This is a genomic window from Rhodovulum sulfidophilum DSM 1374 (assembly GCF_001633165.1).
Lineage (GTDB): Bacteria > Pseudomonadota > Alphaproteobacteria > Rhodobacterales > Rhodobacteraceae > Rhodovulum > Rhodovulum sulfidophilum.
The window spans coordinates 1-111,665 of record NZ_CP015418.1 but is presented as its reverse complement, the minus strand read 5'-3'; the positions used below and the strand labels follow the sequence as shown (position 1 = coordinate 111,665).

At 63.6% G+C, this 111,665-nt stretch carries 103 protein-coding genes, 1 tRNA gene, 10 pseudogenes and 2 riboswitches (1 of these 116 running past the window's edge); of the genes and pseudogenes, 59 read left to right on the top strand and 55 right to left on the bottom strand.

Going from position 1 to position 111,665, the window contains the following annotated elements:
• The 3 genes from A6W98_RS00460 to A6W98_RS00450 all read left to right on the top strand — a co-directional run.
• Nucleotides 1-724: the 3' portion of a trypsin-like serine peptidase gene (locus A6W98_RS00460; protein WP_155734690.1), read on the top strand. The gene continues 158 nt to the left of window position 1, outside the view; only the last 724 of its 882 coding nucleotides appear in the window; its start codon lies beyond the left edge, outside the window; it ends in the stop codon at nt 722-724.
• A gap of 224 nt (nt 725-948) precedes the next feature.
• The gene (locus A6W98_RS00455; RefSeq protein WP_042456451.1) at nt 949-1,431 is read left to right on the top strand and encodes an Hsp20 family protein; all 483 of its coding nucleotides are present in this window, start codon (nt 949-951) and stop codon (nt 1,429-1,431) included.
• A 225-nt stretch (nt 1,432-1,656) separates the two neighbouring features.
• Complete coding sequence (locus A6W98_RS00450) at nt 1,657-1,923, top strand: hypothetical protein (protein WP_042456449.1); 267 nt, start codon at nt 1,657-1,659, stop codon at nt 1,921-1,923.
• 117 nt (nt 1,924-2,040) lie between these two features.
• Here the strand turns inward: A6W98_RS00450 and A6W98_RS00445 are convergent, their stop codons facing one another.
• Both A6W98_RS00445 and A6W98_RS00440 read right to left on the bottom strand, forming a co-directional pair.
• Nucleotides 2,041-3,975: an elongation factor G gene (locus A6W98_RS00445; protein ID WP_042456445.1), complete on the bottom strand. Its 1,935-nt coding sequence runs from the start codon at nt 3,973-3,975 to the stop codon at nt 2,041-2,043.
• A gap of 293 nt (nt 3,976-4,268) precedes the next feature.
• A complete protein-coding gene (locus A6W98_RS00440) occupies nt 4,269-5,741 on the bottom strand; it encodes an NAD-dependent succinate-semialdehyde dehydrogenase (protein WP_042456443.1) in 1,473 nt (490 codons plus the stop codon).
• A gap of 56 nt (nt 5,742-5,797) precedes the next feature.
• Between A6W98_RS00440 and A6W98_RS00435 the strand changes: the two genes are divergently transcribed.
• Nucleotides 5,798-6,604, top strand: coding sequence for an alpha/beta hydrolase (locus A6W98_RS00435; protein WP_406678833.1), 807 nt, complete (start codon nt 5,798-5,800; stop codon nt 6,602-6,604).
• 6 nt (nt 6,605-6,610) lie between these two features.
• Here the strand turns inward: A6W98_RS00435 and A6W98_RS00430 are convergent, their stop codons facing one another.
• The 6 genes from A6W98_RS00430 to A6W98_RS00405 form a co-directional block, all read right to left on the bottom strand.
• Entirely contained in the window at nt 6,611-7,600 is a 990-nt protein-coding gene (locus A6W98_RS00430) for a P1 family peptidase (RefSeq protein WP_042456437.1), read from the bottom strand.
• 65 nt (nt 7,601-7,665) lie between these two features.
• Nucleotides 7,666-8,787: a hypothetical protein gene (locus tag A6W98_RS00425; RefSeq protein WP_042456434.1), complete on the bottom strand. Its 1,122-nt coding sequence runs from the start codon at nt 8,785-8,787 to the stop codon at nt 7,666-7,668.
• Complete coding sequence (locus tag A6W98_RS00420) at nt 8,780-10,228, bottom strand: aldehyde dehydrogenase family protein (protein ID WP_042456430.1); 1,449 nt, start codon at nt 10,226-10,228, stop codon at nt 8,780-8,782. Before A6W98_RS00420 ends, A6W98_RS00425 begins: the two co-directional genes overlap by 8 nt.
• A 6-nt stretch (nt 10,229-10,234) precedes the next feature.
• The gene (locus tag A6W98_RS00415; protein WP_042464338.1) at nt 10,235-11,767 is read right to left on the bottom strand and encodes an ABC transporter ATP-binding protein; all 1,533 of its coding nucleotides are present in this window, start codon (nt 11,765-11,767) and stop codon (nt 10,235-10,237) included.
• Nucleotides 11,768-11,802: 35 nt separating this feature from the next.
• Nucleotides 11,803-12,624, bottom strand: a complete 822-nt coding sequence (locus tag A6W98_RS00410) for an ABC transporter permease (RefSeq protein ID WP_042456427.1) — start codon at nt 12,622-12,624, stop codon at nt 11,803-11,805.
• Complete coding sequence (locus A6W98_RS00405; RefSeq protein WP_042456424.1) at nt 12,621-13,565, bottom strand: ABC transporter permease; 945 nt, start codon at nt 13,563-13,565, stop codon at nt 12,621-12,623. The genes A6W98_RS00410 and A6W98_RS00405 overlap by 4 nt, the downstream gene beginning before the upstream one ends.
• 231 nt (nt 13,566-13,796) lie before the next feature.
• Here A6W98_RS00405 and A6W98_RS00400 point away from each other — a divergent pair, with 231 nt between their 5' ends.
• On the top strand, nt 13,797-15,014 hold the full coding sequence (locus tag A6W98_RS00400; RefSeq protein ID WP_042456421.1) for an aminopeptidase P family protein: 1,218 nt from the start codon (nt 13,797-13,799) through the stop codon (nt 15,012-15,014).
• A 154-nt stretch (nt 15,015-15,168) separates the two neighbouring features.
• On the opposite strand, the gene A6W98_RS00395 is transcribed toward A6W98_RS00400, so the two are convergent.
• Nucleotides 15,169-16,677 carry an ABC transporter substrate-binding protein gene (locus tag A6W98_RS00395; protein ID WP_052677876.1) on the bottom strand — a complete coding sequence of 503 codons (1,509 nt, stop codon included), beginning with the start codon at nt 16,675-16,677 and terminating at the stop codon, nt 15,169-15,171.
• Between the two features lie 138 nt (nt 16,678-16,815).
• Here A6W98_RS00395 and panB point away from each other — a divergent pair, with 138 nt between their 5' ends.
• Together panB and panC are read left to right on the top strand one after the other, a co-directional pair.
• Nucleotides 16,816-17,646: a 3-methyl-2-oxobutanoate hydroxymethyltransferase gene (gene panB, locus A6W98_RS00390; protein ID WP_042456417.1), complete on the top strand. Its 831-nt coding sequence runs from the start codon at nt 16,816-16,818 to the stop codon at nt 17,644-17,646.
• The gene (gene panC / locus A6W98_RS00385) at nt 17,643-18,494 is read left to right on the top strand and encodes a pantoate--beta-alanine ligase (RefSeq protein WP_042456414.1); all 852 of its coding nucleotides are present in this window, start codon (nt 17,643-17,645) and stop codon (nt 18,492-18,494) included. The genes panB and panC overlap by 4 nt, the downstream gene beginning before the upstream one ends.
• Before the next feature lie 7 nt (nt 18,495-18,501).
• On the opposite strand, the gene A6W98_RS00380 is transcribed toward panC, so the two are convergent.
• Nucleotides 18,502-19,788, bottom strand: coding sequence for an acetylornithine deacetylase/succinyl-diaminopimelate desuccinylase family protein (locus A6W98_RS00380; RefSeq protein WP_042456411.1), 1,287 nt, complete (start codon nt 19,786-19,788; stop codon nt 18,502-18,504).
• Between the two features lie 137 nt (nt 19,789-19,925).
• On the opposite strand from A6W98_RS00380, the gene A6W98_RS00375 reads away from it, so the two are divergent.
• Both A6W98_RS00375 and A6W98_RS00370 read left to right on the top strand, forming a co-directional pair.
• A complete protein-coding gene (locus tag A6W98_RS00375) occupies nt 19,926-20,192 on the top strand; it encodes a hypothetical protein (RefSeq protein ID WP_042456408.1) in 267 nt (88 codons plus the stop codon).
• A gap of 7 nt (nt 20,193-20,199) precedes the next feature.
• Entirely contained in the window at nt 20,200-20,823 is a 624-nt protein-coding gene (locus tag A6W98_RS00370; RefSeq protein ID WP_042456405.1) for a DUF1523 family protein, read from the top strand.
• A gap of 32 nt (nt 20,824-20,855) precedes the next feature.
• Here the strand turns inward: A6W98_RS00370 and A6W98_RS00365 are convergent, their stop codons facing one another.
• The 3 genes from A6W98_RS00365 to A6W98_RS00355 form a co-directional block, all read right to left on the bottom strand.
• Nucleotides 20,856-22,850, bottom strand: a complete 1,995-nt coding sequence (locus A6W98_RS00365) for an aldehyde dehydrogenase family protein (RefSeq protein WP_042456402.1) — start codon at nt 22,848-22,850, stop codon at nt 20,856-20,858.
• Between the two features lie 4 nt (nt 22,851-22,854).
• Complete coding sequence (deoC, locus tag A6W98_RS00360) at nt 22,855-23,871, bottom strand: deoxyribose-phosphate aldolase (RefSeq protein WP_042456398.1); 1,017 nt, start codon at nt 23,869-23,871, stop codon at nt 22,855-22,857.
• A 66-nt stretch (nt 23,872-23,937) separates the two neighbouring features.
• Nucleotides 23,938-24,300 (bottom strand): hypothetical protein, encoded by a 363-nt coding sequence (locus A6W98_RS00355; protein ID WP_042456395.1) that lies wholly within the window; start codon nt 24,298-24,300, stop codon nt 23,938-23,940.
• A gap of 490 nt (nt 24,301-24,790) precedes the next feature.
• On the opposite strand from A6W98_RS00355, the gene A6W98_RS00350 reads away from it, so the two are divergent.
• The gene (locus tag A6W98_RS00350) at nt 24,791-25,768 is read left to right on the top strand and encodes an efflux RND transporter periplasmic adaptor subunit (protein WP_042456393.1); all 978 of its coding nucleotides are present in this window, start codon (nt 24,791-24,793) and stop codon (nt 25,766-25,768) included.
• Nucleotides 25,761-28,988 (top strand): efflux RND transporter permease subunit, encoded by a 3,228-nt coding sequence (locus tag A6W98_RS00345; protein ID WP_042456391.1) that lies wholly within the window; start codon nt 25,761-25,763, stop codon nt 28,986-28,988. The genes A6W98_RS00350 and A6W98_RS00345 overlap by 8 nt, the downstream gene beginning before the upstream one ends.
• Here the strand turns inward: A6W98_RS00345 and A6W98_RS00340 are convergent.
• Together A6W98_RS00340 and A6W98_RS00335 are read right to left on the bottom strand one after the other, a co-directional pair.
• Complete coding sequence (locus A6W98_RS00340; RefSeq protein ID WP_042456387.1) at nt 28,967-29,596, bottom strand: nitrogen fixation protein NifQ; 630 nt, start codon at nt 29,594-29,596, stop codon at nt 28,967-28,969. The two genes, A6W98_RS00345 and A6W98_RS00340, sit on opposite strands and share 22 nt — an antisense overlap.
• A gap of 153 nt (nt 29,597-29,749) precedes the next feature.
• Complete coding sequence (locus A6W98_RS00335; RefSeq protein ID WP_042456385.1) at nt 29,750-30,241, bottom strand: NUDIX hydrolase; 492 nt, start codon at nt 30,239-30,241, stop codon at nt 29,750-29,752.
• A 400-nt stretch (nt 30,242-30,641) separates the two neighbouring features.
• Here A6W98_RS00335 and A6W98_RS00330 point away from each other — a divergent pair, with 400 nt between their 5' ends.
• A complete protein-coding gene (locus tag A6W98_RS00330) occupies nt 30,642-32,120 on the top strand; it encodes an inorganic phosphate transporter (protein ID WP_042456382.1) in 1,479 nt (492 codons plus the stop codon).
• 18 nt (nt 32,121-32,138) lie between these two features.
• On the opposite strand, the gene A6W98_RS00325 is transcribed toward A6W98_RS00330, so the two are convergent.
• Nucleotides 32,139-33,650, bottom strand: a complete 1,512-nt coding sequence (locus A6W98_RS00325; RefSeq protein WP_042456379.1) for a malonate--CoA ligase — start codon at nt 33,648-33,650, stop codon at nt 32,139-32,141.
• Nucleotides 33,651-33,840: 190 nt separating this feature from the next.
• On the bottom strand, nt 33,841-35,772 hold the full coding sequence (locus tag A6W98_RS00320) for a monovalent cation:proton antiporter-2 (CPA2) family protein (RefSeq protein ID WP_063490864.1): 1,932 nt from the start codon (nt 35,770-35,772) through the stop codon (nt 33,841-33,843).
• A gap of 648 nt (nt 35,773-36,420) precedes the next feature.
• Here A6W98_RS00320 and A6W98_RS00315 point away from each other — a divergent pair.
• The 4 genes and pseudogenes from A6W98_RS00315 to A6W98_RS20725 form a co-directional block, all read left to right on the top strand.
• Nucleotides 36,421-38,178, top strand: coding sequence for an OFA family MFS transporter (locus A6W98_RS00315; protein ID WP_231098327.1), 1,758 nt, complete (start codon nt 36,421-36,423; stop codon nt 38,176-38,178).
• A gap of 316 nt (nt 38,179-38,494) precedes the next feature.
• Nucleotides 38,495-38,883 (top strand): annotated as a pseudogene (locus A6W98_RS20065) (integrase core domain-containing protein); the annotation flags it as partial.
• Nucleotides 38,884-39,219 (top strand): annotated as a pseudogene (locus A6W98_RS00300) (integrase core domain-containing protein); the annotation flags it as partial.
• 98 nt (nt 39,220-39,317) lie between these two features.
• Nucleotides 39,318-39,535: pseudogene (locus tag A6W98_RS20725) on the top strand (IS5/IS1182 family transposase); the annotation flags it as partial.
• A gap of 63 nt (nt 39,536-39,598) precedes the next feature.
• Here A6W98_RS20725 and A6W98_RS00295 read toward each other — a convergent pair.
• A complete protein-coding gene (locus A6W98_RS00295; RefSeq protein ID WP_042456373.1) occupies nt 39,599-40,675 on the bottom strand; it encodes an FAD-binding oxidoreductase in 1,077 nt (358 codons plus the stop codon).
• Nucleotides 40,676-40,679: 4 nt separating this feature from the next.
• Nucleotides 40,680-41,906, bottom strand: coding sequence for an aromatic ring-hydroxylating oxygenase subunit alpha (locus A6W98_RS00290; protein WP_042456370.1), 1,227 nt, complete (start codon nt 41,904-41,906; stop codon nt 40,680-40,682).
• A 113-nt stretch (nt 41,907-42,019) separates the two neighbouring features.
• Nucleotides 42,020-42,217, bottom strand: a riboswitch (cobalamin riboswitch).
• Between the two features lie 117 nt (nt 42,218-42,334).
• Nucleotides 42,335-42,522, top strand: a riboswitch (cobalamin riboswitch).
• A 107-nt stretch (nt 42,523-42,629) separates the two neighbouring features.
• On the opposite strand from A6W98_RS00290, the gene nrdH reads away from it, so the two are divergent.
• Genes nrdH through nrdF form a run of 4 tightly spaced genes read left to right on the top strand, consistent with a single transcriptional unit; the run spans nt 42,630 to nt 46,394 of the window.
• Complete coding sequence (gene nrdH, locus A6W98_RS00285) at nt 42,630-42,851, top strand: glutaredoxin-like protein NrdH (RefSeq protein WP_042456367.1); 222 nt, start codon at nt 42,630-42,632, stop codon at nt 42,849-42,851.
• Between the two features lie 5 nt (nt 42,852-42,856).
• On the top strand, nt 42,857-43,267 hold the full coding sequence (gene nrdI / locus A6W98_RS00280; RefSeq protein ID WP_042456364.1) for a class Ib ribonucleoside-diphosphate reductase assembly flavoprotein NrdI: 411 nt from the start codon (nt 42,857-42,859) through the stop codon (nt 43,265-43,267).
• Complete coding sequence (nrdE, locus tag A6W98_RS00275) at nt 43,252-45,405, top strand: class 1b ribonucleoside-diphosphate reductase subunit alpha (RefSeq protein ID WP_042456362.1); 2,154 nt, start codon at nt 43,252-43,254, stop codon at nt 45,403-45,405. Before nrdI ends, nrdE begins: the two co-directional genes overlap by 16 nt.
• An 11-nt stretch (nt 45,406-45,416) precedes the next feature.
• Nucleotides 45,417-46,394 (top strand): class 1b ribonucleoside-diphosphate reductase subunit beta, encoded by a 978-nt coding sequence (nrdF, locus tag A6W98_RS00270; protein ID WP_042456360.1) that lies wholly within the window; start codon nt 45,417-45,419, stop codon nt 46,392-46,394.
• 211 nt (nt 46,395-46,605) lie between these two features.
• Here nrdF and A6W98_RS20720 read toward each other — a convergent pair.
• From A6W98_RS20720 to A6W98_RS00260, 3 genes and pseudogenes are all read right to left on the bottom strand, one after another.
• Nucleotides 46,606-46,821 (bottom strand): annotated as a pseudogene (locus tag A6W98_RS20720) (transposase); the annotation flags it as partial.
• Nucleotides 46,776-47,057 (bottom strand): ArsC/Spx/MgsR family protein, encoded by a 282-nt coding sequence (locus tag A6W98_RS00265; RefSeq protein WP_081251715.1) that lies wholly within the window; start codon nt 47,055-47,057, stop codon nt 46,776-46,778. The pseudogene A6W98_RS20720 and the gene A6W98_RS00265, both read right to left, overlap by 46 nt.
• A pseudogene (locus A6W98_RS00260) lies at nt 47,047-47,688 on the bottom strand (arsenic resistance protein); the annotation flags it as partial. The pseudogene A6W98_RS00260 and the gene A6W98_RS00265, both read right to left, overlap by 11 nt.
• Nucleotides 47,689-47,741: 53 nt before the next feature.
• On the opposite strand from A6W98_RS00260, the gene A6W98_RS00255 reads away from it, so the two are divergent.
• The gene (locus A6W98_RS00255; protein ID WP_231098326.1) at nt 47,742-48,482 is read left to right on the top strand and encodes an MDR/zinc-dependent alcohol dehydrogenase-like family protein; all 741 of its coding nucleotides are present in this window, start codon (nt 47,742-47,744) and stop codon (nt 48,480-48,482) included.
• A gap of 132 nt (nt 48,483-48,614) precedes the next feature.
• Here A6W98_RS00255 and A6W98_RS00250 read toward each other — a convergent pair whose 3' ends face one another.
• Nucleotides 48,615-49,205, bottom strand: coding sequence for a TetR/AcrR family transcriptional regulator (locus A6W98_RS00250; RefSeq protein ID WP_042456356.1), 591 nt, complete (start codon nt 49,203-49,205; stop codon nt 48,615-48,617).
• A 108-nt stretch (nt 49,206-49,313) separates the two neighbouring features.
• Here A6W98_RS00250 and A6W98_RS00245 point away from each other — a divergent pair, with 108 nt between their 5' ends.
• Both A6W98_RS00245 and A6W98_RS00240 read left to right on the top strand, forming a co-directional pair.
• Nucleotides 49,314-50,405, top strand: a complete 1,092-nt coding sequence (locus tag A6W98_RS00245) for an efflux RND transporter periplasmic adaptor subunit (RefSeq protein WP_042456353.1) — start codon at nt 49,314-49,316, stop codon at nt 50,403-50,405.
• 5 nt (nt 50,406-50,410) lie between these two features.
• A complete protein-coding gene (locus tag A6W98_RS00240; protein WP_042456350.1) occupies nt 50,411-53,536 on the top strand; it encodes an efflux RND transporter permease subunit in 3,126 nt (1,041 codons plus the stop codon).
• A 386-nt stretch (nt 53,537-53,922) separates the two neighbouring features.
• On the opposite strand, the gene A6W98_RS00235 is transcribed toward A6W98_RS00240, so the two are convergent.
• Entirely contained in the window at nt 53,923-54,618 is a 696-nt protein-coding gene (locus A6W98_RS00235; protein ID WP_042456348.1) for a hypothetical protein, read from the bottom strand.
• A gap of 193 nt (nt 54,619-54,811) precedes the next feature.
• A pseudogene (locus A6W98_RS21750) lies at nt 54,812-56,359 on the bottom strand (AMP-binding protein).
• Between the two features lie 200 nt (nt 56,360-56,559).
• On the opposite strand from A6W98_RS21750, the gene A6W98_RS21405 reads away from it, so the two are divergent.
• The 4 genes and pseudogenes from A6W98_RS21405 (at nt 56,560) to A6W98_RS00210 (ending at nt 59,547) form a co-directional block, all read left to right on the top strand.
• Entirely contained in the window at nt 56,560-56,709 is a 150-nt protein-coding gene (locus tag A6W98_RS21405) for a hypothetical protein (RefSeq protein ID WP_168161799.1), read from the top strand.
• On the top strand, nt 56,702-56,971 hold the full coding sequence (locus A6W98_RS21400; RefSeq protein WP_042456340.1) for a hypothetical protein: 270 nt from the start codon (nt 56,702-56,704) through the stop codon (nt 56,969-56,971). Before A6W98_RS21405 ends, A6W98_RS21400 begins: the two co-directional genes overlap by 8 nt.
• Before the next feature lie 72 nt (nt 56,972-57,043).
• On the top strand, nt 57,044-57,859 hold the full coding sequence (locus A6W98_RS00215; RefSeq protein WP_042456337.1) for a helix-turn-helix transcriptional regulator: 816 nt from the start codon (nt 57,044-57,046) through the stop codon (nt 57,857-57,859).
• A 265-nt stretch (nt 57,860-58,124) separates the two neighbouring features.
• Nucleotides 58,125-59,547: pseudogene (locus A6W98_RS00210) on the top strand (IS1182 family transposase).
• A 677-nt stretch (nt 59,548-60,224) separates the two neighbouring features.
• On the opposite strand, the gene A6W98_RS20710 reads toward A6W98_RS00210, so the two are convergent.
• Both A6W98_RS20710 and A6W98_RS20705 read right to left on the bottom strand, forming a co-directional pair.
• The gene (locus tag A6W98_RS20710) at nt 60,225-61,343 is read right to left on the bottom strand and encodes an NACHT domain-containing protein (RefSeq protein ID WP_155734688.1); all 1,119 of its coding nucleotides are present in this window, start codon (nt 61,341-61,343) and stop codon (nt 60,225-60,227) included.
• A gap of 31 nt (nt 61,344-61,374) precedes the next feature.
• Nucleotides 61,375-62,073 carry an NACHT domain-containing protein gene (locus tag A6W98_RS20705; RefSeq protein WP_155734687.1) on the bottom strand — a complete coding sequence of 233 codons (699 nt, stop codon included), beginning with the start codon at nt 62,071-62,073 and terminating at the stop codon, nt 61,375-61,377.
• Between the two features lie 383 nt (nt 62,074-62,456).
• On the opposite strand from A6W98_RS20705, the gene A6W98_RS00205 reads away from it, so the two are divergent.
• Nucleotides 62,457-62,684 (top strand): hypothetical protein, encoded by a 228-nt coding sequence (locus A6W98_RS00205; protein ID WP_042456335.1) that lies wholly within the window; start codon nt 62,457-62,459, stop codon nt 62,682-62,684.
• A gap of 8 nt (nt 62,685-62,692) precedes the next feature.
• Nucleotides 62,693-62,791, top strand: a pseudogene (locus A6W98_RS22255) (integrase core domain-containing protein); the annotation flags it as partial.
• Between the two features lie 106 nt (nt 62,792-62,897).
• Here A6W98_RS22255 and A6W98_RS21395 read toward each other — a convergent pair.
• The 4 genes from A6W98_RS21395 to A6W98_RS20700 all read right to left on the bottom strand — a co-directional run bounded on the left by A6W98_RS21395 (nt 62,898) and on the right by A6W98_RS20700 (nt 65,447).
• Entirely contained in the window at nt 62,898-63,038 is a 141-nt protein-coding gene (locus A6W98_RS21395) for a hypothetical protein (RefSeq protein WP_168161794.1), read from the bottom strand.
• A gap of 196 nt (nt 63,039-63,234) precedes the next feature.
• Nucleotides 63,235-63,705: a hypothetical protein gene (locus tag A6W98_RS00200; RefSeq protein WP_052677875.1), complete on the bottom strand. Its 471-nt coding sequence runs from the start codon at nt 63,703-63,705 to the stop codon at nt 63,235-63,237.
• A gap of 77 nt (nt 63,706-63,782) precedes the next feature.
• On the bottom strand, nt 63,783-65,219 hold the full coding sequence (locus A6W98_RS00195; RefSeq protein ID WP_042456331.1) for an alkaline phosphatase: 1,437 nt from the start codon (nt 65,217-65,219) through the stop codon (nt 63,783-63,785).
• A gap of 81 nt (nt 65,220-65,300) precedes the next feature.
• Entirely contained in the window at nt 65,301-65,447 is a 147-nt protein-coding gene (locus A6W98_RS20700; protein WP_155734686.1) for a hypothetical protein, read from the bottom strand.
• 737 nt (nt 65,448-66,184) lie between these two features.
• Between A6W98_RS20700 and A6W98_RS00190 the strand changes: the two genes are divergently transcribed.
• Nucleotides 66,185-67,204, top strand: a complete 1,020-nt coding sequence (locus A6W98_RS00190; protein WP_042456325.1) for an IS110 family RNA-guided transposase — start codon at nt 66,185-66,187, stop codon at nt 67,202-67,204.
• 531 nt (nt 67,205-67,735) lie between these two features.
• Here A6W98_RS00190 and A6W98_RS20695 read toward each other — a convergent pair.
• Nucleotides 67,736-69,064: a hypothetical protein gene (locus A6W98_RS20695; protein WP_155735146.1), complete on the bottom strand. Its 1,329-nt coding sequence runs from the start codon at nt 69,062-69,064 to the stop codon at nt 67,736-67,738.
• Nucleotides 69,065-69,296: 232 nt separating this feature from the next.
• Between A6W98_RS20695 and A6W98_RS22250 the strand changes: the two genes are divergently transcribed.
• On the top strand, nt 69,297-69,620 hold the full coding sequence (locus A6W98_RS22250) for a HEPN/Toprim-associated domain-containing protein (protein ID WP_168161798.1): 324 nt from the start codon (nt 69,297-69,299) through the stop codon (nt 69,618-69,620).
• 137 nt (nt 69,621-69,757) lie between these two features.
• Nucleotides 69,758-70,189, top strand: a complete 432-nt coding sequence (locus A6W98_RS00185) for a contractile injection system protein, VgrG/Pvc8 family (protein ID WP_072071629.1) — start codon at nt 69,758-69,760, stop codon at nt 70,187-70,189.
• A 25-nt stretch (nt 70,190-70,214) separates the two neighbouring features.
• Here A6W98_RS00185 and A6W98_RS22080 read toward each other — a convergent pair whose 3' ends face one another.
• Nucleotides 70,215-70,340: a hypothetical protein gene (locus tag A6W98_RS22080; RefSeq protein ID WP_264580127.1), complete on the bottom strand. Its 126-nt coding sequence runs from the start codon at nt 70,338-70,340 to the stop codon at nt 70,215-70,217.
• A 326-nt stretch (nt 70,341-70,666) separates the two neighbouring features.
• Between A6W98_RS22080 and A6W98_RS00180 the strand changes: the two genes are divergently transcribed.
• The 3 genes from A6W98_RS00180 (at nt 70,667) to A6W98_RS00175 (ending at nt 73,227) form a co-directional block, all read left to right on the top strand.
• Nucleotides 70,667-71,467: an AraC family transcriptional regulator gene (locus tag A6W98_RS00180; RefSeq protein ID WP_042459733.1), complete on the top strand. Its 801-nt coding sequence runs from the start codon at nt 70,667-70,669 to the stop codon at nt 71,465-71,467.
• A 111-nt stretch (nt 71,468-71,578) separates the two neighbouring features.
• Complete coding sequence (locus A6W98_RS20045; RefSeq protein ID WP_231098322.1) at nt 71,579-71,722, top strand: hypothetical protein; 144 nt, start codon at nt 71,579-71,581, stop codon at nt 71,720-71,722.
• 485 nt (nt 71,723-72,207) lie between these two features.
• Complete coding sequence (locus A6W98_RS00175; RefSeq protein WP_042456306.1) at nt 72,208-73,227, top strand: IS110 family RNA-guided transposase; 1,020 nt, start codon at nt 72,208-72,210, stop codon at nt 73,225-73,227.
• A 354-nt stretch (nt 73,228-73,581) separates the two neighbouring features.
• On the opposite strand, the gene A6W98_RS20690 is transcribed toward A6W98_RS00175, so the two are convergent.
• The 3 genes from A6W98_RS20690 to A6W98_RS00165 form a co-directional block, all read right to left on the bottom strand.
• Complete coding sequence (locus A6W98_RS20690; RefSeq protein ID WP_155734684.1) at nt 73,582-74,196, bottom strand: hypothetical protein; 615 nt, start codon at nt 74,194-74,196, stop codon at nt 73,582-73,584.
• A 504-nt stretch (nt 74,197-74,700) separates the two neighbouring features.
• On the bottom strand, nt 74,701-75,882 hold the full coding sequence (locus tag A6W98_RS00170; RefSeq protein WP_042456319.1) for a hypothetical protein: 1,182 nt from the start codon (nt 75,880-75,882) through the stop codon (nt 74,701-74,703).
• A gap of 4 nt (nt 75,883-75,886) precedes the next feature.
• Nucleotides 75,887-76,909: an STING domain-containing protein gene (locus A6W98_RS00165; RefSeq protein WP_042456316.1), complete on the bottom strand. Its 1,023-nt coding sequence runs from the start codon at nt 76,907-76,909 to the stop codon at nt 75,887-75,889.
• Between the two features lie 80 nt (nt 76,910-76,989).
• Between A6W98_RS00165 and A6W98_RS00160 the strand changes: the two genes are divergently transcribed.
• Both A6W98_RS00160 and A6W98_RS00155 read left to right on the top strand, forming a co-directional pair.
• A complete protein-coding gene (locus tag A6W98_RS00160) occupies nt 76,990-77,421 on the top strand; it encodes a hypothetical protein (protein ID WP_042456312.1) in 432 nt (143 codons plus the stop codon).
• Between the two features lie 71 nt (nt 77,422-77,492).
• The gene (locus A6W98_RS00155; protein ID WP_042456309.1) at nt 77,493-77,927 is read left to right on the top strand and encodes a hypothetical protein; all 435 of its coding nucleotides are present in this window, start codon (nt 77,493-77,495) and stop codon (nt 77,925-77,927) included.
• Nucleotides 77,928-78,627: 700 nt separating this feature from the next.
• On the opposite strand, the gene A6W98_RS00150 is transcribed toward A6W98_RS00155, so the two are convergent.
• Nucleotides 78,628-79,647, bottom strand: coding sequence for an IS110 family RNA-guided transposase (locus A6W98_RS00150; RefSeq protein ID WP_042456306.1), 1,020 nt, complete (start codon nt 79,645-79,647; stop codon nt 78,628-78,630).
• Between the two features lie 183 nt (nt 79,648-79,830).
• Entirely contained in the window at nt 79,831-80,517 is a 687-nt protein-coding gene (locus tag A6W98_RS21610; protein WP_196760221.1) for a hypothetical protein, read from the bottom strand.
• A 537-nt stretch (nt 80,518-81,054) separates the two neighbouring features.
• On the opposite strand from A6W98_RS21610, the gene A6W98_RS20040 reads away from it, so the two are divergent.
• Nucleotides 81,055-81,942 carry a DUF4238 domain-containing protein gene (locus A6W98_RS20040; RefSeq protein ID WP_072071726.1) on the top strand — a complete coding sequence of 296 codons (888 nt, stop codon included), beginning with the start codon at nt 81,055-81,057 and terminating at the stop codon, nt 81,940-81,942.
• A gap of 251 nt (nt 81,943-82,193) precedes the next feature.
• Here A6W98_RS20040 and A6W98_RS20685 read toward each other — a convergent pair whose 3' ends face one another.
• The 6 genes from A6W98_RS20685 to A6W98_RS00120 form a co-directional block, all read right to left on the bottom strand.
• The gene (locus A6W98_RS20685) at nt 82,194-83,009 is read right to left on the bottom strand and encodes a hypothetical protein (protein WP_155734683.1); all 816 of its coding nucleotides are present in this window, start codon (nt 83,007-83,009) and stop codon (nt 82,194-82,196) included.
• A 234-nt stretch (nt 83,010-83,243) separates the two neighbouring features.
• On the bottom strand, nt 83,244-84,017 hold the full coding sequence (locus A6W98_RS00140; RefSeq protein WP_231098307.1) for an IS110 family RNA-guided transposase: 774 nt from the start codon (nt 84,015-84,017) through the stop codon (nt 83,244-83,246).
• A 371-nt stretch (nt 84,018-84,388) separates the two neighbouring features.
• Nucleotides 84,389-85,408 (bottom strand): IS110 family RNA-guided transposase, encoded by a 1,020-nt coding sequence (locus A6W98_RS00135; protein WP_042456306.1) that lies wholly within the window; start codon nt 85,406-85,408, stop codon nt 84,389-84,391.
• 349 nt (nt 85,409-85,757) lie between these two features.
• On the bottom strand, nt 85,758-86,060 hold the full coding sequence (locus tag A6W98_RS00130) for a DNA adenine methylase (RefSeq protein WP_052677874.1): 303 nt from the start codon (nt 86,058-86,060) through the stop codon (nt 85,758-85,760).
• Entirely contained in the window at nt 86,044-86,547 is a 504-nt protein-coding gene (locus A6W98_RS21605) for a hypothetical protein (protein WP_042456303.1), read from the bottom strand. The genes A6W98_RS00130 and A6W98_RS21605 overlap by 17 nt, the downstream gene beginning before the upstream one ends.
• 145 nt (nt 86,548-86,692) lie before the next feature.
• Nucleotides 86,693-88,105, bottom strand: coding sequence for a DNA primase family protein (locus A6W98_RS00120; RefSeq protein WP_052677873.1), 1,413 nt, complete (start codon nt 88,103-88,105; stop codon nt 86,693-86,695).
• 94 nt (nt 88,106-88,199) lie between these two features.
• Here A6W98_RS00120 and A6W98_RS00115 point away from each other — a divergent pair, with 94 nt between their 5' ends.
• Nucleotides 88,200-89,114, top strand: a complete 915-nt coding sequence (locus tag A6W98_RS00115) for a hypothetical protein (protein ID WP_042456300.1) — start codon at nt 88,200-88,202, stop codon at nt 89,112-89,114.
• Nucleotides 89,115-89,116: 2 nt separating this feature from the next.
• A complete protein-coding gene (locus tag A6W98_RS00110; RefSeq protein ID WP_042456297.1) occupies nt 89,117-91,114 on the top strand; it encodes a tetratricopeptide repeat protein in 1,998 nt (665 codons plus the stop codon).
• Between the two features lie 131 nt (nt 91,115-91,245).
• Here A6W98_RS00110 and A6W98_RS22180 read toward each other — a convergent pair.
• Nucleotides 91,246-91,350 (bottom strand): annotated as a pseudogene (locus A6W98_RS22180) (hypothetical protein); the annotation flags it as partial.
• Nucleotides 91,351-91,656: 306 nt separating this feature from the next.
• Here A6W98_RS22180 and A6W98_RS20670 point away from each other — a divergent pair.
• From A6W98_RS20670 to A6W98_RS20030, 6 genes and pseudogenes are all read left to right on the top strand, one after another.
• Complete coding sequence (locus A6W98_RS20670; protein ID WP_155734682.1) at nt 91,657-91,833, top strand: hypothetical protein; 177 nt, start codon at nt 91,657-91,659, stop codon at nt 91,831-91,833.
• Nucleotides 91,811-92,860 carry a tyrosine-type recombinase/integrase gene (locus tag A6W98_RS00105; protein WP_042456294.1) on the top strand — a complete coding sequence of 350 codons (1,050 nt, stop codon included), beginning with the start codon at nt 91,811-91,813 and terminating at the stop codon, nt 92,858-92,860. Before A6W98_RS20670 ends, A6W98_RS00105 begins: the two co-directional genes overlap by 23 nt.
• A 254-nt stretch (nt 92,861-93,114) precedes the next feature.
• Complete coding sequence (locus tag A6W98_RS00100; protein WP_042456291.1) at nt 93,115-93,465, top strand: hypothetical protein; 351 nt, start codon at nt 93,115-93,117, stop codon at nt 93,463-93,465.
• A gap of 100 nt (nt 93,466-93,565) precedes the next feature.
• Nucleotides 93,566-93,799, top strand: a pseudogene (locus A6W98_RS22245) (ATP-dependent Clp protease proteolytic subunit); the annotation flags it as partial.
• 140 nt (nt 93,800-93,939) lie between these two features.
• Nucleotides 93,940-95,049 (top strand): phage major capsid protein, encoded by a 1,110-nt coding sequence (locus tag A6W98_RS00095; RefSeq protein ID WP_052677871.1) that lies wholly within the window; start codon nt 93,940-93,942, stop codon nt 95,047-95,049.
• A gap of 491 nt (nt 95,050-95,540) precedes the next feature.
• Nucleotides 95,541-96,401 carry an Abi family protein gene (locus A6W98_RS20030; RefSeq protein ID WP_207759083.1) on the top strand — a complete coding sequence of 287 codons (861 nt, stop codon included), beginning with the start codon at nt 95,541-95,543 and terminating at the stop codon, nt 96,399-96,401.
• Between the two features lie 35 nt (nt 96,402-96,436).
• Here A6W98_RS20030 and A6W98_RS20025 read toward each other — a convergent pair whose 3' ends face one another.
• The gene (locus A6W98_RS20025) at nt 96,437-96,637 is read right to left on the bottom strand and encodes a helix-turn-helix domain-containing protein (protein WP_072071626.1); all 201 of its coding nucleotides are present in this window, start codon (nt 96,635-96,637) and stop codon (nt 96,437-96,439) included.
• Nucleotides 96,638-96,757: 120 nt separating this feature from the next.
• On the opposite strand from A6W98_RS20025, the gene A6W98_RS00090 reads away from it, so the two are divergent.
• The 6 genes from A6W98_RS00090 (at nt 96,758) to A6W98_RS00070 (ending at nt 99,697) form a co-directional block, all read left to right on the top strand.
• Entirely contained in the window at nt 96,758-96,949 is a 192-nt protein-coding gene (locus A6W98_RS00090) for a hypothetical protein (protein ID WP_042456288.1), read from the top strand.
• Nucleotides 96,946-97,374: a hypothetical protein gene (locus tag A6W98_RS00085; protein WP_042456285.1), complete on the top strand. Its 429-nt coding sequence runs from the start codon at nt 96,946-96,948 to the stop codon at nt 97,372-97,374. The genes A6W98_RS00090 and A6W98_RS00085 overlap by 4 nt, the downstream gene beginning before the upstream one ends.
• A 172-nt stretch (nt 97,375-97,546) precedes the next feature.
• Complete coding sequence (locus tag A6W98_RS00080; protein WP_042456283.1) at nt 97,547-98,152, top strand: hypothetical protein; 606 nt, start codon at nt 97,547-97,549, stop codon at nt 98,150-98,152.
• A gap of 147 nt (nt 98,153-98,299) precedes the next feature.
• Entirely contained in the window at nt 98,300-98,449 is a 150-nt protein-coding gene (locus tag A6W98_RS20665) for a hypothetical protein (protein WP_155734681.1), read from the top strand.
• Between the two features lie 2 nt (nt 98,450-98,451).
• On the top strand, nt 98,452-98,658 hold the full coding sequence (locus tag A6W98_RS00075; protein ID WP_063490860.1) for a hypothetical protein: 207 nt from the start codon (nt 98,452-98,454) through the stop codon (nt 98,656-98,658).
• Entirely contained in the window at nt 98,645-99,697 is a 1,053-nt protein-coding gene (locus A6W98_RS00070) for a tyrosine-type recombinase/integrase (protein WP_231098317.1), read from the top strand. Before A6W98_RS00075 ends, A6W98_RS00070 begins: the two co-directional genes overlap by 14 nt.
• Before the next feature lie 74 nt (nt 99,698-99,771).
• On the opposite strand, the gene A6W98_RS20660 is transcribed toward A6W98_RS00070, so the two are convergent.
• Nucleotides 99,772-99,858 (bottom strand) — tRNA-Cys (locus A6W98_RS20660).
• Between the two features lie 115 nt (nt 99,859-99,973).
• Here A6W98_RS20660 and A6W98_RS00065 point away from each other — a divergent pair.
• Entirely contained in the window at nt 99,974-100,168 is a 195-nt protein-coding gene (locus A6W98_RS00065; RefSeq protein WP_042456277.1) for a hypothetical protein, read from the top strand.
• 522 nt (nt 100,169-100,690) lie between these two features.
• Here A6W98_RS00065 and A6W98_RS00060 read toward each other — a convergent pair.
• The 3 genes from A6W98_RS00060 to A6W98_RS20020 form a co-directional block, all read right to left on the bottom strand.
• The gene (locus A6W98_RS00060; protein ID WP_052677870.1) at nt 100,691-101,269 is read right to left on the bottom strand and encodes an SLATT domain-containing protein; all 579 of its coding nucleotides are present in this window, start codon (nt 101,267-101,269) and stop codon (nt 100,691-100,693) included.
• Nucleotides 101,244-102,131, bottom strand: a complete 888-nt coding sequence (locus A6W98_RS00055; RefSeq protein WP_052677869.1) for an SMODS domain-containing nucleotidyltransferase — start codon at nt 102,129-102,131, stop codon at nt 101,244-101,246. The genes A6W98_RS00060 and A6W98_RS00055 overlap by 26 nt, the downstream gene beginning before the upstream one ends.
• A gap of 352 nt (nt 102,132-102,483) precedes the next feature.
• Nucleotides 102,484-103,080, bottom strand: a complete 597-nt coding sequence (locus A6W98_RS20020; RefSeq protein ID WP_072071625.1) for an NYN domain-containing protein — start codon at nt 103,078-103,080, stop codon at nt 102,484-102,486.
• 803 nt (nt 103,081-103,883) lie between these two features.
• Between A6W98_RS20020 and A6W98_RS00050 the strand changes: the two genes are divergently transcribed.
• Genes A6W98_RS00050 through A6W98_RS00040 form a run of 4 tightly spaced genes read left to right on the top strand, consistent with a single transcriptional unit; the run spans nt 103,884 to nt 107,775 of the window.
• Nucleotides 103,884-104,678, top strand: coding sequence for a helix-turn-helix domain-containing protein (locus tag A6W98_RS00050; protein ID WP_042456274.1), 795 nt, complete (start codon nt 103,884-103,886; stop codon nt 104,676-104,678).
• Nucleotides 104,653-106,194, top strand: a complete 1,542-nt coding sequence (locus A6W98_RS00045; RefSeq protein ID WP_052677868.1) for a GNAT family N-acetyltransferase — start codon at nt 104,653-104,655, stop codon at nt 106,192-106,194. The genes A6W98_RS00050 and A6W98_RS00045 overlap by 26 nt, the downstream gene beginning before the upstream one ends.
• Nucleotides 106,191-106,760, top strand: coding sequence for an AAA family ATPase (locus tag A6W98_RS20015; RefSeq protein ID WP_072071624.1), 570 nt, complete (start codon nt 106,191-106,193; stop codon nt 106,758-106,760). The genes A6W98_RS00045 and A6W98_RS20015 overlap by 4 nt, the downstream gene beginning before the upstream one ends.
• Nucleotides 106,753-107,775 carry a hypothetical protein gene (locus A6W98_RS00040; RefSeq protein WP_155734680.1) on the top strand — a complete coding sequence of 341 codons (1,023 nt, stop codon included), beginning with the start codon at nt 106,753-106,755 and terminating at the stop codon, nt 107,773-107,775. The genes A6W98_RS20015 and A6W98_RS00040 overlap by 8 nt, the downstream gene beginning before the upstream one ends.
• Nucleotides 107,776-108,129: 354 nt before the next feature.
• Here the strand turns inward: A6W98_RS00040 and A6W98_RS00035 are convergent, their stop codons facing one another.
• From A6W98_RS00035 to A6W98_RS00015, 5 genes are all read right to left on the bottom strand, one after another.
• Nucleotides 108,130-108,705, bottom strand: a complete 576-nt coding sequence (locus A6W98_RS00035; RefSeq protein WP_081251711.1) for an HNH endonuclease family protein — start codon at nt 108,703-108,705, stop codon at nt 108,130-108,132.
• 62 nt (nt 108,706-108,767) lie between these two features.
• Nucleotides 108,768-109,574 carry a DNA adenine methylase gene (locus A6W98_RS00030; RefSeq protein ID WP_063490973.1) on the bottom strand — a complete coding sequence of 269 codons (807 nt, stop codon included), beginning with the start codon at nt 109,572-109,574 and terminating at the stop codon, nt 108,768-108,770.
• Between the two features lie 159 nt (nt 109,575-109,733).
• Nucleotides 109,734-110,075 (bottom strand): bacteriophage spanin2 family protein, encoded by a 342-nt coding sequence (locus A6W98_RS00025; RefSeq protein ID WP_063490859.1) that lies wholly within the window; start codon nt 110,073-110,075, stop codon nt 109,734-109,736.
• Nucleotides 110,072-110,581, bottom strand: coding sequence for a lysozyme (locus tag A6W98_RS00020; protein ID WP_063490858.1), 510 nt, complete (start codon nt 110,579-110,581; stop codon nt 110,072-110,074). Before A6W98_RS00020 ends, A6W98_RS00025 begins: the two co-directional genes overlap by 4 nt.
• 4 nt (nt 110,582-110,585) lie before the next feature.
• The gene (locus A6W98_RS00015; RefSeq protein WP_042456263.1) at nt 110,586-110,798 is read right to left on the bottom strand and encodes a DUF7940 domain-containing protein; all 213 of its coding nucleotides are present in this window, start codon (nt 110,796-110,798) and stop codon (nt 110,586-110,588) included.
• On the opposite strand from A6W98_RS00015, the gene A6W98_RS00010 reads away from it, so the two are divergent.
• Together A6W98_RS00010 and A6W98_RS00005 are read left to right on the top strand one after the other, a co-directional pair.
• Nucleotides 110,793-111,206 carry a hypothetical protein gene (locus tag A6W98_RS00010; protein WP_207759082.1) on the top strand — a complete coding sequence of 138 codons (414 nt, stop codon included), beginning with the start codon at nt 110,793-110,795 and terminating at the stop codon, nt 111,204-111,206. The genes A6W98_RS00015 and A6W98_RS00010 overlap by 6 nt on opposite strands.
• The gene (locus A6W98_RS00005) at nt 111,199-111,528 is read left to right on the top strand and encodes a helix-turn-helix domain-containing protein (RefSeq protein ID WP_042456261.1); all 330 of its coding nucleotides are present in this window, start codon (nt 111,199-111,201) and stop codon (nt 111,526-111,528) included. The genes A6W98_RS00010 and A6W98_RS00005 overlap by 8 nt, the downstream gene beginning before the upstream one ends.
• The last annotated feature ends 137 nt before the right edge of the window (nt 111,529-111,665 follow it).

Below are 111,665 nucleotides of genomic sequence, written 5' to 3'. Positions count from 1 at the left end.
GCACCCGCTTGTCACTGGCGATCAGTCACGGGGCTTGAAGGCGGTCGGGCGGCTGGAACTGGGCGGGGGCGGCTTCTGCACGGCCGCTCTGGTCGCGCCCGATCTGGTTCTGACCGCCGCGCATTGCCTCTTTGATGGGACCACTGGCGGGCGATTGCCGCTGGCGGGGCTGGAGTTCCGCGCGGGCTGGCGCAACGGTCGGGCCGAGGCCTTTCGCGGGATCCGGCGCGGCGCGGTGCATCCCGGTTACGCCCATGGCAAGGCGGCTTCGGTCGGTCGGGTGCGGCACGATCTGGCTTTGCTTCAGCTTGACCGGGCGATCCGGCTGCCGGGGATCGTGCCCTTCGGCATCGGCTCGCAGCCCGGGCGGGGCGATGCGGTGGGGGTGGTGTCCTATGCGCGCGACCGGTCGGATGTCGCCTCGCTGCAGGAGCTCTGCCATGTCCTGGCCGGGATCGACGGCGTGGTGATGCTGTCCTGCGAGGTCGATTTCGGAGCCTCCGGCGCGCCGGTCTTCCGGATCGAGGATGGCGTGCCGCGCATCCTGTCGGTGGTTTCGGCCAAGGCCGAGATGGGGACGCGGAAAGTGGCGCTGGGCACCGTCATCCATGACGGGCTGGAGGTTCTGCGCGCGCGGCTGGCAGCGGACGACCCCGGGGGAGCGATGCCCCGGTTGGGCCTGGGAATGGTGCGCAGCGCCGGCGCCAAGTTCCTGCGACCCTGATCCCGACAGGGCCGCAAAGGTGGTGAGGGCGATCTTCAGGGACGGTCCGGCCGACAGGCACGGGACCTGCGGCAGAGGGGCCGCAACGGGGGGCGGAGGGCTTGACACCGGCCCCGCGCATTCCCAGCTAGTTCATTGCGGGCGCCTTCGGGGTCCGCGAGACCGGCCCGTCCCGCATCGGGAGGGCCAGCATATAGACGACATCGCTCAATGGAGGATGCACCATGCGTCACTATGATTTTGCCCCGCTTTACCGCGCCACCGTCGGCTTCGACCGGGTCGCGGACCTGATGGACCGGGTGATGGCCAGCGACATGGCCCAGCCGACCTACCCGCCCTACAATATCGAGAAGACCTCGGATCAGGGCTACCGGATCTCGGTCGCCGTGGCCGGCTTTGCCGCCGATGAGCTGTCGGTCGAGGTCAAGGACAGCGCGCTGGTGATCGCCGCGCGCAAGGCGGCCGAGGAGGCCGAGCGGACCTTCCTGCATCGCGGCATCGCGACCCGCGCCTTCGAGCGCCGCTTCGCGCTGGCCGATCATGTCCGCGTGACCGGCGCGACCCATGCCGATGGCATGCTGCATGTCGATCTGGTGCGCGAGGTGCCCGAGGCGCTGAAACCCCGCCGGATCGAGATCTCGAGCGACGCGGCGCGCAGCATCGAGGCCCGCGAGGATGCCTCGCAGCCCGAGGGCACGGCGGTCTGAGCGACCGGATACGGAGCAGACGATCATGGGCGCGCGGGGCTTCCCGCGCGCCTTCTTGTGCCAATCCTGCGCGCAGAGGTCAGGCGGTCCACCAGGATGGCGGCGCGCAGGCCTGATCGGCGCAGTTCATCTTTCATTCGAAATATCTGCCGGTTTCCTGGCCCGCGTTGCTCGTGGCACGATGCGTGAGCGGCGACTATACGGGTATCACGCGGAGGAGTTTGGATGGGCCCCTCACCTCGTTTCAAAAAGACCCTGCAATCGACCTGGTCCTGGTATCTGGCGCAGTCGACTTTCGTCAGGGCAGTTCTTCTCGTTCCGATCGTCTGCGGCCTTTTGATGACAGTTCTGATCGGGAACATGGGCCTTGCCCTGATGGGAACGGCCTATGCCATCAATGCTTTCCTGGTGGGCTCGATCGGTGGCGCAATTGCCGTTGTCTTGGGCAGGGCGCTTCAGGTCATCGCCAGGGACGGTCGTCAATCGCGGTGATGTTCCGACGTGGCCCGGGGAGGGCGCCCCTGCGACTTCCCTCGTCGCTGGCCTGTCGAGGGACGGGCCGCGCCGCTGTCTGCGGCGGCCCGTCCGATCAGCTGAGGCGCAAGCGGTTCAGGCCAGCTCGGTGGCGCGGGCCTCGCGGATGCGCTCGGCATCCTTGCCGTGCAGCTCCTCGTAATGGTCGAAATGGCTTTCGAACCAGGCGGTGCCGTGGCTCAGACCGCCCAGTGCCTGGAAGAGTTCTTCCCTGGCCGCGGCCGGAAGCAGCGCCTGGAACACGTCCCAGCCACGTGCGCGGCCATGTGCCTCGAAGCCCAGAACCTGGCCCTTGAGGCTGCTGACCAGCGCCACCAGCGAGCCCGAATGGATGGTCGGCACATGGATCTCGACCCGCTCGATCGGCTGCAGCACGACCGTGCCGACCCGCTCCATCGCCTCGCGGACCCCGGCCCTGGCCGCGGTGCGGAAGGCATGGTCCGAGCTGTCGACCGCATGGGTCTTGCCGTCGAGCAGCGTCACCGCGACATCGACCACCGGAAAGCCGAGCGGCCCCCGCTCCATCGCCTCGCGCGCGCCGGCCTCGACTGCGGGAATGTAGTTGCGGGGCACGGTGCCGCCCTTGACGGTCTCGTCGAAGGCAAAGCCCGCGCCGCGGCCCTGCGGCCGGATCGTCAGCAGCACATCGGCGAACTGACCGGCCCCGCCCGATTGCTTGCGGTGGCGGTAATGGGTCTCGACCGGCCCGGTCACTGTCTCGCGGTAGATCCCCGAGACCGGCTGCTCGACCGCCTCGATGCCGAAATCCTCGGCCAGCTTGGCCAGTACCCGGCGCAGATGGATCGGGCCCTGCAGATGCACCACGGCATGGCCGGTCTCGCCATCCTGCGAGGTCTCCATGCCCGGATCGGCCGCCGCCATCCTGCCCAGCGCGGCCGAGAGGCGGGCATCGTCGCGTTCCTTCGCGGGCAGGAGCAGGCGCGGATAGGTCGGCGGACGGCCGCGGGTCCAGCGCGGCAGCGGCAGGCTGGCTTCGGCGCCATAGGCCATGCCCGGGTCGAGATGGTCGGACTTGACCGCAACCGCCAGCGCGCCGAGGGCGAGCGGTTCGGCCACAGCCTTGCCGTCGATCCCGGTCAGGGTGCCGAGCGCGGCCCCGGCCAGCGCCTCGCCATGGCGGATGCCCTGGCCCAGCGCCCGGATCAGGGTCGATTTGCCGACATGCTTGCGGGTGTCGGAGGCGACGCCCAGGGCCAGCGGCGCCTCGATCCCCAGCCGGAGCCCGATCGCCTCGCGCCCCGGCGCCTCGTGGCGCAGCGCCTTCATCAGCCTGCTCAGCCCGTTGCCATGGCTTGCGGCGCCCAGATAGGCCGCCATGATCGCATTGTCGCGATGGGCCTCGGCGAGGATGGTATAGACCTCTTCCGAGGCGGGGGCCCGGTCCTCGATCAGCTGTTCCATCAGGCCGTCGTCGAAATCGGCGAGATGTTCGAGCAACTCGCCCCGGGCCTCCTGTTCGCGGTCCTGGATCGCGGCCGGGATCTCGATCAGCTTGGAACTCTGGCCCTCGCGATACTGGAAGGCGCGCTCCGAGACCAGATCGACCGAGCCCGTCACATGGCCGCCGGCATCCCGCATCGGCACCTGGCGCAGGACGATATGGTGATTGGCATAGGTCTGCAGCGCGCCGACGATGTCGCGGATACGGGCCTCGTCCTGGTCCATCTTGTTGATGAAGATGAAGCAGGGCACGCCCGACTGTTCGATCAGCCGCAGATAGGGCGCGGCCAGAACCGCGGTGTCGGGGTCGGGCGGCACGCAGAGAATGGCGGCATCCGAGGCGGCCAGCGCCTCGCCGGCATGGCCGAGATGGTCGGGCCCGCCCGCGATGTCGAACCCGGCCCAGGGCTCGCCCAGATAGGAGAACTGGCTGACGGTGAGGGCGTCGGTGAAGGCGGCCGTGACCGGTCGGCCCTCGAGCTCGCCCAGGGCCTTGAGCAAGGTCGACTTGCCGGATTGCGTCGGGCCCAGGATGGTGAAGCAGCGCATGCGATGAAATCCTCCTGTCGGTGGCGTCGAACGGATCGATCCGCCGCCCCGAGGAGGTCCTGCGCCCGGGTCCGGCATCGGCAGGGGCCGGTCCCGGAGGTCGGGTGCGGCCGCCTGTGGCGTCGGGCCGCTGTCCCGTCTGGGCCCGATGTTCCGCCGATAAACGCTGCGGGGTCAAGGCGGAAATGACCGCAAGCGGGCGGGTTTGCTCTGCCCGCTTGCGGCTGTCGGCGATCTGCCCCCGCTGATCCTTTGCGGGATCTTTGCGGGGGCGTGCCGGTCTGGCTGCGGTCTCAGACCGACATGCAGATGTATTTCATCTCGAGATAGTCCTCGATGCCGTGGCGGCTGCCCTCGCGGCCGAGCCCGGATTGCTTGACGCCCCCGAAGGGCGCGACCTCGGTCGAGATGACGCCGGTATTGACGCCGACGATGCCATATTCCAACGCCTCGGCCACCTTGTAGACCCGCGACAGATCGCGGGCGTAGAAATACGAGGCCAGCCCGAAGATCGTGTCATTGGCCATGGCGATGACGTCATCCTCGGTCTCGAAGCGGAACAGCGGCGCCAGCGGGCCGAAGGTCTCGTCGGTGGCGAACTGCATCTCGCGGGTGGCGCCGGTGACGATGGTGGGTTCGAAGAAGGTGCCGCCGCGCTGATGCGGCTTGCCGCCGAGGATCACCCTCGCGCCTTTCGCGGTGGCATCGGCCAGATGGGTCTCGACCTTCTCGCGCGCGGCATCCGAGATCAGCGGACCGAGATCGGTGCCGTCCTCCATGCCGTCACCGACCCTGAGCTTGCCGACCGCCTCGGCCAGCTTGGCGGCGAAGGCGTCATAGACGCCCGACTGCACATAGATCCGGTTGGCGCAGACGCAGGTCTGGCCGTTATTGCGGAACTTGCAGGCGATGGCGCCCAGCACGGCGGCGTCGAGATCGGCATCGTCGAACACGATGAAGGGCGCGTTGCCGCCCAGCTCCATCGAGCATTTCTTGACCTGATCGGCGGCCTGGCGCAGCAGGATGCGGCCGACCCCGGTCGAGCCGGTGAAGGTGATCTTGCGCACGGTCGGGTTCTCGCTGAATTCGAGCCCGATATCGGGGGATTGGGTCGAGGTGACGACCGAGAACAGCCCCTTGGGCAGGCCCGCGCGCTCGGCCAGAACGGCCATGGCCAAGGCCGAAAGCGGGGTCTCGGCGGCGGGTTTGATGACGATGGCGCAGCCCGCGGCCAGGGCCGGCGCGGCCTTGCGGGTGATCATCGCATTGGGGAAGTTCCAGGGCGTGATCGCGGCCACCACGCCCACCGGCTGGCGGATCACGCTCAGGCGCTTGTCGGGCTGGTGGCCGGGAATGGTCTCGCCATAGATCCGCTTGGCCTCTTCGGCGAACCATTCGACGAAGGAGGCGCCATAGCCGATCTCGCCCTTGGCCTCGGCCAGCGGCTTGCCCATCTCGGCGGTCAGAATCATGGCCAGATCGTCCTGCGCGGCCATCATCAGATCGTACCATTTGCGCATTGCATTGGCGCGCTCTTTCGCGGTCTTCGCGGCCCAGCTCTTCTGCGCCGCCGCCGCGGCCTCGATGGCGCGCGCGGTCTCGGCACGGCCCATCTCGGGCACCTCGCAGATGGTCTCGCCATTGGCCGGGTTGGTCACCGCGAAGGTCGCGCCGTCATCGGCACCGGCCCAGTCGCCGGCCAGATAGGCCCGGGTTTCCAGCAGGTCCGGGTCCTTGAGCAGGCTCTTGAGGTCGGGTGCAGGCATCGATACGTCTCCCTTGGATGGTCTGAGACCCGTATTTGGAGGCGCGACAAATGGTCATGCAAGCGGAAACTGTCGACTGGGACGATGCCTATGCAAACGCGCCCTACATTCCCGATTCGGAAACCTATCCGGCGCGCCTCACCGCCGCGGCCGAGGCCTTCCGCGCGGCCGCCCCGGGAGAGCTTGACTGCCCCTACGGCGAGCATCCCCGCCAGCGTTTCGACCTGTTTCTGCCCGAGGCAGAGCCAAACGGGCTGATGGTCTTCGTCCATGGCGGCTACTGGATGCGGTTCGACAAGTCCTTCTGGTCGCATATGGCCGCAGCGGCGCTGGCGCGGGGCTTCGCAGCAGTTCTGCCCTCCTACCGGCTCGCGCCCGAGGTCACGATCTCCGAGATCACCGCGGATATCAGCGCCGCGGTCGCGGCGGCCGCTGCGCGGGTGCCCGAGGGGAAACTGGTGCTGGCCGGCCATTCGGCGGGGGGCCATCTGGTGGCGCGGATGCTTTGCGCCGACGCCGCGCCCGGTGCCGCCGCCGACCGGATCGCCCGGGTGATGCCGATTTCGCTGATCTCCGATCTGCGCCCGCTGCTGAAGACGCAGATGGCCGGGCCGCTCGGGCTCGACGCGGACAGTGCCGCGGCCGAAAGCCCGGCGCTGATGGCGCCGCGGGCCGATGTGCCGGTGCATGTCTGGGTCGGCGCCGACGAGCGCCCGGCCTTTGTCGATCAGGCGCGCTGGCTGGCCGAGGCCTGGACCGGGGCGGCGCTGACCGTGGATCCGGGGCATCATCATTTCAACGTGATCGACGGGCTTGCCCAAGCCGACAGCCCGCTGGCGACGGCGCTTTTCGACGGGCTCTAGGGCGTCTCAGGCGCCGAACCGGTCCTGCCAGCAGGGCTTCGGGTCGCCGGGGGCGGGGCGCGCCAGATAGACGCCGCGGGCGATGGCACGGGCCAGGCAGATGGCGGCGGCATGGCCCAGCCTGAGCGTCTCGAACCCGTCCCCGGGCAGCGGCTTCGCCCCGGTCGCGGCGGCAAAGACCAGATCGCCGTCGAAGGGCGTGTGGCTCGGCACCAGCGCGCGGGCCATGCCGTCATGGGCGGCAACCGCCATCCGCGTCGCCTGGGCCTGTGTCAGGGCCGCATCGGTCGCGACGATGGCGATGGTGGTCGACTGGCCCAGCGCCGCCTCGGGCCGCGGCTCGGCGCAGGGGTCGTGCCGGCCCACACCGCGCCCGCCGAATTCGGCCCCGATCTCGAAGGGCGCGGCCCAGAATTCCGGCCCGCCGCCCATCACCGCTGATCCCAGCGCATTGACCGCGACCAGCGCGCCGACGGTGATGCCGCTGTCCAGCACCATCGAGGCCGAGCCCAGCCCGCCCTTCAGATCGGCCGTGGTGGCGCCCAGCCCCGCGCCCGCGCTGCCCAGCTCGATCTCTTCGGAGGCCGCCGCCAGCGCCGCCCGGCCAAGCGCGCGATAGGGCGCCTCGTCCCAGTCCTTGTCGCCGCCATTGGCCAGATCGAACAGGATCGCGCCCGGCACGATCGGAACCCGCTGCCCGGCCACCTCGAAGCCCCGGCCCATCGCGCGCAGCCCCTCGGTCACGCCCGCCGCGGCATCGAGCCCGAAGGCCGAACCGCCCGAGAGCACCAGCGCATCGACCTCCTGCACCAGCCGGTCGGGCGCCAGCAGATCGGTCTCGCGGGTGCCGGGCGCGCCGCCCATCACATGCACCCCGGCCACGAAGGGCGCGTCGCCCAGCAAAACGGTCACGCCGGTCTTCACCCGCGCATCCCCGGCCTGCCCGACCCTCAGGCCGGCCACATCGGTCACAAGGTTCCGTGGTCCCGGCCGCATCGCGCTCCTTCCGTCTTCTTCTTGGCGAAAATACCCATGACACGCGGCCCGAAGGAAGCCCGGCGTCAGGACGGTGCCCGTCCGCCGCCCAGCACGTCCTCTAGCAGCGCCTTCAGCGGCGCATCGAAGTCGTCGCTGCCCGGCATCGTCAGCCGCACGCCGGATTTCCATCCGGTCGAAACCGCCGCGCAGTGCCAGTAACCGGCATCCTGCCGCAGGAAGCGGTGCTTGAACGGCAGCCGCTCGAGCCGGTGCACATCCCAGTTGAACCGGCCCGCAAGCCGTCCGGGCGCGACCGCGTATTTGATCGGGCAGGAGACGTTCTGTTCGGGCAGGACGAAATGGTCGGCATGCCGCAGCGGCGGCTCCGCGTCCGGACCCGGTACCCGCCAGCGTCCGCGAAAGGGCGCGAAACCAATGGGATGGGCCGCGGCCATGTCGAAGACGCTGCGGCCCTCCGACCAGATCAGCTCGTCGATATCGGAATTCAGAACGGCGCGCGCGCCATACAGATACCGCAGCCGGGCAAGGTTCATCATGGCCGAGCGGAAGAACTTGCCCCGGTGCGGGTTCGAGATGCCCCGGATCACGGGGCCATAGGGTACGGGCGCCGAGATCACATGGGCGGCAAGCCCGGTCTCCCCGATGACGCGCGCGATATCGCCGGGGGCATAGGCGTCCGATCCGTTATCGATGAACAGGATGGCCTCGGCCCCCTGCGTCTTGCGGTGGAACAGCGCATAATCGCGGACCCATTGCAGGTCATTGTTGCGCGAAATCGTCAACAGCACGTTGCGTCCGGCAAAGCGCTCGGGCCGTGTGCGTCCGACCGCCGCTTCAACCGCCCAGCCCTGGCCCTCGACGCGCAGACGCTCGGGGCGCGCGGGTGCGGGCAAGCGCCAGATCTCGTGGCGCTGGAACCGGCGGCGGCGCAACCTGACGGGGCGGCCGTCCAGCAGGATCCGGGCCTGCGACAGCGGCCGGGCCAGATTGAGAAGCAGGGGCGCGATCACCATTACCTCGCCGCGATCCTCGCGCCAGAACGCGTCGTACCACAAGGTGGTGCGGTCATAATTGGCCTCGTAGCGCGCATCGCGGGCCTCCGGCGGGGCCATGTGGTCGCGCAGAAGCGGCGTTTCCGACAGGTCGGCGGGGGTCAGCTCTGTCACCGAAACAGTCTCAGCCATGGCGCGCGGCCACCGTCTTCAGCACCGAAAAACCGTACAAAGCCTGAAATCCCTTCTCGCGGCCGTGCCCCGACAGGCCGATGCCGCCGAAGGGCAGTTCGACCCCGCCGCCCGCACCGTAATTGTTGAGATAGACCTGTCCCGCGCGCAGGTTCCGGGCCATCCGCATCTGCCGCGCGCCGTCGCGGGTCCAGACCGCGGCAACCAGCCCGTAGCCGGTGCCGTTGGCAATGGCCACGGCCTCGTCCTCGTCGCCGAACGGGATCACCACTTGCACCGGGCCGAAGATCTCTTCCTGCGCCAGCCGGTGCGTCTGCGGCACCCGGGTCAGCAGCCGCGGCGCCACGTAATAGCCGCCCGCCGGGGCATTGCCGATGATCCGGCCCTCGGCCGCGGTCTCGAGATCCTGACCCTTCTTCAGGTAATCCAGCACGATCTCCTTCCGCCGGGACGAGATCAGCGGCCCGAGATTGAGATCCTCGAGCGCGGGCCCGACCCAGAGCCCGCGATAGGCGCCGGCCATGCGCTCGACCAGCTCGTCATAGAGCCGCCGCTCGACCAGGATGCGCGACGAGGCCGAACAGGTCTGGCCCGCATTCTGCAGACCGCCATTGACCAGAAACGGCAGCGCCGCCTCGAGATCGGCATCGGCAAAGACGATCTGGGGCGACTTGCCGCCGAGTTCGAGCGTCACCGGGGCGACATGGCGCGCGGCCTCGGCCTGTACCTTGCGCCCGACCGAGAGCGAGCCCGTGAACGAGATATGATCGACCCCGGGATGCGAGGCGAGCGCCGCGCCCGCCTCGTCGCCGAGCCCGGGCACCACGTTCAGCGCGCCGTCGGGCAGGCCCGCCTCCTCGGCCAGCTTGGCAAAGGCCAGCGCGGTCAGGCAGGCCTCTTCGGCGGGCTTGAGCACGCAGGCATTGCCCATCGCCAGCGCCGCCCCGACCGAGCGCCCGATGATCTGCATCGGGTGGCTCCAGGGAACGATATGGCCGGTCACCCCATGCGGCTCGCGCAGGGTGTAGACGGTATAGCCCTCCATGTAGGGGATCGTCTCGCCCGTCACCTTGTCGGCGGCGCCGCCGTAGAATTCGAGATAGCGCGCCAGCGTCATCGCATCGCTGCGCGCCTGGGTCAGCGGCTTGCCGACATCGGTCGCCTCGATCCGCGCCAGCGTCTCGGCCCGGCCGCGCACGAACTGGCCGATCCGGGTCAGCACCCGCCCGCGCTCGGTCGCGGTCATCCGGCCCCAGGGGCCCTGGCGGGCCTCGTCTGCGGCGGTGACCGCAGCGTCGATATCGGCCACCTTGCCGCGCGCGATCGAGCCGATCGGCGCCCCTGTCGAGGGGTTCTCGACGGCGAGAAAATCCCGGCTGGCAGGGGGTTGCCAGACCCCGCCGATGAAGCAGCGGTCGGTTTCGAACCAAAGCTCGCGCATATGTGTCTAATCCGGTTCCTTCAGCTTCGGCGCGGCGGCCAACAACGCCTTGGTATAGGCATGTGCCGGGTCGTGCAGCACCTTTTCTGTCGCCCCCTCCTCTACGATCCTGCCGGCCTTCATCACAAGGACCCGTTCGGTGATCGACCTGACCACCGAGAGGTCGTGACTTATGAAAAGATAGGACAGGCCGAAACGCGCCCTGAGATCCGCCAGAAGGTCGAGGATCTGTGCCCTGACCCGAACGTCAAGCGCCGAGACCGCCTCGTCAAGCACGATCAGGTCGGGTCGGGCGATCAGGGCCCGGGCAATGGCGATCCGTTGCCGCTGGCCGCCCGAAAATTCATGGATGAAGCGCGTGCGGTCTGTCGGATCCAGCCCCACGGCCAGCAGCGCCTCGTCGATCCGGGCCGCGGCATCGGCCGGGCGACCGGTCAGATGGAACGGCTCGGCGATCAGCCGGGCGACGCTGTGGCGCGGATTGAAGCTGCCATAAGGGTCCTGGAAGACCGCGTTCATCCTGCGCCGGACCTGCCCGGGCACCGGCGATCCGGCCCGGATCGCGGTACCGTCAAGCCGGATCTCGCCGTCCTGAAGCGGTTCGAGCCCCAAGACGGCGCGCGCCAGGGTCGATTTGCCGCATCCCGATTCGCCCACGAGCCCGAGGCTTTCGCCGCGCGCGATCGCGAAGCTGACGCGGTCGACCGCGCGCTGCGGCGGGGTCCGGCCGATCAGGCCGCGACGCGGGCCGGGATAGGTTCGCACCGCGTCCCGGACCTCCAGCAGCGGCGGGCCGGGTGGCGGCGGGACGGTCGCAGGGCTGTGCGCCGAGGCGGCGACGAGCGCGCTTGTATAGGGGTGGCGGCGGGCGGTCAGCACGGTCGCGGCGGGGCCCTCCTCGACGATCTCGCCCGCGCGCATCACCGCCAGCCGGTGGGCCAGCCCCGAGATCACCGCCAGATCGTGGGTGATCAGCAGAAGCCCCATGCCGGTCTCGGCCACCAGCGCCTTCAGCAGATCGAGGATCCGCGCCTGGGTGGTGACATCGAGCGCGGTGGTCGGCTCGTCCGCGATCAGCAGCTGCGGGCGCAGCGCGATGGCCATGGCGATGCAGACCCGCTGGCGCTGGCCGCCCGACAACTCATGCGGGAAACGGCCGGGTGGAAACCGCTCGGGCGGCAGCCCGACCCGGTGCAGGAGCCGCGCGGCAGCGCGCCGGGCCTCGGCCCGGGTCGCCTCGCCATGCACGATCAGCGTCTCGGCGACCTGATCGCCGATCCTCTGCACCGGGTTCAGCGCGGTCATCGGCTCCTGGAAGATCATCGCCAGATCGCGGCCGCGCCGCCGGCACATCTGCTGTTCGGACAGATCCATCAGGTCGCGCCCGTCAAGCCGGATCCGGCCCTCGGCCCGCGCGCCCTCGGGCAGAAGCCGCATCAGCGCGAGCGCGGTCATCGACTTGCCCGAGCCGCTTTCGCCCGCGAGCCCCACGATTTCTCCCCGGCCGATCCCGAGCGAGACCTGCCGGAGCACCGGCATCCCCCCGATGCTGACGCTGAGCCGCTCGATCTCGATCACCGGGTCGTTCTCCTCAGCCGCGGGTCGAGCGCGTCGCGCAGCCCGTCGCCCAGCAGGTTCAGCCCCAGAACGGTCAGCACGATGGCCAGCCCCGGCAGGATCGCGAGCCGGGGCGCACTGTAGATCATGGTCTGCGCCTCGGCCAGCATCCGGCCCCAGCTGGGCGTCGGCGGCTGCGCCCCGAGCCCGACATAGGACAGCCCCGCCTCGGCGAGGATGCCGAGGCTGAACTGGATCGTGGCCTGCACGATCAGCAGGTTGACGATATTGGGCAGGACATGCTCGGCGCTGATCCGGACCCGGCCCTTGCCGGCCAGCTCGGCCGCGCGGATATAGTCGAGCGTCCAGAGGCTGAGCGCGGCGCCGCGCGTGACCCGGGCGAAGACCGGGATGTTGAAGATGCCGATGGCCAGGATCGCGTTCAGCGCCGAGGGGCCGAGAATGGCGGTGATCAGGATCGCGATCACCAGTGCCGGGAAGGCGAAGATCAGGTCGTTCATGCGCATGACCAGCTCGTCGAGCCAGCTGCCGCGGGCTGCCGCCGCCATCAGCCCAAGCGGCACACCCGCGCCCATGCCGATGCCGACCGCGACCAGTGCCACCGCGATCGAGGACCGCGCGCCCACCATCAGCATCGACAGCATGTCCCGGCCCAGATGGTCGGTTCCCAGCAGATGGGGGCCGCCGGGCGGGCGCAGCCGCTCGGCGATGTTCAGCGCGGCGACGTCATGCGGCACCCAGACCAGCGACAGCGCCGCCAGTGCCAGCACGGTGCCGCTGAGCACGCCGCCCGCGATCAGGTTCGGTCTTGCGCTCATCGGCGCCTCAGCCGCGGATCGACCGCGGCATAGGCCAGGTCGACGAGGAAGGTGACAAGGATCACCGCGAAGACCAGCAGCATCACCACGCTTTCGACCACGATCAGGTCGCGCTGGGTGATGGCCTGGAAGATCAGCCGCCCGAGCCCGGGCAGGAAGAACACGTTCTCGATGATGATGGCCCCCGCCAGCAGAAAGGAGAATTGCAGCCCGAGGATGGTCAGGACCGGGATCAGCGCGTTGCGGAAGGCATGGCGTCGCAGCGCCTGGGCCCGGCTCAGCCCCTTGGCCCGGGCGCTGCGGATATAGTCCTGCCCCAATGTCTCGATCAGCGCCGAGCGCATCACCCGGGCGAGGATCGCGGCCTGCGGCAGGGCCAGCGCCACGGCCGGAAGGGTCAGCGCCCTGATGCCGGTGCCCAGCCCCGCCTCCCAGCCCGGAAAGCCCCCCGCCGAGACCCAGCGCAGCTTGACCGCGAAGACCAGCACCAGCAGCATCGCGAACCAGAAATTCGGCACCGCGATGCCCAGCTGCGTCGCCGCCATGATCCCCAGATCGGCCGCCCGCCCGCGCCGCGCCGCGGCCCAGAGCCCGACCGGCAGCGCGATGGCGGTCGACAGCGCCAGCGCATAGGCCGCGAGCGGCAACGACACGGCGAGCCGCTCGGTCACCAGATCGGCGACCGGCACGCGATAGGTATAGGACAGCCCCATGTCGCCGGTCGCAAGCCCCGATATCCAGTCGAGATAACGCGTCCAGAGCGTGCCCGACAGCCCCAGCTCGTCGCGCAGCGCCGCCACCGTCTCGGGCGCCGCGTTCAGCCCCAGCATGTAGGCGGCCGGGTCGCCCGGGATCACCTCGATGGCCGCAAAGATCGCGAGACTGGCGGCGACCAGGCTCAGCGACAGCGACAGGAGGCGGGTCAGGGCATACCGCAGCATGGCGCCGAAACTAGGCCAAGGGGCGGGGGCCGCGCCAGTGCAATCGCTGTCGCGTCGGCCCCCTTGCCAGACCCTGCGGCGGCTGTATCCTCGCAATCGGGCGTCGCGCCGATGGCGTCGTGCGCGGGGGGCGTTTCGCCCCGATGCCCGGCGCTTGCCGCCTGTTCTCCTGTACGCCGGGAAGATCCGATGCCCCGGCCGCGTGCCGGGACACTTGCCGAGGGAGCTTTCATGACCCGATCCGATCCCCGCCCCGCCTTCTACCGTTTTCCCGGGGAAAAGAAGGCGCCGCTGCCATTCTCGTCCGAGGAATACGACACCCGCCTGATGGGGCTTCGCAGCGCGATGGACGCCACCGGCGCCGAGGTCGCGGTCCTGACCTCGATGCAGAACGTGGCCTATTATTCGGGCTTTCTCTATTGCAGCTTCGGCCGGCCCTATGCGCTGGTGGTGACCGCCTCGGGCTCGGTCCTGATCGGCGCGGGCATCGATGCGGGCCAGCCCTGGCGGCGCTGCCATGGCGAAGCGCTGACCTATACCGACTGGGCCCGCGACAATTTCTGGCGCGCGGTGGCCCATGTCGCGGGGCAGGGCCGTCGGCTCGGGATCGAGGCCGACCACCTGACGCTGGCCCGGCGGGAGGAGCTTGAGAGCTTCCTCGCGCCCGCGGCCATGGTCGACCTGGCGCCTGCGACCATGGAGCAGCGGATGCGCAAGAGCCCGGCCGAGCTCGACCTGATCCGGGCCGGGGCGGCGGTGGCCGATCTGGGCGGCCATGCCATCCGCGCGGCGGTGCGGGCGGGCACGCGCGAGATCGACGTGGCGATGGCGGGGCGCGATGCGATGGAACTGGAGATCGCGCGGCGTTTCCCCGAGGCCGAATATCGCGACACCTGGGTCTGGTTCCAGTCGGGGCCGAATACCGACGGCGCCCATACTCCTCTGACCGGTCGCGTTCTTCAGCGCGGAGACCTGCTGTCGCTGAACGCCTTCCCGATGATTTCGGGCTATTATACCGCGCTCGAGCGGACCATGGTTCTGGGCGAGCCCGACCCGGCTAAGCTCGCACTGTGGGAGGCCAATCTGGCGGCCCATGAATACGGCATGTCGCTGCTGAAACCGGGTGCCTCCTGTGCCGAGATCACCCATCGCATCAATGATTTCCTCGCCGAGAGCGACCTGCTGCAATATCGCAGCTTCGGCTATGGTCACAGTTTCGGGATCCTGTCGCATTACTATGGCCGCGAGGCCGGTCTGGAGCTGCGCGAGGATATCGAGACCGTGCTCGAACCGGGGATGGTGATCTCGATGGAGCCGATGCTGACCATTCCCGAGGGCCGCCCAGGCGCCGGTGGCTACCGCGAACATGACATCCTGATCGTCACCGGGGACGGGGCGGAAAACATCACCGGTTATCCCTACGGGCCCGGCTTCAACGTGATCGACTGAGGGGCGGGCTCACCGCGCGGTCGCTGAGGTTGCGTCATGGGTATTTGGACCAAGAAGAAGACATCTGCGGTTTCTTCTTGGATCAAATACCCGAAAGACCGCCTGCCCCGTCAGGGGCAGGCCAAAAGGCTTGCGCCGCAGGCGCTCGTTTTGATCAGTCGGTCCAATGCACGGCGGTCAGGTCGTTGGCCTGGGTCGGTGCGTTCTCCCATAGCCCCTCGAGCTTCGCATTGGCGACGCCGGTCTTGGCGAGTTGGAAGAGATAGACGTTGACGTAATCCTCGGCGATCATCCGTTGCGCCGCCTTCAGGATTTCCGAGCGCTCGGCCGGATCGGTGGCGCCTGCGAGCCGGTCCATCAGCGCCGGGAAGTCCGGCCGGTCATAGCCAAAATAATAGTCGGGCCGGGCATAGATGCCGATATCCATCGGCTCGGTATGGCTGACGATCGTCAGTTCGAAATCATGGCGCCGGAAGACCTGGTCGAGCCATTGCGCCCATTCCAGATTGACGATCTCGGTCTCGATCCCGACCGCGCGAAGCTCGGAGGCCACGATCTCGCCGCCGCGGCGGGCATAGCTGGGCGGGGGCAGCGCCAGGCGCAGGGTGAGGTCTGTCTGCCCCGCCTCGGCCAGAAGCGCGCGGGCCTTTTTCGGGTCGTGTCGCGACAGGTCGGTCAGGTCGACATAATCGGGATGATGCGGCGCGAAATGGGTTCCGATGGGCGTGCCATAGCCGAACATCGCGCCGTCGATAATGTCCTGCCGGTTGACGGCATGGGCAATGGCCTCGCGCACCCGGATATTGTCGAGCGGCGGGCGGCGGTTGTTGAGCGCGAGGATGGTTTCGCCCTCGGTCGTGCCGACGATCACCCGGAACCGCGGATCGGCCTCGAATTGCGGCAGCGTCTCGGGGGCTGGAAAATTGGGGAATGCGTCGACATCGCCCGCCATCATCGCCGCGAAGGCCGCGTTCGGATCGGGGATGAACTTGAAGGTGGCGCGGGCCAGGGCCGGGGCCGGGCCCCAGTAATCGGGGTTGCGCAGCAGTTCGACCCGGTCGCCATGGACCCAGCGCTCGAACCGGAACGGGCCGGTGCCGACCGGGGCGGAGGCCTCGGTTCCGGCGGTTTCGGGGGCGACGATCACCGCATCGCCCCAGGCCATCTTGAAGGGAAAGGCGCCGTCGGGCCGGGCAAGCGTCACCGTGACCGTCAGCGGGTCGGGTGCGGTGACGCTTTCGATGCCCTCGAACAGCGCCTTTTGGGCGTTGGTGCTGTCGGGTCCGCGCGCGTGATCGAGGGTGAAGACCACGTCGTCGGCCTCCATCGCGGTGCCGTCATGGAAGCGCACGCCCTCGCGCAGGTGGAAGGTGTAGACGGTAGCGGCCTCGTTCGCCTCCCAGCTGGCGGCGAGGCCCGGAACCACGGTGCCGTCGGGGGCAAAGCGGGTCAGCCCCTCGAAGAGATTGGCATAGACCACCTCGTCGATGGCTGCGGCAGCACCCGAGGTGGGGTCGAGATTGGGCGGCTCGAGCACCATGCCGATGGTGATCGTATCCGGCGGCGCGGCCTGCGCCGGCCCAGCGGTCGGGGCAATGGTAAGGGCCAGCGCGAAGGGCAGCGCGAGGGCGAGGTTCAGGGCGGTCGTCCAAATGGGGCGCATCCTGCGGTCTCCTTTCCGTTCCGGTCCCATCTGAGGTCGTGCGGGGGGGCAAGGCAAGGCCCGCGCGGCGCCGCCGGACTGGATTCTGCGCCGCGGCACGCTATAAGGCCCGCCAGGGGCAGGGCCAGGGAGGACAGGATGAGTGCAAGCGCCGAAAGCCGCCAGATGACGGTGGCCGCGGTTCGGGCGAGGAAGGGCGGCACGCCGCTGGTCTGCCTGACCGCCTATACGACGCCGATGGCCGAGGCGGTCGATGCCGCCTGCGATGTCGTTCTGATGGGCGACAGTGTGGGCATGGTGCTGCATGGGCTGCCATCGACGCTGGGCGTCACGATGGAGATGATGCTGATGCATGGCCGGGCCGTGGCGCGCGGGCTCGCGCATGCCCTGATGGTCGTCGACATGCCTTTCGGGAGCTACGAGGAAAGCCCCCAACAGGCGTTTCGCAATGCCGCGCGGCTGATGGCCGAGACCGGCTGCGGCGCGGTCAAGCTGGAAGGCGGGGCGGCGATGGCCGAGACGATCCGGTTCCTGACCGCGCGCGGCATTCCGGTGATGGGCCATGTCGGACTGACGCCGCAGGGGGTGATGGGCTTCGGCGGCTACAAGGTGCAGGGCCGGGGCGCGGATGGCGCAAGGGTGCTGGCCGAGGCGCAAGCGGTGGCCGAGGCCGGCGCCTTCGCGGTGGTGCTGGAAAAGGTGCCCGCGGCGCTGGCCGACCGCATCACCGCGGCGGTTCCGATCCCGACCATCGGCATCGGCGCCTCGGTGGGCTGCGACGGGCAGATCCTGGTGGTCGATGACATGCTGGGCGTCTTCACCGGCTTCCGGCCGAAATTCGTCAAGCGCTATGCCGAGCTGGGCGATGCCGCGCGCGCGGCGGTCGAGGCCTATGCCGAGGAGGTCCGGTCGCGGCGTTTCCCGGGGCCGGAGCATGTCTTTGCCGATGAGCTCGGAGGTGGCGCATGAGCGCGCCGATCCTGCGGAGCCTGGCCGAGCTGCGTGCGCTTCGGGCGGCGTGGCGGGCCGGGGGCGCCCGCGTGGCCGTGGTGCCGACCATGGGGGCGCTTCACGCCGGGCATCTGAGCCTTGCCGCGGCTGCGAAGGCCGCCGCCGATCGGGTGATCGTGACGATCTTCGTCAATCCGAGGCAATTCAACGATCCGGGCGATCTGGCGCGCTATCCGCGTACCGAGGCGCGCGATGCCGAGAAGCTGGCGCCGCTCGGGGTCGATGCGATCTACGTGCCCGCGCCCGATCAGATCTATCCGCCGGGTTTCGCGACCTCGATCTCGGTCACGGGCGTCAGCGAGGGGCTGTGCGGTGCCCACCGGCCGGGTCATTTCGACGGGGTGGCGACGGTCGTCACCAAGCTTTTGCTGCAGACCGGCGCCGATTGCGCCTTTTTCGGCGAGAAGGACTATCAGCAGCTGATGGTGGTGCGGCGGCTGGTGCGCGATCTCGACATTCCCGTCGAGATCGTCGGCTGCCCCACGGTGCGCGAACCCGACGGGCTGGCACTGTCCTCGCGGAACGCGCTTCTGCCCGGGGATGTGCGCGCCGTGGCGCCCGCGCTCTACCGCGCGCTTGCGGGAGCCGGGAAGGCGCTTGAGGCCGGGGCGGGGGCGGGCGAGGCCCTTGCCGGGGCCCGGGCCGCGATCCTGGACGCGGGCTTTGCCGAGGTCGAATATCTCGAGCTGCGCGCGGCCGCCGACCTGGCGCCGCTCGACGCCGCTGTCGTGCCTGCCCGGCTGCTGGTGGCGGCGCATCTCGGCGGGGTGCGGCTGATCGACAATATCCCGGTGGCGGCGGGCTGAGGCGGGCTCAGCCGCCCAGGAGATCGGACAGCGTCAGCGCCATCACCTGCGCGGCCTCGACCATGTCGTCGATGCCGACCCATTCATCGGGCTGATGCGCCAGATCGAGAATGCCGGGCCCATAGGCGATGCAGTTCCTGAGCCGCCCGATCCGGTCGATATGCTTCTGGTCATAGGTGCCGGGCGAGACCACGAAATCGGGGGCGGCGCCCAGCACCCGGCCGATCGCGCGCTCGACCGAACGCACCACCGGCGCGTCGCGCGCGGTCATGCTGGGCCGGACCTCGAACAGCTCTCGGATCTCGTAGTCGAAGCCCGGGCGGCGGGCCCGGACCCGCTCCATCAGCGCGCGGATCTCGCGCTTGACCTCCTCGGGATCCTCCTCGATCAGCACCCGGCGGTCGATGGTGATGCGGCAGCGGTCGGGCACGCAGGGCGCGGGCAGGCCGTCATAACCCTCCTCCTGCTCGGGCTCGCCGCCATGGACCGCGTTGATGTTGAGCGTCGCGGCGCGGGCGCCCGCGGGCACCACCGGCATCGCGGTGTGCCGCCCCGCCAGCAGCGGAAACAGCGTGGCCTCCATCTCGGCCAGCACCGCGCCCATGTGGCGGACCGCGCAATCGCCAAGGAACGGCATCGAGCCATGGGCGATCCGGCCCTTGGTCTCGATCTCGGCCCACCAGACGCCGCGATGGCCAAGACAAATCCGGTTCTTGTTCAGCGGTTCGGGGATGATGACATGCTGGACACGCTCGGGCGCGAACCAGCCGCGCTCGGCCAGCCAGGCGACGCCGCCGAAACCGCCCGATTCCTCGTCGGCGGTGGCGCTGATCTCGACCGCGCCGCGAAAGCCGGGGCAGGTCTCGACGAAGGTCTCGGCCGCCAGTACCGCCGCGGCGATCCCGCCCTTCATGTCGCAGGCGCCGCGGCCCCAGACCCGGCCGTCGCGGATCTCGCCGCCGAAGGGATCGACGCTCCAGCCATGGCCGACCTCGACCACGTCATGATGGCCGTTGAAATGGACGCAGTCCCCGCCCGGGCCGCCCTCATGCCGCGCGATCATGTTCCAGCGTGGATGGGCGTCGCTGTCGGCGGGCGCGCCGCGGGCCCGCACATAGCTGATGTCGAAGCCCTTCGCCGCCAGCCTGGCGCCAAGGAATTCGCATATTTCCAGATAGTTGCGCCCGGGCGGGTTCAGCGTGGGAATGCGGATCAGATCGCGGGTCAGCGCCGCCACCTCGTCGCGCCTGGCCGCGACCGCCCGTTCCAGACCATGTTCCAGAGATCCGTCCATGCCCGAGCCTAGCGTCTTGGCACGGCTGCGGCAATCGCGACCGGAGCGGGCCGCGATGCAGGGCGTGTCGTGCAAATCTCATCGGAGGCGCCTATATTGCCCCGGCAAGGGCGCGGCCTGCCCGGGTGGAGGGAACCATGTTCGCATTCCTGCGTTTCGCTCTCGCGGGGTTCGTGATCCTCACGGTGATCTATGTCGCCGTGTCGCTCTATTCCCGTGCGGTCAGGCGTGGCAAACTCGGACGGGAATGGGACGAGGAGGTCCGCATCGGCGACCGCCAGGCTTATGTCGACGAGGGGTTGAGGCAATATGACCGCTCGCTCCGGCGCAAGCTGATCCTCGGGATCTACGTCGTGCCGGCCATCGTCGTCGGCACGATCATCTATATCACGAATTACTTGTGAGGCTCGAATGGCATATGTCAAATGGACCATCGTTACGATCGTCATCCTGGTGATCGCGGGCTTCCTGCACTACACGCTGCCCCAGCATGACGTGGTGCGGATCACCGCGACCAAGGAACGTCAGATCAACTTCGGCGAGAACCGGATCTTCTTCGCCAGCAACGGCGCCGGGAACAGCGAAGGCGACAATACCCGCTTCGTCAATTTCATCGAGACGTTCAACCGCGACGGCAAGCCCATCGTCTTCCGCAACGAGGATACCAGCTGGGGCTGGCCGCCCTATTTCAAGTTCGACAGCTCGAACCTTCAGGCCAAGGCGAGCGACATGATCTCGGACAAGGAAAATCCGGAATGGGTGGTCGTGACCCATTACGGCTGGCGCAACGAATACCTGTCGATCTATCCGAACGCGGTCGAGCTTCGGCCGGTGGGCAGCCCGGATGACAGCCCCATCCCGTGGTTCAACATCCTCTTCCTCGGCGCGCTGGCCGCGCTGGTGATCTGGATCTGGCAGCTTTTGGCCCGGTTCAAGGAAGACCGGATCGAGCCGATGCTGGACGAGATGGGCGAGCAGTTCGACTCGGTGGGCGACCGCGCCGAAGGGTTCTGGCGCCGGGTGTTCTCGCGCTGAGCTTCGGGATCGGGCGCCGGGGCCTGGGCGGCTCAGGCGCCCCAGCTCAGCCGGAGGGTCTGACGCCGTCCGGCGGCAATCCGGAACAGATCGCTTGTGCCTCCGGGTCCGGTCCAGGTTTCGGAGGCGCCGTCTTCTGAAAGCCAGAGCGCCTTGCCGGTCGCGGCCGCCCGTGCGGGCAGGTCTTCCGGCAGATCCCCGGCGCCAAAGCACCAGAGCGCGTCGAGATCGACCCGGGCCGCAAGCGCGCAGGCCAGCGCCGCGCGCGGCCCCGAAACGATCCCCACCAGCCCCTTCGGCATCCCGGCCGCTTCGAGCGCGGCAATCAGCGCCTCTGCCTCGGCATTGGCGCCCGCGCCGGGGTATAGCAGCGCGCCATTGCCCGCCGCCAGAACCGGTCCGAGGATCGAGGCCATTGTCAGCATCGGCGCGGCCTGGCGGCAAATCTCCGGGCAAAGCACTGCGATCACGCCAAGCGGTCGGTGCCGGGTCAGGGTGGCGCGGCCCGGCGTTTCGGCCCAGGCGGCCGAGGCGGTGGCGGCTGCTCCGGCAGCGCTGGCCAAGCGGGCGGCCGCGGCCTCGGCGCTTTCCGCGAGACGGGTGGCGGCATGGATCAGGATCGCCGCCCGCTCGGTGGTGCTGCGCCCGGCCCAGCCGGATTGCGCGCGGCGGGCTGCCGTCAGCGCGGCCGAGGGGACCGCTGCGGCGGCCACGGGGCGGGCCACAGCTCGGGCCGGGGCAAGGCCCGCGGGCCTTTGCCACAGCTCCGGCGGATCCGGGGCAGGGTCGAGATCGGTGCCATTGACGCAGACCGTTCCGGCCTCGAGCGTGGTTGCGAGGTCGAGCGCGGTGCTCAGCGTTTCGCTCCAGAGACTGGTGGCCGGGGCAGGCGGGATGGCATTGGCCAGCCGGATCGCCTCGGCCGGGGGCCGGAAGGTCATTGACAAGAGCACCGGGCCGGGCAGGCCGGTTTCCATCTCGGGCATGGCCGGGGCGAGGCCGGTGATCAGGGCCGGGGCCATGAAGGCGCCGCGGTCGGGCAGGCGCGGCAGGGGCTGGATCGTGACGCCGCGGGTCTCGGCCAGCGCGGCGGTCAGCCGGTCGCGAAGTGCGGGTCCGGACAGCGGCCCCAGATCCGTGGCCGGATCGAGCGGGTCGCCGATGATCAGCCGGGCCATGCGTCCGGCAAGGCGGGCATGAACCCGCTCGGCGACCGATTCCTGCACCAAGAGCCAGTGACCGGCGGTCCCGGGCGGCGGATCGCCCAGCATGCCCGCGATGCCGTCAGCCGCGGCATCGAGATCGGCATCTTCCAGCACCAGATGCAGGCAGGGCCCGCGCAGCGTTGCAACGGGAGGCTGGGCCAGGTCGGACAGCGCCCCCGCGGCGCCAGAGAGCACGGCCAAGAGCCCGGCGGGCAGCCCGGCCGTTCCGGCGGCTTCGGCCAGGCAAAGCATGGCCAGTTTCCCATCGGCCGGGCCGGGTGCAAGGATCACCGCATTTCCCGCCGCCAGCGCCGGGGCGATCCGGCCCAGTGAAAGGCCGAATGACGGGCCGGGCGCGACGACCCCGAGAGGCACATGTCCGGGCCGGTCGGCGGCGCCCGCCAGAAGGCTGCCGGCTGCCTGTCGCAATGCGTCGAGACCCGCGCTCAGCCCGCGGCGGCAGGCGCGGACCGGCCGTCCGGTCTCCAGCGCCAGAAGCTGGGTCAGGCAGGTCTCCCGCGCCGCGATTTCCGCGGCCCAGTCGTACAGCTTTCGCGCCCGTTCGACGCCCGGCAGCGCGGCCCAGAGCGGCTGGGCGGTGGCCGCCGCAGCACGGGCGTCGGCGAGATCGGCGGGGCTCGCATCGGCCAGACGGGCAAGCTCGGCGCCGCTCGCCGGAGAGCAGATCGCGGTGGCATCCGCGCCGGGGCGGAGCGACCCGGCGATCCAGGGCCCGAAAGCGCCGTCGTGCTGGCCGATCCAGGCGCGGGCCTCGGCATCGGGGGCGCGGCCCGGGCCGCGGTCGAGGGCGTTCGGTGCCATCGCGCTAGCCCGTCGCATGGCGGCGCGGCGTGCTGCCCGCCCCGAAGGCGATCTCGTCCAGCCGCCGCTCGATCGCGCCCAGAAGCGAGGAGGCGCCGAAGCGGAAGAGAACCGGTTCCTGCCAGCGCGGTCCCAGCTCCTCGCCCACCAGCCCCAGCCAGTCGAGCGCATCCGGCGCCGTCGAGATCCCGCCCGCGGGCTTGAAGCCCACATCGACGCCGGTCGCCTCGCGATAGGCGCGGATCATCCGGCACATGGTCAGCCCGACCGGCAGGGTCGCATTTACCGGCTCCTTGCCAGTCGAGGTCTTGATGAAATCGGCCCCGGCCATCATCGCCACCAGACTGGCGCGGGCGACATTGGTCAGCGTGCCCAGCTCGCCGGTGGCGAGGATCGCCTTCATATGGGCGGGTCCGCAGGCGGCGCGAAAGGCCGCGACCTCGTCATATAGCGCCTGCCAGTCGCCCAGGAGCACATGGCGGCGCGAGATCACGATGTCGATTTCCGAAGCCCCCGCCGCGACGCTGGCCTCGATCTCGGCCAGCCGGGTGGAAAAGGGCGAAAGACCGGCGGGAAAGCCGGTCGAGACCGCCGCGACCGGCAGCCCCGAGCCCTCGAGCGCGGCCAGCGCGGGGGCGATCATCTCGTGATAGACGCAGACCGCCGCCGTCGTCACCGGCCCGGCCCCCAGCGCCGTCCTTAGATCGGCCCGAAGCGGGGCCCTGGCCTTGGCGCAGAGCTGACGCACCCGGCCCGGCGTGTCATCGCCCGACAGCGTCGTGAGGTCGATCAGCCCGACCGCGCGCAACAGCCAGGCGGCCTCGGTCGCGGGATCGGCGGGCCTGCGCGCGGCAAGACCGGCGGCATGGCGCTCGGCCGCCGGGCGGTTCACCCGGGTCGAGGCGATCCAGCCGGTATCGAGCGGCAGGCCGCCATTGCGGGCATGCGCCAGCCGCGGCAGCGCGGGGCTTGCGGGCCGGGCCGGTGTCGTGGCCGGTGTCTTGTCCTCGCTGCGGGTCATGCGCGCGCTCCCTGCGGATCTCTCCTGCCCTTGGTGACATGCCGGGGGTGGGGGGTTCAAGCGCGCTCAGAGGGTGAGGAAGTAGGGATCGGAACTGTGCCAGTAATCCGAGAAATCGGCGGCGCGGGCATGCGGCAGGCCGAGGCTCTGCATGGCGTAAAGATCGGCCGAGAGCAGCCCCGCCAGCCGGAACCCGTTCTGCGCCGCGGTCCGGGCCGGGCTGCCTTCGGAGAAGATCGCCTCGATCTGGGCCGAGGCATTGACGAGGGCGAAGATCAGCGCCAGCGGGGGCGCGTCGGGACAGTCGAAGACGCTGTCGCGCGCGAAGGATCGCCACCCTTCGGGCGAGGCCAGAAGCGCTTCGAGCGCGAACTCGGTCAGCCTCTCGGCGGGATCTGCCTTGGGTACGGAAACGCTGGACTCTGGCATGTTACAAAACGTCGAAATCATCAGGGTAACAAGGCTGGACCGAGAGCCGGGCGACTGCCCTCCCGGCTGAAGGACGACTGTTCAATTCTGTCGGCTTGGCGGCAATGCGGTGGGCGTCGGGTCTGCCGTCTCCGGCCATCCGGGACGTCTTGAGGATAGGCGGGAGGGCGAAAGCGAACAAGCTTGCCGGAGCCGTTCTAGGCGGATCGCCGCCCGCCTCTGGTCCGTTTCCGGCAGGATTCCGGCAGCCGGCAGCCGGGGACGCGATGCCGCAGCCCGAGCCCTCCGTCGGTGCCGTTTTCGCAGCGATTCCGGTCATCCTTTCAGAAAGGCTGGTCTTCTCCGGCCTTTTCAGGTGGCGCGGGGAGATCTGCGAAGGCGATGGGCCTTGCAAAGCCGGGCAATCCGCCCCAAACATTCAACAAATTGCATTCGTTATCCCGTGGCCGGGCGCTCCGGGGGAAGACGTTGCCTGACAGGAGATACGGCGATGGGCCGACGACTCGCTTTGATCTTTGCGCTGCTGGCAGCCCTGCCCGCGGAAGCGGCCGAAACGGTGCTGGCGCCGGTGACGATCACTGAATGGAAGCCGGTTTATGGCGAGGTCGAGACCCGCAACCGGGTGCCCGCGCGCAGCCGGATCGGCGGCACGGTGGTCGAGCTGAAGGTGACCGAGGGCGATCCGGTCGAGGCCGGACAGGAAATCGCGCGGATCGAGGATGACAAGCTGAGCTTTCAGATGCGCGCGCTCGACGCGACGCTGAAGGCGCTCACCGCCCAGCTCGACACCGCGCGGCGCGATCTCGACCGGGGCAGGGCGCTGCGCGAGCGGGGCGTCGTCACCCAGCAGCGGCTGGATCAACTCACGACCCAGGTGGCCGAGCTCGAGGGCCAGATCGACAGTACCGCCGCCCGGCGCCGGGTGATCGAAGAGCAGGTCGCCGAGGGGGCGGTGCTGTCGCCCGGCAGCGGGCTGGTGCTGTCGGTGCCGATCTCGCCCGGTTCGGTTCTGGTCGCGGGCGACACCGTGGCCGAGATCGGCGGCGGCGGGCTGTTCCTCAGGCTCGCGATCCCCGAACGGCATGCGCTGACGCTGCGCCCGGGCGACCGGATCGCCGCGGGCGACAGCACCGGGCTCGACGGCCAGAGCGGGCGGCTGGTCAAGATCTATCCGCAGATCGAAGGCGGCCGGGTGCTGGCCGATGTCGAGGTCGAGGGGCTCGACGGCCGTTTCGTCGGGCGCCGGGTGCCGGTCCGGCTGCCGGTCGGCACGCGGCAGGCCCTGCTGGTGCCGCCGGGCGCGGTGACGCATCGGGGCGGGCTCGATTTCGTCGCGGTGGCAGGGCCCGATGGCCCGGTCGAGCGCGTGGTGGTGCCGGGCGAACGGCTGCGCCATGACGGCCGCGACCGGGTCGAGATCCTGACCGGGCTGGAACCCGGCGACCGCGTGGTGAGCCCCGATGAGTGACGAGACCCGCCCCGCCGCCCGCCGCCTCGGCCTTGCCGGATACCTGACCAAGGGGTTCATCCGCTCGCCGCTGACACCGCTTCTGCTTTTGGCGGCGCTGGCGCTGGGCCTGATCGCGCTGATCGCCCTGCCGCGCGAGGAAGAGCCGCAGATCTCGGTGCCGCTGGTCGATATCCATGTCCGGGCCGACGGGCTCCGGGCCGTCGATGCGGTCAAGCTGGTGACCGAGCCGCTCGAGACCATCGTCAAGGGCATCGACGAGGTCGAGCATGTCTATTCCGAGACCCGCGACGACCGGGCGATGGTGACCGCGCGGTTCAGGGTGGGGCTGAGCCAGGACACCGCGATCTTGCGCGTGCGCGACAAGATCCTGGCCAATATGGACCGCATCCCGGTCGGCATTCCCGAACCGCTGGTGGTCGGGCGCGGCATCAATGACGTGGCGATCGTGACGCTGACCTTCACCCCGGTCTTTGGCCAGAGCGCGGTAACCGCGGCCGATCTGACCCGGATCGCCCGCGAGGCCGAGACCGAGCTGGTCCGGATCGACGATGTCGGGCTGACCTATCTGGTCGGCGAGACCGAAGAGGCGCTGCGCGTCGCCCCCGATCCGCAGAAGCTGGCGCTTTACGGGATCACCCTGCAAGAGCTGTCGCAGAAGGTCGCGGGTGCCAATGCCGCCACCCCGGCGGGGCTGGTGCGCGATGCAGGCCAGCAGGTCGGACTGGTGCTGGGCCGGACGCTGGCAACCCCGGCCGAGATCGGCAATCTGGAGCTGACCGCGCGCGACGGCCGCACCGTCTATCTGCGCGACCTGGCCGAGATCGGCTTCGTCTCGGATCTTGACGAGCGTCACGTGGCGAGCCTCGCCCGCGGCCCCGAGGGCGAGATCCTCCGCCGCCCCGCGGTCACGCTGGCGCTGGCCAAGCGCGCGGGCGCCAATGCCGTGGTGGTGGGCGAACAGGTCCTGCAGCGGCTTGAGGAGATGAAGGGCGGGCTCATTCCGGATACGGTCGCGGTCGAGGTCACGCGGAATTACGGCCATACCGCCTCGGAAAAGGCCAACGAGTTGCTGTTCCATCTGGGGCTGGCGACGGTCTCGATCGTGGCGCTGGTGCTTTTTGCCATCGGCTGGCGCGAGGCGCTGGTTGTGGCCATCGTCATTCCGGTGACGATCCTGCTGACGCTCTTTGCCGCCCATGCCATGGGTTACACGCTGAACCGGGTGTCGCTGTTCGCGCTGATCTTTTCCATCGGCATTCTGGTCGATGACGCCATCGTGGTGATCGAGAACATCGCCCGGCACTGGGGGATGGTGAAACCGGGCGACAGCCGGGTGCGGGCGGCGGTCGAGGCCGTGGCCGAGGTCGGCAACCCGACCATCGTCGCCACCCTGACCGTGGTCGTGGCGCTTTTGCCGATGCTGTTCGTGTCGGGGATGATGGGGCCGTACATGAGCCCGATCCCGGCCAATGCCTCGGCCGCGATGATCTTTTCCTTCTTCGTCGCGGTGACGATCACCCCCTGGCTGATGCTGAAGATCGCGGGCCGGGCGCCTCTGCATGCCGGGGGCGCGGGGGCGGGCCATCCGGGCGGGCGGCTGGGGCGGCTTTACGCCCATATCGTGCGGCCGATCCTGTCGCGCAAATGGATCAGTCTCGTTTTCCTGCTGGGGGTGGCAACGGTCTCCTTCGGCTCGATGGCCGCGCTTTACACCAAGGATGTGACCGTCAAGCTGCTGCCCTTCGACAACAAGTCGGAACTGGCCATCGTCATCGATCTGCCCGAGGGCGCCTCGGTCGAGGCGACCGATGCGGTGGCGCAGGCGGCCGCAAGGGTGGCGCTGGCCATGCCCGAGGCGGTCTCGGCCCAGACCCATGCGGGCACCGCCGCGCCCTTCAACTTCAACGGGCTCGTCCGGCACTATTTCCTGCGCGAAAGTCCCGAACAGGGCGATGTGCAGGTCAACCTCTCGCCCAAGGATGCCCGCGACCGCACCAGCCATGCCATCGCGCTTGATCTGCGTCAGCGGCTAGGGGGGCTCGAGCTGCCCGCGGGCACGGTGCTGAAAGTGGTCGAGCCGCCGCCCGGGCCGCCCGTCATGGCGACGCTGCTGGCCGAGATCTACGGCCCCGATGGCGATACCCGCCGGGCGGTTGCGGCCCGGGTCCGGCAGGCCTTCGAGGACACGCCCTTCATCGTCGATGTCGATGACAGCTTCGGCACCCGCGCCCGCCGCATCCGGGCCGAGACCGATCCGTCCGATCTGGCCTTCTTCGATGTCGCCGAGGACGATGCGCTGGACACGCTCAGGATGCTGAACGGCGCCACCACGGTCGGCTATTCGCATCGTGGTGCGGGCCGGGCGCCGATCCCGATCGTGGTCGCGCGCGACAAGGCCGACCGTGTGCTTGACGAACGGGCGCTGGCGACGCCGGTTCCGGCCAATGTGCTGCCCGGCGGGCGCGGCGTGGTCGAACTGGGCGATGTGGTGCGGCTGACCGAGGAGCAGGCCTCGTTCCCGGTCTTCCGCCATAACGGGCGCTATGCCGAGATGGTCCAGGCCGATCTGGCCGGCGATTTCGAGGCACCGCTTTACGGCATGCTGGCGGTCGGGGACCGGCTTGACCGGGTCGACTGGCAGGCGCTGGGCCTGAGCGCGCCCGAGATCCGTTTGCATGGCCAGCCGTTGTCGGAGGACAAGCCGGTCCTCCTGTGGGACGGCGAATGGGAGGTGACCTGGGTCACCTTCCGCGACATGGGCGCGGCCTTCGGGGTGGCGCTGGTCGGGATCTACATCCTCGTCGTGGCGCAGTTCGGGTCGTTCCGGCTGCCGCTGGTGGTGCTGACGCCGGTGCCGCTGACCTTCCTGGGCATCATGCTGGGGCACTGGCTGTTCCATGCGCCCTTCACCGCGACCTCGATGATCGGCTTCATCGCGCTGGCGGGGATCATCGTGCGGAACTCGATCCTGCTGGTCGATTTCATCCGCCATGCCGATCCCGAGGGCCGGATCACGGTCGAGACGCTGGTCGAGGCCGGGGCGACGCGGGTCAAGCCGATCCTGCTGACGGCGCTGGCGGCGATGATCGGGGCGGCGGTGATCCTGGCGGACCCGATCTTTCAGGGGCTGGCGCTGTCGCTTTTGTTCGGTCTGGCCTCCTCGACCATGCTGACGGTGCTGGTGATCCCGGCGATCTACCGCATCTTCAAGACCTGAGCGGGGGCGGGGGCCGCGGCCCGGCCCGCGCGGGCCAGCCGCGCCTCGCCGCTTTCCTCGCCGAAGCACATGTCGAAATCGGCGCAGTCGGTGCAGACCGGCGTCGCGCAGAGCACGAAGCCCTCGTCTTCGCAGATCAGCCGGTAGAAGAACCGCTTCCACTTCATGTTGGCGGTGTTCTTCGCCGCAAGCGGGCCGAAATGCCGGGTCAGCATCGCCGAAAGCTCGTGCCGGTTCCGCAGGCCCAGATCCTGCCAGAGATGGTCGGGCTCCATCGCGCGCCGCGCGATCATCGCGGCCAGCGGCCGGGCCAGCGCGGTTCCACCGGAATGGGTCAGAAGAAGTGTCCGTACCGAGTCCTCCTCGACGCCGCGCGGCGCCGCGCCCCTGCCGCGACGAAATTCGGGCGGTGCGGCGGGGAAGAGGGTGCCGACGAGTTCGGTCAGTGCCCCGGCGTCCAACCCGCAATGCGCGGGCAGCTCCTCGGGCGACGCCGCTTCGGACAGGGCCAGCGCGAGGATCGAGGCCACGGCATGAAGGTCTGCGGCGTCCTGGCCGCTGCGGGCGGCGGCGGCCATCAATCCTGCATAGGCGTCATCTGCTGTCATCGCGGGGCTCCTTCCCGAAGCCTCCGCACCGGGGCGCGTCGGGTCAACCGCAAGCTGCAGGCCGGGCCCGCGCCGCGCGCCTTTGCCGGTTTTCCGGGCAGGAATGCCGCCCGGCGCATCACCTTGCGCATGGGCCGGGCGGACCGGAGCGGATCAGTCCGAGCCGAGCAGGTCGCGGATCACGGGCAGCTTTTCGGGCTTCTGCGACAGCCCCCTGAGCAGCGCGGCCAGTTCGGGTTCGTCGACGCGCTGTGCCGCGGCCTTGGGCGTGAACCAGCGGCGGATCCGCTCGTCGCGTTCCTTCCAGTTGCGCCGGAGCTTGCAGACCAGCATCGGAAACACCTCGACCCGGCAGCGCAGCACGGTGCCGTCGTCGAGCCGCTTGTCGTATTCGTAGCTGCCGATGCTGTGGCTGGCGACCCGGCCCTCGGCCCCGGCCTCCTCCAGCGCCTCGATCCCGGCCGCTCCCCAGGGCGAGTGGCCCTCCATCGTCCAGCCCTTGGGCACGACCCAGCGCCCGGTTCCGCGCGAGGTGACCATCAGGACGCCCAGACGGCCGTTCCTGTCGAGGCGCAGGGGCAGGGCCGCGATCTGGCTGCCGAGCGGGTGCTGTCGTTCGATCGCCAAATCTGCGTCCAGTCCCATATCTGCGCCTTCCCATGCCCGGAGATGCGGACGCGTCCCCGCGCCGCGATGCTGTCCGGGGACGACCTGCACGGGTCGGTCCCGACCCTTAGCCAGGCGGCGACAGCCCTGCCGGGCGGCGCCCGGCCATTTTGCAACATAGACGTGATCTTGGGGCTGGAGTGCAACAGGAAAGCGTCATCCGTCGCGGAACTGCCGCAGCAAGGCCGGTCTTTGGCCGGATTGCCATGCAAAAGACTTGCCCCGCTGTCGCGGCAGGGGTTGTGAATGCGCCGTTTCGGTGACATTCACCCGCCCGGGACAGACCGTCCGCGGGAGCCGCTCCGCGACCAGCCATGCTGGGGCGCGGGCCTTCGGGAAACTGCCCGCTAAAGGATGGCCGAGCAAGGAAAGGCTTCCCTTGTCAGAGACCTACAAGGACCGCCAGTGGAAGACACTGGACAAGGACCTCAAGCGCCTGTCGCGGGTCGAAATCGCCGCGCAGACCGTGTCGCGGCCGCTGCTGGGCGTCGGGGTCTCGCTGGCTTTCATCGTCATCGCGGCGCTGGGCGCGGCGCTGGTGACCGGAAACACGCCGGGCATGCTGTTCGTGGTGGCCGCCGCGGCCTTCGGTGCCTACATGGCGCTGAATATCGGCGCCAACGATGTCGCGAACAACATGGGGCCGGCGGTGGGGGCCAATGCGCTGTCGATGGCGGGCGCCATTGCCATCGCGGCGATCTGCGAAAGCGCGGGCGCGCTGATCGCGGGCGGCGATGTGGTCTCGACCATCTCGAAAGGCATCATCGCACCCGAAAGCGTGGCCGATTCCGCCACCTTCACCTGGGCGATGATGGCCGCGCTGCTGGCGGCTGCGGTCTGGGTCAACATCGCCACCTGGATCGGGGCCCCGGTCTCGACCACCCATTCGGTTGTGGGCGGCGTTCTGGGGGCCGGTGTGGCGGCGGTGGGGATTGCCGCGGTCAACTGGTCGACCATGGGCGCCATCGCCCTGAGCTGGGTGATCTCGCCGGTTCTGGGCGGGGTGATCGCGGCGGGCATGCTGGCCTTCATCAAGTGGCGGGTGATCTATCGCGACGACAAGATCGCGGCGGCCCGGACCTGGGTGCCGGTGCTGATCGGGGTGATGGCGGCCACCTTCGCCACCTATCTGGCGCTGAAGGGGCTCAAGCATCTTTTCGATGTCACCATCGGCCATGCCGTGGCGATCGGTGTTGTCGTCGGCATCGCCTCGGGGCTGGGCGCGGTGCCGCTGATCCGGCGCCAGTCGCGCGGGCTGGAAAACCGCAACCGCTCGCTCAAGCTTCTGTTCGCGGCGCCGCTGGTGATTTCGGCCGGGCTTCTGTCCTTTGCCCATGGCGCCAATGACGTGGCCAATGCGGTCGGGCCGCTGGCGGCCATCGTCCATGCCCAGCAGGCCGGAGAGATCGCGGGCAAGGTGGCGATCCCGGTCTGGGTCATGGTGATCGGCGCTTTCGGCATCTCGTTCGGGCTGGTGCTGTTCGGGCCCAAGCTCATCCGCATGGTCGGCAGCCAGATCACCAAGCTGAACCCGATGCGGGCCTATTGCGTGGCGCTGTCCGCGGCGATGACGGTGATCGTCGCCTCCTGGCTGGGGCTGCCGGTCAGCTCGACCCATATCGCGGTGGGGGGCGTGTTCGGCGTCGGCTTCTTCCGCGAATGGCATGCCGAACGGCGCCTGCGCAGGGCGAACCTGACCAAGCCCGGCGCCAAGCGGCTTGGCCCCGAAGAGCGTCGCCGCCGCAAGCTGGTGCGCCGGTCGCATTTCATGACCGTCGTCGCCGCCTGGGGGGTGACGGTTCCGGCCACGGCGGTCTTGTCGGGCGGTATGTTCCTGGCGATCTCGGCCCTGCAATAGGCAGGGCCGTCCGGCCGCTCAGGCGAAGCTGTCGCGATAGCTCTCGCGCAGGGTCGCCTTCTGGACCTTGCCCATGGCGTTGCGGGGCAGCGCCTCGATCAGTTCGAGCCGCTTCGGCCGCTTGAAGCCCGCAAGCTGCGTCGCAACCGACCCGGCGATGGCCTGAAGCTCGGGCGTCTCGCCCGGGGCAGGGACCAGGACCGCCAGCACCGCCTCGCCCAGATCGGGATGGGGCACCCCGATCACCGCGCTTTCCAGCACGCCCGGCTGCGCGTCGAGGACCTCCTCGATCTCTTTCGGATAGACATTGAGCCCGCCCGAAATGATCAGATCCTTGGCCCGGCCGACGATCCGGACATAACCCTTGGCATCGATCGTGCCGAGATCGCCGGTCAGGAAGAAGCCGTCTTCGCAAAGCTCTTCGCGGGTCTTCCCGGGCATCTGCCAGTAGCCCTGAAAGACATTGGGGCCCCTGACCTCGATCTGGCCGGTTTCGCCCGGGGAGCATTCGGCCCGGGTCGCGGGATCGGCGATCCGAAGCTCGACGCTCGGCAGCGGCAGGCCGACGGTGCCCGCGATCCGCGCGCCGTCATAGGGGTTCGAGGTCGACATGTTGGTTTCGGTCATGCCGTAACGTTCGAGGATCCGGTGCCCGGTGCGGGCCTCGAAGGCGCGGTGGGTTTCGGCCAGAAGCGGTGCGCTGCCCGAGACGAAGAGCCGGATATGGGCGGCCAGCGCCCGGTCGAACCGCGGATCGTCCAGCAGCCGGGTATAGAAGGTCGGTACCCCCATCATGGCGGTCGCGCGCGGCAGGGCGGCGATCACCGCATCGATGTCGAATTTCGGCAGGAGGATCATCGCGCCGCCCGCCAGCAGCATGATGTTGGTCGCAACGAACAGGCCATGGGTGTGGAAGATCGGCAGCGCATGCAAGAGCACATCATCCTCGGTAAAGCGCCAGGCCTCGGTCAGCACCTCGGCATTCGACAGCAGGTTCCGCTGGCTCAGCATCGCCCCTTTCGAGCGCCCGGTCGTGCCCGAGGTGTAAAGCAGCGCGGCCAGGTCGTCGGGGTCGCGCGCCACGGTGGGGTAGGTCGCCGATTTCGTTGCCGCGATCACCGCGAAGCTGCCGCTGCCATCGGTATTCAGCGTGGCGATATGGGCGCCCGCGGCCTCGGCCACCGGCGTCAGCGCGCCCATCCGGCGGCCGTCGCAGATCACCAGCCGGGCGCCGCTGTCGCCGATGAAATAGGAAAGCTCGGCCGGGGTATAGGCGGTGTTGAGCGGCAGGAAGATCACCCCCGCCTGCAGGCAGGCGGCATAAAGCGCCAGCGCCTCGGGCGATTTCTCGACCTGTACCGCCAGCCGGTCGCCGGGGCCGAGCCCGAAGGCGTTCAGGGCATGGGCATGGCGCGCGGCGAGGGCCAGAAAGGCCGCATGGGTGAGGCTGCCCCCGTCGGGCAGATGCAGGAAGGGCGTGTCGCGCCCGGCATGGCGGCCGAAGAGCCGGTCGTAAAGCGGGTTGGTCAAGGTCTCTCTGTCTCCCGAGGTCTGGGCATCGCTCCGGCGCGCGAGCGACGCCGGGAACGGTCCCGATCCTGCGCGCGCGCGGGGCTTGCGTAAACCCCGCGCAGCGGGACACCCTGCGTCACTGTGCCCGGGGCGGGGGATAGGCCCGGGCTCAGGTCGGCATCAGGGCCGCCGGGTTTCAGGTCTGGGTTCAGTTCTGGGTTCGGCCGGTCTGGCGTTCGGGGTTGCCGTCGGCCTCGGCCAGGATGTCGGCGGGAGAGGTCGTTTCGGTCTGGCTCCGGGGCGGCGGCGCTTCGTGCAGCAGGGTCTCGGCGAAGGCATGTTCCAGATCGGCCTGCAGCCGCCGGTTCAGCTCGATATAGTCGGCATTGTCCTCGAGCGGCACGCCCGGGCGCCAGACCTTGGCCAGATCGCGCAGCGCGGTCCGGTCGAAGGTGACCAGCGTGCGTTCCGCATTCTCGGCCTCGTAGGCGGACAGCCCCGAGCGTTCGAGCACCTGCCGCCCGCAGCGCAGCGCGCTGTCATAGACCTCGCGCACAGTCTCGTCGGCGCCGGCACGGTACAGCTCGAAGACATGTTCACGGTCGCGGGCGCGGGCGATGATGAACAGGTCGGGCCGGATCCGCCGGGCATAGCGCACCAGCGTCGTCGCGGCCTTGGCATCGCCGATGCAGACGACCAGCACCTCGGCGGTGTCGATGCCAGCAGAGGCCAGCAGCGCGGGCCGGGTCGCATCGCCGTAATAGGCCTTGAAGCCCAGCTTGCGGACCCGCCGCACCGCCCGCAGATCGTCGTCGATGGCGGTGGTCTTGCCGCCGGTCAGGGCGATCATCCGGTTCACCGTCAGTCCGAACCGGTCGATCCCGGCGATGATGACGGGATGGGTCTCGTCGATCGGGTCGGCCGCGGGCCGGGCGCCGCCGCGGCCCTGCAGCACCTTGGCGATCACGTCATGCAGGATGAAGAGCGCGGGCGTGATCAGCATCGACAGCGCGATGACCAGGCTCGACATGGTGACGATATCGGGCGGCATGATCCGCTGGGTCGAGGCAAAGCCCACCAGCACGAAGCCGAATTCCCCCGCCTGGGCGAGCCCCAGCGTGAACAGCCAGCGGCTCTGGCGGTCGAGCCGGAAGGCCATGGCGAGCCCGTAAAGCACCGCCACCTTGATCATCACGAGGCCCGTCACATAGACCGGCAGCAGGATCGGCGCGTCCCAGAACACCGAGAAATCCATCCCCGCGCCGACGGTGATGAAGAACAGCCCCAGCAGCAGGCCCTTGAACGGCTCGATCGAGCTTTCCAGCTCGTGGCGGAATTCCGAATTGGCCAGCACCACGCCCGCGAGGAAGGTGCCGAGCGCGGGCGAGAGCCCCACCATCAGCATCAGCGAGGCGATGCCCGCGACGATCACCAGCGCCATCGCCGTGTTCAGCTCGCGCAGCCGCGCCGCCTGCACATAGCGATAGAGCGGGCGCACCAGGTAATGGCCGGCCAGAACCGTGCCCGCGACCGCGCCCAGCGTGACCAGTGTCACCCCCCAGGCGGGCAGGCTTCCGATCAGATGCATCGCGCCATGGCCGCCCTCGGTGCCGGCGGCGCGGATCTCGGGCGAGGCGAGGAAGGGCATGATCGCCAGCATCGGGATGACCGCGATGTCCTGCATCAGAAGCACCGAGAAGGCGCTGCGCCCGCCGGGCGTGTTCATCAGCTTCTTCTCGGTCAGGGTCTGCAGGACGATGGCGGTCGAGGACAGCGAGAAGATCATGCCCATCGCCAGCGCCGATTGCCAGGTCTGGCCGAAGGCGATGGCGGCGGCTGTGACCAGCGCCACGGTGATCAGCACCTGCAACCCGCCCATGCCGACAAGCTTGTTTCGCATCGCCCAGAGCGCGCGTGGATCGAGCTCGAGCCCGATCAGGAACAGCATCATAACCACGCCGATTTCCGAGACGTGGCGGAGCGTCACCATCTCGGCGCCGACAAGGCCCAGCACTGGGCCCAGCATCAGCCCGATCAGAAGATAGCCCAGCACCGAGCCCAGTCCCAGCCGCGAGGCCAGAGGCACCGCAAGCACGATGCACAGCAGGTAGAGCGTTGCGTTTAGCAGAAAGCCTTCCATGTCCTGTCCTGGCGGGGGCTGCGCTGCCGCGCGGCCATCCGGCCGGGGCGCGACGGCGGCTGCGCGTCTTGGCGCAGCCTAGCGATTGACGCAGGTGCTGCAAGCTTCCGTCGGCCCGAACCCAGATGCGGCATTGCCGCAGAGGCGGTTTTTCGCAGCCGCAGCGCCGTCGGAAACACGGTGAGGGCAGAGCTGGTCCCCATCTACCTGAGAGGATCCGGCGTGATCCAGGCTGCGCCGATCTGTTTGATGTGAGCTGATCCTGCACAGCCCCCGAGGTTGACCGCTGGACACTCGAATGTTCCGGTCGTTTCCCGATGGCAGGCTGCTGGCGCTATCGTGGGAATGCAGGGGGATCAGGAGTTTCCAGCCGATTTGACGGCGCCCGAAATCATTGCCATCGGCTCTGCGACATCCGCGCAAGCGAGCCCCCGGGAGCTGTTCCCCGATGGCAGGAGATTATCGCGGCACGCCCGAAATGACGTGCCGTTTCGCATCGAGGCTCTCCGTCGGACATTCGTCCGAGTTGACAGCGTCTTTCCTGCTTCGCAGGCTCCTTCGGCATGGTCTGACATGCGGGTCGGGTTCCGGACGGGCGCGGGGAGGGCGCTTCCGGTCAGCGCGGCTCTGATAAAGGGAGGGACTGACATGACGAAGGACATGGCGGGCGGGAGCCGAGGCTCCGGCGCGTATCGGGGGCTGCTCGGCATCCTGCACAAGGATCACATCGTCGCGCCCGAGGGCTTCAACAGGTGGCTGGTGCCGCCGGCCTCCATCGCGATCCATCTCTGCATCGGCTCGGTCTATGCCTGGTCGGTGTTCAACCCGGCGCTGTCGCGGCAACTCGGCGTGGTGGCGCCGGCGGCCGAGGACTGGTCGCTGGGCGCGGTGGTCTGGATCTTCTCGGTGGCCATCGTGTTCCTCGGCCTCTCGGCGGCCTTCGCGGGCAAGTGGCTGGAGCAGGTCGGCCCGCGCATGGTGGGCGTGGTCGCGGCGCTTTTGTGGGGCGGCGGGTTCATCGTCGGCTCGGCGGGGATCGCGACGCATCAGCTCTGGCTGCTCTATCTCGGTTATGGCGTGCTCGGCGGCTGCGGGCTGGGGCTGGGCTATGTCTCGCCGGTCTCGACGCTGATCCGCTGGTTCCCGGACCGGCGCGGCATGGCCACGGGCATCGCGATCATGGGCTTCGGCGGCGGCGCGATGATCGCGGCCCCCCTGAAGGGCTGGCTGCTGAACCTCTTCGAACGTGCGCCCGCCTATCTGGGCCCGCGCGAGGCGGTGGCGACGGTGACCGAGGGCGGCCGTCTCTTTGCCGAAACGGCCAGCGGACGGCTCGAGGTGGTGATCGCCTCCGCGGCGCAGGCGGCGGAACTGCCCGGCGGCGGCGAGGCCGGGGTCTATGTCGTCGGCACCGGCGATACCGGCGCGGCGGCGACCTTCCTCGTGCTGGGGGTGGCCTATCTGGTGGTGATGACGATCGCGGCCTTCAGCTACCGCGTCCCGCGCGAGGGCTGGGTGCCCGAGGGATGGCAGCCGAAGCCGGTGGCATCGGGCATGATCACCCAGAAGAACGTGCATATCGACCAGGCGCTGAAGACCCCGCAATTCTGGAAGCTCTGGGTGATGCTCTGCTTCAACGTGACGGCGGGGATCGGGGTGATCGGGGTCGCCAAGACGATGATGTCGGATATCTACGGCACCACGATGCCCTGGATCGTGACCGGCGCCTTCGCCTCGACCTACGTGCTGATGATCTCGGTCTTCAACATGCTGGGCCGGTTCTTCTGGGCCTCGGCCTCGGACTATATCGGGCGCAAGCTCACCTATGCGACCTTCTTCCTGCTGGGCACGATCCTGTACCTGTCGATCCCGTTCTTCGCGACGGCCGGGGCGGCGAACCCGTCGATACTCTATCTTGCCGGCTTCTACATCGCCACGATGATCATCTTCTCGATGTATGGCGGCGGCTTCGCGACGATCCCGGCCTATCTGGCCGACATGTTCGGCACGATGCATGTGGGCGGCATCCATGGGCGGCTGCTGACGGCCTGGTCGACGGCGGGCGTGCTGGGGCCGCTGGCGATCACCTCGCTCAGGCAGATGTCGGTGGGCAATGCCATCGAGGATCTGGCGGCAAAGGTCGATCCCGAGGCCTTCCGCGCGGCCTTCGGTGCGCCTGTCGCGCAGTTGCAGGAGCTGGTGGCGGCCAAGACCGTGACCATCGCCAAGCTGATGGAGATCGCGCCGCCCGGCACCGTCGACCCGACGCCGGGGCTCTACAACACGACGATGTACTGCATGGCGGCACTGCTGGTCGTGGCCTTCTTCGCCAATCTCGCGATCCGGCCGGTGCGCGAGCGCCATCACCACAACGAGCCGGAACTGGCCGCTGTGCCGGTCGAGTGATCCCGTCCCCCGGGGCGCGTGCCTGAGCGCGCCCCGGCTCCGTGTGCCAAAGGATGCGAAAGTGGGGGCGCTCGGCACAACATGTTCTAGCTGTCTGATCCCACGGTTTGTTGGTGCGATCCATTCGGCGGAATGGAAGGAACCCCTATGAGACGTTCGCCACGACCACGTCCGCCGTCAGAGCTGTAATGAACAGTGATCGCAAGCTTCGGCTGCTGCGCCACGTCGGGAATACCGCCTATCGGTCGGTCGAGAACGAAGCCTGGCCCGCCGCCAACGGCATGGTGAGTGAGATCCACCGCAAGAAGCTGTGCGGCTGGCGGTGCTGCACAACGACGTGCTGCCTTTCTACCGTGCCCTGGATCTGCCGGGGAAGGTGGTGCTGACGGATAACGGCCGCGAATTCTGCGGCACCGAAAAGCATCCCTACGAGCTCTATCTCGAGATCAACGCCATCAAGCACCGCCGCACCAAGTCCGGACGCCGAAGACCAACGGCTTCGTCGAGCGGTTCAACGGCACGGTACTCGAGGAGTTCTTCCGCGTGAAGATGCGCGAGACCTTCTACGAGACCGTCGAGGCGCTCTAGGCCGATCTCGACGCCTGGCTCGTCCACTACAACACTGAGCGCCCCCATCTGGGCTGTCGGAACATGTGGAGACGGCCCATCGAAACCGTCATGTCGTTCGTCAGTCAAGAAGGTTAAGTGGACACATTGAACCAGATCATAGAATGGCGGGGCGCGCCTCGCACCATTCGCGTCGACAACAACCCAGAATACATAAGTGGCTCCCTCATGGAATGGGCCGAGCAGCAGGGCATCGCCCTGACCTACATCCAGCCCGGCAAGCCACAGCAGAACGCCTATGTCGAGCGTTACAACCGGACGGGTCGGCACGAGTGGCTGGACCTCCATCTCTTCGAAACCATCGACGAGGTGCAGCAGATTGCCACCGAGTGGCTCTGATCATACAGCAATGAGCGCCCGTACATGGGCAACGGCGGCATGACGCCCACCCCGAAACTGAACATGGCCGCGTGAATTCTACGACCAAGCCCCCGCAAAAATAGGGGGATTACCTTCGGACCTGAGGGAGTCATGTCTTCACTCTCGCTCCGGCGCCGGAACGAGGAGCGACGCTTTGCGCCATCAAGCGCCTTGGACGGACCATCTGGCGACGGTGGAGCGGCTATCGCCGCCGCAGCCGCGCAGAGACGAAGATGAACGGCATGAAGGTGCTCGGCCAGAAGCTCATGGCGCGAGACTTCGTCCGCCAGACAGCCGAACTCCACGTCCGCATCGCCATCCTGAACCGCCTTACCCCCTCGGCATCCCCGGCACTCACCCCGTCGGCTAACCTCGGCGCGGGAACGGGGGCGTTCGGGCTGCAGACGTTCCGAGCAAGAGGGCCACGGGATTGTCACACATCGACCGACACCTTTCCAATCGGGTTGGAGCAACAGGCAAGGATGTATCCCGCTTCAACATCGTCCTCGGAGATGCCGCCATTGTGGACCATGTGCACCTCGCCCGAAAGCTTCCGGATCCTGCAGGTGCCGCAGACGCCGAAGGTGCACCCGGAGGGGATGTTCAGCCCGTTGGCGCGGGCGGCGGCGAGGATCGTGTCGGTCTCGGCCACTTTCACCGTGACGCCGGAGGCGGCAAAGGTCAGCTCGACCTGCGCGCTCTCATCCGGAACGACGTCGTCGAGTTCCGTAAGGTCGGCTTCGGTCGTCGCGGGGGCCTGGAAGCTCTCCTGGTGGTAGCGGTCCATGTCGTAGCCAAGCCCCTGCAGCGCCTCGCGGACCGCACGCATGAAGGGCTCGGGGCCACAGCAGAACACCTCGCGCTCGAGGTAATCGGGCGCCATCAGACCCAGCATCAACTGGTTGAATTGTCCCTGGAAGCCGATCCAGGGCGCGTAGCGGTCCGGTCTTTCCACAACCCATTTCAGGTCGATCCCCGGCACACGCGACGCCATGTGTTCCAGCCGTTCGCGGAAGATGATCTCGCCCGGTCTGCGGGCACAGTTGACGAAGACGATATCCGGCTCCAGGCCCAGATCGAACATGTAGGTCGTCATCGACATCACCGGCGTGATGCCGGAGCCGGCCGAGATGAAGAGGTATTTCTCTGCCGGGTGGTTGAGGTGGCTGAAGACGCCCGCGGGCCCGAGCGCCCTGACCCGTGTTCCGGGCGTGAGGTTGTCGAGCAGCCAGCGCGTGCCGAGGCTGTCCGGCTGGGCCTTGGTCGTGATCGAGATCGAGCGCGGCCGCGACGGCGAGGAGGAGATCGTGTAGGTCCGGTGCACGGTCCCGCCCGGCATCGGGATTTCCAGCGTCAGGAACTGTCCCGGCAGAAAGTCGAACAGCGCCCCCGACGGCGCCCGGAAAGTGAAGGTCGCCGTATTGGGAACCTCGGGAATGACCGAGACGCATTCCAGCATCTCATTGTCCGACCAGATCGCCCGGTCCGGAAGGGTCGACAAGTCGTTCATGGGCTCACTCCGCTGCCAGGGCGACGGAACCGAGCCGTCCGGTCATGGTGTTGCAATACCAGTCGACGAAGCCCATCACCCCGGTCTCGTGAACCGGCGAATAGGGCCCGGGCTCGTAGGCCGGCGAGTCGATGCCTTGCTGGTTGTCCTCCACCACGCGCCGGTCCTCGTCATTGGTGACCGTCCAGACCTCCGTCAGGCGCGTGAGGTCGTAGTCCCGCCCCTCGACGGCCTCCTTGTGGACAAGCCATTTGGTCGTCACTTCGGTGGTCGTCGCCGTCAGCGGCGTGATCCGGAACAGGATGGAATGATCCGGAAGGAAATGGTTCCATGTCGTCGGGTAGTGGTATTTCAGCAGGGTTCCCGCCGTATCGTCCCGCACCCGTCCGAGGATGCGGGTGACTGCGGGCTTGAGGTCCATCGTGAAGCTTCTGGCCCCGGGCAGAAGCGGCATGCGCGCCAGCCGGTACTGGAAATCGGAGGACATCCGGAACTGCGCGGGATAGCCCTGCGCCTCCATGCGGTCGAAATGCGCCTGCAGATGCGGTGGGGTCGCGCCCTCCTTGATACCGGTCACGGTCGGATCGTCGGTGAAGGAACGGCAGAGGCCCGGGTGATTGCCGCCGCAATGGTAGCACTCGCGATTGTTCTCCCAGACCAGCTTCCAGTTGCCGTTCTCGACGATGGTCGACTCGAAGGCGACCTTGGCATCGGTCAGGTCATGCACGGCCAGATAGGGCCGGGCGAGATCGGCGAAGGCATCGAAATCGGGGGCGGCATCGGCAAGGCAGATGTAGACGAGGCCCTCCAGTTCACGACAGTGAACCGGTTTCAGCCCATGCGCCGAGGCGTCGAAATCGGGGCCCATGTCCCGCGCCCAGAGGAGCCGGCCGTCAAGCTCGTAGGTCCATTGGTGATAGGGGCAGACGAGCTTCGGCAGGTTGCCCTTCGCGCCCTTGCAGATGATCGAGCCGCGATGGCGGCAGGAATTGTGGAAGGCGCGGATCGTCCCGTCCTGACCGCGCACGAGGATCACGCGGTAGGCGCCAACCTTGTGCGTGACGAAAGATCCCGGCTTTTCAAGCTCGCAGGCCGGGATCGCGAAGAGCCAGTCGCGATACCAGATGGTCTCCAGATCCGCCTCGAAAATGGCGGGATCGGTGTAGAAGGGCCGCTCGAGCGCATAGCCCGGTTTGCGTTCGGCCAGAAGACGCGGAAGATCGTGTTTCATCTGCGGTGTTCCTGCCCGCGCCCCGCGGGTCGAATGCTGGGGCGGAGGACGGGCAGTGCCGGGAGGGATGGCGTCCGGCCACCCCCACACGGGCGTCTGCACCGCCACCCGCGGTTGACGTCTCATGCAAGGCTGGTTTCCGGACTTCGGGCATGGCCTTCTGGCCAGGCATGACGCCTTCCCGGAGCATGTCGCCCCAGTGGTTTTCGCCATGCCCTTCGCGCCGTTACCGTTGCGGGGGCAGTGCCGGAATTGCACCGGCTTCCCAATTCTCCGCTGTCACCAGCGGCACCTTGCCCTTTCTGTTTACCAAGCCGGCCTCCCGCAGCTTACACGAAAACGACTTCGTCGAGCTGGAAAGCGCCACGCCCAAGGGCGTTCTTTGGCGAAACCAATACCTATATATTGACACCAATCGTCGCAGCCCCTCAATATGCAGATGCTTTGGTGCCCGCGACTCGCGTCAAGGGCCAAGAGGGAAGCCGGTGCAAATCCGGCACTGCCCCCGCAACTGTAAGCGGCGAGCGACGCTGACACGCCACTGGGATGCGTCCCGGGAAGGCCGGCCGAGCAACGACCCGCAAGCCAGGAAACCTGCCAGAGCGCAAAAGATGACGACCGAAGGCGGAGGGCCTCGGGGCGCACATGCGAGATTGGCAGACGACACCATTCGTCACGCCAGGCTGTGTCCCTTGCCTGAAGAACAATGAAAGGGGACCAGCAATGTCCATCATCGTCTATTCCAAGCCGGCCTGCGTGCAATGTACGGCCACCACCCGCGCGCTCGAGGCCCGCGGCCTTCCCTACGAGCTGATCGACCTGACCGAGGACGACAAGGCTTTCGCCCATGTCTCGGAACTGGGCTACCGGCAGTTGCCGGTCGTGGTCGCGGGCAAGGATCACTGGGCGGGCTTCCGTCCCGACCTGATCGGCCGGCTGGCCTGAGCGCCATGGCGGGGCTCGTCTATTTTTCCTCACGCTCGGGCAACACGGCGCGCTTCGTCGAGCGGCTGGGCCTGCCTGCGGTGCGGATCCCGATCTCGGGCGACGATCTGCCCCGCCCCGATACGCCCTTCGCGCTGATCTGCCCGACCTATGCCGATGGCGAAGGGCGCGGCGCGGTGCCGAAACAGGTAATCCGCTTTCTCAACGACCCCGCACGGCGCGCGCTCCTGCGGGGCGTGATCGCCAGCGGCAACCGCAATTTCGGCACCACCTATGCGCTGTCCGGCGAGGTCATCTCGCGCAAGTGCAGGGTGCCGGTGCTCTACCGTTTCGAGCTTGCCGGCACCGATACCGATATCGCCCGCGTTCGCGATGGGTTGGACAAATTCTGGGAGATGGAATGCTTGACCGTGTAACCGACGCAAAACCGGCAAAGCCCGACAGCACGCTCGACTACCACGCGCTGAACGCGATGTTGAACCTCTATGACGAGGACGGGACCATCCGTTTCGAGGCCGACCGCATGGCCGCGCGGCAGTATTTCCTGCAGCACGTCAACCGGAACACGGTCTTCTTCCACTCGCTCGACGAGAAGCTCGGCTATCTCGTGGACGAGGGGTATTACGAGGCCGACGTGCTTGACCAGTATCCGCGCGCCTTCCTGCATCGGATCTGGGACGCGGCCTATGCCAGGAAGTTCCGCTTTCCGACCTTCCTCGGGGCCTTCAAATACTACACCAGCTACACGCTGAAGACCCGCGACGGGCAGCGCTACCTCGAGCGCTACGAGGACCGCGTGGTCATGGTCGCGCTCGCGCTCGCCCGCGGCGACGAGGCGCTGGCCATGTCCTTCATGGACGAGATCATCTCGGGACGGTTCCAGCCCGCCACGCCCACCTTCCTGAATGCCGGGAAAAAGTCGCGGGGCGAGCTGATCTCGTGCTTCCTTCTCAGGGTCGAGGACAACATGGAGTCCATCGGCCGCGCCATCAATTCCGCGCTGCAACTCAGCAAGCGCGGCGGGGGCGTGGCCCTGATGCTGACCAATATCCGCGAGCATGGCGCCCCCATCAAGGGCATCGAGAACCAGTCCTCGGGCGTGATCCCCGTGATGAAGCTTCTCGAGGATTCCTTCTCCTATGCCAACCAGCTGGGCGCGCGGCAGGGGGCGGGAGCGGTCTACCTGAATGCCCATCACCCCGACATCCTGCGCTTTCTCGACACCAAGCGCGAGAACGCGGACGAGAAGATCCGCATCAAGACGCTGAGCCTCGGCGTGGTGATCCCCGACGTGACCTTCGAACTCGCCAAGCAGAACGAGGAAATGTATCTGTTCTCGCCGCATGACGTCGAGAAGGTCTACGGCATGCCCTTCTCGGACATCTCGGTGACCGAGAAATACGACGAGATGGTCGGCGACAAGCGCATCCGCAAGCAGAAGATCAACGCGCGCGAATTCTTCCAGACGCTGGCCGAGATCCAGTTCGAAAGCGGCTACCCCTACATCATGTTCGAGGACACGGTGAACCGCGCGAACCCTGTCGCGGGGCGGATCGCCATGTCGAACCTGTGCTCCGAGATCCTGCAGGTGAACGAGGCCAGCGCGTTCAACGACGACCTCAGCTATCGCCATCTCGGCACCGACATTTCCTGCAATCTCGGATCGCTGAACATCGCGGCCACGATGGACGGGCCGGATTTCGGCGGCACTGTCGAGGCCGCCATCCGTGCGCTGACTGCGGTGTCCGAGATGTCGGCCATCGACTCGGTCCCGTCGATCCGGCGCGGCAATGACGAGGCCCATGCGGTGGGCCTTGGCCAGATGAACCTGCACGGCTTCCTTGCGCGCGAGCGTATTCATTACGGCAGCCCGGAAGGCATCGACTTCACCCGCGCCTATTTCGCCGCCGTGGCCTATCACGCGATCCGCGCCTCGAATGCGCTGGCGCGGGAAAAAGGGCAAAGCTTCAAGGGCTTCGAAGCATCGAAATACGCCGATGGCACGTTCTTCGAGAAATATGTCACCCGGGACTGGCGCCCCGAAACCGACACCGTGCGCGACCTCTTCGCGCGTTTCGGCGTCGATCTGCCCAGCCGAGAGGACTGGGCCCAGCTGAAACAGGCGGTGAGCAAGGACGGGCTCTACAATCGCAACCTTCAGGCGGTGCCGCCGACCGGCTCGATCAGCTACATCAACAACTCCACCTCCTCGATCCACCCGATCGTCTCGAAGATCGAGATCCGCAAAGAGGGCAAGATCGGCCGCGTCTACTACCCGGCGCCCTTCATGACGAACGAGACGCTCGAATTCTACCGCGATGCCTACGAAATCGGCCCCGAGGCGCTGATCGAGACCTATGCAGCCGCGACCGAGCATGTCGATCAGGGCCTGTCCCTGACCCTGTTCTTCCCGGCCGAGGCCACGACGCGGGACATCAACCGCGCCCAGATCCTCGCCTGGAAGAAAGGCATCAAGACCATCTACTATGTCCGCCTGCGCCAGACCGCCCTCGAAGGGACCGAAGTGCAGGGCTGCGTGTCCTGCACGCTTTGAGGGAGGAACCCATGAAAGACATGATCGACCAGACCCGCGCCGTTCCCCGCGCGATCAACTGGAACCGGCTGCAGGACGAAAAGGACCTGGAGGTCTGGAACCGCCTCACGGTCAATTTCTGGCTGCCGGAAAAGGTGCCGCTGTCGAATGACGTGCAGAGCTGGTCCACGCTCCGGCCCGAAGAAAGGCAGCTGACCATCCGGGTCTTCACCGGCCTCACGCTTCTCGACACGATCCAGGGCGCGGTGGGCGCGCCCGCGATGATGCGCGATGCGCTGACCCCCCATGAGGAAGCGGTGCTGACCAACATCGCCTTCATGGAGTCCGTGCACGCGCGCAGCTATTCCTCGGTCTTCTCGACGCTTTGCCAGACGCGCGAGGTGGACGAAGCTTTCCGCTGGTCGGAGGAAAACCCGCACCTTCAGGACAAGGCCCGCCTGATCCTCGGGAAATACGATGCCGCGGGCGACCCGCTGAAGCGAAAGATCGCCAGCGTGTTCCTCGAGTCCTTTCTGTTCTATTCGGGCTTCTACCTGCCGATGTACTGGTCGAGCCGCGGCAAGCTGACCAATACCGCCGACCTCATCCGCCTCATCATCCGCGACGAGGCGATTCATGGCTATTATATCGGCTACAAGTTCCAGCGCGCCGCGGAACATCTGCCCGAGGCCGAACGCGCTGCGCTGAAGGATTTCGCCTTCGCGCTTATGTTCGATCTTTACGAGATCGAGGCAAAATACACCGAGGAGCTTTACGACGGCATCGGCCTGACCGAGGACGTGAAGGCGTTCCTGCACTACAATGCGAACAAGGCCCTACAGAATCTCGGCTTTGAGGCGTTGTTCCCGCCCGCGGCCTGCGAGGTGAACGCGGCGATCTTGGCTGCGCTGTCACCTGACAGCGAGAACCACGACTTCTTCTCCGGATCCGGTTCGTCCTATGTCATCGGCAAGGCGGTCGCCACCGAAGACGAGGATTGGGATTTCTGATGTTTCAGACCCCTGTCAGGTCAGCCCCGGACGCGCCGCGCCAGATGGATGAAGCCTGAGAAATATTCCGGTCGCTCCCCCGTACGGAGGCCCGGATGGATGCTCTTGGTCGGGCCGGGTCCGAGCGCTATCGCACCGTCGCTGTAGACCGGCTCGCCGCGGCGTGATGACCCGTGCTTCCGGGGGCGTCCCGGAAAGGACCCGGGGATCATTTCAGCGCCGAACGGTCGGAGCCCCCAAGCGCCGTCACCGCGGTGCTGTCGACAAGCAGGTTCAAGGGCTTGCCGGTGCGGCGATACGGGATCTGCACACCGATCCGTGCCTAGCGTTGGCACGGCGTCGAATAATCCGGCACCGGCCAGTCGAGCCCAGCCATCCGGATCAGGCTCTCGACCAGCCCGACCGCTTGCCTAAGCGGAAGGGACCAGTATCGGGGGTATCGAGGATTCCGAGCACCGTCTCGGACGGCTGGCAGAGCTTCATGCCTTTTCCGGTGATGGCGATGTGGCGATTGATCAGGATCGGATGCATCATCATCGCGTCTAAGAGCTTGGCATCTGCGAGCGAAGGGTCATCGAGGCCGAGTTCTTCGAAGGGGGGGCTTGCGGCGCAGCAGGTCGCAGGGTGAGATGAGCGGCACGCGCAGCCACTAGGCCGCGCCATAGGCGAGCGCAAAGATGCCGTAGCTCTGGGTCAGGATCGGGGCGGCAATCAGCATGATCGTCAGCGGCCGGTTCAGGATCACGCCGCCCTGAAGTCCGAAGAGGATAGCGACCGTCGCCACCAGCCCGATGATCGAGGCGGGCTTCACCCGGGCGGTGAACGCTTCGATCCGCGCCTTCGACCCCAGCGCGCGGCGCGTCGCGAGCCCGGCTGCGAGCGGCAGCACCACATAGAGAAGCGTGGCGAGCACGAGAGTCTTCCACGGCGCCTCGATCTCGGTCACGCCCAGCAGCGGCGCCACGATGGGCGCGAATGCGACGAGCATGATGAGATCGTTCACCGAGACCTGCACGAGCGTGTAGGTTTCGTCCCCGCGTGTCAGCTGCGACCAGACGAAGACCATGGCGGTGCAGGGCGCCGCCCCGAGCAGGATCAGCCCCGCCACGTATTGCGCGGCATCCTCGGGCGCGAACACCACGTCGAAGAAAAGTACCGCGAGCCCGGCCATGGTGAATGGCTTGACCAGCCAGTTGACCGCCAGCGTCACGAGCAGCCCCTTGGGCTGCCGGGCGACGCCTGACACCGCGCCGAAATCGACGCCGACCATCATCGGATAGACCATCGCCCAGATATGCCCATCGGATTTCGCTGCCGGCCGTCGCGGGATACGAAGGTGTCGGGCGCGTGGTCGAAGCTCCGGACAGCCTCTCTCACATGGTTGGTCGTCGTGTCCTGCCCCTGCGCGGTGAAGGCACCTGGCAGACCCTGGTGGATTGTCCCGCCCATCATGCCGTGGAGGTGCCCGAGGCGGTTCCCGACCTCGTTGCGGCGCGGGCGTATATCAATCCGATGGCCGCTGCCACGATGCTTCGGCTCTGGCCTGTCCGTGACAAGGTGGTGCTCCTCAGTGGCGCGGGATCGAGCTGTTCCGAACACTTGGGACGCTGGGCGATAAGCCAGGGAGCCAAGCGGGTCATGGGGATCTATCGTTCGGAGAACCGAAAAGACCGGTTGCACCGGATGGGCATCGAACCGATCTCGACAGCCAATATCAGCGCCATTTTGACCGCCTCTGCCCAAGCCGACGTCGCATTCGACGCCCTCGGTGGCGACATCGCGAGATGTGTTCTGGAACGAATGCGCGGAGAAACGGATTTTGTTGCCTACGGCCTTCTGACGGGCAAGCCGGTCAATATCGGGGCCGGGGTCAGGGCGACCTATCACCGGTTTCACATGCGGGATCACTTCCCGGTTTTGGCGGGACGGGGCATGCAGGCTGCATTTGCCGAAATTTGGCCGTTGCTCGCAGAGGCCCCGCCTTCACCCCCACGGGTTTTCCCGGCCCAGGAGTGGCGGCAGGCCCTTGCGGAGGCCGAAAAACCGGGTGGCCAGAAACCGATACTCGATCTGTCCAGCCTCGCCTGACTAAGGGCAGCAATGTCTGCTCTCCGGACCTTCGTGCCACGACGGCATGCTGCGGCGTAGGTGAACGGCCGCTTCTGTGATCAGCTGGCGGCATGGGGCCGGGGCTCTCAACGGCCGCTATGCGGACCATGCCTACTCGGAATGCGGCAAGCCATCGGTAAGCCAGGCGATCATCCTCTTTATGTGCCCGTCGCGCAACTCGGTGACCGGGTAGAGCGTGTCGAGGTCGTCGAAGGTGGCAAACATCTCGCGCGACATCGACAGGGTCACGATCGGTCCGAAGAGCAGATGCTCGAACACGGCACGGTCCAGATCGACGAACGCACCCGCCTCGACGCCGTCGTCGATCAGGGAGAGGACGATATTTTCCTGGGGCAAGATGAAGTCCCGGTGGAACCCGCGCGCGACCTTGGGAAAGCTGCGCGACACTTCTGCGATGAGGGGCGACATCCGGCCGACGCGCGAGAAGATGATGGTGTCGTATGAGGAGGAGATCACCCTTGCCATCCTCTCGGTATGGGGCAAGGTCTGGTCGGTCGCGATGCCCCGGAGCCGCTCGATCGCCGCGGCATAGCCATGGGCCACGCAGGCGGCGAAGAGGTCCTCCTTGCCCGGGAAATGATGATAGAGCGAGGCCTTCGTGATGCCGGCGGCCTCGGCGACGCGGCTCATCGAGGTCGCGGCAAAGCCGTTCTCGAGAAAGAGGTCCGTCGCGAGATCCATGATTTCGTGTCGACGCTCTCGATTTTGTTTTTTTGCATCCCGCGTCATTGACCGGCCTCGCCTCCCAAGCTAACTCCCAACCGAACGGTCGGTAGGGAAAATTCCAAAATGCAGAATCATCCCGTGGATTTCAAACGCTTCCTCGCGATGTCTCTTACCGCTCTCAGCCTTCTGACATCGAGCGCGCAGGTTTCCAATGCCGAGGACGTGGCCGTCCCCCCGCCGGTGCCGGTTCTCACGATGCGTCCGGGAGAGGACGACAAAGCCCCCGACCGCATGTTCTACGGGCGCGTCGCAGCACGCGCGACCGTGGACCTTGCCTTCGAGGTCGGCGGGCGGATCGTGACCCTCGACGCCGTCGAAGGGCAACGCATCGCGGCCGGAACCGTCCTGGCGGCCCTCGATCCCGACCCTTACGAGCGGGCCGTCGCCCGTGCCGAACTGTCGCTCGACCAGGCCGAGCGCGCGTTCCGGAGGGCCGACACGCTGGCCGCCCGGGACGCCGCGTCCCGAGCCCGGGCGGACGATGCCGAGACGGCGCGGGACCTGGCCGCGGTCGATTTGCGAGAGGCCCGGGACGCGCGGTCCGACACGCGCCTCGTCGCTCCGTTCGACGCGATTCTGGCCAAACGGATCGCCTCTGTGGGCGCGCTGGTGTCGACGGGCGAACCGGTGGTTCGGCTTCAGGACATGTCGGAGCTGCGCATCGACGTCGAGTTGCCAGAGCGCCTGCTCGGCCGGATCGGCGATCCGCAGGAGGCCCGCTTCGAGGCCGAGATCCACGGGATCGACGGCCCGCTCGATCTTGCCTTCCGCGAGGTGCGGACCGAGACCGGCGAGATCGGCCAGAGCTATACCGTTTCGCTCGCGGTCGCGAAGGCCGACATGCACCCGTGGCTTCTGCCGGGGCGCAGCGCGACGGTCCGCGCCTACCTCCCCAAAGCGGAGACCGGCGTGGCTGTTCCGGCAACCGCGGTCGTGACACGCGGCGAAGGCCGGCATTTCGTCGTGGCGGTCGAACCCGACGGCGATGCACTCGTCGCCCGCCACCTGCCCGTCGAGGTCGCCATTCCCGACGGCAGCACCGTTCGCGTCGAAGGGCTTCCCGCCAATGCCGAGATCGTCGCGGTGGGCGGGCACCTTCTCGAGGACGGAGATCCCGTCAGCCGTTATGACGGCCTCATCGCCAAGGCGGAGTGAGCTCGATGCAGATCGCCCGCAACGCCATCGAACGCCCGCTCTATACATGGCTTCTGATCCTCCTTTGCCTCTTCGGCGGCGCTGCCGGCTATCTTGGCGTCGGCAAGCTGGAGGACCCGGTCTTCACGCTGAAATCTGCCCTCGTCGTCACATCCTATCCAGGCGCGAGCGCTGCCGAAGTCGCGACCGAGGTCTCGGATGTGCTCGAGGCCGAGCTTCAGCAGATGAACGAGGTCGACTACGTCACCTCGACGAATACGCCGGGCCTGTCGGTGATCGAGGTCACGATCCGCGACACCTTCGGCGGGGCCGAGCTGCCGCAGGTCTGGGACGATCTGCGCGACAGGGTGACGAATGCCACGCCAGACCTGCCCGCCGGAGCGCGGGCCCCGATCGTGAACGACGATTTCGGAGACGTCTTCGGCCTGCTCTATGCCGTCAGCGCGCCCGGCTATGCCGATGCCGAGATCCGGGATATCGCCACCTTTCTCCGCCGCGAGATGTCGACGGTGGTGGGGGTCGCCAATGTCGAGGTCAAGGGCCTGCCCGAGGAGGCGATCTTCATCGAGCCCGACAGCGCCACGCTGGACGCGCTCGGCATTCCGCCCGATGCGCTCTCTGGCGCCATTGCGGGGGCCGACGCGGTGACGCCAACCGGCGCGCTACCTTCCGGGGACGCGAACCTCCGGATCGAAGCACCGCGCGCGGAGGACAGCACCGGCAAGATCGCGGCCCTGAATTTCGGTTACCGCGGCGAGGTGATCAATCTTGCCGACATCGCCTCCGTCCATCGCGGCCGGATCGATGAGCCGAGCCAGATCCTGCGCCATAACGGAACCGAGGCCTTCACGCTTGGCATCGCGGGCCTGACCTCTGCGAACATCGTCACCGTCGGTGCGCGGGTCGAGGCGCGGCTCGACGAGATCGCGCATGTCCTCCCCGCAGGCGTCGCGATCGAGCCGATCTACGAGCAGCACCGCGTGGTGGCCGAGGCCAATGACGCGTTCCTGCTGAACCTCGCCGTCTCGGTGGGTGTGGTCGTCGCCGTCCTCGCGCTTTTCATGGGATGGCGCGCGGCGGCGGTCGTCGGGGGCACGCTGCTTCTGACCGTGACCGCGACCTTCTTCTTCATGTATCTCTTCGGCATCGAGGTCGAACGGATCAGCCTCGGTGCGATGATCATCGCCATGGGAATGCTGGTCGACAACGCCATCGTCGTCGCCGAGGGCATGCAGACCGACATGCGCCGCGGTCGCCCCGCAGCAGACGCCGCCGACGAGGTCGCGCGCAGCACGCAGATGCCGCTTCTCATCGCCACGATCATCGGCATCATGGCCTTCGCCGGGATCGCGCTGAGCCCCGGCGACGCCGGAGAATTCCTGTTCTCGCTGTTCGCGGTCATCAGCATCTCGCTTCTGCTGTCCTGGTGTCTTGCGGTGACGGTGACGCCCTATCTCGCGAGCCGGCTCTTCCCCACCGGGTCGGTCACCGGCAGCCGCGATCCCTATGACAGCGCCTTCTTCCGGGGCTATGGCCGCATCGTGGGCCTCGCGATCCGGTTTCGCTGGCTGGTGATCGCGGGCCTGGTCGGCGCGACCGCCGCGGGCGTCGCGTCCATGGGCTTCGTGCGGCAGCAGTTCTTCCCGCCCGCCACCACGCCGCTTGTCTATCTGAACTACAAGGCGGCCCAGGGCAGCACGGTGCAGGCGACCGACAAGGACCTGATGCGCCTGGCCGACTGGCTCGCAACCCGGCCCGAGGTCGTCTCGGTCACCTCCACCGCCGGGGCGCCGATGTCGCGTTTCTTTCTGACCTACGCGCCGGCCGACAGTAACCCCTCTTACGGCCAGCTCGTGATCCGGGTCGCAGAGCCAGAGCAGATCCCCACCATCCGCGATGCCCTCTCGGCCGCGGCCGCGCAAATCGTCCCCTGGGCGGAGACACGGGTCGAGCAGATCATCTACGGCCCGCCCGTCACCGCCGATGTCGAGATACGCCTGTCGGGGCCGGATGCGGACGTCCTGCGCGGTCTTGCCGGCAAGGTGCAGGAGATCCTCGAGACGCGGACGGCTCTGCTTCAGGTCGAGCGCACGGATTGGCGCGCGCGCGAGATCGTGGCGCAGCCGGTCTTCGGCAGCGCGCGGGCCAGCGCCCTTGGCATCGGACGGGGCGATGTCGCGAATGCCATCGCGCTCGTGTCGGACGGCGTGCAGGCCGGGGTGGTCCGCGAGGGCGACCGGCTGATCCCGCTGATCCTGCGCCAGCCGCGCATCGACGGCGCCCCGCAGACCCGACTGATCGACACCCAAGTCTACGCCCCGGCCACGGAAAGCTACATCAGCCTCGGCCAGGTCCTGGACGGCTTCGAGCCACGAAGCCGTGACACGCTCATCCGGCGCCGCTCGCGGCAGCCCACGATTACCGTGCAGGCTTTCACGCCCCCCGATGTCCTGCCCCCCGAGGCCTTTGCCGAGGTGCAGGATGCCGTCGAGGCGATCCCGATGCCGTCCGGATACCGCATGGAATGGGGAGGCGAATACGAGAGCGCGGGCGACGCCCAGGCGAGCCTTGCCCGGCAGATGCCGCTCTCCTTCGGGACGATGCTGCTGCTCACGATCTTGCTGTTCGGGAAATTCCGGCAGACGGCGGTGGTCTGGACGGTCGTGCCGATGGCGGTCACCGGCGTCGGTATCGGGCTTCTGCTGACGGGCCTGCCGTTCAGCTTCACGGCGCTGCTCGGGCTGCTCAGCCTCTCGGGCATGCTCATCAAGAACGCCATTGTGCTGGTCGAAGAGATCGACGCCCGGAAGGACGAGGCCGGATTGCCGCAGCGCGAGGCCATCGTCACCGCCTGCGTCAGCCGCCTTCGCCCGGTCGTTCTCGCCGCCGGCACAACGATCCTCGGCATGGCGCCGCTTCTGATCGACCCGTTCTTCGCCTCGATGGCGGTGACGATCATGGCCGGCCTCGGCTTTGCCTCGATCCTGACGCTGATCGGAGTTCCGGCGATCTACCACACCTATGTCAGCGAGCGGAGAGCCGACAGCGGGGAAAACTCGAGGCAGGCTTCGTCTTCGAAGGTGGGATCCGCAAGGTCGATCCCGTCGGATCCGGCGCTCGCAGCGCATTAAGCCTCCCCTGGCGGAGTCTCCGCGTGCAAGACCGTTGGGAGATCCTCGCATCCCCCCGTACCGTTCCCAAGACTCCCTTCACTCCCCGCGCCGCTTAGCAGGCCGCTGAAAAACTCCACCAAACGTCAGATTTCGTCACATTGGTCGTGCCTTGGCACGGACGAAAATGACCATCTCGACGAGATCGCGCCTGAGTGGGGTACCTATGCACCTCACCCGTCGTCGTCTGAGTTTTTCAGCAGCCTGCTAGGTCAAGATCAGCTTGTCCGGCGTGAGGTCGGACACCGCATTCCTCAGCCGTTCGTTCTCCTTCTGAAACCGTTTCAATTCCTTCAGCTGGTCGGTTCCCATACGGTTGCTTCTCCCGCCGGTAGAACCGGTACGCCTCAGGCGGCTCCGTTGGCCGCATCGCGGGTTTGCCGGGCCGAGATGCGCTTGCCGAAGGACACTACCAGAAGGACGGCCCCGACGCCCAGCAGTACGTAGACGGGTACGTAATCGGGAGTGGCCAGCGCGGCGAGCGCGGCCTCGCGGCTGCCGGAATAGGGACGGACATGCAGGAAGGGCTGTTCCAGCGTGTAGCCGTCATCTATGAGCGTGTCGCGCACCATGTCGACAAGGTCGGGATGGCGGTCTTCGTAGCCATGGATCTGCTGGTGCCAGTGCCCGCTGCGCGATTGCGAGGCTTCGTCGGAATGGTTGCGGGCCCAGGCCTTCATGTCCTCTTCCGAGTCGAAATAAAGAACGCCCGAGGCCCGCTTGGCCTCTTGCGCGGCATCGCCCGTAAAGATTGGCATCACCACGATATGGGTGTCGGGACCACGGCGGCGCGACTTGTCGAGCGTAAAGTAGTAGTCATCGATATTCGCCTCGAACTCGGCCTGATGGAACGCCTCGTTACTACGGGTCGCGATATAGCTGTCGAGCGGCTGCATCGTGGGGGCTGGTTCGCCACTGATGGCGGCCACGTCGGCGGCCTCCTGACGGGCCTGCTGGAAGGTAGGATAGGTTCCACAGAGAACGAGAATCCCGAGGATCGTGTAGATGTACCAGGGAAGCTTCCGCAGTATTTTTTGAAACATTTTAGGCCTTTCGCGCATTTTCCCGCGCGCTCTAGCAAGGGGGTAAAATGTCGGCAACGTGCGAAAAATTGTCGCCGGCCAAAAACCGCGCCCGCATCCGCGGCAGACCGGCAACTCTACGCCGATCGTTTGGACGCATGGCTTCCAGGCTCTGGACTTCCGTAACGGGCCCCTCTCCGCCAAGAGATTGCGGCTAGGCGATTTGACCTCGCCAACGGGCTCCGCCTCGGTCGACCCGACCGCCGTCTCGCGGCTCTTTCGTGAGAGCCCTCCGCCCCGCATCGTCCGCGGCGTCGAAGGCGGTGCCGCCATCGCTGCGCAGTGCCGGGTCGGCGGCTTGCGCCACCGTCTCGATATCCTGAGGCCAGATATTCTCGCCATTGAGGATGATCACGTCCTTCAGCCGGCCTGTGACGAAGAGGTCGCCCTGGTCGAGAAAGCCCAGATCGCCTGAGCGCAGGAACGGCCCGTCGCCGTCCGCGGTCTCGGCGCGGAACGTGTCTTCGACGCCACGGGCATGGCCCTGATATCCCTTGGCGACGGAGTCGTGCCGGATCCAGATCTCGCCGACCTTGCCCTCGGGCAATGCATGGCGGGTTTCCGGATCGACGATCAGCAGGGTCATCTGCGCATCGCTTCGTCCGCAATTGGCAAATTCCGGGCCGCGGCCGTTCAGCTCGGGGATGCGCTGGAAGGCCCGCGGCCCTGCAAGGCGGCCGCCTGTGACAACGGCCACGGTCTCGGCCATGCCATAGGCAGAGCGCATCGTTTCGGGTCGCAGGCCGCAGGGCGCGAACCTCTCGAGAAAGCATTCAACCACCTCGCGGCGGATCGGTTCGGCGGCGCTGTGCCCGCAGATCCAGGAGGACAGGTCGAGCCCGTCCTCTTCGCCCGGCCGCAGGCGCTCGGCCGTATAGGCCCAGGAAAAGTTCGGGCCTCCCGCATGGGTTGCGCGGGTCTGCGAGATCAGCTGTAACCAGAGCATGGGGCGGCGCAGGAAGGTCCCGGGCGCCATGAAATGGCAGCTCGCCCCGAGCGCGATGGGCAGGGCCACGCCCTGGGTAAGCGCATAATCGTGGTAATGCGGCATCCAGCTGACGACGATGCTGTCCGGTCCGTAATCCAGCACCTCTGCGGTCGTGCGGTTGCAGGCTTACAGATTGGCATGGGTGAGCCTGACCGCCTTGGGGCGGAGCGTGGAGCCTGAACTGTATTGCAGATAGGCATCCGCATGCGGATCGAGCGCAGCCGCGACGTCGGCAAGGCTGAAATCGCCGGGATCTTCGGCCATGAGGTCTTCGTGGGTGAAAACATGCGGGACGGTCTGTCCGAAATCGAGCCCGCCAAGCGTCTTCGCCGGTCCGATCGCGGCGGCGGGCATGCAATCGCCCGCGATATGCAGGAGCCTCGGCAGGCTGCGCTTGCGTGTGGTCCAGTCGCCAGCGGGACAGGGCACGGCGATGCAGCCCGCAGCCATGGCGGCAAGGAAGCTCACGGCGAACTCGATCCCGGCGGGATAGACGAGCATCACCGGTCGTTCCTGGAGCCCACGCCGTGAAAGCGCGGCGGTCATGCGGGCGACACTCTGTTCGAGGCCTGCGAAATCCAGCGTGGCTTCGGGGGCACCGGGCCCGCCATAGAAGGAAAAGGCGGTCTTTCCGCCATTGATCCGCGCGTGCTCCAGCAGGTTTCCCAGCAGCGTTTGTGCGAAAAGGTCATTGCGGTAGGTCAGGTCTTCCATGACATCCCATTGAAACATAAGGGGAAGTCTCTGGCGGAAGGCTGGAGACCGGCAAGAATGCGGGCAGCTGGGCGAGGCCCGTCTGCTGGCGGCTGCGCCTGGCCAACGATCCGCGCCGCGCGGAGCGGCTTCTGCTGGGCGATCCGGAGGCCGGGCAACCGCCAGCAGAGCCCCGGATCTGTCCCGCCTGCGGCGAGCTGGTGACCGAGGGGCAGGGATGCGGCGGCGGTATCTGCCGGGCCTCGGACGCCTTTCCGAAGCCGGTCGAAGACCCCGCCGACAAGGCGTTCCGCGAAGCCGTCGCCGAACTGGTCGATTGCGCCATGAAGGAAGGAAAGCCCGATGCCTGACATCCACCAGCTTCCGCCCCTCGATCTGCACATGCCAGCGCAGCGCGGATGCTGCGACATTTGCCGTTTCGGGGCCGTCGCGGCAGTACGAGCCGAGCCGGGAGGGCAGCGCCATATTCACCACGAACAGATCGAAAATGGTTATAAAGCCACCAAGCAGCAGGGCAAAAAGCGGGGTCGCACCAAGCGTGCGGCGGGCGGGTACAGTCATCGTGACGGCTCCTTTATCAACATCATGAAGCCTGTCACTCATCCCGTATGATGTTACTATGGGGGAAGTTATCCTGTTACTGGAGCTCCCATGACGGCACGGTTTTAGCGCACCCGACACGACCTGGCGGAGTTTCTGCGCCGCAAGCGCGCCAGCGTGCAGCCCGAAGATGTAGGCCTGCCCCGCACGGCCCGCCGCCGCACCCCCGGGCTCCGGCGCGAGGAAGTCGCGACCGTCGCGGGGATCGGTCTCAGTTGGTATACATGGCTGGAACAGGGGCGCGAGATCAGCGTCTCGGCCCATCTTCTCGAAAACGTGGCCCGCGCTCTTCGGATGACGCCCGAGGAACGCCAGCACCTCTATCTTCTTGCCCAGAACCGGCTGCCCGCCGCTCCGGCGCAGAGCTGGTGCGAGATGCCGCCGCTGATCCGCCGACTGCTGGACGATCTGACAGAGCGGCCCGCCTTCGTGATGAACCTCCGCTGGGATGTCATCGGGTGGAATGCGGCCGGCGACGGGCTGTTCGCCTTCTCGGACTATCCAGCCGGAAGCCGGAACATGCTCTGGATGTATTTCGCCGATGACCGGCTGAGCCGCCGCGTGCAGGACTGGCCCCGGCAGGCCCCCCAGATCGTCGCCAGTTTCCGGCGCGACTATGCCGCCGGAAAGGACGCGCCCGACATGCAGGCTCTGGCGGACCACCTGCAAGCGACGTCTCGAACCTTCCGCCGCCTATGGCACGATCATGATGTGCAGGGGCGCTGTGAAGGGCGCCGCAGCTTCGACATGGCGGACAGAGGTCCGGTTGCGTTCGACCATACGACGCTGATCGTGGATCAGGACCGGCATCTGCGGCTCGTCTATTACGCTGCGGTAGAAAGGGGCGAGGCGGGCAGGAAACCCATGGATGGATGTTCCACAGATCATGCCGCCGAATGAAGGGGATGGGCTCGGATAGGACCTGCGGCGGTGCGGTGTGGTTCTTGTGCACCGGAGTGACACCGCTTGGGTGCTCTCTGCCGATAGCGGCCGTTCGACGCCCCCCGCTGTCGACAGTTGACGAATCGCAGAAGCGGACATCCGCTTAGCCCATGGAACAGCTCTCGACCAGCGACGCAGACGGCCTATTCCGTTGAAAAACGCGACTTGTCCGAAGGTCTGACCGTTGATTCAATATCGCTGTAACCGTCAGAGGTGAGCGGCGATGATGGGGTCCCGGCAGGAAGCGCAAGGCGCTCTGTTCTACGAGTTCTCGATCGAAGCGCATGTGCCGCCAGACCATCTGCTCCGATCTGTGGATCGGTTCGTCGATCTGACTGGCATCCGCCAGCACCTGGCCCCGTTCTACAGCTCCACGGGGCGGCCGTCGGTTGATCCGGAACTGATGATCCGCATGCTTCTGGTCGGTTACAGTTCGGCATGGTGCCGCCATTGGTCCGAGGCCCATGCCGGACGGCATCCGGTCCGAACGCCGGCTCTGCGAGGAGGTCCATCTCAACCTCGCCTACCGCTGGTTCTGCCGCCTCGATCTGACCGTGCCCGTGCCGGATCATTCGACCTTCTCCAAGAACCGTCATGGCCGCTTCCGCGACAGCGACATGTTGCGCCATCTCTTCGAGACCGTTGTGGCCCGGTGCATCGCGGAGGGCCTGGCCAGAGGCCAGCGCCTCGCCGCGGATGCCAGTATCATCCAGGCCGACGCGAACCGGCAGAACTCGACGCCGAAGTCAGACTGGCAGCCGGGCAGCATCGACCCTGAAGAGGCGCCCCGGGCTGTCAGGGAATACCTGGAAACGCTCGATGACGCCGCCTTCGGTGCAGCGAGCCCGGTCGAGCCGAAGTTCACCTCCCATTCCGATCCGGCTTCGCAATGGACCGGGGCTCGGGGAGGTCCGGCCTACTTTGCCTATTCCACCAACTACCTGATCGACACCGACAACGGCGTGATCCTCGATGTGGAGGCCACCCGGTCGATCCGCCAGGCCGAGGTTGGATCGGTACGGACCATGATCGACCGGGTGAACGATACCTTCGACATCGCACCGGAACGGCTGATCGCAGATACCGCCTATGGCACCGGCGTCATGCTGGACTGGCTGGATCGGCAGCGCGGCATCGCACCCCATATCCCGGTGATCGACAAGTCAGGCCGTAGAGACGGGACATTCGAGCGCGCCGACTTCGCCTATGACGTCGAGAGGGATGTTTACACCTGCCCGGGCGGCAAGGAGTTGAAGCAGAGTCGGCGGTCCTTCACGAAACCCCGGGAAAAGAAACCCGATGAGGATGGCATGCTCCGCTACCGGGCCGGCAAGGCCGATTGTGATGCCTGCGACATGAAGGCGCGCTGCTGCCCCAAAGAACCCTCGCGCAAAATCCTCCGGTCGATCTTCGAGCCCTCCCGGGATCGAGCGCGTGCGATCACCCAGACCACCGACTACGCGATCTCCTGCAAGCTCCGGAAAAAGGTGGAGATGCTCTTCGCGCATTTGAAGCGCATCCTGGGTCTCAGCCGTCTCCGATTGCGGGGCCCGAGCGGCGCACGTGATGAATTCCACCTCGCAGCCACCGCACAGAACCTCCGGAAGCTCGCAAAGCTCCTTCCGATCCCACCGGTCGCCTGTTGAGGAAGGATAGGCGCAGGCGCCGCAAATCCTGAGCGAGGAGAAATGCGATCGCCGAGCCGAGTTTTTCAACGGAATAAGCCCTTAGCTGACCCGCAGCAGATGTGCCTCGTCATGCGCTCCGTCTCTCAGATCGAAGGCATGGGGTAAAAGTGCCTTGGCAACATGAGGCTTGGGAAACTGGTCTTGCATCTGCTTGTCCGCGTGGGTGCACATTGTTTTCTGATATCTGCGGGTGGCGGGTTTGTCCCGCTCTCTGGACCTTGGCGGCTCCAAGGCATGCCGCAGCGGGGATGAACGACCGCTTCCGTGATCCGCTGCCGGATCGGGCTTGGGGGACCGAACGGCGGCTATCGGCAGCGAGCGCCCAAGTGAGGGCGCCAGGCGTTCAAGCGCCGCGTTGCGCCGCCGCAGGTCCGCTCCGAGCCGAAACTGACCAGAGAGCGCGCCAGGCCGATTTTGCACGCGCAGCGACGCGCTCAGCGTATCGACCGGCCCTGAGTTGCCGTTCGCACGTCGTGCAACGAATGACCGCAATGCGGACTAAATTGCCCAGAAATAAGACAAGAGCAAAGCCCCGCACCCGGTAGAGATTAGGGAGGGCGAAGTCCTAAACACCAGGAATGATCTCCTGCGAATGCCAGGCAACAGTCAGCACTAAGATGCCTAAGGTGAGAAATTTAGCCGAACAAGCTATCAATATCGGAGTGCCTTTTGACTCGCTCTGACACAAGGTCATGTAGCTCGATCATATTCCTTCTATCGTCTCCAAGACGAGCCTCAATGAGTTCTAATGAGTATCTCGCCTCCTTGTGCTTTGATCTCTCCTCAAGCTCACGAATATCATTTACGGAAGGCTCAAGTTTGTACATGGATCTAACCGCATTTAGATGAATACGAACCCGTTGGTCCGGTTCTCTTCGGCCTCGCCACCCAGCAGGCTCACCTAGAAGAGCACGTTGATAGGCCGCCATACTGCATCGATCAACCTTATAGTCTTTCATCAAAACTTGCAAAATCGGAAGGACAAAATCTCTTTCTGCTTTTTCTTGATCCATCTGCAAGACGAACCGTAGTACCTCATCGGTGGCAGATCGCTTTTCGGCCATTTCAATCGCCCTGATGTATTGGCCTCCACTGAGGGAGCTCACAAAGCCCGCACAAAAGTATTCCTGAAACAACCTGTGGCCAAAAAGGTAATGGCCTCCGTCTTGCAATAGTAAGCAAACGTTTATCCTCATATCATATATCAGGTCTTCTTCTGAAGCATCGATCGGCAAACGAGACTTTGCCTTTGAGACAAATTTGTGCAACTGCACTTCATTCATTTCTATAGCTTCAGCAAAATAGCTCGTAGCGCAAAAGGCAGAGAAAAATTTCTTAAATTCAGATTTCGACAACTTGCTTAAGACAACTCTAGCATATCCCGATTTTTTGATATCATGCCGCCACCAGAGCGCTTCGAAAGCATCCTCAAGAAAGCTCAAAAGGTTGTCTGAAACTCGATTTACCTCAGTGGCGGTCAGGATTAAAACTGTCACCATTAGCGGGCTTCTCAAAAAGCCCAAGTACCCCTCGGGCATATCATTTCGCACGTAAGAAATCAGCTTGTTCTTGTCGACTTGAGGTACCAATGATTTTTGAATCAACTCCACGGACATATCTGTTGAGAAGTCGCATACCTTTGCGATATTGAAACCTTCCCAAGACTGATATGCGGTCATATCTCGACCAGAGACGATCAAGGGGCACAATTCATACTTCGTAACAAAATCGCGAATTTCATTTTCTAAGGTCAATCGATCTTTCGGGTCGACTTCATCGAAGCCATCAACGCAAATAGAGGAACAATCCAGCGCGAAGTGCTGCCATTAGGTATTTTCTAGATATTTCTATTTCGCCATATCTGTTAATTTCATCGACCATTGAAATGATTAAATCCGATGCGGAAGATAGCCGCCGCACTTCAATGTAAATTGGCAAGTATGGCTTTCGCGACTCAATGGCGCTTAAGCACATGTGTTTTAAGAAAATCGTTTTCCCCGCGCCCGCGCCGCCGCTAATTATATAAGCCGATGTCTTTCTCTTGGGCTTGTTCTGTTCCTGGTGTTGGAGTTGTGAGAGTATCTTAGGATCAATATAATGGGCATCAGTTTCATCATAGTTGTCCGTCTGTGACTGTGCGAGGTGCTCGGCAATCTTGTCCTTGGTAGATTCAATGCTCTTGAAGAAAATGTCACTAAACAGACTATCTGGGACGGTTATTGGCCTGCCGTTCGGCTCAAAGGAAATTTCTAGAGACGCAGCAACGTAAATACTCTGCAGATCAACTGCTTCGCGGCTATAGAGAATATTCTTTACTGAAGAAATCTCAGAAATTTTGGAGCGGCAGTAGTCTTTTAAGAATTCAGGTTGTCGTGCGTTGTAAGCGGCCACTTCGTCAAATATGCGCTTTTCAACGTAGTCCACAGCGCGATTTAATACTCGCTGAACCACTCCTGTGGCGAGTTTCTCCTCATCAATCGTCAAGGTAAATTTCCTTCTTTAACGACGCTCATATGGAATACTTTTTTCTGTTTCGGCCTCTTGAGCATTCTCGTAGTGCAGCCAAGCTAGGACAAGCGGTGGTTTGGTTTAGATAGTCCACTTTGAGCCATTTATTATAGCCATGAACGTTCTCGTAGGAAGAACTCTACCGATCCAAGAAGCAAGTTATCGGTGAGTTTACTTGAAACGGACGTTCATCGTGGGTGTGTGCCGGGTTGAAGTGGTTAGGAAGTCGTCGTTCTCTGGGCCCTGAACAAAAGACCGCTTCGGGGCGGCTGCGCCCCAACGCTCGTAGAGCGTCTCAACGACAACCATGGACCGACACCCCCAAGGAATTGCGTTCTATTGCTTGGAAGGTATCCGCTGTGTTCTCGCGCGCAAGCCGCTCTCGTGTCGCCGAGCTGGCCGAGCGCCTGGGCCGGATCAAGGGCGCCTTCGTGCTGTCGATCAACGACCGGCCCGAGATCCGCGATCTGTTCGGCGCCTTCGTGATCGAGGAGGTGCGGCTGACTTACTCGGTCTCGAAGAGCGGCGCGACCGCCGCGCGGGAGTTGATCATCGCCAATCGCGAGGTCAGGGTGGGGCTCGTATGAACCTGCACTGGTTTCGGTCGCTGCGACACGCCCGCGAAGAGATCGGCCGCTGGCGCCATCACTACAACACCGCGCGCCCGCATTCGGCGCTCGGATACCTCTCCCCAACGGAGTTCCTGACCAAAACCACCGCGCCGGCGCTTGAGACTCTTGCGGTCTCCGCGCCGCCGCTCAACACTCAAACTCGACCGGAAGATTCTGGATCGCCCCGGCCTAATCGCGGGGGAAGGTCACCGCCAGCAGCGCGAGCGACAGGGTGAAAGGCGCCAGCGGCGGGGCCAGCAACAGCTCAACCATCGCGGACGTCTCCCGGACCGGATTGGTCCGCAGCGTCGCCTGGCAGAGCAGGCGCACGTCTTCCGTGCGCCGGATACTCGGCAAGAACAGTCATCGTCATCCCTTCGCCCCCCGGGTAGAAAGCGTCAGGCGGCGGGACAAGTCCGCAAATCCCGCTGTTCCGGACCGGGAAGGCCGGTTTCGTCGGGATCGCGCCGGAAAGGCGGCGCCGGTCGGGCGGTTCCCCGCCACCGGCGCCGCGCAGGGACGGGGATCAGCGGTCCCGGATGCGGAACGGACCGATCCCGGCGACGTTCGGCAGGACCAACTCGGCCTCGTCCAGACCGGCAGGCGGGGCCTCGAAGACGCCCTCCCACTTGCCGACGCGGGGATTGCGCGCGGGATCGTAGTTGAAGGTCAGCTCCAGCGCGGCAGGAGCCTCGGGAGTCCCGGAGGTATCGCGGCTCAGCGGATACCGCCGGCCGCCGGCCTCGACCCATATCATCTCATCGGCATTGCCGGCGTCGAGCCCGTCATAGAGGGTCTCGCCGGAATAGCTGGCGTAATCGGTCACGAAGCGCAGCTCGACCTTCAGTGCGCCGTCCTTGCGGATGGCGTGAACGACCTTGGCATGGGCATGGCCGCCCGCGGTCGCCGGAAGCGAACCGATATCGTCGGCAAGTGCAGGCATCGCGGCCATAAAGCCCAGAATCGCACCAAGAAGGTGCCGTTTTCCGATCATCATCGGGGATCTCCTCGAACGGGAACGCCCCTCGCGGAGGAGGGGCGCACCGTGTTGCGGTTTCGGGACTGTCAGGACTGTCAGTCGAGGGCTTCGGTCAGGCCGAAGGCGTGCAGCGCGGCGCCGAACACGTCGGTGTTGTCGACATAGACCCGGGAATCCTCGGACACGCCGTAGGTGGCGAGACCCGGCGCGGGCTTGGCGACGTCCAGAAGATATTCGGCACCCGCGCCCATGGCATAAACCGGAACCAGCTCGCGGGTATGAGTGTCGTCATGCCAGCGCACCAGCGGCAGCGCGCCTGCGCCCTGGTTGATGACCGGGCTGTAGGCGACCTTGTCCGAATCCGGGCCTTCCAGCAGGCCGTTGCCGTGGTCGGTGGTGACCATCACTAGGGTCTCGTCCCAGGAGCTGTTGGCCTCGACCCAGTCCACGACGGCCTCGACCGACTTGTTGAAGTCGATCTGTTCCTCGATGATCCGGGGCAAGTTGTTGGCATGGGCGGCCCAGTCGACGGCACCGCCCTCGATCATCAGGAAGAAGCCGTCCTCGTCCTGCGACAGCACGTTCAGCGCGCCCTTGGTCATCGTCGGCAGGTCCGGCACGTTCTCGAGCAGATCGCCCATGGCGACGCCATCGCGGTTGAACTGCAGGGTCTTGACGTTCTGCGCGGTGCCGATCAGCCGGTCCTTGCCGCCCATGTCGAGGGTGCCGTTGGCCAGCGCCTCGAAATCGGCCCGGGTCTCAATATGCTTGTAGGCGGTCTCGCCGCTCACCAGACGGTTCCAGGTGTCACGCCCGCCGACATAGCGGAAATCCTTGTCGGAGGGGGCCTCGACCCTCTCGCCATTGCCGTTGAAATAGGGGTGGCCGGTGCCCATCACCACGGTCGCCAGGCCGCCATCGATGATTTCCTGCGCGATTTCCTCGTAATTGTTGCGCGAACGGTTATGCGCAAGGAAAGCGGCGGGGGTGGCATGGGTCCATTCGACCGACGAGATCGACCCCAGCGCGCGGCCGCTTTCCACCGCGTATTCGCCGATATGCTTCATACGGGTGTCGTTGTTCGACCAGTTCAACGCGCTGTTATAGGTCTTGTGGCCCGAGGCCAGCGCGGTGCCCGCGGCGGCGCTGTCGGTATAGTCGGCGCGCGAATAGGCATAGCCCGCGAAATAGGCCGGGTAGTCGGCGATGTTGCCCTCGTAGACCGACGAATCGGCCTCGGCGTTCCACAGTTCGGCCGGGTCGAAGGTGACAGCACCCTCGTCGGTCATTGTCGGCTGCCGCTCGGTCGTCAGCGGATGGGTCGAGGCAAACACTTGGACGTCGAAATCGTCATAGACCTCGTGGCCGAGCCCGCCGAACCGGTAATAGCTCGCCGCGCGCCAGGTCTCGATCCCGGCCCCGTCGGTGATCAGCAGAATGACGTTCTTCGCCGTCGCGTCCTGCGCCATCGCGGGTGCGACAAGCGCCGTCGACAGGCCCAGGCTGACAAGAAGGGGTTTGCAGATATGCATGACGCTGTCCTTTCCCAGTAAAACAGTAAGATTTGCAGCGCCGTGATTAATGATACAATGTAACGCTCTCGTGACCTGAGGTCATGATCCTACATTCTTGATTCCGAATAATTCTGCGCGAGAAAGCGGGAGCTGCGTCAGCGCTTCGCCCGCCACATTTATCAGCCGGTTCTGCATCACTGTCGAGACGACGCCTGGCACGCTCATGCCCATGACGACAAAGCCCATGGTCCAGCCCCCCTCCGACCGCCGCTAGGTTAAGCGCCGGGACCAACGCGCCGCTCCAAGGAGTAGACCGCCGGTGAGTTTTTCAGCAGTCTACCGATAGTTGCCGTTGTCGCTGATCACGGCGGATGACCGCAGCCAGCCCAAAGTACCGGCGCCGTCGCGCCTCTCAGATAGGCCGCGGTCGTCCGCTATGGGGCTGCATGCGGACCCCTGTTCAACCTGGCCCGAACGGCAGCTCTCGGCAACGGAGCGCGGCGAACCCCTTCGACCACTTCTCGAGCTCGACTCAGCCGCGACATCGGCTGCTGCCAGCTTCCATTTCGTCGTATGGCCGCCGATAGCGGCCCCTGGTGCTATCCGCGACGGATGACCGCAGTCAGCCCCTTTGCGGCCGGTCGTGCGAGGCGTGGCATCGGTCAAGAGGGGCGGATTGTGTTGAAAAACTCCGGCCGCGGTTGAGAGGTCGTCTGAGTTTGGAACGCCGTTCTTCACAGGGGCAGCAAAGGTCCATTTACGAGGCTGGATCGCAGAAAAGCGGAACCATGTCCCGTGAGCTTGTGCTCTGCGGCCCCGCAAGCGAGTTTTTCAACACAATCGGCGGAGACCGGACGTTCGCGGTTGTCTCCGGGAATCGCCCCGGGATCGCCGAAGCGGATGATGTGGATGGCCCCTGCTCCCCCGGCGTCGCGATGCGCCATAGTGCAGTTGTCATCGACTGCTGAGAGAGGAGCCACCCAATGACAGTCAATACGGTCGGCCTGGATTTGGCCAAGGATGTCTTTCAGGTTCACGGGATTTCCGCGAATGGGCGCGTCATTTTCAACAAGACGGTGAAGCGCGCCAAGCTTCTGCAATTCTTCGAGGCCCTGCCGCCCTGCGTCGTCGGGATGGAGGCGTGTGGGTCCGCCCATCACTGGGGCCGCGAATTGGGCAAGCTCGGTCACGACGTCCGGCTGATGCCTGCGGGCTATGTGAAACCCTATGTGAAGCGGGGCAAGACCGACGCGGTCGATGCCGAGGCGATTTGCGAGGCGGTGCGCCGACCCACGATGCGCTTCGTCGAACTGAAGACGGAAGATCAGCAGGCGATCCTGGCGATCCACCGCACCCGCGATCTTGTGGTCCGGCAGCAAACCCAGATCGTGAACATGATCCGCAGCATCTTGCGCGAATTCGGCCACATCCTGCCGACCGGAGTGGGCGCCATCCTCACCTTTGCCAAACGCCACCTCGGCGGGGACCATCCCGACATGCCGGAACTGGCCAACGGTATTCTCGGGACGCTGTGCCATCAGCTGGTGGGCCTCAACACCCGGGTCGTCGGCTACACCAGGATGATCGAACAGCACGCCATGATGACGGCAGATGCCCGGCGGCTGATGCGCATACCCGGGATCGGTCCGATTACCGCCTCGGCCATCATCGCCACGATCGGCGATGCGAAACAATTCCGGACCGGGCGCGATCTGGCGGCCTGGCTGGGTCTGCCCCCCCTGAACAAATCCAGCGGCGGCAAGGAGCGGCTCGGGAAGATCACCAAGAAGGGCGACCGCTACATCAGGAAGCTGCTGATCGTCGGCATGACGTCGCGCGCCTTGATGGCCAGGAAGCATCCCGAGCGTGCCGATCTCTGGACGGCGAAGATGCTGGCCCAGAAGCCGTTCCGGCTGGCCACCGTCGCCATGGCCAACAAGGCCGCCCGGATCGTCTGGGCCATGCTGACGAAGCAACAGGACTACCGCCAGCCGGGCACCTGACCGCCCGGCCGGCACGAGTTGCAAGACGCTTGGACCGTGATGATGCGGAACGAAGTCAACCAAAAGCAAGGACACTCCGTGAATGTCAGCGGCCCGCGAGGTCGCTAAGCCGATTGGAACCTCGCTTGCGGAACTCATCAGGGCCAGTGGCATCCCGAAGGTGTCACGCAAACAGGCCGGACAGACGACTGTACTGACAATGGCGCCGCAAAATCACAATAAAGCTCTTGCAAAGCAGGGGCCATCCACAGAAGACATTACATAGACTAGTCGAAAAGTGGCTCCGTTCTCTGCTGGAAACCTTCATGTGTTTAACGCTGTGTAGGTCGCAACAACCATCGAAATCACAGCTACAGCCAATGCGAGTAAGGTAACCCGTTCCATGCGTTGCTGCGCCGCGATGCTTTCCTTGGTGCCCAAAGCGGAAGAAAGCTGGTTTAGGAATTCACGGGTGTCCTGATCTTCTTCGAGAAGCTGTCGCGAGAGCCGACCAAGAAACGATTTCAGGCCTTCTTTAATTTCATATGGCTTTTATTCATCCCGATGACTTTGCTGCGTAAAACCAGTGGCGTTCCACCGGAACGATGAATCGTTCTCGGAGAGTGCCAAAACTTCGCGCGCGATAGATGGTACGCCGATAGATCGTCTGAAGAACTCACTAATCTTCTCGACCTCACTTGTGGAACGGCGCGCGTTCAAACGCGCCGACAAGGACTGACGAGTTTCCTTGAGGCTTCGAAGCACCTCACCAAGATAGGCCGCAAGCGCGTATCTGGCGATGATGCCGTTAAGCCGTTCATTGGCGAAATAGGTCCGGCTACCCAATGAGTCACTGCCATAAGTCTTCAAATCCTCATCGTTCAATGTATCCCAGCGAAGCGCTACGGTCATGTGATTGGAGATTTTGTCGCGCCGTGCTGCATCAAAAGAAAATTTCAAAGAGGGCACTGATGAACACGTCCAACTACGGAAGTCATGCTCGATATTGACAAAGCGCGACCAGTGTTCCCAACCCCTGTCTCTGGGTGCGTCTTTGTCGAATGGCGTAAATTGTTCCAATGAAAGAAATTCTGCCGTTGGAAACTGGCTGCTTACGCAATGCGAGCTGAAGAACCCGGGGAAGTTCTTCGACAACCATTCGATACCAATGTTTCGATATTTTTGCCTTATGCGCCGGGCACGCTCTTCTTTCACGTGCTCTACGCCCATGATCGAGTACGCCCTCGTGCGGCGCTTTGGAACACGGGTGGTCTTTGCGGGCTCGTTAATCGCATTTGAATATTCGAGCGCAGCCTTGTCAGTTAGAATAAATCCAACACTCAAGCAGGTCGTTGAAGGTGTTAACTGCGAAATAGTGACCAGAAGAGATGAGAACTGCTTCGGGAATTCCGCTGTGTACCGAACGCCAACAAATTTCTTGGCTTTTTCAGGCCGATGTATCCAGCCGAGCGGCATACGACCTTCGCTGCCGTAGAGTCGTTGCTTTTTGAGCCATTCGATATTCGAGTCATCGCGAACAGGTGTTCTTTCTCTGTCCCAGCCAATCTTCTCAAGGCCGTCGTATAAAGTCTCGATCTCATTCGGGCCAAAAATCTCACTGACCATGATGCAGCCGAGGCGGAGGGAAACACCTTCATCAAGCGCTGACTTTGCGTTGGTTTCTGCATCGCGCTCCCGGTAGTAGGTTTTGTCTTCGCCATGGGGGTTGGGGATGACGTTCGGATAGCGGGCGTGAAGCGGCCAAACCATCTTGCGTGCCAGTTGCTTCCACTTAGGCACAGGTTTTTTATCAGGGGCTGGTACACCCTCGGCCATACTCTGCTCATTATTCTGCGACTGCTCATCTTTCATCAGCCACATATAGCCATTAGTCGCTTCGTTTGAATACTGCCTTCGCCAAAATATCGAATACGAACGTTGTGGTTCAATGTCCGCTTTCGATGAGGGCGCCTAACGTCTTATCTCCCGCAGCGAAGGTCCGGTTGACTAGCGTCGCATTGGTGTAGGCTCATCCGTGCAATTGGCTCGACGTTCGACTTAACTCCGACTACCAAAAGCGAAACTACCGGCTTGCAGGCAGGGAGGATCAGCGTTGGGGACCTACTCAGACTTCCGCATCGGGAATTTCCATCTTGAGTCCAGTGGGAACTTTACGACCACGACGCACCATTCGATTTACTTGCCGTCTGACAGTGTTTTTGTCGAAAGGGACTTCGACCTAAAGCAAGTAGAAGTTTTTCAGGCGACCTTACGCTCGATCCTTCCACGCCTAGAGCTCCTCGGATCGACGCTCCCAGCTATCGAGCGGCGGTTCAACAACCCCTGGCGAGAAGAGCGCGCAGCAAGACGAGTTCCTCAGAAACAACCCGTGCTGACGACTACCCCTTCGAGAAGATGGAGAAAGTGTTGGATGTGATCGTCGAGGCCTGCACTCCCCTCTCTTAACGGCGGCACGAATGACTGCAATGGGCTCGGAGCGGACCTGCGGCAGCGCAGCATGGCGCTGGAGTGCCTGGTGCCACCCACTTGGGCGCTCGCTGCCGATAGCCGCCGTTGAGCGCCCCGGCCTCTGCTGTCAGCGGAATCACGAAAGCGGCCGTTCACGCGGATGGCGGTCATGAGATGGTGCTGACCGATCAGGTCGAGGCTCATGACAGCATCGGCGCGCGCCCGTTCCGGCCGGCCGAGGGCCACCACCAGGAGGAAGTCTCGCATTTCCGCGCCTGGCGGCCCGCGCGGCGGATCACGACCGGCGCCATCCGGCTGACTGACTACAATTTCAAGACCCCGGTGGGAGCGATGGAGACCGACCATCTGGGCGACGCGGCTTACGAACAGGGCCAGATCGAGAGCTTCGACTGGCCGGGCGATTGTCTCGACCAGGGCCGGGGTCGGGTGGTGGCCGAGCTGCGCGCTGCGGGCGAACGCGGCCAGGACCGGCGTTACGAGGCCGGGCGAAACCGCAAGACCGGTGGGTGCCGATGAAAATCAGCGCAGGGATTTCGGAAACCTATTTGCGTCGATCCGAAAGCAGGCGGTCGAGGATCTGATCGGTGTCGAGCCCCGTCAGGCTGATCACCGTTTCTTCGAAGCGGATCGTGCCATCGGCTCCGGTCTCCACGAGAACCCGTTTCACCGCCTCCACCTTCGGGGCAAATCCTCGTCGTGGTCGTGGTCCGGCGCTTCGTCATAGCTCATCCAGACAAGCGGAAAATTCTTGATATCCAAGGGCATGTGTCGTCTCCGAGCGAGAATGGATGGTTTTAGGTCGAACGAATGTGCCGCAACGTAAAGATATGTGTCTGGCAGGTCAGTTCTGCCCCTCCAGTAACGGAGCGCGATCACAAGATCCGCCAGCCGCCTCTGCCTCACAGCAATACGCCAGCCGGCACGCGGCGTCATTGCGCAACCTTGCCACTATATGTTTCAATCCGGCCTAATCTGATAACGTCGAGGTCTGAGATGTATCTGGACGTCCGTCCCGACTGGCTCGCCTATGTCGACGAGATCCCGCGTGCTCTGGTGGCAGCCAACGCGGTCGCCACCCTTGACGCCCTGGAGCAATCGCCCCGGCACCACCATCAGAAGGCGCAACTGCTTTTCACGGTGCGTGGCGTCGTCAATTGCGAGGTCGACGGCGCAGTCTGGATCGTACCGCCGCAATGCGCCGTGTGGATTCCCGGCGGGCTGCCCCATTCCGTTTTCGGCTCGGGCGAGGTGGAGTGTCTCTCTCTCTTCATTGATCCTCCCGAATCCGCGAACCTGCCGAAAGACTGCTGCACGATCACGGTGTCGCGTTTTTTCCGTGAGTTGCTGATGCGGGCAAACGCTCTGCCGGACCTCTATGACGTCGACGGTCCGGATGGCCGGATCGTGTCCGTTCTCTTCGATGAGCTGGCTGTGGCACCGGTCGAGGATCTCTGCCTCCCCATCCCCGGCGATCCGCGCCTGAAGAAGCTCACCGACCTGTTGATCGCGGCGCCTGCGGATCATGCGAGCGTCGCGAAGTGGGCCTCCCGCGTCGCGCTCAGCGAGCGCAGCCTGAGCCGTCTGTTGGCCGAAGAGGTGGGCATGAGTTTCGGCCGCTGGCGCCGACAGTTGCATATTGTGCTTGCCTTGCGGCGGCTTAGCGCTGGTCAGTCGGTTCAGGCCGTCGCCATCGATCTCGGCTATGAAAGCGCCAGCAGTTTCGTGACCATGTTTCGAAAGATGGTCGGCAAGCCTCCAAGCCGCTATCTGCTCGAGCGGAGTCGTTTACGATAGGGAAGAGCGATAGGAGCTACCGAGTGTCATCCACAATCGCCGCTTAGCGAATGCTCCGGCTTGGCCCGCGCCCATCATGTCCACGCCTGGTCGATCACTCAGGAGCGGCCCATGGCCACGCTGGAGATCGAGCTCGCGCCGGGCGCGGTGGCGGAAGACGTGCGTCGCGCCGTGAAAGGCCGCGTGCGCGAGACGACCGGGACGGAACATGTGACCGTCGAGGTGGCGGCAGGCGTAGAGCGCAGGAGGGGTTAAACGCTATCCATCCCCCGGCACGAACGGGCCATGGCTGTATCCGAACAAGTCAGGCCTTCGCGCGTAGCTTCGCGAAAGCCTGGTTTGTCCAAGGTTTGTTGCTGATGTCATCGCGAGACGCAGCGGCGACAAATTTGACAGTGAGGAAGGCGCGGGCGGATTTCCCTCCCCCGACGGATGCTACACGCTGGTGCGCACGGCTGCTTCGGGTAAGTCGTACCGCGGCGTCCGTCTTTCCGTCGAAGGGCCGGTCAGGGCCGGTCGCTACGCTGAGCGCGTCGCTGCGCGTGCAAAAACGGTCTGGCGCGCTCTGGTCAGTTTCGGGCTCGGAGCGGACCTGCGACGGTGTAGCATGGCGCCGGAGCGCCTCGGCGCCCGCTCGGGCGCTCCCTGCCGATAACAGATGGGGTGGATGGCTCCCGCTCCCGGCGTCGCGATGCGCCATACTGCAGGTGTCAGAATCTGCAATTGAGAGGAGCCACCCCATGCAAGTTACCACTGTCGGCCTCGACCTGGCCAAGAACATCTTTCATGTCCACGGAGTTACCGAGACCGGAGAGGTCGCCTTCAATCGGCCTTTACGCCGGGCGCAGGTGCTGGCGTTCTTCGAGCGACTGCCGCCCTGCCTCATCGGCATCGAAGCCTGCGCATCGAGCCACCACTGGGGCCGTGAGCTTACGAAGCTCGGTCATACTGTCCGGCTGATGCCGCCGATGTACGTCAAACCCTACGTGAAACGGGGCAAGTCCGATGCGGTCGATGCAGAAGCCATTTGCGAGGCCGTGACGCGGCCGACGATGCGGTTTGTCGAGATCAAGTCCGAGGACCAGCAGGCGCTTCTCTCCTTGCATCGCGCACGGGACTTCGTGGTTCGACAGCGCACTCAGTTGATCAACATGCTCCGAAGCCTGGCCGCGGAGTTCGGGATCGCCATCGCTCGGGGCGTCGCGCGGGCCATCGATTTTGCGAAAGGGATCATCGAGGGCAAGCAGTCCGGGTTCCCCGAGCTCGCCCAGGACGTTCTGCGGGTCCTCAGCCGTCAGCTGGTCGAGCTCCACAACCGCTTTCGCTGGTACGAGATCACGATGCGTATCCAGGCTCGTCTCAGCCGCCAGGCGCAACTCCTGCAGAGCATTCCCGGAGTTGGGCCGGTCACCGCCTCGGCCGTGGCCGCCACGATCGGATCGGGTCACCAGTTCAAGAGTGGGCGGGAATTTGCGGCGTGGCTTGGTCTGACACCGCGCAACCACTCCAGCGGTGGCAAGGAGCGCTTAGGGAAGATCACCAAGATGGGCGATCGGTATCTGCGTCAGCTTATCGTCGTCGGCATGACATCGCGTGTGCGGCAGGTCTCCAACCATCCGGAGCGTGCCGATCCCTGGCTGACGAAGCTGCTGCAGAGGAAGCCTGCCCGGCTCGCGACCGTCGCCATGGCGAACAAGACGGCGCGGATCATGTGGGCGGTGCTGACCAGGAACGAATCCTACCGACCTCACACAGCCTGAGACATACCGAAACAGCGAGATAGCAAGACCGACGATGTGATGGTGTACCCTTCAGCCGCAACGATCAGGAAGCTCCGCCGAATGTCCCGGGCGAAATTGCCCGCAAAGCAGATAGGAACCTGATCTGCGGATCCCATCAGGGCCAGCGGTGTGAACCGCGCAAACAGGCCGGACACAAGACTGCTTCTGAAAAGGTGCGCGAGATCATTTACGACTTGCTATGCGGGAGCCATCCACACAAGACGTTCGATGCCCCAAGGGCGCGCCGCCCGCCGATCACGGAAGCGGCCGTTCATCCCGGCTGCAGCATGCACTCAGGCCACCAAGGTCCGGAGAGCGGGACAAAGAGGACATCTACAGAATGTCGCTCGGCTCTGCCTCAGGCTGCTTGTCCGCACCAATGAAGCTGATTGGTTTCTGCCCATGTGGGGTTTCCACGAATTGACCGATGTACTGGAAGTCACGGTAGAACCGCGACGCGGGAAATCCCTGCGATGATGTGTCGGCCTTAACTGTACCGCCCGGCACAGTCTGATTGCTTTTGTCGCACGAAATGGCTGGATCATTGACTAATTTAGGCGGTGAGACGCTGAAGATGATACAACCTGCCTGCCCCTCGTGAAGGACATAGAGGCCTGACTCATGGCGATAGAGATTACTTCCCCTCCACCATCCGGTATCCTCGAAAAGGTCAATCTCGAGTGAGCCTTTCGGTGCCTTGATCGACAGTTTCCGATGCCAGTCGCTATGCCAGCCGAACATCGGGCTGACTATGAGAGCAACTGAGGCACCACCTCCGACATCAATTTGCGCGCGACGAGATTGCGGTATGCACCCAGCTACGGCTGCCCCAATTAGGGTAACAATGAGCATGCGCATTCGTGCGGCCCCGACAGCGTTTTTTATCTGGCTATCTGTTGGCGTCATTGTCCGCAATGGGCTCGAAGCGGACCTGCGGCGGCGCAGCATGGCGCTTGACCTCCTCCGGCCACCCGCTCGGGCGCTCCCTGCCGGCTGCGGACGTTCGCGCGGGGCGCGGCGGATGACCGCATGCAGCCCTTTTAGGACATTCGTGCAGAGCGCAGCGCCCGCGCAGCAGCAGGTGCGAATTTCTACTGGCCATTTCTCGAGAGCGGACGCTCGGCAGGGATGTGTCCCATTCTCGATGCCGCGTACGACACCGATGGCGGCGAAGCTCATAAAGTGAAAGGTGGTCAACCAACGCTGTCTCGCGACTGAGACCTTCGAGCCTAATGCGGCAAGGATTTCTTCTGATTCAATTCTAAAAAATTCCGATAATTATATAAATGGCGCAAAAATTCAATAATTCTAAAAAAATTTTTTCGCTCGCTAAAAAGATGGGGTTTGGAACTTTCTGCAGACTTCGAGGCGCAGTTGACCTCGGCGAGCTCCTTCTGCCCAAAGCATCAACCTCCAATGAAATTCAAAGCAAATAGTACTCCTTACGCAATCCTAAGTTGAAAATTCGCTGTCTAGGTGGAGAGTAAGGAACTCGCGCATTTCCCAGTAACTCAACTCTTCCATCACCAAAAGATAGATGCGCAGACGGTCCAGGTCCGCCTGCGTGCGTGCGATAAGCTCATCTACTTTGGCGGTGATCCGCGCGGTGATGCCCCCGTAGGTGCGATAGCGCATCATGTCCTTGCGGTATTGCATGCCGTCTTCCAGCGCCTTGAGCGCCACAACGAAGGCGGCCGAAAGCGTGGCCGCGACCTGCGCGTAGATCACGACGCTGGTCAGGCTTTGCGGGCCTTGCGGACCGGGGGGCGCGGGAAACGCGTCGATGACGATGTAGAGCACGCCGATGATCCATTGAAACACCACGAAGGCGGCGCCGAAGGTCACCATCAACCGCCGTTGCGCAGACCAGCGGGAAAAAATCGACTGCCTTGACCGCAGGGCGTTGCAGTCGACCTGCCGGGAGGCATGGCGTTGCTGATAGGCAAGGCGACGGTCACGGATGTAGCGCAGAAGGCAGGCCGCGACCCGCGGGTCGGTCTGCCCCGTCCACGCCCGCAGCGGAACCTCGACAAGCGCCCAGTACCTGTGGTCAAGGTCGTTGACGATCCGATGCACGACGGCCCCGCCATCGGAGCCGTAATGCTCCCGGAGATGCGCCAGCGCCGCCGCGCGCGCCTCAAGTGCCGCAGTGCGGTCGTTCGGATCCGTGGACACGAGCTGAGGCAGCCAGCAGGCGAGATGCTGAAAGAAGAGTTGCCGCAACCGCTCGCACTGTGCTCGCGCCTCCAGCCAGCGAGCCCGGCGCTCGCCATGCAGCGAATGCCCGCCGAACCAGGCCGACAGCGCAAGGAACGGGATCCAGCCATAGCGGAACACCCCTGCCAGATAGCCCCCGAAAACGGTCTCGGGGCCGATGCCAATCACGGGCGCAAGGATCGATAGGGCCGGGGTCAGGGCGATGATCGCCGTCGAGAATAAGGCGCACCAGATCGCAAGTCGGCCATAGCGCTGGGACTTGCCCTTTTCCGCCGCAGCGATCCCCTCGGCCTTTAGAAACGCCGCCTTTAGCTCGGGCCAGGGCAGCCAGTCGGCAATGTCGGGATAGCGCTCGCGCAGGATGTCTTCGTCGTCGGCATTGGCAAGAATATCCCGGTTGTAGACGTCGGCTTCCATCGCCTCAGCCGTCCCCGGCGACCGTGGCATAGGTCTCGAAGAAGGTCTCCAGCGGCATGAATTCCGGAGTGCTGATCGCGGGTTGGGTCCGGCAAAGATGTGTCACCACGTCGCAGAAGGTCTGGATCATCCGGCCCTGGTAGCGCGCGAATTCCTCGTCACCATCCGACTTCAGCAACTCGCTGGTGCGCGTGAATTGCGGCGACAGGGACAGGCTGTCGATCGGTGTCGGGTAATCGACCACGGCATTCTTGATCCGTTTTGCCTTTTGCGTTCGACTGAAAACGCTTTCGAATTCAAACTGCTGGATGCGGTCCCCGATCTCCTTCTCCATTCGGTCAGTCACGCTGGCGCCGTAATTGTCCATGATGAGTGGAGGGATCAGGACGATCAGCTTGTTCAACGTGTAATCTTTCGCCATCGGGCCCAGCGGGTTCAACACATGGCGCAAGAAATTCGAGAAATAGCTTGTGGCAATGCCGGTGATGGCACGGACATCGACAAGCGGCATGCTGCGGTAGTAATCGGTGATCTTGTTCCGCGTGTAGTCATGGCGCGGGCCGGGCTCGACACCCGTCAGAATACGCACGGGCTTTTCCAGCTCGGCGCGGATATTCTCAACCGAGAAACTCACGACATCGCGGATGGTGAGATCTTTCAGGTAATAGACCGCATCTTCGATCAGGGCCGGCTTCCGGTCCAGCAGTAGCGTCGGCGTTCCCAGGCTGTGCAGCACCGCGATTTCATACATGACCGAAGGGCTCCGGGCGGAAATGTCGGCGACCGCGAAATTGCAGCGGTCGATCTCGCCAAGTGCAAACTCGGGAATGTGCTGGATATCGCGCAGACGCCGGTCCGGCGCGTCCACGTCAAGGCGGATGCCATGCGCTTCTTCGAGGTCAGCGCCGATCGTGTTAAGTGCCGCCACGATGTTGAGAATCTGGTCCGAATAGGCGATGCCGTACTCATCCTCGCCCTCGCGGAACATCGGGCCGATGACGAACACCTTGTAAACCTTGTTCTTCATCGTGCTATACCCTCTCCCAAGGCCGCTCGAACGAGCACAAAGAGCCGATCCCGGTCAGAATTTACCAAGGGGTTTTTCGCATGTCTCGTCTCGACACATCAAGCGAAACGCGAGTTCTGGAGATTCTTTCGGATCTGAGACTCTCATACCGGGAAGACGATTTCTCAATTCAACTTAAAAGTGAGTTGGACAGATATATTTTTGTGCGAATTGAACCCAGCGATACCATTCCTGGCGAATTCGCAATCACCGACCTCAATCATCGCGGCTGGAATTCCGAGCAGGAAGCCAAGGCCATTGAACTCGGGATGCGCTTGCTGGGTGCCGAGTCTCTGTCCCGAATCTGGTTTCAAAAACCGCACGGCGTGCGAGGCGGGTCGAACCTGGAGCCCCAGAAAGAGTTCGAGCACTTGTCGAACCTCCTCAGGCTGGTAGCGCAGCGCTGGCCGGCCTTCATCGACGGCGAGCCCTGGTTCGACGGGCGCCGGCTCGGGGTCGACTTCCTGGCGTGAGCATCGTTAACCGGTTGTTAAAGGTCGCAGCTGCATCTTGCGCAAAGGAGAATCCTTGCCCGAGGTCCGAAATGCCCGATGACCGCCCCACGATCCGCCTCGACACCGATCTTGACTGGAACCGCGACAGCATCTGGGTTGCCGATGCGACACCGCTCCGGGCAATCGGCACCGAGGACGGCACGAGGTACGTGAAACCGTCCGGAGAGCAGGTGACACTCTCGGAGGACGAGCTGAACGCGCGTTACTACCGCTTCGGTGATGGAGAGATACTCAAGCCGCATCTACGCCCCGAGCAGGCCATAAGTATCCTTGGAAACACGGATCTTGTCTTGCCTGACGGAGAAAGCGTTCGCGTAGAATCATGTGCGGTAATCCGTTCGGAAGCGGGTGATATTCGGATCGTCGATCGAGCACAGTACGAGCGCGAGTACAGAGCGGTCGGCTATCGTGGCGCCGAAAGACCCAGTACGCCCTTTTCCACTCCTCCACGTGGTCGCCGCTGAATATCACGCCCGCTTTCCGGAACCTTTCTCGCCTGCGATTTACGTGACGTGCCCATCCGGTCCTCACCTTCCTCCGTCGATGTCTGAAATGTACGTTTCACACTCGTGAGAGCCACGTGCAGCATCGAGCCGGATAGGAACAGTGTAGAGTTCAACAGCGCGAACCTCTTGCGCCGACACCGACTTGTAGGAGACCGGACGGCAGCTGCCGAGATGGAGCTGGCGTGTTGATCTCCGCTGAAAAGGACATTCGTTCTCGACATAGTGAAAGCGGATGATGGTCTGTGTTTCGGTCGCAGACCCGCGATCGGATTTCGCAGGCGCAGCGAATGTCTCTTCCGGCGGTAAGGCAACAGCATTTGAACCAGGCCTTCGGCGCCGATCCAGAATATGGCACGGTGATGACTATAGTCCGTTTCCTGCGCTTCGCGGCCGTTCCTCTAGGCTGCGGCGAATGTCTTGTGTGGATGGCTCCCGCATAGCAAGTCGTAAATGATCTCGCGCACCTTTTCAGAAGCAGTCTTGTGTCCGGCCTGTTTGCGCGGTTCACACCGCTGGCCCTGATGGGATCCGCAGATCAGGTTCCTATCTGCTTTGCGGGCAATTTCGCCCGGGACATTCGGCGGAGCTTCCTGATCGTTGCGGCTGAAGGGTACACCATCACATCGTCGGTCTTGCTATCTCGCTGTTTCGGTATGTCTCAGGCTGTGTGAGGTCGGTAGGATTCGTTCCTGGTCAGCACCGCCCACATGATCCGCGCCGTCTTGTTCGCCATGGCGACGGTCGCGAGCCGGGCAGGCTTCCTCTGCAGCAGCTTCGTCAGCCAGGGATCGGCACGCTCCGGATGGTTGGAGACCTGCCGCACACGCGATGTCATGCCGACGACGATAAGCTGACGCAGATACCGATCGCCCATCTTGGTGATCTTCCCTAAGCGCTCCTTGCCACCGCTGGAGTGGTTGCGCGGTGTCAGACCAAGCCACGCCGCAAATTCCCGCCCACTCTTGAACTGGTGACCCGATCCGATCGTGGCGGCCACGGCCGAGGCGGTGACCGGCCCAACTCCGGGAATGCTCTGCAGGAGTTGCGCCTGGCGGCTGAGACGAGCCTGGATACGCATCGTGATCTCGTACCAGCGAAAGCGGTTGTGGAGCTCGACCAGCTGACGGCTGAGGACCCGCAGAACGTCCTGGGCGAGCTCGGGGAACCCGGACTGCTTGCCCTCGATGATCCCTTTCGCAAAATCGATGGCCCGCGCGACGCCCCGAGCGATGGCGATCCCGAACTCCGCGGCCAGGCTTCGGAGCATGTTGATCAACTGAGTGCGCTGTCGAACCACGAAGTCCCGTGCGCGATGCAAGGAGAGAAGCGCCTGCTGGTCCTCGGACTTGATCTCGACAAACCGCATCGTCGGCCGCGTCACGGCCTCGCAAATGGCTTCTGCATCGACCGCATCGGACTTGCCCCGTTTCACGTAGGGTTTGACGTACATCGGCGGCATCAGCCGGACAGTATGACCGAGCTTCGTAAGCTCACGGCCCCAGTGGTGGCTCGATGCGCAGGCTTCGATGCCGATGAGGCAGGGCGGCAGTCGCTCGAAGAACGCCAGCACCTGCGCCCGGCGTAAAGGCCGATTGAAGGCGACCTCTCCGGTCTCGGTAACTCCGTGGACATGAAAGATGTTCTTGGCCAGGTCGAGGCCGACAGTGGTAACTTGCATGGGGTGGCTCCTCTCAATTGCAGATTCTGACACCTGCAGTATGGCGCATCGCGACGCCGGGAGCGGGAGCCATCCACCCCATCTCCTCTGACGGGCCGCACCGCAGCATTGCTAGACATCGGCCAACGGCGGCAATGGGCCGATCTGGTATCTGTATTTTTCGTTCCGTAGTTTCGGTGCGTGCTATCCACCTTCCATATCATCGCCACGAACGACGCCAACCAACCTGCGGAACTCACCGTCATCAGATGCCTGCTTCCAGAAGTTGATGAAACGGCAGACCAACTGCAGGTTCTCCTTGGCGTAGTGCCCATTGCTGTCGATGCGGTCCAAGGAGGGCAGCATGTTGTCGTCCGTCTGTGCGCCCCGGAACTGGAACGGCAGGCCGGTGATGGCGCAGCGGTCTTCCTGGATGGTGAGAAGGTCCCGGATCAGCTTGTCCAACTCGGCGTCGGACATATGCAGCTCCTTGTTCTTGACGGTCGAAGGGATCACCTGGCCGTTGGAGTTGAAGACCGTCTTGCCCACCGAATACTTAATGTCGGCAATCGATTTTTCCCTGGCTCCGAGGTGTCGCGCGTCGGCCCTTTCACCATTGGCCAAGTCGCCCTTGGCTTCCCTCCCCAACAGGGTCGAGAATGGCCACAGCAGGGAATGGGCGTCGATAAGGCGGACGTGTTCCAGTTTGGCCTGATCTGCGATCGGCTTGCGTAGGGCGTTCAGGATCCCGTTGAAATGGCTGTAGTTCTCCCAGGTACAATTGCGCAGGGTGCGGAATTCCAGGCCGATCTCACCGAAGACACGGTCGAAGCCGGTGGGTTGGATCGGCATGAAGCGGTCCATGTCCTTGAGGAAGAACAGGTAAGCCATCAGCGGGTATTTCGAGCCGGTTGCAGCGATATTGAATCAACGGTCAGACCTTCGGACAAGTCGCGTTTTTCAACGGAATAGGCTCGTTCCCGACCTTCGCCGCGCCGCAGGGGCAAGCGCCTGATCGCCCCTCGCGCGGCGTCGCTCACGGCCCAAACCGGTCCTTCGTGCCTCGTGCAGCGGGTTGCCGGTCGCAGCCCCGAACCGGACGAGTCAGGCCTCTGAGATCTCCCCGGGCCACCCGGCAGACGCTGGTACTTTGGGCAAGAAGCTACTTTTCAAGATCCTCACCGAGCATAGGTGGAGATTTCCGAGAACTGATCTTCAACGCACCAGCGACCTGCGTCGCCAAATTCAGCCGCCTACTCGTTACCGAAGATACCAAGACTGGATGCCTAGGCCTTCATAATGTCAATAATTTCCTTAGAATAAAATGATAGTTACTTTACTTTGACATGCGGGCGTATATATTCCTCCGGAATCGTGAGCATCTCGAGTTCAGGAATTCACTCGAAAATATGCTTGGCGGCAGATTTGATGAAGAATCAACGCAGCAAAGGCCATCATTATATACCTCAAGCTCTGCAGCGCGCCTTTGCCTCCGGAAAACAGCAGCTGTGGTACGCGAAGAAGACTCGCAGCGGCGAATACGATAACCCGAGAATCCGAAATATTAGGACGTTCTTTCAGCGCCGAAACTACTATACAATTTACAACGAAGGTCGTCCTTCAGACGAGGTGGAGCGAAACCACTACGGTCCCATTGATAACTTTCTAGGAGAGCTACTCCCTGAGCTTAAGATTGCGTTTGAAAAGGGAAAACTTCCAACGCTTGAAGGGAAAATTGAGCACTCTCTGCGCGAAGTTATTGCCGAGATGTTAAAGAGAACGCCGGATTTCATTCCGGAGTTTGACCAAGCCAGCCGCACACGCCAGATGGTGCAAGATGCCGTGGAAAATTTGCCCTTGGATATATTTAATCTAACTCCTGCGGGTCGCAACTTTCTTAAGAAAATAAAAGATCCCTCCCAGCAGGAGCTACTTTCTCGTTCAGCGCGAGTTCAAGCCGCGTTACGCCCTTCGGAACAATTTTTGAAACTACTACACGAGCGATCAGTCCGATGGGTTCGGTGTGAAAGACATCATTCGTTCATCCTATCGAGCGCCGCTGTCGCGCGGCTCGGGAACGGTGGGTCCAATGGTTTGGTCAACCCCCAATCAGAACTCTGGATGCCCTTGCTACCGCAATTGGCGGTAGTTCTTGTAGGGAAGGCGGGGCGTGACTTGCTTGCTGAGACACTGTTGCCTCGGGATAGAATCCGCCGAATAAATATATACTTGATGCGAATCGGAAAAGAAATTGCATCCAGCTCACCGGAGCTATTGGAGTCCATTGCGGGGAAGCGGCGAAATAAATCTTCCTGATTGCCCGCCATTCGTGCGGCCATTCTATCACATCCTGACGGATACCAGCGGTGAATGAGTGCATTCACCATCTTCTGGGATTTATCAAAAATATACCAGCCATGTGAAACCCAACATCTACCCGCTGCAGTTAGGTGAGTGTTTCCTCAGGCTTGCACTTCTTCTGGCCATCTTTCTGCTCTCATCTGGCTCGGAAGCCGTGCTTTGGCGAAGCCAATTTTCAGAACTCAAAAAAGAAAATAATTTCCAGCCTAGTGGCGCAAAGCAGCCCTGGTGTCAGCGTCAAGAGACTGGAACGCATTTTGGCAAGGGTCTGAGCCAACGGCCCAGCCAAGCTCGGGCCCTATGGTGGCATCGTAGCTTTTCGAGCCAGTTGTAGGGTCGAAGCGTAGTGGCTCCGCTCGCCAAAAGCTCAAACTGTAGACTAACCTGGCTGGTGCGGATCGTGGAGCGTGTACCACACATACCATTGCCAAGTCAGGGGCTGGGCCGCTATAAGGTCCATTCAAGCCTATCCCATTCGCATTGAAGGGATGGCTTTTTTCTTCTCCGGTTAGATATTGCGGAACCGCAACGCCATTCGAGTGAAAGGCATCCAAAGAATAAACCCGATACCACACTAAAGACTGATGTGGCTTGCTCCAATCGCCACCAGGACCTGGGCCCAAAAATGCGCTCATTCCAATTGGAAGTGTGCGGTAATCACTAAACAGCCATATGTGGCCGACCTCCCTGCGAATGGTTTCAGGTAAGGTTTCCTTCGGAAGATTTTGCGGAATTTCTGGAGGATGCTGTTCCTGTTTCGCACGAAATTCTAAAATCTCCTGGCCAAGTGCCCGGCGCCCCTGCGTATCCATGCCACCGGTTACAAGCGATCCACGCCCTATCTGAGAGCTAGAAATCGCGCTATGTGTGTTTTGATCCGCAAATCCGTCTACAGCTCCAGGATTATAGCCCAGTTCAAGCAGGAAACTCTCATCGCTGTAAACGAGGTTGTCAGTTGCGTATGCATTCTTCGCCCAAATGGTCGCAATCGCTGCGCCGATGACGATGAACTGAAAAACCATCCCGACGACTCCGTTCTCGTTGCGGCCAAAATTGTAAACTGCCAAATGTCGCGACATAAGCCTCCAGCATGCGACAGCATCACATGGCTAAATTCTCCGTTGGTTATATTGTGATGTTCATTGCAAATGGCGAGGCAGTCAATAGCGGAGAGGAAGCGGGTATTTAATGAGCCTCTGAGCTGTCGTATGTCATGAATCATTCAACTTCCGGTTTGAGCTGGAAACGTCAAATTTCTATTGTGCGGGCCTGTTGTGGAACAGACCCAGCCAGGCCGCCAGATCGCGCCCGGTCCGGAATTGTTTCGCATCGCCGATCGTGGCGATGATGGCCGAGGCGGTAATCGGACCGATCCCGGGTATGCGCATCAGCCGCCGGGCATCTGCCGTCATCATGGCGTGCTGTTCGATCATCCTGGTGTAGCCGACGACCCGGGTGTTGAGGCCCACCAGCTGATGGCACAGCGTCCCGAGAATACCGTTGGCCAGTTCCGGCATGTCGGGATGGTCCCCGCCGAGGTGGCGTTTGGCAAAGGTGAGGATGGCGCCCACTCCGGTCGGCAGGATGTGGCCGAATTCGCGCAAGATGCTGCGGATCATGTTCACGATCTGGGTTTGCTGCCGGACCACAAGATCGCGGGTGCGGTGGATCGCCAGGATCGCCTGCTGATCTTCCGTCTTCAGTTCGACGAAGCGCATCGTGGGTCGGCGCACCGCCTCGCAAATCGCCTCGGCATCGACCGCGTCGGTCTTGCCCCGCTTCACATAGGGTTTCACATAGCCCGCAGGCATCAGCCGGACGTCGTGACCGAGCTTGCCCAATTCGCGGCCCCAGTGATGGGCGGACCCACACGCCTCCATCCCGACGACGCAGGGCGGCAGGGCCTCGAAGAATTGCAGAAGCTTGGCGCGCTTCACCGTCTTGTTGAAAATGACGCGCCCATTCGCGGAAATCCCGTGAACCTGAAAGACATCCTTGGCCAAATCCAGGCCGACCGTATTGACTGTCATTGGGTGGCTCCTCTCTCAGCAGTCGATGACAACTGCACTATGGCACATCGCGACGCCGGGGGAGCAGGGGCCATCCACATCATCCGCTTCCGTGATCCACGGGCGGCTCGGACTTGAGGCGCCGAATGACCTGTGTGGATGGCTCCCGCATAGCAAGTCGTAAATGATCTCGCGCACCTTTTCAGAAGCAGTCTTGTGTCCGGCCTGTTTGCGCGGTTCACACCGCTGGCCCTGATGGGATCCGCAGATCAGGTTCCTATCTGCTTTGCGGGCAATTTCGCCCGGGACATTCGGCGGAGCTTCCTGATCGTTGCGGCTGAAGGGTACACCATCACATCGTCGGTCTTGCTATCTCGCTGTTTCGGTATGTCTCAGGCTGTGTGAGGTCGGTAGGATTCGTTCCTGGTCAGCACCGCCCACATGATCCGCGCCGTCTTGTTCGCCATGGCGACGGTCGCGAGCCGGGCAGGCTTCCTCTGCAGCAGCTTCGTCAGCCAGGGATCGGCACGCTCCGGATGGTTGGAGACCTGCCGCACACGCGATGTCATGCCGACGACGATAAGCTGACGCAGATACCGATCGCCCATCTTGGTGATCTTCCCTAAGCGCTCCTTGCCACCGCTGGAGTGGTTGCGCGGTGTCAGACCAAGCCACGCCGCAAATTCCCGCCCACTCTTGAACTGGTGACCCGATCCGATCGTGGCGGCCACGGCCGAGGCGGTGACCGGCCCAACTCCGGGAATGCTCTGCAGGAGTTGCGCCTGGCGGCTGAGACGAGCCTGGATACGCATCGTGATCTCGTACCAGCGAAAGCGGTTGTGGAGCTCGACCAGCTGACGGCTGAGGACCCGCAGAACGTCCTGGGCGAGCTCGGGGAACCCGGACTGCTTGCCCTCGATGATCCCTTTCGCAAAATCGATGGCCCGCGCGACGCCCCGAGCGATGGCGATCCCGAACTCCGCGGCCAGGCTTCGGAGCATGTTGATCAACTGAGTGCGCTGTCGAACCACGAAGTCCCGTGCGCGATGCAAGGAGAGAAGCGCCTGCTGGTCCTCGGACTTGATCTCGACAAACCGCATCGTCGGCCGCGTCACGGCCTCGCAAATGGCTTCTGCATCGACCGCATCGGACTTGCCCCGTTTCACGTAGGGTTTGACGTACATCGGCGGCATCAGCCGGACAGTATGACCGAGCTTCGTAAGCTCACGGCCCCAGTGGTGGCTCGATGCGCAGGCTTCGATGCCGATGAGGCAGGGCGGCAGTCGCTCGAAGAACGCCAGCACCTGCGCCCGGCGTAAAGGCCGATTGAAGGCGACCTCTCCGGTCTCGGTAACTCCGTGGACATGAAAGATGTTCTTGGCCAGGTCGAGGCCGACAGTGGTAACTTGCATGGGGTGGCTCCTCTCAATTGCAGATTCTGACACCTGCAGTATGGCGCATCGCGACGCCGGGAGCGGGAGCCATCCACCCCATCTGCTACCCGCTCTTATGTCCCACACAGCCGCCCGGTCAGCGCCACCAGTTCCCGCTCCTCGGCTGCGGACTGCACCAAGCCGTAGCTCGCGGCGATCCGCCGGAACCGCGGGACATACTGGCAGCGGAGCCCCGGATCCGGCGGCAACCAGTCGAGCGGCCCGCGCGCGTCTTTCGAGCGGTCCGCCGACGCGCTGACGAGCAGCAGGTTGACCGGATCGCGGGCGCCCCCAAGATCCGGTTAAACGCCGACCGGGCCGGGGGAACTCATACGAGCCCCACCCTGACCTCGCGATTGGCGATGATCAACTCCCGCGCGGCGGTCGCGCCGCTCTTCGAGACCGAGTAAGTCAGCCGCACCTCCTCGATCACGAAGGCGCCGAACAGATCGCGGATCTCGGGCCGGTCGTTGATCGACAGCACGAAGGCGCCCTTGATCCGACCCAGGCGCTCGGCCAGCTCGGCGAACTGGTCGCGGTCGAAGAGGCCTTTGTCGTAATCGTCCTCGCCGCCCCAATAGGGCGGATCGAGATAGAACAGCGCCTGCGGGCCGTCATAACGCGCCAGCACCTCCTGCCAGGGCAGGTTCTCGAAGACGATGCCATCGAGCCGGGTAGACCCGCTGCGCCTCCTCGCGGGAGACCCGGCGCACCGCCTCGGCGATCTGGCGCGGATCGGCATTGGTCTGGGCCACGCTGACATGCACATCGCCCATCCGGACCGAGCCGCCGCCGAGGCTGCCCAGGCGGTGGTTCGGGATCACCTGGGCGCCGCGGGGCAGGTTGACGAGCTCGGGGGCCGCCTCGCCGACCCAGGCAAGCCCGCCCGGGGCGCTGTCGGTGCCGCGGGCAAAGCCGGGAAGGCCGCCCGAGGGGAAGAGTTGGGTCACGGTCCCGCCGCCGCCGCTTGCGCGGCCGCCGAAGAGCCCCGAGAACAGCCCGTCGAACGTGGAGCCCAGGGCATCCGAGAGCGGGCTCATCGCGCGGTCGAGCAGGTCGTCGAGCATCCGGTCGGCCAGCGCCGAGATCGCGTCCCCCGCATCGCCCGAGCCCTTCACGATATCCTTGAAGAAGGTCTTGAAGCTGGTCGCCCTCGTCTCAGGCCGTGAGGGACGGTTTCGGGCCGGTCGGGCCGGTGATCCGGGGCGGCCGGACGGCCCGAAGCCTCCGATGGATCGGAAACGGGGTGCGGGGTGCGGCGCATCAGAACGGCTCGTCGACGGGCGCACCGGCGCCGCCATGGTCTCTGCGATCTGCCATCCGGGCCGCGAACTCGTCGGTGAAGCGCAGGCCGCGATAGCCGGTTGCCCCGCGCTTGGCCGGGATGAAGCTCTTGCCGGTATGGGGATGGCGCCAGCGGCTGGCCTTCTGCTTGAGCCGGTTCGATACGGTGCGCCCGCCCCATCGGGTCTCGCCGCGATCCTCCAGCCAGAAGTTGAAGGCCTCGATCAGCTCGCGCGAATAGATGAAATCGGCCTCGGCGCCGGTGACGATGGCGCTTTCGGTCAGGAAGGCGCCGACCGGATCGCTTTCCTCGCGATACTCGGCCGTCGCCTCGAGCACCCGGTCGGGCGGGCGCAGGCCGCCCTCGAGGAAGTCGGTCAGCCCCGCGATCAGCCAGTTCAGGATGCCGGGCGCCTCGTCCCAGAGCTTGTTGGCCAGCTCCGGGTCGCGGCGGTCCTCGGGGATCTGCACATCGAAGGGCACCAGCAGCACCCGGCGCCAGATCCCGTCATCGGTGCCGCGGATCTCGGGCTTGTGGTTGCCGCTCATGGTCAGCTTGAAATACGGCGAGAACTCCAGGAAATCGCTGTGCAGCGCCCGGATCATCAGGGGCTCGCCGCCGGTCAGTTCCTTGATCAGCCCCTCCTGCAGGCGCTGGCCCTCGTCGGGTTCCGAGGTCCGCACGAAGCGCGCGCCCATCAGCGGGATCAGGTCGGGCGTGGCATCGCCGCCGCCGCGGCGGTTGGTGCCGGTCAGCGACTCGATCCGGGCCGTCGCCGCATAGGGCCCCAGCACCCGGGCGATGGTGTCGACCAGCACCGATTTGCCGTTGGCGCCGCCGCCATAGAAGAAGGCCAGGCGCTGCATCTTGATGCCGGTCATCGAGAGCCCCATCCAGCGCTGGACGAAGTCGCGCACGGTGGCGTCGGGCAGGATCTCCTCGAGGAAGGCGTCCCAGCGCGGGGCTTTCGCGGCGCGGTCATAGGCGACCGGCATGATCTTCGACAGCAGATCGCCGCGCAGATGCTCGGGCTGGACGCGCAGCTCGGCCACCGGCGACATGCCCTCGGCCGCGACCGTCGAAAAGCGCAGCGTGCCCGAGAGCGTGTTGACGGTCAGCGGATCGGCATCGAGATCCTCATAGGCCCGGGCGAGCCCCGGTTGCGCCTGCTCGATCATGTTGCCGATGGGGCCGCTGTTGCCCGCATTCTTGGCATGCGTCAGGCGCCGGCCGATCAGCGACTTGCGGTCCTTCAGGATGGCCTCGATCGATCTCAGCCGGGCGCGGATGGTGCCGAGCTCGTCGTCGTGATCCTCGGCGCGCTCGGCCTGCCGATGCGCGTGCCCCGCGATGCGCCTTCGGCGAGCAGTTGGAGAGCCGCCGACCTGCATGGGCTTCTCATCGGCTCGGATGTCGAATAGATAGAGGATAGAGGCGCCGGCCCACCGGCGCCAATTTATGTAGGGTTGTATTTCGGGGAGCGGCATGCAGTTCAATCGATCCGAACTGACTGCTTCGGCAGTTTCCCTTGCCGGGGCATCCGACGTGGACGAAAGCTGCGTCGGCTGCAATTATCTGATCGAAGAAAACGTCTCTGAGCAGCGGCGGGACGACGTAGAGACCTACAAACCGCTATCAGAAGATATCCGTAAGGTGGTCAACAGTTACTTCGTTGATAGCGTTCAGGGGCTGGCGCGGGGCCACAACTCATCGACCTTCGATGTAGCGACCAACGATCTGGCACTGCTTGCGGCTTCTGTGGAGCCAGTGCAAAAGATCATCCGCCTCGAGCGGATCGACCGCCATTTAGAACCTCGGGGGGGACTCGACTTCGACAGCCTCGTTGATGCCCTCCGGACAGGCGATCAGCACAGGCTCTCGGCGCTCACGGATCAGTTCCAGAATTATCCGGGCGAGCGCCCTTCGTTTGCCGCATTCAAGAGTGAGGTTTCGGACGATCTTAAGGAAGCGGACTGGCTGCAAAGAATTATTGACCGTCTTGGATTATACCACCATTACCCGTTTGTTCCGGATAAGCCGTATAGGTTTGCGCTTATGGAATACACCGCTGACGAAGTCATCAAGCAGGCTCATTCGAAGGGGGTTGATCGGTGTTTCTCCTTGGCGACGGTTCTTGAGTGCCAGAACAACCCGGCGTTCTTTCCAGTTCCGCGCTCGACCAGCCATGGGTTCACGGTGGACCTGCGCGAGCGCAATCCGAAAAAGGCGTGCGTGCGTGAGATCCTCCACATCCGCTTCGATTATTCCTGGAGGCATGTAAAGCGGCTAGCCAAATGGTCGGGAGCGGATGTTCCCGACATAGAGGCCGCGCGCGGTCGTCACCTTGATACCCTGCGAACAGAAACGGGGCGCACGGATTTTGGCGAAGTCGGGATCTGATCATGGTGACGCCTTCAGCCTTGGAGAAATGGAAAGCCCAGCTAAGGGATAATGGGAAGGCCGCACTTCGGGCTCTCCTAAATGGGACGGCGTCGCTTGGGCGGCTTTCGGCTGCTGAGCCCGAAGACGCTGTGGACGCCATTCTTGCTTCGGAGACGGGCGACTCGGATGTCGTTCGCGGGTTCGACCGTGGCTGCGCCGAGCTCCTAGAGGAGTTCCGTTCAACGCTACTGCAGCAGGAAGGCCGTTCGTTTCGCATCGAGCTGGCGAAACTCGTAACGCTTGTTACCATCATTCGGCGGTTGTTGCCCGAGCAGACGGTTGCGGACCTCCATCGCCGCTACGTTCTGTGGAGTGGCTTCTTCGAGAATTTTGTCGTGGATCGCGGTCTCGACCTGCGCCGCGAATATTTTCGGATCCTTGCGCTCAGCCAGGATGTGGCGGCGGATCATGGCCTGGAGCCGCGCCGGCTGATGCCGCTCTGGCTATCAGTCTGTGCAGAGAGCGGTGACGCCGGACGTTACGACGCCAGCTACTTGCGGATCGCGCTCCTCGGTCTGCGTCGCCTTCCGCTGGGTGATGACTTCGATGCGAACGAGGACTTTGCGCTTCAGGGTCTTGCGCGTTGGGCTGTGACACAGCGGCCGGGCACGGCGGCCTTCGAGCGAGAATGGCGCATTCTCGAAGGTGACTTCCCGCGGGATGCCGGCTTCTGGACGGATCGCGTCCAAGCCGCCATCACGGCTGCAGAGCGTGAGTTGTCGGGACGCACGAATGGCGCCGAGACGACATTTCCGGTCGCCGCTTGGTGGCGAGAGGATGTCGATATTCATCCTAACGAGCGAGCGCTATCGCGGACCATTTTCTCGACTGAGCCGGTTCCAATGAGCGAGTGGCAGCCTGTCCTCAACTCTGTTGAGCAGCCCTTGGATCAGATTAGGACGCCTATCGAAACCATAATGCGCCGACAGCAACGTTACGCTGACGTTTCGGGTGATGTCTTTTACCTCGTGCGCACGGCTTGCAACTTTGGCATGCGGCTAATCGAGAAGGGGGCACCGGACGAACGAGGCGAGCGCGGGGCGCTCGCCGTATCTCTGGCGACCTTGGCCTTTGACTACGACCCAGTGAACGTATTCGCCTGGTCCCTTATGCGAGATGCCTTGGCGGCCGCTGGGCGCATTGCGGATGCGGAACTTGTCGGTTGGGAAGCAGTTCGGCGCTTTCCTGAAAACCTCCAGTGGCGCACGCAGCTTGCTACGGTGCTGTCGGTTTACTCCGGCAAAGCGGAAGAAGCGGCGGCCCTTCTGCGGGAGACGACGGCTCTGTTCCCCGAAGAACCGTATGCGCGCACCCAGCTTGCGACGGTTTTGGCCGACGATCTGCGACGCACGGCCGACGCGCGCGACATTCTAAACAATGCGATTGCTGACGGCGTGGCCGATGATGTGACCCGGTTACTACTGCAAAAACTGGATCAAGGGCGCGCGCTGCGTCGCGCGAGGCCGCAGCCAACCGGTGTCGAGGACACGAGTACTTTGTCTCTACCGACAGCAATGGCGCGGCGGCAGCTCTTTCTCTTCGAGTCTGGGTTGTCTTCCGAGGACGGTCTGCGTTCATTTCTGTCGGACGCGCCGCAGGATAGTTATTCGACCTACGTCTCCGAAAGAGCCGGATTGTCGGATATTCCTTTCAAGACGACCTTTGCGATCGCCTTCGAAGACGCGCTTGAGAGGGCCGATCCCTCCGCGCTGCGTGCGCTCGTTGCCCGGGGGCGTCCGATGGAACGAGCTATCGTCGAGGAAGCGGTCGCTGTCAGCGAAGGCCGGGTCGTGGCATTCTCGGACTTCTTCGCGGACGCGGAGAGAGATGAGCGCCTGCCGACGCTGGAGCGAACCCTCCAGCAGCAAGGCGGGGGCGGAGATCGTCGCACCCTGCTGCTGCGCGATTTCGCTGCGTCGACGCTCTCAACGAGTGTTGTCTCATTGGTGGCCGCTTGAGTCGAGGGAACGGGTTCTCACCGTTTCATCCACTGGAAGCGCACCGGTGATGGTGCGCTTCTCACTGTCGGTGCCGGCCTCTTTACTCCCTCTACCTTCTCGCTCAGCCGGAGCCCCATGCTGATCAGCCTTTACAGGGCGGCGTGGGTGTAGACGAAGGTGTCGAGGGCCTCGTTGCGTTCGCCATCGCGCTTGGGCTGCCAGGAGCCGATGGTTCGGTCGCGCTCGAAGCAAGTGGCGAGGTATTCTTCGTTCCTCTAACCCGACGGATGAGGAAATCGCATCCGTCACCGGCCAATCCATGGCGATGGTTGCGCATTACACCGCTCATGTGAGGCAGAAGGTCCGTGCGCTCAAAGCCCAGGAACGCAGGCTGTAGAACGGAACGCCATCGCCGAGCTGGTCGATTGCGCCATGAAGGAAGGAAAACCCGATGCCTGACATCCACCAGCTTCCGCCCCTCGATCTGCACATGCCAACGCAGCGTGGATACTGCGACATTGGGGCCGTCGCGGCAGTACGAGCCGAGCCGGGAGGACGCCATGACGGCTGAGAAGCGGGCCCTGAATTACCTGAGGGCCCTTGAGGCCGAAGGGCGGGTTGTCAAACGGGTGGTGATCGAGGGAAGACGAATCGAGTTCGAGCTTGAAACGGAGCAGGAAGTCCTTTCCGAGTTCGATAGGGTGGATATGCGGTATGACGAAGCGAGAGCTTCCTAAATATGTGTACTGGCAGCGAAATGGTCTGTATTTTCAGCGCCGTGGGTGGCCGTCGCAAAAGATCGGGTCGGACTTCGGCAGCCCGGAGTTCTGGGCCGAATACGCTGCTATCCTGAAAGGAGAGGGGCAGGCCAAGGTTCTGCGCAGGAACTTTTCCGCTCTTATCCGCAGTTACCACCAGTCGCCGCGTTACCGGAACCTGAAGCCCCGCACGGCGCTGGACTATGACAAGTTCACGGCGTTCATCGACGAACGGTTCGGCCCGCTGAACCCGGCAAACCTCCAGCGTCGGGATGTGATACGCTTGCGCGATGAGAACGCAGGGAAACCGTATTTCGCGAACTACGCGGTGAAGGTGATCCGCATTCTGATGGAGCATAGCATCGATCTTGGCTGGCGCACCGATAACCCAGCCAAGGGGGTGTCGTTGCTGAAGGCGGATGCGGATCCGCGCCTGCCATGGCCGCAAAGCCTGATCGACGCTTTTCGTGCTGCCGTGCCGCTGGGGGCGCGCGAGCGCCTGCTGATGGAGCTGTGCCTCGGAACCGGCCAGCGCATCGGCGATGTGCTGGAAATGCAATGGGGCGATATCCAGGATGGGGGCATCACGGTCAAACAGAACAAGACCGGCAAGCGGCTTTGGGTGCCCATTGTGCCTTCGCTCCAGGAGGCGCTGGACAGGGCGCCGCGCCGGTCGCTGTTCATGCTGACGAACCAAAGCGGAACCAGCCGCTGGTCCTATCGCGGAGCATCGCAGGCCATTCGCAAGATCCGGGAAGATATCGGGGCGCTGGACTTCGACATCCACAGTTGGCGGTACAATGCCGCGTGCGAACTGGTCGAGGCTGGATGCACTGACGAGCTGGTGGCCGCGGTCACGGGGCAAAGCCCCAAGATGGTCGCGCACTACACGCAGCAGATCCGGCAGCGCGTGCGCGCCATAGAGGCCCAGGCTCGCCGGAAGAAGCCCTCAACGGGCGAGGGCCTTGCCACGAAAAGGCGAACAGAACAAAAACGGAATGTTTAGACGCTTGCTTAGACACCGCTTCGCGCTGGAGCGCGGAAACCCGCTAAGTGCTTGAAAGTAAATGGAGGCGAGTAGGAGAATCGAACTCCTGTACACGGATTTGCAATCCTTCCGACCACACGGAAAACGCGGACAAATCCTGTAAACGCCCCCCAGGTCTGACCTCTCAAAAAACAAACGCTTACGAGGCGCCTGTAAACGGCAGTCGTTCCTCGAAACTTCTCTCCAAAGACATCAAGCCCGCGCATAAGCGGATGGCGCGGGTTCTCGGCCATGCGCTGACTTATGCGTCCTTCGATGGCTGGGACTGGTTCCGCCTCCTGGCCATGGTGCGGCTCACGGCGCGCGAGCGGGCCTCGCTGGCCTATGCGGCGTTGCGGTCGCTGGAGCCCGAGCAGGCCGAAATGACGGCGGCCACAGTGCTGCGCGCGGCCGGGGCGCCCATGCCCCCGTTCCTGCGCGGGATGGAGGAAGCCCGGTTCTGGGCCTCGCTCGCCAACCGGGCCGAGCTGAAAGCCTTCGCGCTGGCCTCTTTCGAGGCGATGGCGCCGCGCGATCAGACCGCGTTCCTCCGGCATATCTCGGAAATCGAGGTGGCGGCATGAGACGGCTTGCCAATCCGAAGAGCCAGCGGCCGAGCAGCAGCTGCCTCGCCGCCGCTCCCTCGGCGCAACCGCAACAGCTCCCCAAAGCTCAGGTATCAGAATGACCGAAACCCTTCATATCTACGGGCCGATTGGCGAGGGCGAGAATACCCCGCCCCGGATCGGCGCCTTCCTGGACGACAATGCGGGCGTGCCGGTGGTGATCGCCGTCAATTCCTATGGCGGGATTGCCTCGGACGGGGCCGCGATCCTGGCCCAGCTCGACCGGCACGGGCAGGTCCGGGTGGAAGTGTTGGGCGTGGCGGCGTCTGCCGCGTCGCTCCTGGTGATGGGGGCGGCCGAGATTGCCATGCACCGCGCGGCGCATCTGATGATCCATGAGCCGTCCAATCTCGCCTGGCGGGTCTCGCTCTGCCGGAGACCGACGCGGCGGCGATCACCAAGGAAATCGCCCGGGTCGCCGCGAACGAGGCCATGGCGCTCATGGCCAGCAACGAGCCGCCGATCCGCCCCTGCGCCATCGGCATCGGTCAGGAAGCGCCGTCTCGGGCCGACGCGATGGCGGATGGTCTTCTGGCGCGGATGCAGTCCGGGCATGTCCCGACCCACGGCCGGGAGTTCGCGAACATGCGGCTCGATGACCTTGCGAGGCTGTCGGCCGGCAGCAGTTTCCTCCGGGGGCAGCGCCATGCCGTGATGTGGGGCGGTGCGATGGGCGCCGACGATTTCAAGACGGCCTTGGCGATTGCCTCCAACAAGGTGCTGCTGGCGGCCTACGAGGCCGCAGAGTCGCAGATCAAGAAGGCCTCCCGCGAAGTCTCGGCCCCGGATTTCCGGCCGATCAACACCGTTCGCGTCTCGGGCGGCGTCGAACTGGCGAAGGTGCTGGAAAACGGCGAGTTCGGGCAAGGCCAGATCACCGACGCGGGCGAGGCCTTCGTGCTGGAAACCTATGGCAAGATCTTCACCCTGACCCGCCAGGCCATCGTGAACGATGACCTCCGTGCTTTCGAGCAGAGCTCGCGGCTGTTCGGTCAGGGTGCGGCGCTCACCGAGGCGCGCATCTTCGCCGGGCTCCTCGAGGCGAATGGCGGCGCGGGTCCGGCCATGTCGGATGGCAAGACCCTCTTCCATGCCGATCACGGCAACCTGGCCGAGACCGGCGCGGCCCTCTCCATCGGCTCGCTGTCCCTCGCCCGCACCGCGATGCGTCGCCAGAAGGGGCTGGCGGGCGAGGCGATCCGGGTGGACCCCGCGCTTCTGATCGTGCCGCCCGAGCTGGAAACGCAGGCCGAACGGCTGGTGGCCGAAATCTCGGCCGCGTCGGCCGACGATGTGAACCCGTTCCAGCAGAAGCTGACGGTTCTGGCCGATGCCAACCTGACGGACCCGGCGGCCTGGTACATCGCCGCCCTGCCGGGCCGTCCCGATGCGTTGCAGCACGCCTATCTGGACGGGGCTTCGGGGCCGCAGATCTTCACCCGCGACGGCTTCGAGACCGATGCCAGCGAGTTCAAGGTGCGCCTCGATTTCGGGGCCGGGTTCGTCGATCACCGTGCCTGGTACAAGAACCCCGGCGCGTGATCCGGCGATCCGCCCAAAAGGATGCTCAGAGCCGCGTGCGGCGGCTCTGACGCGGCAGGGGTGATCGCACCTGGCGGGGAGGGGTCCGCAAACGCGATTGGGGCAAGTCGGTGAGTGTCCCGCATGGTGGGCGAAGAACCCCGACAGCCCGCGGCCTGGGTTTTCGTCAGGGCGCGGCGGGCATCGGGCCGGGGTGCGGAAACGCCCCGGCCTGTCTTCGAGCAGCCGATGTGCAGATCTAAGGGCGGTGTGTGCCGTCCCTAAGTGGAGTTTGATGCTGCGGGCGGCGAGGACCGGACGGAACCGTGTACCTTGACAAGGTGTACATCTTGCTGTAGATAACTTCGCAACAACACCCCCCAGGCTTCCGGCGGATACGCCGAGCTCAATACCGGGGGGTTACTTATTTGAGGGACCTGCTTTCGACGTTGCAGTTCACTAAGCGGCCTACCAATATTGATGAGCAACTTCAGCTTCTAATAAAGAGAGGCATGAGTGTTGATGATCACGGCGCCGCCAAAAAATGGCTTGAGACAGTTGGGTACTACAGGCTAAGCGCCTATTGGCTGCCATTCGAAAAGGTTGCTGAAGGGGCGGACGCGCGCAGTAAAATTTTTAATATCGGCACAGCGTTTTCTTCAGTAACTGACCTATATGTCTTTGATCGTAGATTGCGCGTCATCGTCCTTGAGGCGATTGAACGTGTCGAGGTTCATGTGAGGTCCCGTTGGACCTACCATATGTCGCATTCCTACGGCCCCCATGCACATCTAGATCACGAACTATTTTCCAACGGGTTGAGCCACGCAGAACAACTCGTCCGTCTTGCTCGGGCAGTGGATAAGTCCGAAGAGACCTTCATAGTGCACTACAAGGGCAAATACACGAGCCCCTATTCTCCGCCGCTTTGGGCAGCTACAGAATTGATGACGCTTGGGGAGCTTTCAAAGTGGTTCCAAGCAACAAAGGACAATTCAATCAAGTCGAAGGTAGGGCATGACTTGGGCTTGCCCACCAAAGAGATCGTCGAAGGCACCCTGCAGGTTCTATCATATGTGCGTAATATTTGTGCGCACCATGGAAGATTATGGAATCGCCGAACAGTCAAGCGGCTTCCTAAAATTAAAAGGTTCAAACGCGACCTTGTTGCGGTGTGCGACGGTCAAAATTGGCAGAACGACAATCGGATTTATAATGTTTTTGTGGTTCTTCTTCATCTCATGGATCAGCAGTGCACGGATAGCACTTTGCGTAGCCGGTTGCGTGAGCTGATCGAGGAGAGATCAGACGCGGATAGATCAAATATGGGGTTTCCTACCGACTGGCGGGACAGGCCCGTGTGGACTGCATAGCTACCCGATCTGACTTGTGGGACCCGATCAGATTTCTATTTCCTAAGCCGCACTCCTGGTCCGCCGCCATTCTCGGGAATGAACTCGACACCGGCGGACTCAAGGGCCGATTGAATCGCCTCAAGCGTTCGTGGTTTCAGCGCCTCGCCCTTCTCTAAGCGCGTGATCGTGTTGGTTGAAACGCCTGCAGCCTCCGCTAACTCACGGACCCCCATGGACAGGCCGGATCTGGCCATTCGGCATTGTGCGGGTGTCATTTTCGCTTCACCGTGTGCAATTCGCTTTACAGTAGCGATTTTGTTGCTATCGTGAAGACACTGTAGCGAAACCGCCACCGCATATCAACGGAGCCCAGAATGCCGAACCCGTTTCCGGCAGCCGTCACGGCTTTGCCTGCTGCCCGCCTTTATGAGATCCACGACTGTCTCGCCCTCGCGCTCGACGCCACGGAGCGGCCCGGCCGGTACACCCAGAGCGAACGCGAGGCCCGCAGCTATCTGCGCACGGCCCTGCGGCACACCCTCCGCCTGATGGAGGCGAGGGCATGAAACGTCGGACTTTCTTCGCCGCTGCCCCATTGGCGGTCTTGCCTGGCTCTGGCGTTGCCCTGGCTGACGCGCCTCAGTTGGACCAAGCGAGTGCAGTCGACCCTTTGGTCACGCTCTACCGCGAATGGCTCAGCGCCCGCCGAGAGTGGCGCGAACTGGCCGATCTTCCAGGTAATGAGAACTGGGACGATCCGAGATCGTTGGCCGCTGAGGCTCGTGAGAACGATGCCGAAGATATGATGCTGGCACTCAAGCCTGCATCGCTGGAGGGCATCGCCGCTCTGACGGCTTTGGCGTGGAGCCTCGTTAGCCCTGGCAACCTAGATGCAGAGGGATTTGAAGCGGCGGCGCAGTCCTATGATTGCCGCGTCATCGCTTCAATCTGGAGGGCCTGCACCGGCCTTGACGGCTATCCGGTGACTTGAGTGGAGCACCGCTGCCGCGTCGCGTCGGGCTGCCCGGCGCTTGCCGCCAGTTTGCGGCGTAGCCAAAGCACCGGACAGAGGAGGATGCGGACAAAGTTCGCATATGGACACCGTGCGCGAACTGCCATAGTCTGCGAACAATATTCGCAAACGCAAGCGGGGGACCAGAGCTATGCGCCAGAGCCATCTGTTGAAAATCACCGAGGGGACGCGGAATGAGCTTGATGGGGGCCGCCGTCGCGGCGTTCTACCCATCGCTCAAGGTGATAATTTCGGCTTCCCCGACGACGAGGCGGTGTTTTCGTGGGCCGATTTCACCCTGTCCGATGCACTCCGCATGCGGGTCTATTTCGACCTGACCCGCGGCGGTTTGAAAGCGCAGGATGTCAAATCCTTTGTGGGCAATGGATTCGCCCGGGTCGAGCATGGCGAAATCCAGCGCCCGTTCGACTTCCATAACCCTGGTCCGAAGCCCTGGTTGAACCCTCCGCGCGGGCTCTTCGATGTCTGGGAAGAGGAGATCTGGATCGCTCGCGAAGTCTGGACCTGCGCCGATATCGAGGAGATCACGAAAGGCCCCAACTTCTCAGTCACCTGGCACGGTGGCACCAAGTCGGAGATCGAGCGCGCGGTTGCGGACTTGAAGCAAGGCTTCGATCAACGCGAAACCCTGTCCCTCCAACTCTATAACCTCAGCCTGGCGCGCAAGAAGGTTCTGGATGCCGCGCGCGAGATCAACCTGCCGGAGTTGGATGAGCTCGAAGGCGGCAAAGCCTGATGGCCAAAGTCGATAGTATCCATGTCCAAGCGGCTCTCGGGGGCGGGAGCGAATACAAGGTCTCGCTGGCGTAACTCTCGCCAACGCTCCCATTCCAACCGGCGCTCCCCTCTCTCCGCCATAGAAACGCAGCAAGGAGAACTGCACATGGCCTGCAAACCGAACAGCTTCACCCAAGCAGACGTGGCGCGCGTGCTCAAAGCCTGCTGCGGCGCCGAAATCCCGATGGGTTGGGGCGAGATCGACCCGCGCACGGGCAAGATAGCCGTGATCGCGCTCGGTTTGGGGGAGGCATGACGATGGAGCGCCGTCCCGCCGCAATCCGAAAATCCGACCTGACACCCGCTTTTGAAGCTGCGAAGGCTGCGGGCTATGATCAGGTTTCCATCGTTGTGGAGACCAACGATGGAAAGCGCTTCCTGATTACAGCCGTGGCGGCGGGCGATACCGCTACGCCGGACATGACGCCGCTCGAAAAGTGGAGGGCAGGCCGTGCCGCAAGCTGACCTGCCCAAAGGCGTGCACCGGGTCCGGCGGAAGCTGGCGAACGGCAAGAGCCGTTTTCACTTCTATGCGTGGCGCGGAGGCCCGAAATTCTGGGAAGATGAATACTGCAAGCCCCGCGATCCGGCCTTCTATCAGGCTTTCGCGGACGCCGCCGCCCGACCGCAACCGGCCGACTACATGACGCCCAGGATGGTGGATGACTTCCTGTCCAGCACCGCGATGCCCAAAGGCGAAAGGTCCCGCGCGGACATCCGCAAATGGGCGCTGCGCTTTGCCGAGCATTTCAAGGACGCGCCTGCCGTTATCTTCGAGGAGCGCGGCGCGCGCGGGGAAGTGAATGCCTGGCGGGCACTCTGGAAGCACTCGCCCAAACAGCACGACATGGCGGGCACTCATGCTGTCCGCATCCTGAATTGGGCGGTGCAGGAGGGCAAGCTGACCGAGCATTACTGTCACAAGCTGCATCGGCTTTATGATGTGGACCGCTCGGAAATCGTCTGGACCCAGACCGACCGCGCCGCGTTCAACGCGGTTGCCCCGGAATGGGTGCGCCGCGTTCTTTGCGCTGCCTGCGAGACCGGTCTGCGCCCGGCCGACCTGATCAAGCTGACCCAAGCCCATGTCGAGCAGACTCCTCTCGGCCGTCGCCTGCGCGTCAGGACGAACAAGCGCAAGCGGCTGGCCCATATCCCGATCACGCCTGAGCTGGCCGAAATTATCGACACAACCCCGGCCAGTCGGCTGCTGATCCTGACCAACGCGAGAGGCAATGCCCTCACGCCTCACCGGGCATCCGAGGGCGTCCGCCAGTGGCGCGACAAGGCGAAGCTGTCCGATGACCTGCGCCTTTACGATGCGCGCGGGACGGCCGCGACGCGGCTGTTGAATGCGGGTCTCTCGCTCGCGGAGATCGCCAATCACATGGGCTGGTCGGTCCGCTACGCGGCGAACGTGATCGAGCATTACGCCCGTGTTTCTCCCGACGAAACCGATGCCGTTCTGATCAAACTTGCCCATGCGAAAGGGGGTGTAGCGTGAACAAAACTGTAAACGGCGCTGTAAACGGAGCGCCCCGCGCAAGCGGGTGGTCGAGCCAAGTGCTTGAAAGTAAATGGAGGCGAGTAGGAGAATCGAACTCCTGTACACGGATTTGCAATCCGCCGAGACGCTTTGAAAGCAAACGCAAATTCGTTTCAGCCATAGGCGGACATATGGGGAACGGTGCGAGAATGTTGCAGACGCGTCCTTGTTGCTGGGAGAGCGATCCTCGCCCGCTTTAACCCTTCCTTAACGGCGCTGGAGGACTCTCCCCATATGATCTGGGTCTTCAGCATAGCCGCCGACATCACCACGCCCAACCCTCCCGAAGGCTACGTGCGGGCTGACACGGAGGCGGAGGCCTTCGCGTTAATTGGCCACCCAGATACCAACCTCTACCGCTTGTGCGACGATGTGGAGTGGCCTGGCGGAGAACTGGACAGTTCGAGCTTGTGGTGGGACCGCCGCTGAGTGCTTGGCACTCAGGTACGGCCGAGATTAAGAAAAAGCCCCGATTAGACCAACGACGAGTTGCTCATTGAACTAGACGACTACCTGGACAATCGTGATGACTAGTTCCCGCCCGGCCGAGGGGGCGTGACAGAGCTATTCGTCAAAATCCACATTGTCGCCGCGTCCCTGGGCCGGTGGGTGCCCCGAGATAGGACAGCCCAAAGATCAAGGCAGTTGCCTGCCGTTCGCTGCACTGGCTCGATTTGTGCCGTAGGAGCGAGAGGTCTTGCCGTAAGGGCAGATTGTGTTGAAAAACTCCGGCCGCGGTTGAGAGGTCGTCTGAGTTTGGAACGCCGTTCTTCACAGGGGCAGCAAAGGTCCATTTACGAGGCGGGATCGCAGAAAAGCGGAACAATTGCCCCGTGAGCTTGTGCTCCGCGGCCCCGCAAGCGAGTTTTTCAACAGTATCGGCAGATTCCGGACTTTCGCCGCAGCTACGAAATGGCGAGAAGGACGGCACAGAAGCGGGCACTCGTAGCGCTACTTACCGTTGTCACGCTTCAACGCAGGAGGCAGGAACTTGTCGATTTCTCCGGGGTTAAACGTGTAGTCTTCTAAGGTCTGAAGGGCCTCTTGTGCCGACAAATAGGATTTTGGCGTCGTTCCTGGAGCCGATTTGTAGATTGCTGCCAACTCCGCTTGCAGTTGATCTCTCTTTATGCAGGCGTTTTCTCGATCAACCGTTCCATTGGCGCAGTCTGTGAGAAGAGACAGGTAGGACTCGCGAATAGACCACAAGTCAGCCGCAGTATCACGATGCTTCTGAGCGACTGCCCCCGGATCAAAACCTTTCATATATCCTGCTACAAAAAGAGAGATTAAAGAAATCGCTGCTGTCGCGCACTTGAGGTAAAAATTTTCGGCAAACAAGATGGCAAGCGCACCGGAGGAGGTTAGCGCAGACAGCGCTATTTGCGTCATTTTGAAGCGCATAAGCTGAGTAGATGTAATGTCCGCCTGCTTTTCGTGTGTCTTATGTGAGTAAACGACCCTTGCAAAGCACTCACGAAGCTGGTTCTCCAAGACGTTGCTCTCAGGGAGTTGGGTATTTTGATCCAAAAATTTCTCTCCACTTGTTTGCTGCCGTGTAAGGCTTGTCGGCATCATACTTAATGGCATCCAGCGCCTTCTCATACGCGACCTTAGCTTTTGCTTGGAAATTTCCTCGTTTCCAGACATAAGAACCACTTCCAGGTGCGCGCCAATACTTCTTGCTTGCGTCGATTTCCGAGAGGTGCTTCATAAAATCACGCACCAAAAAATCATGGTAAAGGAAAGATTTATCTCTGTATTTCCATCCGAGAATCCAGTGGTATGCCAGCGTATCGATCAACATTCCGCTCATTGGTACGTTATGTTTGTCTCGCCAAATTCTCGCCATTCTGCAAATTGCTTTCAAGTTTCCGTTTGCCGTCGCGCTATTTCTAATTGCGAAGTCTTCCATCTCTGCACGGGGGTTGCAGACCCTCCAAGTCCCACCACCGTTTGTGTCGGCGAAGGTGAATGATTTTCCATCTTTATTCAAAAAAACCGGTAGTATTTCAAACTTTATACTATCAGTAAAATTTAGCGCCACCACCTGGCCATCAGCGCCCGTGTAAGAGTTTGAGTAAGTCCTGTTGAGAGAATTTTTCACTTTCTGAAGCAGGGTGGATTGGCCGTTTCCCGAATGTGCATTGTATTGATGGTAGAGGCTGGCTGGTAGGGTAAATGACATGTCGATGTCACTAACCCCGTTTGTGGCGGTATCTCGCCCAAAAGAGCCAATATAAAGACTGTGTGAAGTTTCTGAATCTGTCCCCCAGAAGTCCTTATTTAGTTGTCTTGTTATTCTCTTGTAGCGATATGAAATGCTTGAGATCTTTTCTGTGGGTATTAGGTATATTTTCCGAAACGATTTGAAGTTGTCAGCCACACTCATTTGGAATTTTCACCTCGATAATCTGCTTTTTCGCCATCAGAGCGTAAAGGCGAAGTCTGCAAAGCTGAACCATAGCCAACGCAAGTTGAAGCTCACCTTGTCTTGCGCTCATCAATCCGAAATGAACATTACATGCAGTCCAAGGGAAAAGACCAGAGCGACGTTCCGCTCCGCACCAACTGCCGAGCGGGCGGATGTCAAGTAAGGGCCGGGAGCGCAGATGCTCCCGGCAAAAATAGTGGCCGACTTGTGGAAAAACCGTCCAAATATCGGCAGGGTCGCATTGCCGCTTGGACGCCAGTTTAAATAGTCGAGACAAAACGCCGGCCCACTTTTGCACTTATTATTTCGCTCAAGTATTCACTGGTCGCTTCGACAGATCGAGCACACTTGAACTCCTGAGTCCTTGTAGAAATGTCACAGAGGCATAAAAGTCATCTAGCGGAACAAATAAGCCGTTTTCTTCGGCCCAAGTTTTCATGGCTCTGTTGCAATGATCTTTCCAGGAAATGACTTCAATATTCCATCCAATCCGATGTAATCTCTGAATATCTGCAAAAAATCCTACACCTTGTTCGTGTCCGCTACCATCTCCACTAAGTAGCACGAGCGTTTCAGGAGGGGTGAAGTCATATCCTAGTCGCAACATTCTAGTTTGCAGCGCTTGGTCTACAGCCTGTTCTTTTCCGGAATTGGCACCTCTTTCATATAACTCCGGTGCTTTCCCTGTCTTCTTCTCGATGTGGCCCCAAACGGCATCAGTCGGCGGCGGCACCGATCCAACGCAAAAAACCTGCTCAACAGGTCGGTTGTTAACAGCCAGATCCACCAAAGATTCAAAATTGACCCGGAACGCCCCTGGCTTTCTTTCTAGATTGTCGCAAACGGACCTTCCAGAAATGAAAATATTCGAATTATCCCATATAATATGTGTTCGCTCGGCGGGCATGAAAGGGGCTCCTTCTAAGGTACTTTTTCTGGGCCTATGGTGGCGCGATAGATGCTATGCATGTTTGCTCAGTTCCTGCAATGAGGTATAGCTTCTCGGCCGATGCTGCACGATTTTACGAAAGGCCGGTTCGGGAAAGCTGCAATGCGGCGACGGCCCGCCCGTCGAACGGCAGGTCTGGGCCGGTCGCTACGCTGAGCGCGTCGCTGCGCGTGCAAAAACGGTCTGGCGCGCTCTGGTCCGTTTCGGGCTCGGAGCGGAGCTGCGACGGTGCAGCATGGCGCCGGAGCGCCTCGGCGCCCGCTCGGGCGCTCCCTGCCGATAGCCGCCGTTCGGTCGCCCAAGCCCGATCCGGCAGCGGATCGCGGAAGCGGCCGTTCATCCCCGCTGCGGCATACCCTGGAGCCGCCAAGGTCCGGAGAGCGTACCAAGCGGACAAGCGATTTGACTTCACCATCGGGCTCCGCGTCGGTCGATGTGACCGCCGTCTCGCGGCTCTTTGCTGGGAGCCTTCAGGGACGGGAGTCGGTCCGTAGTCGCGCCCCCTGCCGGCCGCGGCCATTAGACCCCCGCTATCTCACCCGTTGACGACTAGAAGGGGCCGACATCCGCTTTGGTATATGAAACACTTCTCAACCACCGACGCAGGCGGCCCACGGCGGTCAATGCGTCCAGAAACCAGCGCTGTGCAGCGGCTTGGCAAGAGCAGATATCGTCCACAATGATCTAGTCACATCCCCATATATTCCTTGTGAGGAATACCGGAGACTGCTACCAGCGGGAGAAAATGAGAGGTGAGTGGAATGGGCAAACTAGAGGGCAAGGTCGTAGAGGTTCGAGCATCAAGCTTGGATGAGCAATCTCTGAGGATTGGTGAGGCTCTCAAAGAGATCCGGAAGCTCTCAGGTTTGACGCAAGTCGAAATGGCCGAACTCCTCAACATTGGACAGGCTTCGATATCAAAGTTCGAGAAGGGCCGAGCCGACATGCAGCTATGCACGATCCAAAAATATGTGGAAGCCCTTGGCGGAACACTTCAGGTGAGCGCAGCCTTTGATGCGGGTAGCTCGTTGTGTCTGCGTGTGCGCGAGGCATTTGACGTCGAGCTTGACCAGGAAGACCAATTAGTACTTCCGATTTTCGCGGAAGAGCAGTTCCGACCTCACAGGGACGTCGTACTTAGTATCCGCCCGAAATTTAGTAGCCGTATCATGTCTGGCGAAAAGACTGTTGAGCTTCGGCGCAAGTTTCCCGCGGCTGCACCGGAAGGTACAATTGCCTACATTTATTCGACGTCTCCTGAACGTGCGATGGTTGGCGTAGCGGAAATCTCATCTGTGAGGAAACTTCCCATCGATGAAATTTGGCGACGCTACGCGGATGTAGCGTTCATCGAGCGCCCGGAATTTGACCGTTACTTTGAAGGCTTGCACGAAGGTTTCGCGCTGGAGTTTGCGAATGTTCGGCCATTCGAAACACCGTTGGGTCTTGCCTATCTTAGAGAGCGATTTGGCTTTGAGCCACCCCAGTCATTCTTGTATGCGAAACGTGATTTAAGAAAGGCCCTTAAAAATGAGCACGCAGTCGTATCTCATTGATACGAACATCATCATCGGCCTTGAAGACAATCACACCGTCAAGCCCGCCTATGCCAAGTTCTCTCAGTTAGCTGCGAAGCACAAAGTCGATGTTCTGGTACATGAAGCCGCGCGCGATGACATCAATCGCGACAAGGATGCCGCGCGCCGTGCGATTTCGCTGAGCAAGGTCGACAAATTCCAAATCCTTGAAAAGGTCAAGGGCGTCACCAAAGAAGATCTACAGCGGGCCTTCGGCAGGATCCGAAAACACAATGATGAGGTCGACGCCACCTTACTCCACGCGCTGTACATCAATGCCTCGGATTTTCTTGTAACGGAAGATCAGGGGCTGCATGAACGCGCCCAAAAATACGCACCGGACCTCGCAAACCGTGTGTTGTTTATAGCAGATGCGGCTCAACTTCTCATAACGACGTATGAACCACGCGCCGTACCCATCCGACATGTGGCGGACGTTTCTGCTCACACGATACCGATTACCGACAACTTTTTCGACAGCCTTCGCGAGGGGTATCCTGAATTTAATAACTGGTGGAAGACGAAATGTGTGGCAGAACGACGCTCGTGCTGGGTCGTCTATGACAATGACGAAATTGCTGGCTTGATCGTCCGCAAGGATGAAACCGGAGCCAACACCGACGCGATACACAAAGCGCAAAAAATATTGAAAATCTGTACATTTAAGGTCGGCCCAGAAAAAAGGGGCGTAAAACTCGGAGAGTTGTTACTCAAGAAGGTACTGTGGTTTGCTCAAAAGAATGGTTATGATCTAGCTTATCTGACGGCTTACCCTGATCAAGACGCACTGATCGCTCTTTTGGAGTTTTATGGCTTCGAGAAATCCGGCACCAAAGGTTTAGATGGCGAACTTGTTCTCGAGCGCTGTTTCTCGAATACACGACTGACACGTATCGATGGCACCTCAGTCTATGAAATAGATCGGAAAAGCTATCCACGCTTTGTCGCCGATACAGGTGTGCGTGGTTTTGTCATCCCGATCAAAGAAGACTACCATGACGTTCTGTATCCGGATCTCAGGAATGCGCGTCAGCCTGACATGTTTCGCGATACTATGCATGGCGCAGGTCCAAGACGACCAGGCAACACCATCCGCAAGGTTTACCTCTGTCGCGCACCATCGAACCTTGGACCGCCCGGATCCGTATTGTTCTTTTACAAAGGAAAATCTATTGAAAATCCATCACAAGCACTGACAGCGGTGGGTGTTCTCGATGATGTCTCATTTGCGACGTCAACCAAAGATCTTATGAAGCTGACCGGAGGGCGATCCGTTTACAGCGAAAAGGAGCTAGAGGGCTATAAAGCAACATCCGATCGCCCGGTAAAGGTCATCAACTACTTGCTCGTTGGTTATATTGACCCACCCATCTCGCTCGACGAACTGCAAGATGCCGGGATTTTTTCGGGCCACCCGCCACGATCCATTATCGAGCTAAGTGGGGTGCGACTTCACGAAGCCTTGGATCGGTGCAACTTCGGTTTTTCGCTATGAGGCAAAGAGTTGGCATCGTCGTTGGCATCTCCGGAGTTGGAAAGACATGGCTACTTAACAAAGTGCGCGCAGCCATACCGATGCAAATTCTTTCTGCAAGCACTCTCATTCGGGAATCGCTCGCGCAGAAGGAGGAACAGCCAACACCCCAAGACGACCTTCGCGCTCGCTGCATCGACGACAACCAAGCTGCCCTGATCGAAGCATTCAACCGATGCATTGATCCTGATACGACCCTAGTCATCTTGGACGCACATGTAATCATTGATACCCCTGACGGGTTGGCCCATGTTAGTTCAGACGTCTTCCGGAAGATTGACCCCGACTTCATGGTTTTTATCAAAGATGAGCCTCGAAGGATTCGCCGAAATCGGGAGCGCGATGCAAGGCGACTACGACCTGATCGAAGCGTTGACTTTCTAACCAAACAGCAGCGCGTTGCGATTGCAGCCGCACGTGACATCTCAGATAATTTGAGTATACCTATTTATTTTGTGAACGGCGGCGATGACCCCGAGTTAACCCGCGTCTTGAGCTCCCTCCAAGAGGTCGAACCCGATGTCTGAAAACAGATCGGTGGCATTCTGGTGCGAACTTGCTGCCGCCGACGCAGAAGTCACGACTGAGTTTCATGTAAACCTTTGGCATTTCTCAGCAAAAAATCGCCGCGATTTCGTCGAAATTGGAGTGATGCCAAGAAATCCCTCTGCGTTGTCGGTGATTCGAATTTTCGTCCCCTTTCCTCTGGGCCATAAGGACATTAAAGACCTCGGGCCCGAGTTTTTATCTACTGGCCTTGCTCAGGGTATTTTCAACGAAACTCTGTCGTCGACAAGCAAGCCAAACGGTAAGTCAGTAGAGCTTAAGGTTGGTGTCGAAACCTATTGTCACGTTCATCTTTTCTCGGTCGAAAACGACTTAATCGACCGCGACGAGCTCCAAGTCTTGGAGAAAGATGGGGGCACTTTAATCTCGATCACCGCACAGGCGTTGGGTGCCCTCGGGAGACAGTGCGTGGGCGAGGCAGAATGCGGTTACTTCCGCCTTCGCCTCCTGCCGCCGATACAGGATATAAGGCCATTTGTGACCGCCATCAAGCCGAAGGACCGAGCTTGGACTAGCGGCTTTGAAGAAATTGAGTATATCGATTGTCGTTTAAATGAAGCACGCACTCTGCCGACATCAATCGAAGCATTAGCAGACGCCGCCAAGCATGGCCTCGCCCATGTATCTCGCATTGTGTTCTTGGCCGTGGTCCCCGTGACTTCGTCGATCACATCGTCCCATTCCGAGTGGCATAAAAGCCGCTTGCTCGAAACTGAGATTTGGAAAGACTATGTTCCCGAAGGCTTGGAGAACGGGATGGTGGTCTATCACTGGCGCAAAAAGTTTGAACGCAATGGCCAAAATGGCCTGCAGGGATTTTCAGCTTTTGTTAAGTTGCAGACGAGAAAGACCAGCCCAATGGTGATTGCCATTTATGTTTCGGTGGCCCTCGCACTTGGTGTCGTCGGCAGCTTGACGGGGAGCGTCGTACAGTGGTGGATCAGTGGCGCTGGTAGCTCCTTGACTGGCAACTGAGCTTTCATCAAGCCGTGACCCGAGTCCCTTGGGTGTATAATTCAGTTTTCTTGATTTGAGCAGTCGCTCGACGCGCGGTGCCATCATCCGGCATTGCGACCCGGCGATTGCGGTGGTCATGGTCCGCTCTGGGGAAGTTCAGGGGGCGGCTTGCGAATACCACGAACGACCGCTCTCCGCCCATACTCTTGAAAAACTCGCTTGCGGGGCCGCGGAGCACAAGCTCACGGGACATGGTTCCGCTTTTCTGCGATCCTGCCTCGTAAATGGACCTTTGCTGCCCCTGTGAAGAACGGCGTTCCAAACTCAGGCGACCTCTCAACCGCGGCCGGAGTTTTTCAACACAATCCGCCCTTACGTCCCACACAGCCGCCCGGTCAGCGCGACCAGTTCCCGCTCCTCGGCGGCGGACTGCACCAGGCCGTAGCTCGCGGCGATCCGCCTGAACCGCAGCACATACTGACAGCGGAACCCCGGATCGGGCGGCAACCAGTCCAGCGGCCCGCGCGCGCCTTTCGAGCGGTTCGCCGAGGCGCTGACGGGCAGCAGGTTGACGGGATCGCGGGCGAAGCGGGCGCGCTTCTGGGCCGACCAACTGGCGGCACCATGGCCCCACGCATAGCGCAGCGGCACGATGTGATCGATGTCGAGATCGCCCGCCTCGGTGACCACCTGCCCGGTATAGGGCGCAAACCAGCGGCCGTGGCGCACCGAGCAGCCCGAGGGCGCGAGCCGCACCGGCACGGTGGAGAGAGCCGCCAGCAGCTCGGCCCGGGTGTCGAGACAGTCGCCGTCGGGATCGGTCCAGCCCGAGCCGAAGGCCGCGCGCTCATAGGGCACGGCCGGTGCAACGCTCTGCGGCGCCTGCGCGACCGGCGCGCAGGTCAGGAGCGTCAGGCTCAGCAGAAGCAGGGACAGGAGACGGCGCATGGGGCAGACCTTTTACCGGGCGCCCCCAAGATCCGGTTAAACGTCGACCGGGCCGGGGGAACTCATACGAGCCCCACCCTGACCTCGCGATTGGCGATGATCAACTCCCGCGCGGCGGTCGCGCCGCTCTTCGAGACCGAGTAAGTCAGCCGCACCTCCTCGATCAGGAAGGCACCGAACAGATCGCGGATCTCGGGCCGGTCGTTGATCGACAGCACGAAGGCGCCCTCGATCCTGGCCAGGCGCTCGGCCAGCTCGGCGAACTGGTCGCGGTCGAAGAGCCCCTTGCCGTAATCGTCCTCGCCGCCCCAATAGGGCGGATCGAGATAGAACAGCGCCTGCGGGCCGTCATAGCGCGCCAGCACCTCCTGCCAGGGCAGGTTCTCGAAGACCACGCCGTCGAGCCGGGCATGGGCGGCGTCCAACAGCGGGCCGATCCGGGCCAGGCTGAAGCGTGGCCCGCAGCCAGGCTGCACGGCGAAAACCCCGCCGAGCTGCCCGCCGAAGGCCAGCCGCTGCAGGTAGAGGAAGCGCGCGGCGCGTTCCAGATCGGTCAGCGTGGCCGGATCGCAGGCGCGGAGCCGCTCGAATTCGCGGCGCGAGGTGATCTGGAACCGCATCACCTCCATCAGCTGCGGATAATGGCGCTGCAGCACGCGGAAGAGATTGGTGATCTCGCCGTTCAGATCGTTCGCCACCTCCAGACGCGGGCGCCAGCTTCGGCGCAGGAAGACCCCGCCCATGCCGAGGAAGGGCTCGACATAGGTGCGGTGCGGGATCGCCTCGATCCGCTCGATGATCCGCCGGTGCAGGGCCTTCTTGCCGCCCATCCAGGGGGCGACGGGGGTTGCGGGGACGGTTTTTCGCATTTCGTTCATGTCAGGAACCTGTTCTAGGTCCGCCCGCTCTCGCGAGAGCCGGGCGACAGATTCCCTCTCGGGTGTCGGCGCAGTTTCTGTTGACGCAGGCTGCGTGGTGAGGCGGTGCTGCAACACCGCCTTGCCCCCGCCCGAAAGCGGGGGGAACTCTCAGGCCCGGCGGCGCGTGACCGCTTCGCCGATCCGCCGCCCGATCCGCCGCCCGATCTCGCCCGGCGAGGGGGCGATCCATCCGATCAGCGCGACCAGCACGATCCAGGGCGGAATGACATTGACGATGACGGTGTCGACGCGGTCGGCGCGGAGGCGGTTCTCGGATTGCTCCTGGCGGATCTCGCGGGCGCGGGGCCGGACGATGCTGGGCGCGTTCTCGACCTTCTGGCCCTGCACGTTTTCGGCCCCGGCCTGGACATTCGCGGCGACGTTGGGGCCGAGCGGCACCGGCAGCCCACCGCATCCGGCCAGCAGCAGCGCCGCGAGGAGCACCCTCATGCGCCGCCCCAGCGGAACGGCACCTCGGCCGGGATCCCGTCGAGCCCCTCATGGCAGAGCTGGCGGGCCTTGTTGCGGCGGATCAGGAGGCCGCGAATGCCCTTGCCGCCCGCAAAGCGCCAGCGCGGAAGCTCATTGCAGGCGCCGCGCAGATCGCCCGCGTTGAGCTTGCGGATCAGCGTCGAGCGCGCGGCCGCGCCGAGGCCCACATTATAGGCCCAGTCGAGGATCGCGACATAGGTGCGGTCGGGGATCCGGGCCTCGAGGGGATCCGCGATCAGCCGGTCGAGCCCGGCCTCGAACTCCGCGAGCCGCCCTGCGAACATCGCCCGGCACTCCGCGGGCGTGTAGCTGTCGCCGATCTCCACATCGCGGGTTTCGCCGAAGCAGACGGTCGGCACGCCGACGATGTCGAGATAGGCCTCTGTCTTCAGGCCCTCATTGCCGCCGATGAAGCTGAGCGCGAGGGCGGTGGCGGCGGCGCCGCGCTTCAGGATACTGCGCATCGGCTTACTCCATCCTCTGGGCGATCAACCGGGCAGCGAAGGCGGCCGCGGTGACCAGCGCCGAGAGCCCGGCGAAGAGCCCGCGCGGGATCCCCAGCAGATCGGGCGAGGCCAGCGAGAGCCCGGCCTCGAGCCCTGACAGCAGGCCCGCGAGCAGGATGAGACGGATCGACCAGGCGCGCCGGATCAGCGCGCGCCAGTGGGGCACGAGGTGCATTTTGGTCTCCTGCGGTTGAAATTATACGCCATTGGCGCAATTTTCGGGTTGCCGAAATTACGCCAATGGCGTATTTATCTGGGCATGAAGATTGTTCGCACCAAACGCTACCTGAAAGACCTCAAGCGCATTCGGGCAACGGAAGCGGAGGCCGAGGCTGTCGAGCAGATGATCGCGACGAACCCTGAAGCTGGTGACGTCATCCAGGGGTTGCGTGGTGTGCGCAAGATCCGTTTCGGCCTGCGCAACAAGGGGAAGAGTGGAGGCGGACGCGCGATCTATTTCCTGATGGTGAACGATGATGTGGCGATCATGATTACTGCCTACATGAAGAAAGAACAGAGCGACCTCACGACCACGCAGCGCAAGGCCATTCTCAAGATGCTGGAGGATCTCCACGATGACTGATGAGACTTTTGATCTCGGCGAAGCCCTCAAGGAAGGACTTGAGGAGGCCCGCGCCTGGAAACGTGGCGAGATTAGCCTCGAAGCCCGCAATGTCGATCCCATGCCACCGTCTCGGATCAGGGAAATCCGCAAGAAGGTGGCCCGATCTGCCGCTGCATTCGAAAAGCGCTTCGGTATCCCCGCGGCCACGATCAACAACTGGGAGCAGGGGCGGCGCAGGCCCGATCCGGCGGCGCGCCTGCTATTGTCCGTCATCGATAACAACCCCGACACGGTAGAGGCAGTGGCCCGTCAACAGGCCGCACCCTTCAACCCCTCCTGATCATTCGGCTATCAGGGCCAGGTGCTCAGTACGTTTCAGATAGCGACCACGAGCGGCAGGTCGGCGGCGCGGAGGCAATTTGCCGCCGCGCCAGTCGGGCACGAGGTGCATGGGGGGTCCTTTCGGGGATGAGGGGC

Excerpts from the sequence above, each read along its gene's own strand:
- nrdE (WP_042456362.1), top strand. The coding sequence starts at position 43,252 with ATGCTTGACCGTGTAACCGACGCAAAACCGGCAAAGCCCGACAGCACG.
- A6W98_RS00020 (WP_063490858.1), bottom strand. The coding sequence starts at position 110,581 with ATGCGCAGTATCCTGAAGCGCGGCGCCGCCGCCACCGCCCTCGCGCTC.
- A6W98_RS20665 (WP_155734681.1), top strand. The coding sequence starts at position 98,300 with ATGGCCTGCAAACCGAACAGCTTCACCCAAGCAGACGTGGCGCGCGTG.
- A6W98_RS20695 (WP_155735146.1), bottom strand. The coding sequence starts at position 69,064 with ATGTGGCTGATGAAAGATGAGCAGTCGCAGAATAATGAGCAGAGTATG.
- A6W98_RS00030 (WP_063490973.1), bottom strand. The coding sequence starts at position 109,574 with ATGCGAAAAACCGTCCCCGCAACCCCCGTCGCCCCCTGGATGGGCGGC.
- A6W98_RS00420 (WP_042456430.1), bottom strand. The coding sequence starts at position 10,228 with ATGCGCGAGCTTTGGTTCGAAACCGACCGCTGCTTCATCGGCGGGGTC.
- A6W98_RS00380 (WP_042456411.1), bottom strand. The coding sequence starts at position 19,788 with ATGGACGGATCTCTGGAACATGGTCTGGAACGGGCGGTCGCGGCCAGG.
- A6W98_RS00090 (WP_042456288.1), top strand. The coding sequence starts at position 96,758 with ATGCCGAACCCGTTTCCGGCAGCCGTCACGGCTTTGCCTGCTGCCCGC.
- A6W98_RS20040 (WP_072071726.1), top strand. The coding sequence starts at position 81,055 with ATGAAGAATCAACGCAGCAAAGGCCATCATTATATACCTCAAGCTCTG.
- A6W98_RS00290 (WP_042456370.1), bottom strand. The coding sequence starts at position 41,906 with ATGAAACACGATCTTCCGCGTCTTCTGGCCGAACGCAAACCGGGCTAT.
- A6W98_RS00135 (WP_042456306.1), bottom strand. The coding sequence starts at position 85,408 with ATGCAAGTTACCACTGTCGGCCTCGACCTGGCCAAGAACATCTTTCAT.
- A6W98_RS00345 (WP_042456391.1), top strand. The coding sequence starts at position 25,761 with ATGAGTGACGAGACCCGCCCCGCCGCCCGCCGCCTCGGCCTTGCCGGA.
- A6W98_RS00340 (WP_042456387.1), bottom strand. The coding sequence starts at position 29,596 with ATGACAGCAGATGACGCCTATGCAGGATTGATGGCCGCCGCCGCCCGC.
- A6W98_RS00440 (WP_042456443.1), bottom strand. The coding sequence starts at position 5,741 with ATGCCTGCACCCGACCTCAAGAGCCTGCTCAAGGACCCGGACCTGCTG.
- A6W98_RS00175 (WP_042456306.1), top strand. The coding sequence starts at position 72,208 with ATGCAAGTTACCACTGTCGGCCTCGACCTGGCCAAGAACATCTTTCAT.
- A6W98_RS00430 (WP_042456437.1), bottom strand. The coding sequence starts at position 7,600 with ATGCGGCCGGGACCACGGAACCTTGTGACCGATGTGGCCGGCCTGAGG.
- A6W98_RS00165 (WP_042456316.1), bottom strand. The coding sequence starts at position 76,909 with ATGAAGAACAAGGTTTACAAGGTGTTCGTCATCGGCCCGATGTTCCGC.
- A6W98_RS00415 (WP_042464338.1), bottom strand. The coding sequence starts at position 11,767 with ATGCCGGTGCTCCGGCAGGTCTCGCTCGGGATCGGCCGGGGAGAAATC.
- A6W98_RS00335 (WP_042456385.1), bottom strand. The coding sequence starts at position 30,241 with ATGGGACTGGACGCAGATTTGGCGATCGAACGACAGCACCCGCTCGGC.
- A6W98_RS00155 (WP_042456309.1), top strand. The coding sequence starts at position 77,493 with ATGCCCGATGACCGCCCCACGATCCGCCTCGACACCGATCTTGACTGG.
- A6W98_RS21610 (WP_196760221.1), bottom strand. The coding sequence starts at position 80,517 with ATGGCTTACCTGTTCTTCCTCAAGGACATGGACCGCTTCATGCCGATC.
- A6W98_RS00045 (WP_052677868.1), top strand. The coding sequence starts at position 104,653 with ATGAGCACGCAGTCGTATCTCATTGATACGAACATCATCATCGGCCTT.
- A6W98_RS00180 (WP_042459733.1), top strand. The coding sequence starts at position 70,667 with ATGTATCTGGACGTCCGTCCCGACTGGCTCGCCTATGTCGACGAGATC.
- A6W98_RS00200 (WP_052677875.1), bottom strand. The coding sequence starts at position 63,705 with ATGATGATCGGAAAACGGCACCTTCTTGGTGCGATTCTGGGCTTTATG.
- deoC (WP_042456398.1), bottom strand. The coding sequence starts at position 23,871 with ATGACCCGCAGCGAGGACAAGACACCGGCCACGACACCGGCCCGGCCC.
- nrdH (WP_042456367.1), top strand. The coding sequence starts at position 42,630 with ATGTCCATCATCGTCTATTCCAAGCCGGCCTGCGTGCAATGTACGGCC.
- A6W98_RS20015 (WP_072071624.1), top strand. The coding sequence starts at position 106,191 with ATGAGGCAAAGAGTTGGCATCGTCGTTGGCATCTCCGGAGTTGGAAAG.
- A6W98_RS00395 (WP_052677876.1), bottom strand. The coding sequence starts at position 16,677 with ATGCGCCCCATTTGGACGACCGCCCTGAACCTCGCCCTCGCGCTGCCC.
- A6W98_RS00105 (WP_042456294.1), top strand. The coding sequence starts at position 91,811 with ATGACGAAGCGAGAGCTTCCTAAATATGTGTACTGGCAGCGAAATGGT.
- A6W98_RS00115 (WP_042456300.1), top strand. The coding sequence starts at position 88,200 with ATGCAGTTCAATCGATCCGAACTGACTGCTTCGGCAGTTTCCCTTGCC.
- A6W98_RS00055 (WP_052677869.1), bottom strand. The coding sequence starts at position 102,131 with ATGAGTGTGGCTGACAACTTCAAATCGTTTCGGAAAATATACCTAATA.
- A6W98_RS00365 (WP_042456402.1), bottom strand. The coding sequence starts at position 22,850 with ATGGCACCGAACGCCCTCGACCGCGGCCCGGGCCGCGCCCCCGATGCC.
- A6W98_RS00295 (WP_042456373.1), bottom strand. The coding sequence starts at position 40,675 with ATGAACGACTTGTCGACCCTTCCGGACCGGGCGATCTGGTCGGACAAT.
- A6W98_RS00355 (WP_042456395.1), bottom strand. The coding sequence starts at position 24,300 with ATGCCAGAGTCCAGCGTTTCCGTACCCAAGGCAGATCCCGCCGAGAGG.
- A6W98_RS00025 (WP_063490859.1), bottom strand. The coding sequence starts at position 110,075 with ATGAGGGTGCTCCTCGCGGCGCTGCTGCTGGCCGGATGCGGTGGGCTG.
- A6W98_RS00435 (WP_406678833.1), top strand. The coding sequence starts at position 5,798 with ATGCAAGCGGAAACTGTCGACTGGGACGATGCCTATGCAAACGCGCCC.
- nrdF (WP_042456360.1), top strand. The coding sequence starts at position 45,417 with ATGAAAGACATGATCGACCAGACCCGCGCCGTTCCCCGCGCGATCAAC.
- A6W98_RS00050 (WP_042456274.1), top strand. The coding sequence starts at position 103,884 with ATGGGCAAACTAGAGGGCAAGGTCGTAGAGGTTCGAGCATCAAGCTTG.
- A6W98_RS00320 (WP_063490864.1), bottom strand. The coding sequence starts at position 35,772 with ATGGAAGGCTTTCTGCTAAACGCAACGCTCTACCTGCTGTGCATCGTG.
- A6W98_RS00250 (WP_042456356.1), bottom strand. The coding sequence starts at position 49,205 with ATGGATCTCGCGACGGACCTCTTTCTCGAGAACGGCTTTGCCGCGACC.
- panB (WP_042456417.1), top strand. The coding sequence starts at position 16,816 with ATGAGTGCAAGCGCCGAAAGCCGCCAGATGACGGTGGCCGCGGTTCGG.
- A6W98_RS00170 (WP_042456319.1), bottom strand. The coding sequence starts at position 75,882 with ATGGAAGCCGACGTCTACAACCGGGATATTCTTGCCAATGCCGACGAC.
- A6W98_RS20700 (WP_155734686.1), bottom strand. The coding sequence starts at position 65,447 with ATGGGCTTTGTCGTCATGGGCATGAGCGTGCCAGGCGTCGTCTCGACA.
- A6W98_RS00015 (WP_042456263.1), bottom strand. The coding sequence starts at position 110,798 with ATGCACCTCGTGCCCCACTGGCGCGCGCTGATCCGGCGCGCCTGGTCG.
- A6W98_RS00445 (WP_042456445.1), bottom strand. The coding sequence starts at position 3,975 with ATGCGCTGCTTCACCATCCTGGGCCCGACGCAATCCGGCAAGTCGACC.
- A6W98_RS00190 (WP_042456325.1), top strand. The coding sequence starts at position 66,185 with ATGACAGTCAATACGGTCGGCCTGGATTTGGCCAAGGATGTCTTTCAG.
- A6W98_RS20020 (WP_072071625.1), bottom strand. The coding sequence starts at position 103,080 with ATGCCCGCCGAGCGAACACATATTATATGGGATAATTCGAATATTTTC.
- A6W98_RS00240 (WP_042456350.1), top strand. The coding sequence starts at position 50,411 with ATGCAGATCGCCCGCAACGCCATCGAACGCCCGCTCTATACATGGCTT.
- A6W98_RS00120 (WP_052677873.1), bottom strand. The coding sequence starts at position 88,105 with ATGCAGGTCGGCGGCTCTCCAACTGCTCGCCGAAGGCGCATCGCGGGG.
- nrdI (WP_042456364.1), top strand. The coding sequence starts at position 42,857 with ATGGCGGGGCTCGTCTATTTTTCCTCACGCTCGGGCAACACGGCGCGC.
- A6W98_RS00450 (WP_042456449.1), top strand. The coding sequence starts at position 1,657 with ATGGGCCCCTCACCTCGTTTCAAAAAGACCCTGCAATCGACCTGGTCC.
- A6W98_RS00315 (WP_231098327.1), top strand. The coding sequence starts at position 36,421 with ATGACGAAGGACATGGCGGGCGGGAGCCGAGGCTCCGGCGCGTATCGG.
- A6W98_RS20030 (WP_207759083.1), top strand. The coding sequence starts at position 95,541 with ATGAGTGTTGATGATCACGGCGCCGCCAAAAAATGGCTTGAGACAGTT.
- A6W98_RS00235 (WP_042456348.1), bottom strand. The coding sequence starts at position 54,618 with ATGTTTCAAAAAATACTGCGGAAGCTTCCCTGGTACATCTACACGATC.
- A6W98_RS20045 (WP_231098322.1), top strand. The coding sequence starts at position 71,579 with ATGGCCACGCTGGAGATCGAGCTCGCGCCGGGCGCGGTGGCGGAAGAC.
- A6W98_RS20685 (WP_155734683.1), bottom strand. The coding sequence starts at position 83,009 with ATGGTTTTTCAGTTCATCGTCATCGGCGCAGCGATTGCGACCATTTGG.
- A6W98_RS00085 (WP_042456285.1), top strand. The coding sequence starts at position 96,946 with ATGAAACGTCGGACTTTCTTCGCCGCTGCCCCATTGGCGGTCTTGCCT.
- A6W98_RS20690 (WP_155734684.1), bottom strand. The coding sequence starts at position 74,196 with ATGCTGCGCCGCCGCAGGTCCGCTTCGAGCCCATTGCGGACAATGACG.
- A6W98_RS21400 (WP_042456340.1), top strand. The coding sequence starts at position 56,702 with ATGCCTGACATCCACCAGCTTCCGCCCCTCGATCTGCACATGCCAGCG.
- A6W98_RS00245 (WP_042456353.1), top strand. The coding sequence starts at position 49,314 with ATGCAGAATCATCCCGTGGATTTCAAACGCTTCCTCGCGATGTCTCTT.
- A6W98_RS00265 (WP_081251715.1), bottom strand. The coding sequence starts at position 47,057 with ATGGCGCGGCCTAGTGGCTGCGCGTGCCGCTCATCTCACCCTGCGACC.
- A6W98_RS00065 (WP_042456277.1), top strand. The coding sequence starts at position 99,974 with ATGATCTGGGTCTTCAGCATAGCCGCCGACATCACCACGCCCAACCCT.
- A6W98_RS00370 (WP_042456405.1), top strand. The coding sequence starts at position 20,200 with ATGGCATATGTCAAATGGACCATCGTTACGATCGTCATCCTGGTGATC.
- A6W98_RS00075 (WP_063490860.1), top strand. The coding sequence starts at position 98,452 with ATGGAGCGCCGTCCCGCCGCAATCCGAAAATCCGACCTGACACCCGCT.
- A6W98_RS00095 (WP_052677871.1), top strand. The coding sequence starts at position 93,940 with ATGGCGCTCATGGCCAGCAACGAGCCGCCGATCCGCCCCTGCGCCATC.
- A6W98_RS00455 (WP_042456451.1), top strand. The coding sequence starts at position 949 with ATGCGTCACTATGATTTTGCCCCGCTTTACCGCGCCACCGTCGGCTTC.
- A6W98_RS00040 (WP_155734680.1), top strand. The coding sequence starts at position 106,753 with ATGTCTGAAAACAGATCGGTGGCATTCTGGTGCGAACTTGCTGCCGCC.
- A6W98_RS00410 (WP_042456427.1), bottom strand. The coding sequence starts at position 12,624 with ATGAGCGCAAGACCGAACCTGATCGCGGGCGGCGTGCTCAGCGGCACC.
- A6W98_RS00100 (WP_042456291.1), top strand. The coding sequence starts at position 93,115 with ATGGCGCGGGTTCTCGGCCATGCGCTGACTTATGCGTCCTTCGATGGC.
- A6W98_RS00425 (WP_042456434.1), bottom strand. The coding sequence starts at position 8,787 with ATGGCTGAGACTGTTTCGGTGACAGAGCTGACCCCCGCCGACCTGTCG.
- A6W98_RS00405 (WP_042456424.1), bottom strand. The coding sequence starts at position 13,565 with ATGCTGCGGTATGCCCTGACCCGCCTCCTGTCGCTGTCGCTGAGCCTG.
- A6W98_RS00150 (WP_042456306.1), bottom strand. The coding sequence starts at position 79,647 with ATGCAAGTTACCACTGTCGGCCTCGACCTGGCCAAGAACATCTTTCAT.
- A6W98_RS00110 (WP_042456297.1), top strand. The coding sequence starts at position 89,117 with ATGGTGACGCCTTCAGCCTTGGAGAAATGGAAAGCCCAGCTAAGGGAT.
- A6W98_RS00140 (WP_231098307.1), bottom strand. The coding sequence starts at position 84,017 with ATGACAGTCAATACGGTCGGCCTGGATTTGGCCAAGGATGTCTTTCAG.
- A6W98_RS20670 (WP_155734682.1), top strand. The coding sequence starts at position 91,657 with ATGACGGCTGAGAAGCGGGCCCTGAATTACCTGAGGGCCCTTGAGGCC.
- A6W98_RS20025 (WP_072071626.1), bottom strand. The coding sequence starts at position 96,637 with ATGGCCAGATCCGGCCTGTCCATGGGGGTCCGTGAGTTAGCGGAGGCT.
- A6W98_RS00400 (WP_042456421.1), top strand. The coding sequence starts at position 13,797 with ATGACCCGATCCGATCCCCGCCCCGCCTTCTACCGTTTTCCCGGGGAA.
- A6W98_RS00195 (WP_042456331.1), bottom strand. The coding sequence starts at position 65,219 with ATGCATATCTGCAAACCCCTTCTTGTCAGCCTGGGCCTGTCGACGGCG.
- A6W98_RS00350 (WP_042456393.1), top strand. The coding sequence starts at position 24,791 with ATGGGCCGACGACTCGCTTTGATCTTTGCGCTGCTGGCAGCCCTGCCC.
- A6W98_RS00375 (WP_042456408.1), top strand. The coding sequence starts at position 19,926 with ATGTTCGCATTCCTGCGTTTCGCTCTCGCGGGGTTCGTGATCCTCACG.
- panC (WP_042456414.1), top strand. The coding sequence starts at position 17,643 with ATGAGCGCGCCGATCCTGCGGAGCCTGGCCGAGCTGCGTGCGCTTCGG.
- A6W98_RS00005 (WP_042456261.1), top strand. The coding sequence starts at position 111,199 with ATGACTGATGAGACTTTTGATCTCGGCGAAGCCCTCAAGGAAGGACTT.
- A6W98_RS00080 (WP_042456283.1), top strand. The coding sequence starts at position 97,547 with ATGCGCCAGAGCCATCTGTTGAAAATCACCGAGGGGACGCGGAATGAG.
- A6W98_RS00035 (WP_081251711.1), bottom strand. The coding sequence starts at position 108,705 with ATGCGCCGTCTCCTGTCCCTGCTTCTGCTGAGCCTGACGCTCCTGACC.
- A6W98_RS00160 (WP_042456312.1), top strand. The coding sequence starts at position 76,990 with ATGTCTCGTCTCGACACATCAAGCGAAACGCGAGTTCTGGAGATTCTT.